This is a genomic window from Pasteurella sp. WM03 (assembly GCF_004570945.1).
In the GTDB taxonomy this organism is placed as follows: Bacteria; Pseudomonadota; Gammaproteobacteria; order Enterobacterales; family Pasteurellaceae; genus Rodentibacter.
This window is the reverse complement of the sequence record NZ_SPPO01000004.1, coordinates 57,672-173,014: the sequence shown is the minus strand read 5'-3', so window position 1 is coordinate 173,014 and position 115,343 is coordinate 57,672. Positions and strand designations below refer to the sequence as shown.

Sequence of the window (115,343 nt, the reverse complement as noted above, 5' to 3'; positions counted from 1 at the left end):
CATAGTAGTTCATTGAACTCATTGCTACAAATGCCCCCATCGGCGTATATTCAGTAATGGAGTAAGTGGTAAGTAAACCTGCGACTAGAGTGATGATATAAGCTCCCCAGCTTGAAACAGGCATCATCACGCACATGGGTGCGGCTGTTGAATCTAAAATATATGCCAATTTAGGACGGGAAACTTGAAAACGATCCGTCACAGGACGGGCAATTGCCCCCACTGCAAGGCTATGGAAATAATCATCAATAAACGTGATAAAAACCAATGATGCGGCCAATAATTTTGCCCCACGACGATCCTTAATACGTGATTGAGCCCATTCTGCAAAAGCACGATTACTACCTGAAACGGTTAAAAGTGCGGTCAAAATGCCAAGCAAAATTAAAAAAAGCACGATGTTCATATTTGAATTAATTGCCCCCTCACTATACACCAATGAGACAATGTTATCTTTCAAATAAGTTAATGTCGGTAGAATTGAGACCTCATTGAGCATCAAAGCCCCCACTAAAATACCGGCACTTAAAGAGATTAATACACGGCGTGTCGAGATAGCCAATACAATCGCCAATAAAGCGGGAAGGATAGACCAAATTGAAGAAGAATAATCGATAAGTTCCATTATGTTATACCTAAAAATAATGGAGACAACGGCAGAAAATAGACTTGAAATGACTAGCCTAACCGTAGCGCTCCATAGTTAATCACTATGACAGTAACGTTCCTTTCAGATACGTTACCAACCAGTCAAAATGACTTTTAACTGATTTCGGCAGTGACTCCTTTCTTTTTTCGTCATCGTTATCCACTCAGAAAAAATACTTATAGTAACCGCACCTCTACTTTTATAGGGAATTTAAGATTACAAGAAAAAATGGAAAAGATCTAATAGTTTCTATTAAATAATCTCAGTTAACCTAAATTAAGTACTCAATAATATAAATCTTGCAATATTAGTAAGTCATTTATTTTCTTATTTAATATTTACCTTCTAGATGAGTTTCGTTATTATAATAACCCAATTCATATTGTATATATCACTGAGGTTTACTATGTCTGATTTAATTAAAGCATTTACCAATCTTCGTACTATTCGTTCTGTTGTACGTGATCTTACATTAGAACAAGCAGAAAACTCATTAAAGAAATTTGAAGAGGCAGTTGCAGAAAAACGTGTTCAAATGGAAGAAATGCAAAAAGCTGAAATTGAACGTCAAGCACGTATTGAAAAATATAAAGAATTAATGAAACAAGAAGGAATTACTATAGAAGAATTACAGGATATTATCACTGGTGTTGGTACATCCAGTATTCGCCAAAAACGAGCGCCCCGTCCTGCAAAATATCAATATACCGATACAAATGGAAAACAAAAAACATGGACAGGTCAAGGACGCACACCAAGTGTTATTCAAGATGCATTAAACGCTGGTCAATCATTATCTGATTTTGAAATCTAATTATTCAATTCTCAAGAACCCATATTCCTATGGGTTCTTTTTTCTTTTATTACAATAAATGCAGTATTAATATCATGATTGAAAAAAAAGTACTTCTCACAGATTGTCCGGATGATAAAGGTTTAATCGCAAAAATCACAAATATTTGCTATAAACATCAACTGAATATCTTACATAATAATGAATTTGTTGATTTCGAGACAAAACATTTCTTTATGCGTACCGAACTTGAAGGAATTTTTAACGAAACAACATTACTTGAAGATCTCAAATATAGTTTACCTAAAGGAACAAATTGTCGTTTAATTAGTACACAACGTAAACGCATTGTCATTTTGGTTACAAAAGAAGCCCATTGTCTTGGTGATATTTTAATGAAAAATTATTATGGGGCTTTGGATGTAGAAATTGCAGCAGTAATTGGCAACCATAGCAATTTACAAGAGTTAGTTGAACGTTTTGATATTCCTTTTCATTGTATCAGCCACGAAGGTTTAACGCGTATTGAACATGATAAATTACTTGCAGAAAAAATTGATGAATACGCACCGGATTATATTGTCTTGGCAAAATATATGCGTGTACTCAATCCTAAATTTGTCGAACGTTATCCAAACCGTGTGATCAATATTCATCACTCCTTCCTACCGGCATTTATTGGTGCTAAGCCCTATCAACAAGCCTATGAACGTGGTGTAAAAATCATTGGTGCAACCGCTCATTTCATCAACAATGAATTGGATCAAGGGCCAATTATTATGCAAAATGTCATTCATATCGATCATACCTATAGCGCAGATGCAATGATGCGTGCTGGAAGAGATGTAGAAAAAACCGTGTTAAGCAGAGCACTTGACCTTGCATTACACGATAAAATTTTTGTTTATAAAAATAAGACGGTGGTGCTGTAATGGAAAAAATCACGCTTACACCTATTTGTTCGGTAGAAGGAACCATCAATCTCCCGGGCTCAAAAAGTTTATCTAATCGGGCATTACTCCTTGCCGCACTAGCCAAAGGCACAACAAAAGTCACCAATTTGCTTGATAGTGATGATATTCGTCATATGTTAAACGCCCTTAAAGCACTCGGCGTAAATTATCAACTTTCTGAAGATAAAAGAATCTGTGAAATTGAAGGATTAGGTGGTGCATTTAATATTCAGGGCGGGCTTTCACTTTTTCTTGGCAATGCCGGGACAGCTATGCGTCCCTTAACCGCTGCACTTTGTCTGAAAAGCGCAACAGAAGGTGAAGTCATTCTCACCGGTGAACCTCGAATGAAAGAACGCCCAATTCGTCATTTAGTGGATGCCCTTCATCAAGCCGGCGCAAATGTACGTTATTTAGAAAATGAAGGCTACCCTCCCCTTGCTATTCGCAACACCGGAATGAAAGGTGGAAAAGTAAAAATTGACGGTTCAATTTCATCACAATTTTTGACCGCACTTTTAATGGTCGCTCCGCTTGCAGAAAGTGATATGGATATTGAGATTATCGGTGAATTGGTTTCCAAACCCTACATTGATATTACATTGGCTATGATGAAAGATTTTGGCATAACCGTTGAAAATCAAGGCTATCAGCGTTTCCACATTAAAGGTAACCAATCCTATCTTTCCCCTGGGAAATATTTAGTAGAAGGTGATGCCTCTTCAGCCTCTTATTTCTTGGCTGCCGCAGCCATTAAAGGCAAGGTCAAAGTGACCGGGATTGGCAAAAATTCAATCCAAGGTGACCGATTATTCGCTAATGTATTAGAAAAAATGGGGGCTAAAATTACTTGGGGAGAGGATTTTATTCAAGCCGAAAAAGCGAATCTTCAGGGGATTGATATGGATATGAACCATATTCCCGATGCGGCTATGACTATCGCCACCACCGCACTTTTTGCAACAGGTGAAACCACCATTCGCAATATCTACAACTGGCGTGTAAAAGAAACGGATCGCCTTACAGCGATGGCCACAGAATTGCGTAAAATCGGTGCTGAAGTCGAGGAAGGAGAGGATTTCATTCGTATTCAACCGCTTCCATTAGATCAATTCCAACCTGCTGAAATTAAGACTTATAACGATCACCGCATGGCAATGTGCTTTGCCTTAGTCGCACTTTCAGATACCCCGGTCACGATTCTTGATCCGAAATGCACCGCAAAAACATTCCCAACATTTTTTGATGAATTTGAAAAAATTTGTGTGAGAAATTAGTCACAACGGACGTTTTGCCAATCACTTAGATAAAAACAAAACGTCCTCTCCCTAACAAAGTGCGGTGATTTTTTCAATTAATTTGTACCACCCACAGTGATTTCATCAATCTTCAATGCCGGTTGACCTACGCCAACCGGTACACTTTGTCCGTCTTTACCACAAACGCCAATGCCTAAATCTAACTCGGTTTGATCTGCCACCATCGAAATTTTTTGCATCACCTCAATACCGCTACCGATTAGCGTTGCGCCTTTTACCGGCTTAGTGATTTTCCCCTTTTCAATCAGATAGGCTTCAGAGGTAGAAAACACAAATTTACCTGAAGTGATGTCCACTTGCCCACCACCAAAGTGCGGAGCATAAACGCCGTGATCTACAGAAGCGATTAGATCCTCAAATTGACTCTGCCCCGCCAGCATATAAGTGTTTGTCATACGTGGCATCGGTAAATGTGCATAAGATTCTCGACGGCCATTACCCGTAGGCTTCACGCCCATTAAACGGGCATTCATTTTATCTTGCATATAGCCCTGCAAAATGCCGTCTTTAATGAGTACATTGCATTGACTTGGTACACCTTCATCATCAATGGTGAGAGAACCACGGCGATGAGCAATCGTACCATCATCAACAATCGTACAAAGCGGGGAGGTGACTAATTCACCAATTTTCCCTGTAAATAGGGAACTTTCTTTACGATTAAAATCGCCTTCCAGCCCATGCCCTACCGCTTCATGCAATAGCACACCCGGCCACCCTGCGCCTAACACAACCGGCATAAGTCCTGCCGGTGCCGCCACAGCACCTAAATTAACCAAGGCTTGACGAACCGCTTCTTTCGCAAAATTGATGGCTCGAATATCACCATCGACCGTTTCAAAGAACCAATCCAATCCAAAGCGTCCACCGGAACCACAACTTCCCCGCTCACGTTTTCCATTTTCTTCCACTAATACAGAAATTGACAAACGGACAAGCGGCCGAATATCGGCGGCTAATGTGCCATCTGTTGCCATCACCAATACTTCTTCATAAACCGCACTTAAACCGGCAGAAACTCGGGTGACACGCGGATCTTCCGCTCGAGCAGTACGATCAACTAAATGTAATAATTCAATTTTCTTTTCTTTAGAAAGGCTTTCCAACGGATTAATGGAAGCATAACGCATAGTCGGATTTACGGCATTAAGTGCATTTGGTACAATAATGTTGCCTTGCTGACGTTGCGCAATGCCCTTCACTGCATTGGCACATTGTTGCAGTGAAGCAAGGTTAATTTGATCCGAGTAAGCAAAACCGGTTTTTTCACCGGATACCGCACGAACCCCTACGCCACGATCAATGTGAAAACCACCCTCTTTAATAATCCCATCTTCCAATACCCAATTTTCATCTTGGCTAAGCTGAAAATATAAATCCGCATAATCAATATTGCGGTGCGACATTAGATCAAAAATATTTAATAATTCTTTGGTGGATAAATGACTTGGAGTCAATAAACTTTCCGAAACCTGTTTTAACATATTCTTCTCCGTAAATAGACGAGGTCTATAAAATAAAACTTAGCTAAAAAGTGCGGTCAAAAAACAGCAAGTTTTTGTAAAATAAAAAATCGCTTATAAATGTTCTAAACCAAATTGATATAAGGCATTTTTCTTGTAACCATATAATTCCGCCACAATTGCCGCCGCTTTTTTAAGAGGCAGTTCTTGGGTAATCAAGGTTAAGGCTTTAATCGCTTGAGGAGAAAATTCCCCCTCATTTTCTCGCTTAGGTTGACCTTCCACAATCAACACCATTTCCCCCTTAGTTCGGTTGGGGTCTTCATCTAACCATTGCCGTAAATTTTTTACGGTATCACCCACTATCGTTTCCCATGTTTTCGTGATTTCACGGGCAAGCACCACATAGCGATCTTCGCCAAGTACCTCTTGCATATCGGAAAGGGTATCTAAAATGCGGTGGGTAGATTCATAAAATATCAAAGTGCGCTCTTCTTTTGCCACATTTTCTAATTTATCCCTACGAGCCTTGCTTTTCGCCGGCAAAAAACCTTCAAAACAAAAACGATCCGAAGCGATACCGGAAGCGCATAGCGCCGTAATTGCAGCACAAGCACCCGGTAAAGGCACAACACGGATTCCCACCTCACGACATTGACGCACTAAATGAAAACCGGGATCACTAATTAAAGGTGTACCGGCATCAGATATTAATGCAATATTTACCCCTTGTTTCAGTTTTTCTACCAAAACAGCGGCTTTTTCTTGTTCATTATGATCATGTAATGCAAAAAACGGCTTTTTAATACCATAGTGACTGAGCAACAAACCACTGTGACGAGTGTCTTCCGCGGCAATTAAATCCACTTGGGAAAAGATTTCCACAGCACGTTGAGTAATGTCTTGCAAATTACCAATTGGCGTTGCCACAATATATAAAATTCCACTTAAATCGTTCATTTTTGTTTGCTTTTAAGATTTGAGGTAAGTAAGATCGCCCCTATTATTGACTCATTCATCATGGAGCAAAAAAGAATATGGCTATTCTATTACAAGGTGCAGGTTTTAAAAAACGTTTAATACCAATTTTATTATCAGTGGCGTTAGCCGGCTGTTCCAATTTATTCGGTAGCAGCTTCACCGAAACACTTCAACGTGATGCCAACGCCAGTTCTGAATTTTATATGAACAAATTGGAACAGACACCAAGTATTGAAGATAAAGAAACCTATAAATTACTCGCTGCACGCGCATTTATTACAGAGAACAAAATTGCCCAATCCGAGGCAATATTATCTGAATTAGGCGAACTAAATGATGCCCAAAAACTTGATCGTCTATTAATTGAAGCCCGTCTTTCAGCTGCAAAAGGCGCAAACGATGTAGCGGAAAGCCAATTACGTTTAATTGATTTAAATAAACTAAGCGCCTCTCAAAAATCTCGTTATTATGAAACACAAGCCACTGTTTTTGAAAATCGTAAAGATGTCATTGAAGCCGTAAAATCCCGTATCAAAATGGATGAAAATCTCTCCGATGTGCAACGTCGCCAAGATAATATAGATAAAACTTGGGCGCTATTACGTTCCGCTAACACCGGCGTGATCAATAATGCATCAGATGAAGGGAATGTGGCACTAGGTGGGTGGCTGACTTTAATTAAAGCCTATAATGATAATATTCGTCAGCCTGTGCAATTAAGCCAAGCCCTACAACAGTGGAAAAGCGCTTATCCAAATCATGCCGCAACCACTCTGTTCCCAAAAGAATTACAAAGTTTATTAAATTTCCAACAAACGAACCTTGCGCAAATCGGTTTAATCTTACCGGTTAGCGGTGACGGGCAAATTTTAGGCAATACTATTCTATCCGGCTTTAATGATGCCAAAGGAAATTCCACCATTCCGGTGCAAATTTTTGATTCATCGACTTATTCCATTGACGAGATTATCGCACAAGCCAAACAATCCGGCGTAAAAGCATTAGTAGGGCCACTTTTAAAACAAAATGTTGAGGCAATCATTAATAACCCTGCATCCGTGCAAGGGATCGATGTATTGGCATTAAACGCAACGCCAAATGTCCGAGCCATTAACCAAATGTGTTATTACGGTTTATCACCGGAGGATGAAGCCGAATCTGCCGCCACCAAAATGTGGAATGATGGTGTACGTAATCCTGTTGTTGCGATGCCACAAAATGAGCTAGGTCAACGTGTCGGCAATGCCTTTAATGTTCGTTGGCAACAATTAGCCTCAACGGATGCCAATATCCGTTACTATAACTTAACAGCAGATGTACCTTACTTCTTCCAAGAAAATGCCTCAAATACAACCGCACTTTATGCGCTCGCTAATCCTGATGAGCTGGCAGAAATGAAAGGTTATCTTGCCAACAGCCTACCGAACGTGAAAATTTACGCAAGTTCACGTACCAATACGGCAAATAATTCCTCAGAATATGCAATACAAATGGAGGGCGTGCAATTTAGCGATATTCCTTTCTTTAAAGAATCAACCTCCGCACAATATCAAAAAGTAGCGAGTTCAACAGGCAGTGAATATCAGCTTATGCGATTATATGCCATGGGGGCAGATGCTTGGCTATTAATCAATCATTTCAATGAATTACGCCAAGTGCCGGGCTATCAATTAAGCGGTTTAACCGGCATCTTAAGTGCAGGATCAAACTGCAATGTAGAACGTGATATGACTTGGTTCCAATACCAAAATGGTCAAGTCGTACCGGTAGCCAACTAAGATGTTTTCTTTAAAACGTCAACAAGGAGCGGGCTTTGAGCATCAAGCCCGTCTTTTTTTGGAATCAAAAGGACTGATTTTTATTGCAGCAAATCAGTATTTCAAATGTGGCGAATTAGATCTTATTATGCAAGACGGACAAACGATTGTGTTTGTAGAAGTACGCCAACGTTCAAACGCACACTTTGGCTCGGCTATCGAGAGTGTCGATTGGCATAAACAACAAAAATGGCTTGATGCGGCAAATCTCTGGCTTGCGAAACAAAATCTCAGTTTAGAAGATGCCGATTGCCGTTTTGATCTCGTTGCTTTCGGCAAAACGACACAAGATATCCAATGGATTCCTAATTTTCTCGACTAATTTTATTTTCAATTATGTTACAACAAGTTAAAGACATTTATAGCGAAAGCATACAAATTCAAATTTCCGCCTCTAGTTTACTGACGGAAAATATCGCCAATGCTAGCCAAAAAGTGATTCAATGTTTACTTAATGGCAATAAAGTGATCGCCTGTGGCATCTCACGCTCTTACGCCAATGCACAATTTCTGGTTTCCAATCTACTTAACCGCTACGATATTGAACGCCCAAGTTTTCCTTCCGTCCTACTCAACCTAGAAAGTGCGGTCGGTTCTTCATTAGTTTTTGATCATTCACCGGAAAACCTCTATCAACATCAATTCAATGCGGTGGCAAAACCCGGTGATTTACTAATTGGCTTTGCCCCGCTCGGCATAGAAAAAGCCGTACTCAATACCATTGCCAATGCTGTAAGCAAAGAAATTAGCGTGATTGCCTTAACCGGTTCAAATAATGATGCGATTCAAGGCTTATTAGCAGAACAGGATTTGGAAATTTCCATTCCTACCAACAAAGAAAGCCGTATTTTGGAGAATCATTTATTTGTGATTAATGCCATTTGTGAACTGATCGATCAAACATTATTTCCAAGAGTTTGATAGAATGCCTATCGACACTAAACTATTTCAGCATTTATCTGACTAAGTGACTGATTCATTTAAATAAAGGAGAGAAAAATGAAACTAACCTCATTTAAAAAACTGGCATTTATTATAAGTGCTACCGTTTTACTGCAAGGCTGTGTTGCCGCAGTACTTGGCGGTGCTGCAGCAGGCACAAAAGTAGCAACGGATCCGCGTACAATGGGTACACAAGTCGATGATGAAACCCTTGAATTTAAAGTCGAAAATGCCTTAGATAAAGATGAACAAATCAAATCTGAGGCTCGCGTAAATGCTGTGTCTTACAACTCACGGGTACTATTAATCGGTCAAGTACCAAGTGAAAGTACAAAGGAAACCGCCACTAGCCTAGCAAAAGGTGTGGATGGGGTCACCGATGTCTATAATGAATTACGCGTAAGTCCTAAAATTACTATCGGGCAAATCAGCAAAGACAGCTGGATCACCACACAAGTAAAATCCAAAATGTTAGTAGATGATCGAGTGAAATCAACGGATGTGAAGGTGATCACTGAAAATGGTGAAGTGTTCTTATTGGGCAATGTCACGCAAGCCCAAGCGGACGCCGCCGCAGACATTGCCAGCAAAATCAGCGGCGTACAAAAAGTCGTTAAAGTGTTCAAATATTTAAACTGATCTTCCTGAAAATCATTTACCTAATCAATTAAAGTGCGGTTGAAAATGACCTGATTTTTCAACCGCACTTTTTGCATTTTTTCAAGTAAAAATTCATATCTTTACATTTCTAAGAAAAGTATTTGTTTTTAAATAACTTATCTTTTGTCAATCATCTTGAGAGAAAATTTATCACTTGATCCTAATAGAAAAACACATTATCTTGTGTTCTGTTCTTTTATGAACACTATATCTTGTGTTCAAAAAATATCATAACAATAATAGGGCTCGTACTTATGAACAAAAGTTTAATGGTGACAAAACGTGATGGCACGCAAGAACAAATCAATCTTGATAAAATTCACCGCGTCATTACTTGGGCGGCTGAAGGATTAGAAAATGTTTCCGTCTCTCAGGTAGAATTACGTTCACACATCCAATTTTACGAAGGTATTCGTACTTCTGATATTCACGAAACCATCATCAAAGCAGCTGCAGATTTAATCAGCAAAGATACGCCTGATTACCAATATCTTGCCGCTCGTTTAGCGATTTTCCATTTGCGCAAAAAAGCCTATGGTCATTTCGATCCGCCTCGTTTATATGAGCACGTAAAAAAACTTGTGCGTATGGGCAAATATGATCACGCCCTTTTGGACGATTATACTCGTGAAGAATGGGATGAAATGGACAGCTTTATCGATCACTGGCGTGATATGACGTTTTCCTATGCGGCAGTCAAACAGCTGGAAGGCAAGTATTTAGTACAGAACCGTGTTACCGGTGAGATTTACGAATCGGCACAATTCCTTTATTTATTGGTGGCAGCGAGTTTATTCTCAAAATATCCTCAGGAAACCCGCTTGGACTATATCAAGCGTTTTTACGATGCGACTTCTACATTTAAAATTTCCTTACCAACCCCAATTATGGCGGGGGTAAGAACGCCAACCCGCCAGTTCAGTTCTTGTGTTTTAATTGAATGTGGCGATAGCTTGGATTCCATCAATGCTACCGCCTCTGCTATTGTGAAATATGTTTCCCAACGGGCGGGAATTGGCGTAAACGCCGGTGCGATTCGTGCCTTGGGTAGTGAAATCCGTGGTGGTGAAGCTTTCCATACGGGCTGTATTCCGTTCTATAAATATTTCCAAACCGCGGTGAAATCTTGTTCACAAGGTGGCGTGCGTGGCGGTGCGGCAACAGTTTACTACCCGTTATGGCATTTAGAGGCTGAAAGCCTACTGGTGTTAAAAAATAATCGTGGTGTGGAAGATAACCGTGTGCGCCATATGGACTACGGTGTTCAATTAAATAAGTTAATGTATCAACGCTTAATTAAAGGCGGCGATATTACCTTATTCAGTCCTTCCGATGTACCGGGACTTTACGAAGCCTTCTTTGCCGATCAAGATAAATTTGAAGAGCTTTACCTCAAATACGAGCAAGATCCGAGCATTCGTAAGCGTTCCGTTAAAGCGGTTGAAATTTTCTCTTTGTTAATGCAAGAACGAGCCTCAACCGGTCGTATCTATATTCAAAATGTGGATCACTGCAATACCCATTCGCCGTTTAATCCACAACTGGCACCGGTACGCCAATCTAACCTATGTTTAGAAATTGCGTTACCAACCAAACCATTAAATCATATTCATGATGAAAACGGTGAGATTGCTCTTTGCACCCTCTCTGCATTTAACTTAGGTAAAATTGAAAACCTTGATGAATTAGAAGGATTAGCGGATCTTGCGGTTCGAGCATTGGATGCTTTACTCGACTATCAAGACTATCCTGTTGCAGCCGCAAAACGCAGTTCCCTTGCCCGCCGTTCTTTAGGGATTGGCGTGATTAACTATGCCTATTACTTAGCGAAAAATGGCGTGCGTTATTCCGATGGCAGTGCGAATGATTTAACCCACCGCACCTTTGAAGCGATTCAATATTATTTATTGAAAGCCTCAATGAATTTAGCCAAAGAGCAAGGGGCTTGTGAATATTTCAATGAAACCACTTATGCACAAGGCATTTTGCCGATTGATAGCTATAAAAAAGATATTGATAGTCTGACGCAAGAACCGTTGCACTACGACTGGGAGAGTTTGCGTCAAGAGATTCAAGAGTTTGGTTTGCGTAACTCTACGCTCACCGCATTAATGCCGTCAGAAACATCATCACAGATCTCTAATGCTACCAATGGTATTGAGCCACCACGTGGTCATGTAAGTGTGAAAGCCTCAAAAGATGGGATCTTAAAACAAGTGGTGCCGGACTACGAAAACTTGAGTGAGCAATACGAATTACTGTGGGATATTCCAAGCAATGATGGCTATCTACACTTAGTGGGTATTATGCAAAAATTCGTGGATCAAGCGATTTCCGCTAACACTAACTACGATCCAAAACGTTTTGAAGACGGTAAAGTGCCGATGAAAGTTTTATTAAAAGATTTATTAACCGCTTACAAATACGGCTTAAAAACGCTTTACTACCAAAACACCCGCGACGGTGCCGAAGATGCCCAAGAAGATCTTGATGACGGCTGTGCAGGCGGGGCATGTAAGATCTAATTAATCAACCATTTAAAGTGGGTTAAAATCGACCGCACTTTTACAATAGAGGAAAACCAAATGGCCTACACAACCTTCTCACAAACTAAAAACGATCAACTCAAAGAACCTATGTTCTTTGGTCAAAACGTTAACGTTGCCCGTTACGATCAACAAAAATATGAGACTTTTGAAAAGCTCATTGAAAAACAACTTTCTTTCTTCTGGCGTCCGGAAGAAGTAGATGTTTCTCAAGATCGTATCGACTATGCGGCTTTACCGGAACATGAAAAACATATTTTCATCAGTAACTTAAAATATCAGACCCTATTGGATTCTATTCAAGGTCGCAGTCCAAATGTGGCATTGTTACCGTTGGTATCTATTCCTGAATTAGAAACTTGGATCGAAACTTGGACGTTCTCTGAAACCATTCACAGCCGTTCTTACACCCATATTATTCGTAATATTGTGAATGATCCGTCTATTGTCTTTGATGATATTGTCACCAATGAAGAAATCATCAAGCGTGCAAAAGATATTTCTTCCTACTATGATGACTTGATTCGTGATAGCCAGCTTTACGGGCTATACGGTGAAGGCATATACACGGTGGACGGAAAAGAATGTGTTGTTACCTTACGCAATCTCAAAAGACAACTTTACCTTTGCTTAATGAGTGTGAATGCCCTTGAAGCCATTCGTTTCTACGTGTCTTTCGCCTGCTCTTTCGCTTTTGCGGAACGTCAATTAATGGAAGGTAACGCAAAAATCATTAAATTTATCGCCCGTGATGAAGCCTTACATTTGACTGGTACACAGCATATTTTAAACATTATGGCGGCCGGTCAGGACGACCCTGAAATGGCAGAAATTGCCGAAGAATGCAAGCAAGAAGCTTATGACTTATTCCTCGCCGCAGCGGAACAGGAAAAAGAATGGGCGGATTATTTGTTTAAAGACGGTTCAATGATCGGTTTAAACAGAGATATTTTGGTGCAATATGTGGAATACATCACCAATATCCGTATGCAAGCGGTTGGTTTACCATTACCATTCCAAGCCCGTTCTAACCCAATTCCTTGGATCAATGCTTGGTTGGTTTCCGATAACGTACAAGTAGCGCCACAAGAAGTAGAAGTGAGTTCTTATCTTGTCGGTCAGATTGATTCTAAAGTGGATACTAAAGATTTTGGGGATTTTGATCTCTAATTAAACAATAAAGTGCGGTCATAAAATCAAGAAAATTTATGACCGCACTTTTTTATATCCAGTCCATTTTGAATCAGCGATAAAATTATTATTTTTTATCCAATCCTTCCCGAATCCATTTATCAAATCCATCATAATCAACCAAAAAGGCATCATGTCCGTAAATTGATGGAAACTCGTGAAAATCCAAATCAACCTGACTTTGCTCTAACAATTGTTTGCTTTTATGTAGGTCTATAGATTTAAATAATTGATCCGTCGTAACAGAAACGAGAGTATAATGTGCTTTAATGCGTGAAAGTGCCGTTTTTACATCAAGATAACCCAAACTTGGGTCATACATATCCAATGCTCGCAATAGATGAAGATAGCTATTGGCATCAAAGCGTTCAAGAAATTTTTTCCCTTGATAACTCAGATAAGATTCCACTTGGAAATAATCGCCCCAAAAATCCCCCTCCGATTTCGCTGCTCGCCCAAAAGCTTTGGCAAGCTGTAAATCCGTACGATAAGTCAACATACCTAACATTCGAGCAATAGATAAACCTTGGTCGGGAGGTGTGCCATCATAATAATCTCCGCCATTAAAATTGGGATCATTCATCACCGCTTGGCGCATAACATGATTGAATCCGATGGCTTCGGCACTGAAAAAAAGCGAAGAACAAAGATTCACGATATTATCGACAAAATCCGGATATTCAATGCCCCATTGAGTGGCTTGCATTCCCCCGAAAGAGCCACCAATCACGGCTTTCAAATGCGTCACGCCCAAATAATCAATTAATGCTTTTTGCACATGCACAATGTCCTGCACAGTAATCGCCGGAAAGAGGCTACCATAAGGTTTACCTGTTTTAGGATTAAGGGAAGAAGGACCGCTCGTGCCTTTACATCCCCCCAAGACATTAGAACAAATAAAGAAATAACGAGAAGTATCTAAGGCAAGCCCATCACCCATAAAATTCTGCCACCAACCCGTTTGCTCTTTATGAGGAAAATAAGGTTCGGCATCACCGGTTAAGGCATGGCAAATTAATACAGCGTTACTTTTATCGGCATTCAATGTTCCATAAGTTTGATAAGCCACATTAATGGGCGAAATCTCACCGCCTAACACAAGCGCTAGCGGATTATCCTGAAAAAGCACCACATTCTGAACTGACATTGAAAACCTACTACGTAAGATAAAGATATTTTCAATTATCGACAGCTTATTATCTTTGTCAAGAAATTTTAGCCGTCTAAACGGCTAAATAAACACATAGGAAAAGAACGTAAAATTCCGCTTGAACTAACTCCCAGTTTTCATTATGTTAGTTACTATGATTGATTCAAAAAATACGCTTAAAATGACCGCACTTTCCCTCCGGCATCGCTTTCATTGCAAAAAAATAATTCTCTGGCTATGTGGTTTAAGTGCCTTCTTTCTTTTAATTTTCCTCGTTATCGATCAAGTAATCAGCTTATCCGTTCGTGATCGAGTATTTGAAAATGCCGATAGACTGCCTTACCGCCCCTATGGGCTCGTACTCGGCACATCAAAATATGTGGCGACCGGAAAAACCAACGATTACTACACCAACCGCCTTGCTGCCGCTAAAACCCTTATCGAAAATCAAAAGGTCAGCTATCTTCTGCTTAGCGGTGATAACCGCACATTACACTACAACGAACCACGTAATATGTTCAGAGATTTACGTAAAATGGGTATTTCTGAAGATAGGCTTTTTCAAGATTTTGCCGGTTTCCGCACACTAGATTCCATCATCAGAGCCGATAAGGTGTTCCAGATTCCTGCCTATACCATTATCAGCCAAAAATTTCATTGCGAACGTGCCCTGTTCATCGCAAGATATTATGATATTGATGCCATTTGCTTCACCGCCAAGCAACCCGACATTTATTTTGGTACAAGAATTCGGGAAACCTTTGCCCGCATAAAAGCAATCTTTGATCTACTAATTGGCGTTCAACCCTATTTTTTAGGCGATCCCGAACCACTTCCGCTCCCTAATAATCAATGAATATCTTTAAATATTCCCTAGTTCATTTATATTTTTTGAATGAACTCTTTTTAGCGTTTTTTATGGAATTTATTTGACAATTTTTGGCTAAATCGTTATTCCTATAACCTTGCAAACACAATACTTAAAATCTTTATTCACAGGGAGAATTCGTTATGTCTCATTTATCCGTCGCCAAATTTGGTGGTACTTCCGTTGCAAATTATGCGGCAATGACTGCTTGTGCAAAAATCATTATTGCCGATCCCAATACACGCGTTGTGGTGCTTTCCGCTTCTGCCGGTGTTACCAATCTTTTGGTAGAACTCGCAAACGGCGTAGAAGCAGAGGAGCGTAGAAGATTAGTTGGTGAAGTCCGCCACATTCAAGAAAATATTTTAAATGAACTTAAAGATGACAGCCGAGTTCGCCCAATCATTGAAAAATACCTTGAAAATATCGAATACCTTTCTGAAGCAGCAAGTCTCTCCACATCAGCTGCATTGACTGACGAATTAATCAGCCACGGGGAGATGATGTCAACTCAAATTTTTATTGAAATTTTGCGTGAACAAAACACCAGTGCAACTTGGCTTGATGTACGTAATATCGTGGCAACCAATACTCATTTTGGTAAAGCCGCTCCCGATGATGAAAAAACCCAAAGCAACAGTAACAATATTTTAAAACCGATGATTGATCGCGGGGAATTAATCATTACTCAAGGATTTATTGGTCGTGAACCCGGTGGTAAAACGACCACGTTAGGACGTGGCGGCAGTGATTATTCCGCCGCCTTGTTAGCGGAAGTTCTTAACGCAAAAGATGTCTTAATTTGGACGGATGTTGCCGGTATCTACACGACAGATCCCCTTATCGTCCCAACGGCACAACGCATTGATACCATGAGTTTCGCTGAAGCGGCGGAGATGGCAACCTTCGGGGCTAAAGTCCTCCATCCGGCAACCTTACTTCCAGCCGTTCGTAGCAATATTCCGGTTTATGTTGGCTCAAGTAAAGCCCCACAAGATGGCGGAACTTGGGTAACACGCGATCCCCAACCACGCCCGACTTTCCGAGCCATCGCATTACGCCGAGAACAAACCCTGTTAACACTTTCAAGCCTCAGTATGCTGCATGCACAAGGCTTTTTAGCAAATGTTTTCGGTATTTTGGCAAAACATAAAATTTCAGTGGATACGATCACTACATCAGAAATCAGCATTGCATTAACCTTGGATAAAACAGGATCAACATCGTCCGGCACAGAATTACTTTCCAATGAATTACTGGAAGAACTAAGACAATATTGCACCGTAAAAGTGGATACTGGTTTATCCTTAGTTGCACTGATCGGCAATGATTTACACATTGCAGCCGGTGTGGCAAAACGCATTTTTGACACACTAGAAAATTATAATATCCGAATGATCAGCTACGGCGCCAGCACCAATAATATTTGTATGTTAGTGCCAAGTGAACATGCCGATAAGGTACTTCGTTCGTTACATAAATCGCTATTTGAATAATCCCCTTTACTTAAATAATGAAGTCACTTTTGAACAAATCAAAATGTGACTTCAATACTGTTATCCTTTGTTCTAAGCTGTAAGTCACGTAGAAAGGAATCTTAGAATCAAATCTCAATAAAAACGAAGAGGAAATGGAAAATGTCATATTTGAAGACGTTAAAAACACTCATAATTTCAACCGCACTTTTTAGCGTCATCGGCTATGTATCAAGCTATTGGATAAAGCCCAAATGGAAAACAGAAGCGGAAATCACTTATCCTACCTTATCTCAACTAGGCAATTATTATTCGCTCTTCTCCATGTATCACCTGATGCAAGGACAAGATAGTATTGAAAATAAAATTCCCGAATTAGTCTATCAAAATTTTACCGAACAATTGGTTGCTTATAACAACCTAAAACAGTTTTGGGAAAATTCGACCTATTACAAGCAAAAAATCAGTGAAGATGTGACTGAAAATACCCAACTATTAAATGATTTAATCAAAAATACCCATTTCCAATCTATTAGTTCTAACACCGGAAAAATCACCCTGACATTAGATGAAGCAAGAGAATCGCAGGAATTACTGTCTTCACTGCTTAATCATATTAATATCATCACTCAAAAAGAGCGCTATGACACACTTATTCTTCAATGGAAAAATTTATTTACTCAAGTCAAAACTGCCGCAGAACTCAATTTGGGTAACATTCCTTATGGCAATAGCGTAGAGCATCAAGATTGGCAAGGTAAACTCAATATGATGAAATCCGTTAATCCGCTTGATGAAAATTTTACCGGCTTTCATTTCACTAAAAGCCCACAACCCCCCGAAGCAATAGGACGAAACAGCTGGGGATTCATCAGCGGCGGAATCGGTTTATTGCTCGGATTATTCAATCTTTTGTTCCGCCGTAAAAGAAAAAACCATTGATTTATCATCAAATTCAAGACACATCAAAGCTAGAAAGTGATAGCAGAATAGTTTAATATAGCGAGCCGTGATTCGTTCTAAACTAATATTCATCCCTTAATTAAAGTGTAGAATTTAATTTTTAGGATAATCAAAAAGAATAAAAAAACATCAGGCTATTCATTTGATCAATCAACCAAATTTAAAAGGTGGAAGTTATGGGAAAAAGTGTCGTTATCTTGGGTGCTCAATGGGGCGATGAAGGTAAGGGTAAAATCGTTGATTTATTAACGGATCGCGTAAAATACGTTGTACGCTATCAAGGCGGTCATAACGCGGGGCACACGCTGATTATTAATGGTGAAAAAACCGTCTTACGTTTAATCCCATCCGGTATTTTACGCCAAAATGTAACCTGCCTTATCGGCAATGGCGTGGTACTTTCACCTGCCGCATTAATGCAAGAAATGGGCGAGCTTGAAAGCCGTGGTATCAATGTCCGCGAGCGTTTATTAATTTCCGAGGCTTGTCCTTTAATCCTCCCATATCACGTTGCGATGGATCATGCTCGTGAGGCAGCATTGGGTAAAAAAGCAATTGGTACTACCGGTCGCGGTATTGGCCCTGCTTATGAAGATAAAGTTGCACGACGTGGTTTACGGGTCGGCGATTTATTTGATAAAGAAGCGTTCGCTGAAAAACTCAAAAATATTCTTGAATACTATAATTTCCAATTCGTGAACTACTATAAAGTCGAGCCGGTTGATTATCAAAAAACCTTAGATGAAGTAATGGCGGTGGCCGATATTATCACCGGTATGGTAGCAGACATCACCACGATTTTAGATACTGCACGCAAAAATGGTGACAACATCTTGTTTGAAGGTGCGCAAGGTACAATGTTAGATATCGACCACGGCACCTATCCATACGTCACCAGTTCAAATACCACTGCGGGTGGGGTTGCAACCGGATCAGGTTTCGGCCCTCGTAATTTGGATTACGTATTAGGCATTATTAAAGCCTACTGTACCCGAGTGGGTGGCGGCCCCTTCACCACTGAATTATTCGATGATGTGGGCGCAGAAATTGCACGCAAAGGAAATGAATTTGGTGCAGTAACCGGTCGTGCCCGTCGTTGTGGTTGGTTTGATGCGGTCGCTATTCGTCGTGCAATCCAACTTAATTCAATTTCCGGTTTCTGTATGACAAAACTTGATGTGTTAGATGGTTTTGATGAAGTCAAAATCTGCGTAGCATACAAAATGCCAAATGGAGACATTGTAGAATACGCTCCACTTGCGGCAAAAGATTGGGAAGGGGTTGAACCAATTTATGAAACCATGCCGGGCTGGAAAGAAAATACTTTCCGTATTACCGATGTCAATAAATTGCCACAAAACTGCCTAAACTATATCAAACGTATTGAAGAAGTGACCGGTGTCCCAGTGGATATTCTTTCAACAGGTCCGGATCGTGTCGAAACCATGATTTTACGTGACCCTTTTGCAGAATAATTTTCTTCTTATTTCTCGACCGCACTCAAAAGTGCGGTCTTTTTTTCTTCTGTTTTTGAATCACTCATTATGAACGAACAAGATATTGGTCATTACCTTGAAAACCATCCTGATTTCTTTACCCGGCACCCCTCGCTCTTAAAAAATCTGACTTTTCATCATTCACAAAAAGGGACGATTTCACTCATTGAAGCTCAATTAATGCAATATCGTCAAGAAATTACCGTGCTCACCTCACAACTTGAAAAATGTCACCAGTTAGCGATCCAAGAGGCCGATATTTTCTTTGCATTAATTCCACTCCAAAAGAAATTATTTCAGGCTCAAGATTTTCTTTCTATTGAAAAGAAATTAGATCAATGGGCAAAATCTTATGAATTAGAAGGAGCCAAAATTCTCCTCTTTACCGATAGCTGGCAAAAAACGGCAAATATACCCTCATATAATTGGATTGATCGTAAAGCCTTTGACATTATTCGCTTGGAACGCTTCGGATTACGCCAATTTTATTTAGGTGATTTAAGCGGTAAAGAAAAGTCTTTAATATTTTTACCGGAAGAATTACCCATTGGTTCTGTGGCTTGCTGTTTACTTGGCACAAAAGATACCCATAAACCCACCGCACTTTTACTGTTTCGCTCCCGTGATGTACAGCGTTTTCACAATGGACAAGATATTTCTTTCCTCAAACATTTAGTTGATATTGTGGATCTTCATTTAGAAAAACATCTCAACCAATAATGACGTATTGCTATCACACTCGAAATTTAACCTATTTTAAAAATATAAAATTTTTGTGATCGAGATCCCATTATTGAAATTTGTCTTTTTTGGGAAAATTTTAAATGACATATAATTTCCACGATGATTATAAAAAGGAAATATTATGAAAACATTAAGTGAATTTATTGTAGAACGCCAAGCTGAATATCCAAATGCCAAAGGGGAATTAAGTGGAATTTTATCATCTATCCGTTTATTAGCTAAAATTATTCATCGTGATATTAATAAAGCGGGGTTAACAAATATCTTAGGTCAATCCGGCCTTGAAAATGTGCAAGGAGAAAGCCAAATGAAGCTTGATCTTTTTGCTCACAATACCATGAAATCTGCGCTGATGGCTCGAGAAGAAGTGGCGGGTTTTGCTTCTGAAGAAGAGGAAAGCTTTATCGCCTTTGATACCGAACGGGGTCGCAATGCGAAATATGTGATTTTAACCGATCCCCTTGACGGTTCTTCCAACATTGATGTCAATGTATCCGTCGGAACCATTTTCTCTATTTATCGCCGTGTTTCACCTATTGGTACACCGGTAACGATGGAAGATTTCCTTCAACCGGGCAATAAACAGGTAGCAGCAGGTTATATCGTATATGGTTCTTCAACTATGTTGGTTTACACTACCGGAAACGGGGTAAATGGATTCACCTATGATCCTTCTATCGGCACGTTCTGTTTATCCCATGAGAATATGAAAATGCCAAAAGACGGGCGTATTTATTCCATCAACGAAGGGCAATACCTCAAATTCCCACTAGGTGTGAAAAAATATATTAAATATTGCCAAGAAGAGGATAAAGCGACACAACGTCCTTATGCTTCTCGCTATATTGGCTCCCTTGTTGCCGATTTTCACCGCAATTTATTAAAAGGCGGGATTTACATTTATCCTAGCGCCACTAACTATCCAAAAGGAAAATTGCGTTTACTTTACGAAGGCAATCCAATGGCATTTTTGGCGGAACAAGCCGGTGGTCTGGCCACTGATGGCTATCGCCGAATTTTAGATATTGAACCGAAAGAATTACACGAGCGCATACCGTTATTTGTCGGCTCGGAACAAATGGTGAAAAAAGCAGAAGAAATGATGCTTGCCTTTAAAGAGGACTAACCAACCAAAACAAAAGTGCGGTCAATTTCATAAGAGTTTTAAAACTCATTTGAAATTGACCGCACTTTTTTATGCTATCTACTTTGCTAAAATTAATCCTGTTTTCGACTTAATAGCCACCAGATAACCGCAGTAAATAACAAACTTGGAATTAATGCGCCAAATCTTACCGACATATTATAAACGACGATCATTTCTTCAAAAATCTCGTTTACAACATAAAACCAAAACAAATTCCCTTCAAGTAAGTTTTAAAATTTATTTGAAATTAACCACACTACACTTTTTATGCTATCTACCTTGCTAAAATTAATCCCTTTTTCGGCTTAACAGCCACCAAATAATCGCAATAAATAACAAACTTGGGATTAATGCGCCAAACACTGCAGGCATATTGTAAACCACGCTCATTTGCCCAAAAATCTCATTTACCACATAAAACAAGAAACCAAAACAGATTCCCGTCACAATCCTTGCCCCGGCTGTGACACTACGTAATGATCCGAAGATAAATGATAAGGCTAGCATCATCATTACGCCCACAGAAACCGGCTGAAAAATTTTACGCCAAAAGGTCAGTTCAAATCGGCGAACATCTTGTCCTGTCTCTTTTAAAAATGCGATGTATTCATATAAACCACTGATAGATAATGAAGTTGGTCGTAAAGAAACTGCCCCTAATTTATCCGGTGTCAAATTCGTTTCCCAAGATTCAATTAAACGGTTCATTGTCGTAATTTCATCCTTTTGAATTTTTGAATCACTCACTTGGCGCAGTTGCCATTTGTTTTCTTCAGCAGAATAGGCCGCTTGATTTGCGTGTTTCAATTGGGTGAGATTTCGATTGTCATCAAAGGTATAAATATACACATCGTTTAATGTTGTATCCTCAGAAACTCTACGCACAAAAATAAAATGACGCCCATCTTTCGCCCACACACCATTTTTTACCGAAAGCATTGAACCGCCGGAAATAGCACGAGTACGCATATCACGGGCAAATTGCTCCGTTTGTGGAATGCCCCATTCCCCCATTACCATTGTTAAAATCACTAATGGTAAGGCTGTTTTCATCACCGCTAATCCAATTTTAAAACGTGAGAAACCGGCTGATTGCATCACAACCAATTCACTACGGCTAGCCAAATTACCAAGCGCAATCAACGCGCCCAATAATGCTGCCATCGGGAAAAACGTTTCCACATCTTTCGGTATGGTTAAAAAGGTAAATGCAACTGCCTGCAAAACATCATAAGAGCCTTTCCCTACACTACGAAATTGCTCGACAAATTTAATAATCGCAGATAAACCAACAAGTGTGAGCAAAGTGGCAAAAATCGCCCCTAAAATGCTTTTACCAATATAACGGTCTAAGGTATTCATCATTTGTTTTACCCTTTTCGGCTAAGAAGATGGCGAAGTTTATACATTACAGTGCTATCCCAGCCATTCAACACGACACCAAGCAACAAGAACAGGATATTCACAAGAGGCATTAAAATAGCGGCATCGAGCTTTCCGGCAGAACCAGCCGATTTAAATGAACTTTGTAATAAGAAGTAAATGAGATAGAGCAATAATGCCGGGAGAATTTTTGCAAAACGCCCTTGTCTTGGATTCACTCTGCTTAACGGCACAGCAATTAATGCCATTAATGGTACAGCTAAAATCAAGGTGATTCGCCAATGTAATTCTGCCTTTGCCGCAGGATCATTTTTATTTATTAATGCCTCAAAAGAAAATGTAGTAGCTTCATCAGATTGACTCTCTGTCGCCTGATAGCCCAAATAAGCCTGATATTCATCAAAATGAGTGAGACGAAAATCAGGTAGCGCTGCCGTACCCTCTACACGTTGTGTATTTTGTAAATTCAGAACTTGATCACCATTTGGTAAGGATTTTAACCCCCCTTTTTCAGCCGTCACAACTGAAGGCTTTGTCTGCCCTTTAGGTGCAGTTTGAAACAGGTAAACATCATTAATTTGGTTACCTTTAATACTGTCAATAAATAGCACGAAATTATTATTGTTGGTAGACATAAATTGACCGGAAGAAAGCGCCCCCATAGTTGGGTTAGCTTTTGCCTCTTCTACTAGCGTACTTTGTTTTTGAATTGCCCAAGGAGAAAGCCATAACGCATTATATGCAGCTAATCCGGCAGTGATTAAAGAAAGCATCAAGGCGACACGCACGAGAATACGCTGTCCAATACCACAAGCCCTCATCACCGTGATTTCACTCTCGGCATATAAACGGCCAAAGGTCAATAAAATGGCAATAAACAAACACAATGGCAACATTAGCTGCGCCATGGTCGGCATTCCAAGTCCAAGTAAAGAAAAAACCAAATCAGCCGGCACATTACCATTTGCTGCCGAACCAAGTACGCGCACAAGTTGCTGACAGAAAAAAATCAACAACAAAATGAATAAAATCGCCACTTGGCTCTTGAAGACTTCTTTCGTTAAATATCGCGTTAAAATCATCTTATATCGTATTGTTTATCGTTAAAATTGAGGGGAAAACTAGATAAAATCGACCGCGTATGATACCTTATTTCCGCTGATTTAAACAATCAAAAAAGGAAATCAAATGAAATATCAAGCAAAATCAACCGCACTTTCTCAAACCTTTGAATGTATCATCATTGGTGCTTATGAAAACAATGAATTTTCAACCAGTTTTAACGAAATAGATCAAGCAACACAAGGGTATCTAAACGGTTTAGTCAAATCCGGCGAACTCACCGGAAAATTAGGACAAACTTTATTGCTACGTGATCTCCATGGTATTGCAGCAAAACGAGTCCTCATTATTGGTTGCGGAAAAAAAGGCGAACTTAACGAACGCCAATATAAGCAGCTCATTCAAAATATGTTAAACGCCTTAAAAGATGCCTATATTCGTGAAGCGGTTTGCTATTTGACAGAAGTTGAAATCAACAACCGTGATCTTTACTGGAACATCCGTTTTGCCATTGAAACCATTGAGCATACCAACTATCAATTCGATCAATTCAAATCTCAGAAAGCCAAACCAATCAGCCTAGAAACGCTCATTTTCAACACAGATTGCCAACAGGCACAATTGGCTATCAAGCATGCCCAAGCTATTGCAAGCGGCGTGAAAGCAGCACGAGATATTGCCAATATGCCGCCTAACGTATGTAACCCGGCTTATCTTGCAGATCAAGCGAAAAATTTAGCGGAAAAATCCACCGCACTTTCCCTTGATGTGATCGATGAAAAAATGATGGCTGAGTTAGGTATGAATGCTTATCTTGCGGTTTCCCGCGGTTCATCAAACCCGGCTTATATGTCGCTTCTTCATTTTAACAACGCCGCAGATAAAAATACCAAACCGATTGTGCTTGTCGGCAAAGGCTTAACCTTTGATACCGGTGGTATTTCCTTAAAACCTGCCGCAGAGATGGATGAAATGAAATATGATATGGGGGGAGCAGCTTCCGTGTTCGGGACGATGAAAGCCCTTGCCGAGCTTAATTTACCCCTCAATGTGATTGGGGTGCTTGCCGGTTGTGAAAACCTACCGGATGGTAATGCCTACCGTCCGGGCGATATTCTCACCACCATGAACGGTTTAACTGTGGAAGTGTTAAATACCGATGCGGAAGGTCGTCTTGTGCTATGTGATACACTTACCTATGTGGAACGCTTTGACCCTGAGCTTGTCATTGATGTAGCAACCCTCACCGGCGCATGTGTTGTCGCACTCGGGCAACACAACAGCGGCTTAATGTCGGAAGATGAAAACCTTGTCAGCGAATTACTCAATGCTGCAAGCCAAACCACTGATAAAGCTTGGCGCTTACCATTAGGTGAAGAATACCAAGAACAGCTAAAATCACCCTTTGCCGATCTTGCCAATATTGGCGGACGTTGGGGCGGTGCAAGCACAGCGGGAGCATTCTTATCCAATTTCACCAAAAAATATCGTTGGGCACATTTAGATATCGCCGGTACCGCATGGTTACAAGGTGCGAATAAAGGCGCAACCGGTCGCCCGGTTTCTTTACTCACTCAATTTCTAATTAATCAGGTGAAATAAAACCGAGATAAAATTCGGTATCATGTAGCAGTTGCACAAATCTATTTTTGGGTAGGGACACACTCAGTGTGTCCCTACTTTTTGAATCCTGTTTTTATCTCTATCAAAGAGCGGTTAAATTTTACTGAGTTTTTATAAATATCTGTTCTCTCAACACCTCATACCAGCTTGAGACTATTGACCCATTGTTTGAATTTTGTTAAAAGTTTGTTGATTAAAAACACACAAGGAGTAGAACGATGAAAACTCAATATTCTTTTTTATCAAAATATAAAAGCACGATTATCCTCGCCATAGATTTTCTTTTGATGCTGTTTTTAATTCGCTATCTTCCTTTCTCACCCACTGAAAATCGAGGCTTAGCATTATTAATTTTCATCGCGATTCTCTGGTTAACCGAAGCTTTTGATATCACCGTGACATCCTTAATTGTCCCAGTATTAGCGATCGGATTAGGACTTATCAATACTCAAAAAGCACTCGCTCCTTTCTCAACGCCCATTATTTATATGTTCTTTGGTGGATTTGTGATGGCGGCAGTGTTACAAATTCAGTCCCTAGATAAACTCATTGCAGGCTATATTATCCGCTTAGCCAAAGGAAATTTGAAACTGGCTATTGCCTATTTATTTGGTGTCACGACATTTCTTTCCATGTGGATTAATAACACGGCTGTTGCGGCAATGATGTTGCCATTAACACTAGGTATGCTGAAAGGAATTCATTCTGATAATAATTATCGCCTATATGCTTTTGTTCTACTCGGCATGGCATTTAGTGCAAATATCGGTGGAATCGGTACTCTAGTAGGTAGCGCGCCCAACGCCATTCTCGCTTCCCAAATTTCCGTAACTTTTACCGAATGGTTAGGCTATGGGTTTCCGGTTATGCTACTATTACTCCCATCAATGTTATTTTCCCTGTGGATAATACTACGTCCGAATTTTAACGTTCCTTTTACCCCAACGATTGAGCGAGTTCCTTTTACTTCAAAGAATCTTATCACGCTGATGATCTTTTCTGTCATGGCGATATTGCTTCTCTTTGGCTCATTGATCAATCCTTGGCTATCAACGACCCTTGCTTTACCAAATAAAATTGAAAACTTTGATACGGTGGTCGCACTAAGTGCGGTCATTTTAATTTGCATTTCCAACGCCGCAAAATGGAAAGAAATTCAAGAGCGGGTTGAATGGGGCGTCTTAATTTTATTTGGTGGCGGATTAACCCTTAGCGTAGTAATGCGAGACTCCGGTGCGAGTAAAATTATGGCTGATAGCATCGTTCAATTTGTCCAAACAAAACCGCTTTGGATACTTTGTGTCACCCTGACAACTTTTATTATTTTCCTAACGGAATTTACCTCAAATACAGCGAGTGCCGCATTGATTATGCCTATTGTCATTTCCGTTGCTCAATCAATGGGTTTACCGCCAATTTCTCTTGCTGCGATTATCGCCTGTGGTGCAAGTTGTGCATTTATGTTGCCAATTGCAACACCACCTAATGCCATTGTCTTTAGTACCGGTCATATTAAACAAATTGATATGGCAAAAGTCGGTATGATCTTAAACCTATGCTGCATTGCCATTATTAGTGGATTAACCTATTTTTTCTGGATTCACTAACAAAACACGTCTCAATTCCTTGACTAAGAAGTGTTGAAGGATTTATGCCGGAAGGAAAGCGCTTCCGGCTAGCCATTTCTTTGGTAGCTCAAGAAGAATATTGACGGTGGGAGACTTTTCATTTTCCTCATCACAGGCTGATAATTTCATCGGCTAATCTATCAATAAACCCTTGATGATGTGAAGAAATAAGCATAGGCAGCCCAAGTTCACGCAAAAGTGCGGTCAGTTTTTCGATATTTTTACGATCTAGTCCATTGGTGGGCTCATCCAATAATAAAATTTGGGGCTGCATAGCAAGTACACCGGCTAGTGCGGTAAAGTTTTTTTCCCCGCCGGAAAGGGTATGCACCGTACGATCCTTTAAATGAGTAATGTCCAAACGTTCAAGTTGTTGCTCTGCAAGTTGATAGGCATATTCACGAGGATGTTGTTGGTTTAGCGGACCAAACGCCACATCGTCTAATACAGTGGGCCCAAAAAGTTGATCATCAGCATTTTGAAAACAAATTCCTACTCTACCTCGGAAAGGCGAGAAATCTTTTTCTTTTTGACAAATTTGATCAAACAGCCTGATCTCACCTTTTGAAATAGGCACAAAACCAAGCAATGCCAGTAATAATGTTGTTTTCCCCGTGCCAATCTCCCCTTGCACAAATAAACGTGTTTGCCCCTCAAGGTGAAAAGTTAAATCCTCAATAATCCTTTTATTATTACGCTCAATATAAAGATTTTTAACGCTCAGCATCTTCTTTCCTTTTTCCACATTGAAAACCACGGCATTTCAGTGCAATTTGTGCCATTTCAGCTTTTAACAAGGCATGAATTAATAATAGTGCAACACTTTGTGCCGTAACATAAAGTGTTCGAGCATTAAATTTCGGTTGATACCCTCTGGCACGCATTGCTCGATCCATTTTTTGTCGCAATTCACCTAAAAGCGTGATGTAACGCACGGTCAACACAAATAATTGAATTAATTTTTCAGGTAAAGGTAATTTACCGAGTGCCTGTATCAAAACGGTTTCATTGATATTCCATAAAAAAAGCCAAACAGAAAACAACAAAAGGTTCGTTCTAAGGCTAAGAATCTCTGCAATCCGGATTCCCTGAGGATAAAATTCAATCCCATTTTCCCCAATTCGCCAACTGAGTGTCGCCCACATCAAAACAATGAGAAGCAATAAACGGAGCCAACGTTGGAAATAGGGAGAAAAGCCACGCTTTCCCATTGAAATGAACAAGATAAAAATAAATATCAGGCTGATATTTAACGCAATGAGCCAAGCAAGATCTTGCAAACCACTGATAATCAATCCCCAAATAAAGAGATAAATTAATCGAAAATGCGGTTGAAATAGGGAATGAATTTTCATGAAGAAATTCGTGTCGTAGATTTAAGTGCATCCGGATACATTTTACAAAGTAGAGAAATCACGCCGACACTCATCACACTGTCTAAAATAAATACAGGAAGATGAGAAACGAGCAGTAACCAAATAAGATCTATGTAATTTTTTCCGCTATCAAGCACTAATGCAAAAGATGCTAAGGCTGCCGCCCCCCCTACACCAAGCACACCTGCTCCAATACCGGTTAATAGGCAAGCCTTCAATGTCATCTGAGGTTGTAGAGATGAACGGAAAAGATAATGAACAAGCATAGCCGGAGTTGCCATAATACAAAGATTCACGCCTAGGACAGCAAATCCGCCAAAGGAAAAGAACAAGACTTGTAGCAACAATGCGATAAGAAATGCCGGAAACACTGACCACCCAAGAAATAGCCCTGCCATACCGTTTAAGATCAAATGTACACTGCCAATCCCTACCGGAATATGGATCGTACTTGCGACGAAAAAGGCAGCAGCAAACAAGGCGGTAAGTGGTAAACGTTCATGTTCTAACTTACGAAGCCCGATTGCCACACCCGCGGCGGCAAGCACTGCTCCAGCCAATAAAATAGGGGGATGCAACACTCCTTCAGATAAATGCATTATTTGAATCCTTGTTTCATTTTTCGGGCATTCAACCAAGCAATCAAGCCGGCTATTCCTACGATATAACCAATGCCGCCTAAGATATCGTGCCAATAAATTTTATCTTTTAGCTGGGCAATATCCGCCCGTAGTAACATCAGATCCGCTGTTTGATTATTGACTGGCGATGTACGATCCGCGACAACGGAGGCTCGATGCCCTTCTTCCCCCTCAACCACGACTTTTAACACCGAATCCGTCATATTCGGCACAGCAAGGCGAAACTCGCCTTTTGTATCTGTTTTAGCATTTAAAATAGGTTCTTCCATTCCCGAACGAAACACTTCTAAATAGGTTTCCGCAGCCGGTGTCAGATCAGAATAGTAAGATTTACCGGAAAGAATTTGCCCGTCATATTGAGCAAATACGTGAAGCGCATGGGCTTGCACATTCGGTAAATACAATGCAAGAAAAAGTGCGGTAAAAAAAGACAATATTTTCATTACGGCATCGCCTATTTATTGGGCACCAAAGGTCAGCATATATTCAACGGTTCGGCGATCATAATCAGGATTATCCGCCACATTTTCTTCAAATTCCGCCCAGACTTTGTTGTAACCTTTCACAGGCGTAAATTCGGCAATCCCCTTTTCATTGGTTAAATTAAAAGGAGCATCTTCACCTACGCCTACTTTGATGCCTTGAACCGGCTTACCCTTGTGTAAAACAAGAATAGCAAGAACTTTTCCCGCCTCTGCTCTCGCCTGTGGAATCAATTCATAAGCGACATCATGGGCTTTAAAAGCCTGTGCATCCCATTTTAAGATGGCTTTTCCCAACTTCAGCGGATTGGTGCTAAATTCCGCGGAGGGTTCTTCACGTTTAGTTTTCTCTACATATCTGCCACTAGGTAATTTTGACCATACTCCATTATTAAACGCCATGAAGACAATATCCGATTTTGGCTCAATATACGCTTCGCCATCTTTAAATTGATAACCCAGTGCGGTCAATTTTCCTTGAGAATTTAAGACTTGGAGAGATTGGATTTTATTCTGATGATAAGATTCCGTTTCAGTGTGACCAAATTTCATCACATATTCACCTTGTGATGAGGTCGGTTCAAGCCATATATTGTGGGCATTTGCTAAAGATAGTGTGAAAAGTGCGGTTAATCCCACTGTAAGTTTTTTGAATTGCATTTGTTTGTCTCCTCATTTATTTAATTATTAAAAAAACGGGGCTAATGATAAAATATGAAGTAACTTCAGAGTCAAGCAAAATTTTGAGGAAAATCATGAAAATAGGTCAGCTCGCCAAAGCCTTAAATTGTACCGTTGAAACGATCCGTTTTTATGAAAAACAAGGGCTACTGCCTCCCCCTCAACGCACCACCGGCAATTTTCGCAAGTACAATGAAGAGCATCTTCAGCGTCTTTCTTTTATTTGCCATTGTCGAAGTTTGGATTTATCCCTCAATGAGATCAAAACCCTCATTGCGCTTGAACATCACCCTGAACAACGTACCGAAGAAATGAATAAACTGCTCGATCGCCACATTAAAGATATTGCCAAACGGATTCACGAATTGGCTCATTTACGAATGAAATTAATTGAACTGAGAGAAAAAAGTAGCGCTACAGATGAAGATCCGATGCAATTATTATTGCAGCATAGTGGTGTACGCTTTGTGAGATGGTAAATTTTACGCAAAAAATACCGCACTTTAGTCTCCTAAAGTGCGGTCATTTTTATGAAAGTTTTTATAGCGCTTTTAAAATATCTTCAACACGATCTTTCGCATCACCAAAGAGCATTTGGGTGTTTTCTTTGAAGAATAATGGATTTTGCACGCCGGCGTATCCCACTGCCATAGAGCGTTTGAATACGATGACATTCTGTGCTTTCCATACTTCTAATACCGGCATTCCTGCAATCGGGCTGTTTGGATCTTCCATTGCCGCCGGGTTTACCGTATCGTTTGCCCCGATAACCAATACCACATCAGTATCTGCGAAATCTTCATTGATTTCATCCATTTCAAGCACCACGTCATAAGGCACTTTTGCTTCCGCCAAAAGCACATTCATGTGCCCCGGTAAACGACCTGCAACAGGGTGGATACCAAAACGGACATTCACACCACGTTCACGTAATTTTGCGGTGATATCCGCCACCGGATATTGTGCCTGCGCCACCGCCATGCCGTATCCCGGTGTGATAATGACAGAGCTTGCATTTTTCAATAATTCCGCCACTTCCTCTGCGGTAGTTTCACGATGCTCGCCTTGCTCTTCATCGGAAGACACTTGAACATCATTACCAAAACCACCGGCAATCACGCTAATAAATGAGCGGTTCATCGCTTTACACATAATGTAAGAAAGAATCGCACCGGAAGAACCTACCAATGCACCGGTTACGATTAATAGGTCATTACTCAGCATAAAACCTGCGGCTGCCGCTGCCCACCCCGAATAGGAGTTAAGCATGGATACCACCACCGGCATATCTGCACCACCGATAGATGCCACTAAATGCCAGCCGAATGCGAGTGCGATTACGGTCATTAACAACACTGGGAAAATATTTTCCGGACTGTTCAAGAAAGCAACCATTAATAAGGCAGAAACCACCAGTGCCGCTAAATTTAATTTATGACGATGAGGTAACATTAGGGCTTTTGAATTGATTTTGCCACTGAGTTTACCGAATGCCACCACAGAACCGGTGAAAGTGACTGCCCCGATAAAGATACCAAGGAATACTTCTACATTATGAATAGTTGTCAACGTAGCCTGTTCTGCAAGGAATGTTGCCTGTTGTACTTCATCCAAGCCATTTGGCATGGTTGGAATATCATGCAAACCATAGCTATTAAAGCCCACAAGCACGGCGGCCAAGCCCACAAAGCTGTGCAGAATTGCCACAAGTTCCGGCATTTCCGTCATTTCCACTTTTAATGCACGTTGAACACCGATCACACCACCGATAATCATCGCAATGATGATCCAGAATGTTCCCTCAGAATGAGGCCCGAAAATCGTTGCCACTAGGGCGATTGTCATCCCGACAATCCCAAACCAACAACCGGCTTTAGCAGTTTCGTGTTTAGAGAGTCCCGCTAAGCTCATAATGAAAAGTAATGCTGCAACAATATACGCAGCCTGTACTAAACCTTCAGACATTGCGATCTCCTTAACCTTTTCTAAACATTGCCAACATACGTTGTGTTACACGGAAGCCACCAAAAATATTGATGCTTGCCACTAAAATTGCCACAAAGGCTAACGCATCAATAAAGAGGTTGCCGGTCGGCTGACGAATTTGTAATAACGCCCCCACAATAATGATGCCTGAAATGGCGTTGGTGACCGCCATTAACGGTGTGTGAAGAGCATGGCTCACATTCCAAACCACGTAATAGCCCACCACGCACGCTAATACAAACACGGTAAAATGTGATAAAAATGCCGCAGGGGCAACAGAAGCAAGCCACAGGAATAACACACCTACGCCCGCCATTACCCCGTATTTCACGCGAGGATCAGTTGGTTTCGCTTCTTTTTTCTCTGCAACAGGTGTGGCTTTTGCCTCTTGTTTTGGCTGAGCAGAAACTTGAATTTGCGCCGGTGGAATTTCTTCCCCATCACGCACAACGGTCACCCCACGTAGTACCACATCGTCAAAATCAATATTGATATTGCCATCTTTCTCTTTACATAAGAGTTTCAGTAAATTAACGAGGTTTGTGCCGTAAAGTTGAGAGGATTGGGTTGGTAAACGGCTTGGGAAATCCGTATAACCAATGACTTTCACTTGATTTTCAGTGGTCACGACCTTACCGGCTTCGGTATATTCACAGTTACCGCCCGTTGCGGCAGCCAAATCCACAATCACCGAACCAGGCTTCATCGAATCTACCATTTCTTTGGTAATTAAACGTGGTGCAGGCTTACCCGGAATTGCAGCCGTTGTAATGATAATATCCACTTCTTTGGCTTGTTCAGCATAAAGTTCCATCGCACGGCGGTTAAACTCCTCCGACATCACTTTTGCATAACCATCACCACTACCGCCTTCTTCTTTAAAATCAATTTCTAAGAAGCTTGCGCCCATACTTTGTACTTGTTCTTTTACTTCAGGACGGGAGTCGAAAGCGCGTACAATCGCCCCCAAGCTGTTTGCTGCACCAATTGCCGCTAACCCCGCTACCCCCGCACCAATCACCAACACTTTTGCCGGTGGGACTTTACCTGCTGCGGTAATCTGTCCGGTGAAGAAACTGCCAAACTCGTGTGCGGCCTCAATCACTGCACGATAGCCGGAAATATTCGCCATTGAACTTAAAGCGTCCAAGGCTTGTGCACGTGAAATACGCGGAACGGCATCCATTGCAAGTACATTGATTTTTTTCGCCGTTAATTTTTGCATTAACTCAGGATTTTGCGCACGCCAAATGAAACTCACCAGCGTTGCACCCTCTTTCATTTGTGCGATTTCATCATCGGTTGGCGGATTCACTTTAAAAATGATATCCGATTGCCAAATCTCGGTTGCGGTACCGATTTTTGCACCAGCCTCTACAAATGCCTGATCCTCAAAACTTGCTTTAAAGCCGGCATCCTGTTCTACGATTACCTCAAAGCCCAATTTCAGGATTTGCTGAACCGTTTTTGGCGTTGCCGCCACACGGCTTTCATTATCAAGCAGTTCCCTTGGTACACCAATTAACATACTGTTTCCCTCTGTTTGATGATTATATAGAATGAATCTGCATTCATTCTTCCGTTAATGACAAAAGTCAGCTTCGTCTAAATGTATCATTGTTCGGTGAAAATGCGGTAGATTTTTTTCAGTGGTTTTACAAGATATTGCGATAGGAGTCATAAAAATTAAAAAGTGCGGTTAATTTTTATCCCACCAATTTCCACAAAACCAACCTTTTAATTATTCTAAGGTCAATTCTACCCAAATCGGCGCGTGATCCGAGGAGGCCACTTGCGTCGTTTTGGCAAGTTCAACATTCATTCCTCGCACAAATACAAAATCAAGAGGATAATTGAAAAAACGTCGTCGCTCATCAGGTGAAAAGGAAACTTCATTTAACCCCGCTTGAGTGATAAATTCATTCAACATCTGTTTCCGCTCCTCATTCCAAGCATTAAAATCTCCCGCTAAAATAACCGCGCTTTGAGGAGATGGGATAAGGGAAAAAATCTGTGCGAGTTGTGCTTGATATGCCTTAGGTGTCCATTCAAAATTAATTAAATGTGCGTTAATAACAACCAATTCATCATCGTTCTTTAATGGAAAACGCATGACACTTGCGACTTTTGGGATATAAATCCAAGGCTCAGATTGTGAAATGCCACAATAATTCATTGGAATCCATTTCGAAAAGCTTTTCACGCCCGATGGTCGCCCTTTATACGCAAAACTAGAAACAAAAAGTGCGCTCGAAAATGAAGGTAGGTCTTGTTCTGGTGTAGCCTCTTGCAGTAAAACCAGATCCTGCTCTTGAGAAAAACGGGCTAAATCTTGCCGCCAACCTGAATCCTCACCTTTGTGAATATTCCAACTGAGCAAACGGATACGCGTTTTTTCTAAGGTCTGAAATTGCATTTGATTAACAAAACATTGCTCATTTATTGCCTTAAACTCCGTTTTAAATGTGCTTTCCAACGTTATTTGAATAGGGTTAAAAATACGAAGTGGGTTAAAAATATTCATGCCCGCCAGCATTCCCAACAAAACTACAAATATAAAAATCTTAGTCCTTTTTCTCATTTCTCTATCACGTAACTAAACATCTCTACCCTTCCCCTAAATAATAGCAGTTTGCTTCTACGATACAATCGCTTCATTCTATTGCTCCTCAATATTTCACAAGGTTGAATGAAGAAATTTAGTTGATCAAAAATACAAAAGAGCAAGCTCAGCGTATTTATTTTCTAAATTATAGGAGAACTAAAATTGATCTATATTAAAGAAATAACATTTGATAATCATTATCATTTGATTAATAGAAAAATTGTTGTATGATAGGCGACAATTTTTCTAAAAAGGAGACGATTTATGCGTTTAATCATGACAACCTGCCTACTCTTAGGCTCACTATTTAGCTTCCCAAGCTATGCTAAATTTAAGGTCATTACCACCTTTACAATTATTCAAGACATTGCTCAAAATGTTGCCGGCGATGCTGCTGTAGTGGAATCGATTACCAAGCCTGGCGCTGAAATTCACGATTATGAGCCCACACCAAAAGATATTGTCAAAGCACAATCAGCAGACCTGATCTTATGGAATGGACTAAACCTTGAACGTTGGTTTGAACGTTTTTTCCAAAATCTGCATAAAGATACGCTATCTATTACTGTCACTGAAGGTATCCAACCTATGTCTATTTTTGAGGGACCTTATCAAGGCCTACCAAACCCACATGCTTGGATGTCTCCAACCAATGCCTTGGTTTATGTCGAAAACATAAAGCAAGCATTGATCAAATATGATCCACAAAATGCCGATATTTATCGTCAAAATGCAGAAACTTATATCAAAAAAATCAAAGAACTCGACCAACCTCTACGGGAAAAATTATCTAATATTCCCGAAAAACAACGTTGGTTGGCAACAAGCGAAGGGGCATTTAGCTATTTAGCAAAAGATTACGGCTTCAAAGAAGTTTATTTATGGCCAATAAATGCTGAACAGCAAGGTTCACCACAACAGGTTCGTAATATGATTAATTTAGTTCGTCAACACCAAATCCCTGTTGTTTTTAGCGAAAGTACGATTTCACCAAAACCGGCACAGCAAGTTGCGAAAGAAAGCGGAGCAAAATATGGTGGCGTGCTTTATGTGGATTCTCTCTCTACGACAAAAGGCCCGGTTCCAACCTACATTGATTTGTTAAATACGACTGTCTCAACAATAGCAAAAGGATTCGAAAAATAATGAACACCACGGTGAATACATCTATACAGGTTGAAAATATTACCGTTCGGTATAATAACGGACATACCGCAATCTACGATGTTTCTTTTCATTTACAAGGCGGTACAACCTGCGCCTTAGTTGGCGTAAACGGTAGCGGTAAATCAACCTTGTTTAAAAGTTTAATGGGATTAGTGAATCCTCAGCAAGGTCATATTCAACTTTGTGGTTTACCCATTAAACAGGCACTAAAACAGAATCTCATTGCTTACGTACCGCAAACAGAAGATGTAGATTGGCAATTTCCTGTTTCCGTTTATGATGTGGTGATGATGGGGCGTTATGGTTATATGAATTTTTTAAGAAGACCGAAACCAGAAGACAAACAGCAAGTTCAACAAGCAATGCGTAGAGTCTCGATAGAACACCTTGCAGAACGCCAAATCGGTGAATTATCAGGCGGACAGAAAAAACGTGTTTTTTTAGCTCGAGCATTAGCACAACAAAGTAAAATTATTTTATTAGATGAGCCTTTCACCGGCGTGGACGTCCAAACCGAGAATGCGATTATGGATCTACTTTCCGAATTACGTAATGAAGGTCATTTAATACTGGTTTCAACGCACAATTTAGGGTCAATTCCTGATTACTGCGATCAAGTTGTTATGATTAATCGCACCATATTAGCCGTGGGAGAGACACAAACAACCTTTACCCAACAAAATTTAGAGCATACATTTGGCGGTGTGCTACGCCATATTAAATTACAGAGTAGTGACTTACATGACGATGCAGATACCCGTGCGGTTACTGTTATCACGGATGATGAGTTACCAGCCGTATTCTATGGCCAAACGAAAAACGATCCGCCGGCACCGACCATCAAATCTTGCTGTGGTGAACATGATTGTGAAAATGCAGAGCAAAGGGATCAAAACTGATGATGGCATTATTACTGGAACCTTTCCATTATGACTATATGTTGAAGGCATTACTACTGAGTGCAGCGGTAGGCGGAATTTGTGCATTCTTATCTTCTTATCTCATGCTAAAAGGTTGGTCACTAATCGGCGATGCCCTTTCCCATTCTGTTGTTCCCGGTGTAGCTATTGCCTATTCCTTTTCCCTACCCTATGCTTTAGGTGCATTTTTTTCCGGTATTTTGGCCGCACTTTCTATACTTTGGATAAAATCCATCTCCAAGTTACGTGAAGATGCAATCATCGGCTTTATTTTTACCACCTTTTTTGCACTCGGTTTATTGATTATTTCCCTCAATCCCACCTCAATTAATGTACAAGAAATTATCTTAGGCAATATTTTAGGTATTGCTGATGAAGATATTATTCAAATGGGCATCATCGTTTCTGTTTGCTTAGTATTTATGCTGATTTTTTGGAAAGATCTCTTATTGGTATTTTTTGACGAAACCCATGCCGTCTCAGTGGGATTACAACCTGTTTACTATAAAGTACTCTTTTTCACGTTATTAAGCGCTTGTGTTGTTGCAGCATTACAAACCGTAGGGGCAATTTTAGTCATTGCAATGGTCATTACACCGGGAGCAACCGCCTATCTATTAACAGATCGTTTTAAAACCTTAGCGTTAATTGCCGTGTCCCTCGGTATCACAACCAGTGTATTAGGCGTTTATCTCAGTTATTATCTAGATGGAGCGACTGGAGGAATCATTGTCTGTTTTCAAACTGCACTTTTCTTAATTGCTTTCTTCTTTTCTCCAAAATACGGTGTTATTACACAAAAATTATCCGGTAAAAAGGAGCAAACAAATGAATAATTTACTGAATTGGTTTGCTGAACCCTTCCAATACCCGTTTATGCAAAATGCACTGGCAACTGCGCTTATTGTTGCGATTATCTGTGCCATTTTATCTTGCTATTTGGTACTAAAAGGTTGGGCATTAATGGGGGATGCCATTTCTCATGCGGTTCTTCCCGGTATTGTTGTCGCATTTCTACTCGGAATCCCTTTAACAATCGGCGCCTTTTGTGCCGGCTTGATCTGCTCACTTAGTGTCGGTTACTTAAAAGAAAACAGCCGAATTAAAGAAGATACTGCGATGGGTATTGTTTTCTCAGGCATGTTTGCACTAGGTATCGTGATGTTTACTAAGATTGAAACGGATCAACATCTTTCCCACATTTTATTTGGCAATTTACTTGGCGTGAGTTTCACTGAAGTCATCCAAACCTTGTTTATTTCCGGTATTATTTTTCTCATTGTGATATTGAAAAGACGGGATTTTTTACTCTATTGCTTCGATTCAAGTCACACTAGAGTGGTCGGACTGTCCCCTAGAGTTCTACATTATGGATTATTAATTTTATTAGCGATGACAATTATCAGTGCTATGCAGGTTGTTGGCGTTATTCTTGTCGTAGCCATGTTGATTTCACCGGGTATCACGGCTTATATACTCAGTAAACGTTTTGATAGAATGCTACTTATTGCCATATCGGTATCTGTTACAACAAGTATCATCGGTACGATTATTAGCTATCATATTGATGCTTCAACCGGCCCCTGTATCATTTTATTACAAGCCTGTCTTTTTCTGCTAGCTCTCGGTTACACCCGCTTAAAAAGCAGGTAAATCTAATCTAGGGTTTATTTGTAGAGACATTCAATGTACATATTTATGATCGCACTTTGCCACTCTCTATAAATTTAGCGATGTCATTATCGTCAAATAGAACAAAAATGACTTACTCAATAAAAAAGGGGCTTAATCGCCCCTTCTCTATTTATCTCCCGATTGGTACAGCCGATTTTTATACAAATAACTTCCCAGTAACGCATGTGCAAGAGCTTCTTTTTTCATCGCCTCAGGCACGGCTTTTTCTGTGAGGGTTTCTTTTGTTTTATCGTAAAAATAACCTTGCGCTGCCTTATTTGGCATTTGGATCACCACATCACCATTGCCTTTCATCAACGCTTGGGTTTGATCAAATTGCATAATGGCACGATCGGGATTAACATTTTGAGTTAAATCAAATCCTATCATAGGATAATTACCGTACCCGCCGGCCAAAGAAAGTAAAGTTGTTGGCATATCAATTTGACTCACCAAACGGGAATCACGACGTGGCTCAATGCCTTCCCCTAAGATTAATGCAGGAATGTGAAAATGCTTTATTGGCATTAATGATGCACCGGCAACGCGCGAGTCATGATCAGCAATCACCAAGAAAATTGTATCTTTCCAATAATTGGACTTTTTCGCTAAATCAAAAAAATGCCCGATAGCGTAATCAGCATATTTTGCCGTATTATTTCGTGTGGCTTTAGGTTGTTCATAGAGTTCAATTTTACCATCCGGAAATTCAAAAGGATCATGATTACTGGAGCTAAAAACAAGACTGAAGAAAGTTTTTCCTTCATTTTGTAACTGAGTAAAAGTTTCATGGGCTTTATCAAATAAATCCTCGTCACTCACCCCCCAAGTTGCCGTAAACTTAGGATTTTTATAATCTTGTTGATCAATGATGGTTTTAAAGCCATTACCATAAAAAAAGCTTGCCATATTATCAAAGTGCTTTTCTCCCCCATAAATGAAAGATGTATCGTAGCCTTGTTTTGCTAAGAAATCAGCAATAGTAAAAAAGTTACTTTGTGCATTATTTAATTTCACAACAGCACGTGCAGGTGTTGGCGTAAAACCGGTGGTGACAGCTTCAATACCACGAACAGAACGAGTACCTGTGGCATAAAGATTTTCAAAAAACCAACCTTCTTTTGCTAATTGATCAATATTGGGCGAAAGCGGTTTACCACCCAAAGCACCGATAAATTGTGCACCGAGACTTTCCTGTAACAAAATCACAATATTCTTAGGTTTGCCTTGATTGGTTGCGACATTTTTAGTGAGGGTGGGAAATTTATCAGAAATATAATCACTATCCGGTCTGCCACGACTCGCTTTTACAATACGCAACATTTCATCAAGCTCCATTTTGCCGTACATTTCCGATGATTTATCTTCATCTTTAAATTGTTGTACCGCATAAATCACGGAATAACCTGAATTTAATACTAAGGAATTAACTAATGCATCAGACGAAAAAGCCACCATAGCAGGATTAATCCCACGATGCTGCAAGGTTGAACGAGCCCCAAAGAAACTTACTGCGATAACTAATAATGCCACTACCGGACGCCATATCCATCGCATCATTCGTAAATCTTTCACTGCCCAGCCGGCAAGTTTCCAATAAACGATGGTCGCTAAAACCGTAAAAACAAGGCTAAAAATGACCGCACTTAAATGCCCCTCCATCAACATAGTAAAGACTTCCTTCGGATAAATGAGGTATTCGATGAATAAACGATTTGGGCGGAAATCATAGGTTTCAATAAAGGCTGGGGTTGCAATCTCCATAAAAAGAATGAACACACTTCCCAGCGTCAGCCAAATGCGTAAGATTTTTTTCCAACGCTCACTTGTATGGAAAAATACTGTGAATAATGCAGGTACACCGAATAAATAACACAATGCAACGACATCAATGCGTATACCTTGCAGGAACAAGGATGACCAACCATCGACAGCAGAAACACGTTCAGCTTGCCATATAGCTAAACCAACACGGGATAAAGAAAAGATAAGGAGATTGATCGATACAAAAATGAAGATCGGAAATAAAGGGGAACGATAATTTTTCATAGGGGACTCTTTTATATGTCATGGGGTTTCCCCCATTTAGGGAAACGTTTTCATTTACCACTTAGGATCAATGAAGGCGTAGTAATCGCTGTTCAGCGACTTTTCTAAGTTCATTCGGTATATTATCTGAAATTAATACCTCACGATACATTAATGAGGCAAGGGGCTTATTGACTGCGGTGCCCACGCTCTTCATAGAAAATGCCTAAACGCAACTTCGCGACAGGATTATCTAAATCAACCGCTTTTTTCACCCATTCAAAGGCTTTGGATTCATTTTTTTGATTTAAGTAAATTTCAGAAAGCATCATCATCGCATCCAAATCTTTAGACTTAGCTGTCCTTTCAAATAATTTGATCGCCTGCGGAATATCTTTTCTGACATAGCCACCACGATAATACATCATGGCTAAATTATTGATCGCACGAACACTCCCCATCTCTGCGGCTTCACTAAACCACCAATAGGCTTTTTCTTGATCCTTTTGCACCCCACGCCCAAGGTTGTAAAGCATACCTAAATTACTTTGTGCTTGTACATTTCCTTCTAGAGCAAGCGGCTGCATAATATTAAAGACGGATTTCCAATCCTGCTTATTGGCAAAATCCTGTGCCATATTCAGACGTTCTTGCTCTGTTAATTTTTGAATAGCATTCATTTCTTTCCCTTGGGTAAAACTTGAAAGCGATAAAAGTGCGGTAAAAATAACAAGTGATTTTTTCATGATATTTAATCCTAGGTACCTATAAAGTACCAAGCAAAAGAAAAATAAAGAAAATAGTGGTGATAACGAGCTCTGTTAGACCCACTTGTTTGACAGAAAGTTTCTTTCTTGGCAAATAAACTGCACGAATCCACCCCACGCTAAATGCCGACATCAAATAAAACTGCCCCATTACGGCAAAATAGGTAACAAGAAAGGAATGAAAAATAATCGAAGCGCGTAAATATGTTGGATTTTTACGTTCCCTCATCATGGATTTAACATAGAGAGTCGTGCCAATAAAGAACAGCGAGGGGTAAAGCCCAACCCACCCGATTTTTTCATCAAAAGTGCGGTCAGAAAAATAGTAGGCACCCATACCGGCAAGGGAAAAAATAGCAATTCCTGCAAGGTCATTTAATAAATGACGTTCATTTTTTTGCTTGATGTAATAAATATTTATCCATAAAAAAGGGAGCATTGCACCGATAAAATAAAGAATTTGCCAGTTATAAAACAATGCCGGGAAAACAAAAATAGATGTCGCCATCGCATAAATGATCGTCCACTTTCGATATTCCTCCCTGTTTCTGTCTTTAAACAAACTCAAGAAAGGGTAAGACATCAAATAAAGACAAGTCCAAGCAAGAAATAAAAAAACATGCGCCCATACGGGTTCTGACAACAATATACCGTAAAGAAAAGGCAACAATGCCATCACTACGGCACCGTGTTGATTAGAAATTAATAATTTCATCTCTAATTTTATTGAGAATAATTATCGGCTATTCTACTCTGATAAAGTAAGATTTACAAAAACTTCAACGCCCTTTAGAATACCCTCAATCCCAACTCACAAGGAACATAATGACCATTCAACGCATTCAACCTAGTACACGCTTTTGCGAAGTTTCCATTCATAATGGCATAGCCTATTTTGCCGGACAAGTGCCTGAAACAACACTTGAAAAAAATGCTTATGAACAAACCAAAGAAGTGCTTTCACTCATTAATAAATTACTCACTGAAATTGGTTCTCATAAAAGAAATATTCTTAACGCCCAAGTATTTCTTGCTGATATGAAAGATTATGCACAATTCAATCAAGCCTGGGATGAATGGGTGGATACTGAAAATCCGCCAAGCCGTGCAACTGTTGAAGCCAGACTTGCCGTACCGGAATGGAAAGTGGAGATTGTCATTACTGCCGCAGTTTAATGTTAAATTTGTGATCCATGGCAAAGAAATTTTTTCTCGTTTATTTTACAATTGAGTCCGCCCTTCACCTATATTAAGGAGTAATTATGCAAACGTGGACAACTGAAATGTGGCAAGCCGCCGGTATTGGCCTTATTATCGGCGTAATTCTAGGTTATTTAATTTTACGTCTAACAAAAGGTTCCGTTAAAAATCAAGTTAAAACGGAAACGGAACTCAAGAACGTAAAAGCCCAACTTGATAGTCAACATGAACAATTAGAAAAACACTTTGCTGAAAGTGCAGAATTGTTTAAAACCCTCATTGGCGACTACCAAAAACTCTATCGTCACTATGCCCATTCTTCCGATACATTGTTAGGAAAGAATCCAAGAGGATTATTCACCCAACAATTAATCACCGCAACAGAAAAACCTCAAGAGGAACCGCCAAGAGACTATTCTGAAGGATCATCAGGTTTATTTAAACCTAATAATGAAGAAAAAATCAATAAAGTAGCGTAATATGTAGCAAATGCACAAGCATTAAAATTTCAACAAAATATAAAGGGAATTCTGCGTTATCCGTTATAAAACCAATTTATTTCAATAATGTGGAAATGGGGACTCACACAAAGTCCTATAAACTACTAAAACCCTCTTGGATCAAGCTACATAATACTGATAAAAACAAAAAGTGCGGCCAAATTTGACCGCACTTTGATTTCTTTTTCAATCTTACAACCCTTTTTACATAGGTATTCATTATGAAAGAAAACATCGTTTCCTTAGCGCAAGCGTTGATTCGTCGCCCTTCCATCAGCCCAAATGATGAAGGCTGCCAACAGCTGATTTCAGAACGATTGGAAAAGCTCGGTTTTCAAATCGAATGGATGCCTTTTAACGACACTCTAAATCTGTGGGCAAAACATGGCAATGGTGAACCCGTAATTGCCTTTGCCGGCCATACAGATGTTGTGCCAACGGGTGATGAAAACCAATGGAAATATCCACCCTTTGAGGCAAAAATTGTAGAGGATATGCTATATGGTCGTGGTGCTTCAGATATGAAAGGCTCACTTGCTGCAATGGTTGTAGCGGCGGAAGAATATGTGAAAGCTAATCCTAATCATCAAGGAACCATCGCACTATTAATTACCTCTGATGAAGAAGCTGCAGCAAGGGACGGGACAGTACGGGTTGTCGAAACCTTAATGGCTCGTGGTGAAAATATCACTTACTGTATGGTAGGAGAACCTTCAAGTTCGAAAATCTTAGGGGATGTGGTGAAAAACGGTCGTCGAGGGTCAATTACCGGAAACCTCTATATTCAAGGTATTCAAGGTCATGTTGCCTATCCTCATTTAGCAGAAAATCCTATTCATCAAGCCGCCCCCTTTCTACAAGAATTAACCTCTTATCAATGGGATAACGGTAACGAATTTTTCCCCCCAACCAGTTTGCAAATCGCAAATATTCACGCAGGCACGGGAAGTAATAACGTCATTCCGGGCGAACTTTATGTGCAATTTAATTTACGTTATTGCACTGAAATGACCGATGACATTATCAAGCAAAAAATCACAGAAATGTTAAATAAATACGGACTGAAACATCGTATTGAATGGCACCTTTCCGGCAAACCTTTTTTAACGAAACCGGGAAAGTTGGTCAGTGCATTAATGGATAGCCTGCAACAAGTCATAGGAATTACCCCCAATCTTGAAACGGGCGGGGGGACATCAGATGGACGCTTTATCGCTCTCATGGGGGCGGAAGTCGTTGAATTCGGCCCACTCAACGCTACTATTCATAAAGCCAATGAATGTGTCAATGTTGACGATTTGGCGAAGTGCGGACAAATTTATCATCAAATGTTAGTTAATCTATTGGAGAACTAAAATGAAGCTCACCTCAAAAATGCTCACAGGTCAATCCCGTGAACACTTAGTTAGTCTCCCTACGCCTCATTCGTCTCATCATTTCTTACAACCTCAAGCCGTGAAAGCATTTCAAGGACTACAACAAAGTGCGGTCAAAAACGGCTTTAATTTACAGCCGGCAAGCAGTTTTCGAGACTTTGCCCGTCAGCAACTCATTTGGAATAACAAATTTAGTGGAAAACGAAAAGTCCACGATGATGAAGGAAATGCGTTAGATTTAATGCCATTGGCAGATTGGCAAAAATGCCAGGCTATTCTACGCTGGTCAGCATTACCGGGAGCAAGCCGCCACCATTGGGGAACAGAAATTGACATTTTCGATCCTGACCTTCTACCCAAAGGGCAGGCCTTACAATTAGAGCCTTGGGAATATGAAAAAGGAGGATATTTCTGTGAACTAAGCGAATTTCTCACTGAAAATCTACCGCACTTTGACTTTATTCTTCCCTTTGTGAATATGTCATCTGAGAAGAAAATTGGACGTGAACCTTGGCATATCAGTTATTTGCCCTTAGCCCAAAAGGCCACTGAACAATTTTCCCCTACGATTTTATTACAGTCTTGGCAAGATGAAGAAATCCATGGAAAAGCCGTTCTCATAGAACATATTGAACAAATTTTTAAGGCATTTATGATTTAGCAGAAGTCCTAAAGAAGTCCTAAGTCTAGAAATATTCTAGTATTATCCTATTCTCTCTATTTTTTATGTTTTTCTAGAGATTTATGTTGAATCTTCACATTTTTTCCCTTAGCTTGGAAATATTCACCAAGTTGTTGGGCAATGTACACCGAACGATGTTTGCCTCCCGTACAACCAATCGCAATAGTTAAATAACTACGATTATTTTGTTCTAACATCGGGAGCCAAGTTTCAATATAGTTGCGCGTAAGGTAGATAAAATGATTAACATCATCGTGACAATTTAAAAATCGGGCAACCGGCTCATCTAAGCCCGTCATAGGTCTAAGCTCAGGATCCCAATGAGGGTTCGGCAAAAAACGGACATCAAAAACATAATCCGCATCAAGGGGAATGCCATATTTAAAACCAAAAGATTCCACGATAATTTTTAGTTCTTTCTCCGTATTTCCTCTTAAAAACTCGCGTAATTTCTCCGCTAAAGTATGAGTAGAAATATGCGTGGTATCAATGATGAAATTTGCATGCTGAAATAATGGTTCAAGTAACTGATATTCCACATCAATCGCAGCTTCAAGTGAAAGATCTTTCACTGAAAGCGGATGAAGCCGTCGGGAGTCGCTGTATCGTCTAATGAGCGTACTTCGATCAGATTCTAAAAAAATAATTTTTGTCGTATAACGCTGTTGAATAGTGGTAAGAATTTGATCAAGGGACTGGCTTGATTCAGGCAAATTACGAATATCAAGGCTTATCGCTACTGTACGTTGATTTTTGGCTAAAATTTCCGTCAATTGAGATAATAGATCCAGTGGAAGATTATCAACACAATAGTAGCCCATATCTTCTAATGCACGCAAAGCAACCGATTTTCCCGCACCGGAACGACCACTGATAATGATAATTTCCATAAAGCCCCCTAATATTATTCTTTATCCTCAGGCAAAGGATCTGAAGTTTCAGCCAGTTGTTCGATGATTTCAAAAACTTGCCAAATTTCATCCGCACTTTTTGCAGAACGTAACTGTTTAAGAAAATTTTTGTCCGAGAGTTTTTCCGTTAAATCTGAAAGTATTGGGATATAAGTCTGGCACTGGTTTTCCGGCACGAGAACAGCAAAGACTAAATCCACAGGCTTACCATCTTGTGAATCATAGTCAATAGGTGTCTCTAATTGCATAAAAACTGCTAATGCTTTATCCGTTGCCTCAGTCGGTAACTTCGCTTTTGGCATTGCCACACCATTTCCTAACCCTGAATTCCCCAATTTTTCACGATTAAAAAGACATTCAAAACAGGCTTGCTCACCTTTTTCACAATGTAATTGTTCTACAACAAAATGGGCGATGGATTCAAATAAACGCTTTTTACTTGAAAAGCAAACACCCTGACGAATATTCTCAGGGCGAAAAAGATCGGTTAGTTTCATCTTTATAACTTAAATTGTTCACCTAAATACACACGCTTAACATGTTCATCATTCATTACTTCTTGCGGTGTACCGGTCGCAATAATTTTACCTTCACCGACGATATAAGCACGTTCACACACGTCTAAAGTTTCTCGTACATTATGATCGGTGATTAAAACACCCAATCCTCGATTGCGTAAATCGGTAATGATCTTCTTGATATCCGTCACGGAAATCGGATCAACGCCGGCAAAAGGTTCATCCAGTAAAATAAATTTAGGATTTGCCGCAAGCGCTCGTGCAATCTCGACACGACGACGTTCACCACCGGAAAGGGATTGCCCAAGACTATCACGAATATGCCCAATATTAAATTCTTCAATTAATTCATCCGCCCTTTTTCTACGTTGCTCCGGTGTGAGATCCTTGCGAACTTCTAATACAGCCATGAGATTATCGTAAACACTTAAACGGCGAAAAATTGAAGCTTCCTGAGGAAGGTAACCAATTCCACGCTGTGCACGGCTATGCATTGGCAATAAGCTAATATCCTCACCATCAATGATAATTTTTCCTTGATCTTGTCGTACTAATCCCACCACCATATAGAATGTGGTGGTTTTTCCAGCCCCGTTAGGACCAAGTAAACCAACAATTTCGTTCGAATGAACAGTCAGGCTCACATCAGAGACAACTTTGCGATTTTTATAACTTTTAGCGAGAAATTCGGCATGTAAAACAGACATCGGTTATTTTTTACCTTTTTGTTGTAATTGTGCGGGAATTAACACCGTTTTAACGCGTGATTTACCACCATTTGCTTTTAACTGCTGTTTCTTCACATCATAGGTAATACGTTCACCATTAATTTTACTGTCAAGCTGCTTTAATTCAGCCTGCCCTGTCAGTGTTAAAAATTCAGCCCCGAGGTCGTAATGAACTCGGTTTGCCTTACCATCGACCGGTTTGCCATCATCTAACAACTGATGAAATGTTACCGGTGTACCAAAGGCTTCTACCGTGTCTTTTTTACCGGAGTTTTCCGGAGGACGGGTAATCACAACTTTATTTGCTTTAATCAAAATAGAGCCTTGTGTGATCACCACATTATCGGTAAAAGTCACCACACTGTTTTCCATATCTAAGGATTGATTATCGGAAACAATGTTAATCGGTTGATTCGTGTCATCTTTTAAGGCTGAAGCTGAAAAGGATGCCATCGCCAATGTCGTGATAAGAAAAAGCTTATGGTTTACTAATTTCATAATATGTTTTTACCTGCTCTTTTAAGGTTGCCGTTTGTTGGCGTAAATTTCCTACCATTTTTAAGCCGGTGGAATTAAAATTTTGCCCATTAATTTTCACCATCGTATCAGAAGTGATATCTTGTGTTTTTAAATTCACGGTTGCCGATTGGGTCTCAACCCGTTGAAGACGTGAGGTCGGCTCCAAGCTCTCAGCAATAACATTACCTTCCAGATACAACATTTCATCTTTTGTTAAAACCGCTTTTTTCGCACTTAATTTCCAGCTTTGTGATTCAAGCAGTTTTGCCGTTTCATTTTTTTGAGATTGATTATTCCCTACCCCATCAAAAAGGTAAACTAAGGGTGCAATAAAATTGGTTTTACCATCCTGATTAAAATGCTCAACATTATCTGATAATGCGAGATATTGCTTTTTTCCTTCCGGTGAAAAAACGGTGGTTTCCATTTTTTTACCAATATAATCAGGGCTATCCGGCGCTTTTACCAAACTTTGTAAATCGCTATTATCCTGATTCAGTGAATAATACCAGCCTAATAAACAAAGCGCCGTCACACCGAGAATAACATTCCAACGAATATTCATAAAAACGTTTTATCCTGTTTAAAATTAAGGGCGAATCATACCACAATTCTAGTCTCTATAGAGGTTTTGTCCGAAGTTAAGTGGGATCAAAAGTAAGTCATGTTAATCCGGTAAAATGAGAGATTTCAACACTTGATAAATTTCTCGATAAGCCTTTACCGGTTTATTTTGTGTTTTTTCCTTCTGTGCAGCACGAATTAAATTACGCAATTGCTGACGATCCGCCATCGGATATTCATTTAATAAATCGGTCAATGCCACATCACCCTTTTCAACCAATTCATCACGTAATATCTCTAATTTATGAAGCATTGCTTGCTGCTGAAGGTGCTTATTTTCAATTTTATCTAAAGCTTCACGAATAGGCTCTACATCCGTTCCACGTAACAATTTGCCAATATATTGTAGCTGACGACGACGCGCCTCTTTTTGTAAACGTTGTGCAAGCTCAACCGCTTCTAGCAAGGCATCATCAAGTGGAATTTTTGCTAAGTTGGTTTTCGTTAAATTTACCAACTTTTCACCAAGTTGTTTTAAGTCTTCCGCATCACGTTTAATTTCACTTTTACTGACCCAAATGATCTCTTCTTGTTCTTCATCTTCCCAGTCAAATACTTCTTTTTTATTACGCTTTGCCATAGTATCCCTTCTTCAAAATTTGAGGCGCATTTTAGCATAAACTTTGAAAATAAGATAAAATGCAAAAAATTTTTAACGGAAAAAAGAGAATGAAAACAACAGAAAATCAGACCGCACTTTTAAAGACTCAAGAACAAAAATTACGACAAGCGGTAAGCTTTGCCTTGGAAACCGCTCAAAAAGCCGGTGCGACAGCAGAAGTTGGCGTCACCAAAGTGAGTGGCTTATCCGTTTCAACCCGCTTGCAAGAAATTGAAAATGTTGAATTTACCAATGATGGGGCGCTTGGTATTTCGGTTTATTTAGGGCAACAAAAAGGTAATGCCTCCACTTCCGATTTAAGCGAACAGGCAATAAAAAACACTGTTGAAGCTGCATTGGCAATCGCTAAATATACCTCTCCGGATGATTGTACCGGTTTAGCCGAAAAGGAATTAATGGCATTTGATGCACCTGATTTAGAGCTTTACCACCCTGCCGATGTTGATGTAGAAAAGGCAATGGCGCTTGCCTTTCAAACGGAAAAAGCAGCACTGGATGCAGATAAACGGATTATTAATAGCAATGGTGCAAGTTTTAATTCCCACACAGGGGTACGTGTGTATGGCAATACACACGGTATGTTGCAAAGTTATTTATCCAGCCGTTATTCTTTATCTTGTTCCGTCATTGGAGGCGTAGAAGATGCGCTAGAAAATGATTATGAATACACCGTTTCACGTGAATTTAATCAACTCAGCCCACCTAATTGGGTCGGTGAAAATTGTGCAAAAAAAGTCGTGGCACGTTTAAATCCACAAAAACTGACCACCCGAGAAGTTCCCGTAATCTTTTTAAACGACGTGGCAACAGGCATTATTTCACATTTTGCTGCTGCCATTAGTGGTGGTAGTTTATATCGTCAATCCAGTTTCTTATTAGATCATTTAGGTAAGCAAGTACTACCGAACTGGTTTAATCTCAGTGAACGCCCTCACTTGCTCCGCCGTTTAGCCTCAACCCCTTTTGACAGCGAAGGGGTACGCACACAAGACCTAGAAATCGTAAAAAACGGCATATTACAAACTTATTTATTAACTCATTACAGTGGTAAAAAAATGGGAATGAAAAGCACCGGTCACGCCGGCGGTATTCATAATTGGCTGGTACAACCAAATTTAACCGGCGGATTGACCGCACTTTTGCGAGAAATGGGGACCGGTTTATTAGTAACCGATGTCATGGGACAAGGCGTCAATATTGTTACCGGTGATTACTCCCGTGGCGCATCAGGTTTCTGGGTAGAAAATGGGGAAATCCAATATCCGGTGGCAGAAATTACCATTGCCGGACAACTCCCCGATATGCTGCAAAATATGGTGGCAGTTGCTGATGATATTGAGCACCGCTCCAATATTCAAACCGGCTCTATCTTATTAGAAAAAATGAAAATCTCAGGAAATTAATCCTATCAGCAAAAATAAGCCCACGATTCTAAACGAAAGTGGGCTTAATCATCTGACAAACTATTTACCGAAAACCGCTTGATACGCTTTTTCACTAAAACCAATCAATACTTTCCCATCCTGCATAATAATCGGGCGTTTGATTAAGGTTGGATTCTCTGCAAGCACAGAAAGTGCGGTTGTTTTTGACAATGTTTTTTTCACCTCATCATCTAAATTTCGCCAAGTGGTACTGCGTTTATTAACAAGATTTTCCCAACCGAATTGGGCTTCCGCCCGTTGTAAAAATGCCGTATCCAAACCATCAATACGATAATCGTGCAGTTTGTGCTCAATATTGTTATCCGCAAGCCATTTCAAGGCTTTTTTCACCGTGTCGCAGTTTTTAATGCCGTAAACAGTAATCATAAAATCTCCTCAAATAAAAAATCCTCAATCTCATCAGACTGAGGATTTTAACTTAAATAATGTCTATTAACCTAACAACTTATTCACCCGTTTAATAAATGCCACCGGATTTTCCAACGATCCGCGTTCGGCAAGCATTGCCTGTTCAAGCAATAATTCAATCCAGTCGGCAAATTGTGTTTCGTCAGCAATATCGGCGACTTTTTTCACTAAATGATGTTCTGGATTAAGCTCAAAGGTATATTTCACTTCCGGCACCAGTTGCCCACTCATCGCAAACAATTTTGCCATTTGAGTCGTCATTTGATCGTTACCGGTAGAAACTACCGCAGGGGTGTCCGTTAAGCGATGGGTTAAACGAACCTCTTTCACACGATCGCCTAGCAATGTTTTCACTCGTTCAACAAAACTTTCAAAGGCTTTATCTTGCTCTTTTTGTTCCGCTTCGTCTTTATCCGCTAAATCGCCTAAATCTAAATCCGCTTTGCTGATAGTTTGTAACGGTTTGCCGTCGAACTCCGTTAAGTAGCTTAGCATCCATTCATCAATACGATCGGACAATAGTAAGACTTCAATACCTTTTTTGTTGAATAATTCTAAATGCGGGCTGTTTTTCGCTGCCACATAACTATCTGCCGTGATGTAATAAATGGCTTTTTGCCCCTCTTTCATCCGAGAAACATAGTCTTCTAAAGAAACGGTTTGTTCGCTGCTGTCATTATGAGTAGAAGCAAAACGTAACAATTTGGCAATGCTTTCTTTATTGCTGAAATCTTCCGCCGGCCCTTCTTTCAAGACTAAGCCAAATTCTTTCCAGAATTGTTGATATTTTTCCGCATCGTCTTTTGCCAATTTTTCCAACATTTGTAGAGAACGTTTGGTTAAGGCTTTACGTAATGCTGCGGTAACTTTATTGTCTTGTAAAATTTCACGGGAAACATTTAACGGTAAATCGTTGCTATCGATTAAACCGCGCATAAAACGGAGATAATTCGGCATAAATTGTTCTGCATCGTCCATAATAAACACACGTTGAACATAGAGTTTCAAGCCGTGTTTATGCTCACGATTAAATAAATCCCAAGGGGCTTTGGACGGCACATAAAGCAAGCTGGTGTATTCCTGATTGCCTTCTACTTTGTTATGCGCCCACAAAAGCGGATCGGCAAAATCGTGGCTTAAATGTTTATAAAACTCTTTGTATTCCTCATCGGAAATCTCATTTTTACTGCGTGTCCAAAGGGCATCGGATTTATTGATTTTTTCCCATTTTTCGCCAGTTTCTTTGCCTTCATCATCATATTCTTTCGTCAGCATTTCCACCGGAAGACCGATATGATCGGAATATTTACCAATCACATCACGTAAACGCCATTCATTCAAGAATTCTTTTTCATCTTCACGTAAATGTAAAATCACATCCGTACCACGGGATTTTTTCTCAATATCAGCAACTGAGTATTCCCCTTCTCCGGCTGATTCCCAAAGTACCCCTTTATCCGCCTCTTCGCCTGCCGCACGGGTTTTTACCGTCACTTTATCCGCCACAATAAAAGCAGAATAGAATCCCACACCGAATTGACCGATAAGTTGGCTATCTTTAGCTTGATCACTACCAAGGGCATTCAAAAACTCTTTGGTACCGGATTTTGCAATCGTACCGAGGTGATCAATCACTTGATCACGAGTCATCCCGATCCCGTTATCACTGATGGTTATTGTGCCGTTGTCGCTATCAAAGCTAATACGCACACGTAACTCTCCGTCATTTTCATAAAGTGCCGGATTCGAAAGGGCTTTAAAGCGAAGTTTATCCGCTGCATCGGAAGCATTGGAAATAAGTTCACGTAGGAAAATTTCTTTATTGGAATATAAAGAATGAATCATTAATTGTAATAGTTGTTTAACTTCTGACTGGAAGCCACGGGTTTCTTTATTTTGAGACATAGTTTTTCCTTATAAAATGAAATAAGTAAAAATTGAGCCTCACAGATATAAGAGTGAAAACGAAATTTTCAACCCCCTACCTCATAGAAATATGAAATGGCTCAATGTTAAACATAAGACTAAAGTGCGGTTAAATTTTCAAGTGTTTTAAATTTTATCGGCATTAAAGGAAAACACGGACTGAGTTTGCTACAAAATCAGATTATTTCAATATGTTATAAACTAACACACCGCATTTTAACACTCCGCATAGCCCAATTCTTTTGATATATCCTGCGCCGTTTTTCTGATTTCCTTGAGGAAAAAATCAATCCCTATTTTTTTCAACTTATAAGTCGACATTGAAACGGAAACTGCATAGTCCACCTGATTAAAAGAATCAAAAATTGGGCATGCAAGACAGACTACCCCAATTTCATTTTCTTCTTTATCCATGGCAAATTTATTTTGGCGGATAGCCTCCAACTCCTCTTCCATTTCATCTAACTGAGTAATGGTATTTTTCGTAAGCTGTTGAATAACGTCTTGATGTGTTTGCCAATAATGCAATAAATAGTCCGGTTTTTTAGGATAAGCCAAATAAAGTTTTCCCATTGCCGAACAATAAAGTTGCATATGTTGACCAATATAAGCTCGTGTTTTTAGCATACCGTGAGTAGGTTCTAACTTATAAATCATAATAGCCTTGTCCTCCTCTCTCAGAGAAAAGTTAATCGTTTCCCCCAAAGTGAGATTAAGTTGTTCCAAATAAGGCGAGACCACATTAATAATATTCATTGAAGTTAGAATTTTTTGCCCGATGCTGAGACATTTTATACTTAACCGATAACTCCCCGCAGTGGAAGCCGGCTTAACATAGCCCTCACTTTGCAATCCTTGTAAAAGTCGGTGAACAGTGCTTTTATTAAGTCCTGAAATATCCGCTAATTTCGCCAATGGGCAACCATTAGGAAAATCACTTAATATATCTAAAAGTCTAAGCCCTCTTATAAGGCTTTGATTTCCAGTTAATTTTTCTTTTGTCATCGCATTCCTCCTTTCTTTAAGTATTATATTTCATAATGTGAAATCCTGCTTTGCAAAAATGAGATCTCTGTCACAGAATAGAAAATTTTTTTATCTTATTGATTTTAAAGAAATTTAATCTTGTTTCTAAAATTGACTTCATCTCAGCCAAATTGTATATTTTGAAATATGATTTTACTATTTGAAATTATAGAGGTGTTAAATGAGAGTTTCTTATGCAGATCTAAAAGCTGAATTCAAACGGGTTCTACTTTCTCGCCATGTTCGGGAAGACATTGCCGAAGAATGTGCCGGCGTATTTGCCGATACCACACAAGCGGGCGCTTATTCTCACGGTGTCAACCGCTTTCCCCGTTTTATTCAACAACTCGAAAATGGCGATATTGTGCCGGAGGCTCTGCCAACTAAAGAACTGTCATTAGGCGCGATTGAACAATGGGATGCTCACCAAGCGATTGGTAATTTAACTGCCAAAAAAATGATGGATCGGGCAATTGAATTAGCCTCTCAAAATGGTATAGGCGTTGTAGCATTACGTAATGCCAACCATTGGATGCGTGGTGGTTCTTATGGTTGGCAAGCGGCAGAAAAAGGCTATATCGGTATTTGTTGGACAAATGCCCTCGCTGTCATGCCACCATGGGGGGCAAAAGAATGCCGTATTGGCACAAACCCATTAATCATCGCTATTCCAACCAATCCTATCACGATGGTTGATATGTCTTGTTCAATGTACTCTTACGGTATGTTGGAAATACACCGTTTACAAGGACGTCAAACTTTTGTTGATGCAGGATTTGATGATGAAGGTAACCCAACCCGAGATCCGGCAACCGTGGAAAAAAACCGCCGTTTAATGCCAATGGGCTTCTGGAAAGGCTCAGGCTTATCTATTGTCCTTGATATGATTGCCACACTTCTCTCCAATGGTGAGTCCACTGCTGCAGTCACCGAAGATAAAGATGATGAATATTGTGTTTCTCAGGTATTTATTGCCATTGAAGTGGATCGCCTCATTGATGGTAAAACCAAAAATGAAAAACTCCAGCGGATTATGGATTATGTCAAAACCGCAGAACGTGCCGATCCAAATGTAGAAGTCCGTTTACCGGGTCATGAATTTACACAAATTCTGGCTGATAACAAAGCCAACGGTATTCCGGTGGACGATACAGTTTGGGCAAAACTCAAATCACTGTAAAAGTGCGGTCATTTTTCTCAGAATTTTTTAAGGGAGTGCTTATGATTTTCGGACATATTTCTCATGTGGTGGCAAACCATTATCCCAAGGCGGTACTTGTCGCCTTAGATTACCTAAAACATACCGATTTTGAACAAATGGAAAGCGGTCGCTATCCGCTTAAAGGTCGCTCCTATGTGCAGGTTCTCGATCTCACGACCTCCCTAAAAGAAACAAACTTACCTGAAGTTCATCGTCAATATATTGATGTGCAATATTGGCATTCCGGTATGGAAAGAATGAGCGTTGCAACAGACTTAGGCAATAATCAAACTTCGGGAAGCTATGATACGGAACGTGACATTCTCTTTTATACCCACATTGAAAACGAGCAGGAACTGATATGTCGCGCCGGCAATTTTGCCGTTTTCTTTCCGGAAGATGCTCATCGAAGTGCTTGTAGGGAAAATGAAATTTCAACTATTCGCAAAGTGGTTGTTAAGGTAGCGATTGATGACCTTGAGGAGGAACAATGAAAGCATTTGCTCAAGTTGTTGGAAAAGTATTAGAAGCCCTTGTTGTTTTCATTTTATCGGTGATGTCGATTCTGGTTTTTCTTAATGTGGTACTACGTTATGGCTTCAACAGCGGTATTAGTGTGACAGAAGAAGTTTCACGCTATATGTTTATATGGCTCACCTTTTTAGCGGCAGTGTTGGCATTTAACGAAAACCAACACGTTAATGTCACGATTTTAACCGATAAGCTCTCCCCAAATGGGCGGAATATATTAGGCATTTTTACAGATAGCCTAATGCTTTATTGTTGCTATTTAATTGTGGATGGTAGCTGGATCCAGTTCCAATTAAATCTTAGTAATTTGGCACCTATTTCCGGTTTACCACAGGGCATCACTTATTTTGCAAGTGTCGTTGCAGGCATTTTAATTGGCATATTACTTATCACACGCCTTATTTCAAAACTCGCATTTTTAACGAAAGGAGAAAAAGCATGATTGTGGTGATTTTCCTCTCAGTCCTACTTGGTGCCATTATCTTAGGCATTCCTGTTGCCTTTTCACTTTTAATTTGTGGCATCGCATTAATGTTACAGCTAGACTTATTTGATTCTCAAATTTTGGCACAGCATTTAGTCAGTGGAGCGGATAGCTTTTCTTTAATGGCAATTCCTTTCTTTATTCTTGCCGGTGAGATTATGAACGAAGGGGGATTATCAAAACGTATTATTGATTTACCAATGAAATTAGTAGGTCATAAACGTGGTGGGTTAGGCTTTGTGGCGATTATCGCAGCAATGATTATGGCCAGCCTCTCCGGTTCTGCCGTAGCAGATACGGCAGCAGTGGCAGCAATGCTATTACCAATGATGAAAACCACAGGTTATCCTGTTGATAAATCCGCCGGTTTAATCGGAACAGCAGGGATCATTGCCCCAATTATTCCCCCCTCCATTCCATTTATTGTCTTTGGTGTCGCAAGTGGTGTTTCCATTACCAAACTTTTCTTAGCCGGTATTTTCCCCGGTTTGATGATGGGCGTGATGTTAGCCCTACTTTGGTGGTGGCAGGCAAAACGCTTAGATTTAATGACCTTTTCAAAAGCAACAAAAGAAGAATTATGTATCTCTTTTAAAAACAGTATTTGGGCATTGTTATTGCCGGTTATCATCATTGGTGGTTTCCGTTCAGGGATATTTACCCCAACAGAAGCCGGTGTTGTCGCCGCATTTTATGCTTTGATCGTCTCGCTCTTTATTTATCGTGAACTAAAAATCAAAGACTTATACAAGGTTGTTCTTGCAGCGGCAAAAACCACTGCAGTGGTGATGTTCCTCGTGGCTGCCGCCAACGTGACCGGGTGGTTAATTACCGTTGCAGAATTGCCTCAGATCATGACAGAATTTTTGGAGCCATTAATTGATAGCCCAACCTTATTGCTAATTGTGATCATGCTCTCTGTATTCATTATTGGTATGGTGATGGATTTAACGCCCACAGTATTAATCCTCACTCCGGTACTTATGCCATTAGTGGAAGAAGCCGGTATTGATCCTGTTTATTTTGGCGTCTTGTTTATCTTAAATACGTCTATTGGCTTAATTACCCCACCGGTGGGCAATGTGTTAAACGTTATCACTGGCGTATCGAAATTACCCTTTGAACAATCAGCAAAAGGCATTCTCCCTTATATGGCAATGATGATTGTCCTATTGTTCCTATTTATCTTCTTTCCATCATTAATTTTAGTTCCACTACAATGGATGCTATAAACACTCACTGATTATTAACCACTCTTAATTTAGGAGAACATTATGAAGCGTTTTAATATGAAATTTTTAGCAACTTTAATCGCCGGCGCTGCCGTATTGACTACCTCAACCGTTTTAGCCGAAACCAGTTTAAGATTTGGTTATGAAGCACCACGTAGCGATACCCAGCATATCGCAGCGAAAAAATTCAATGAATTATTGGCTGAAAAAACCAAAGGTGAAATAAAGTTAAAATTATTCCCTGATAGCACCTTAGGTAATGCACAAACCATGATTGCCGGTGTTCGTGGTGGTACAATCGATCTTGAAATGTCAGGTTCCCCCAACTTCACCGGATTGGTTCAAGAATTAAATGTCATTGATATTCCATTTATTTTTAAAAATCGTGAACATGTTTATAAAGTATTAGATGGTGAAATTGGAGAAGGTTTATTAAAAGCATTAGAAGAAAAGGGACTAAAAGGGCTGGCTTTTTGGGATGTAGGATTCCGCGCATTCTCCAATTCTAAGCATACGATGACCAAACCAGAAGATGTGAAAGGTTTAAAAGTCCGCACAAACCAAAACCCGATGTATATTGAAGCCTTTACTCTATTAGGTGCAAACCCTGTCCCAATGCCATTAGCAGAACTTTATACGGCATTAGAAACAAGAGCCGTGGATGCGCAAGAACATCCTATCGGGATTTTCTGGTCCTCCAAATTATATGAAGTGCAAAAATATTTAACCTTAAGTAACCATGGTTACACCCCATTAATAGTTGTGATGAATAAAGCAAAATTTGATGCGCTTTCAGCGGAATTACAACAAGCTATTTTAACATCTGCAAAAGAAGCCGGTGCTTTCCAACGAGAGCTAAACGTTAAAAATGAGCAAGAAATCATTGCGAAACTGCGAAAAGAAGGCGTTGAAGTCACCGAAACCATTGAACCAACACCATTTAAATCCATCATTGAAGAAAAAGTGCGTAAATCCTACGTTGAAAAACATGGTGAGACATTGGTCAATCAAATTGATGCATTAGCGAAATAGTTTAATCTGTCACAAGCAGCTATCATTGGCTGCTTCATTTTTCATTGAGGTTTTATGAATTATTACTTAGGCATTGATTGCGGTGGAACCTTTATCAAAGCCGCATTATTTGATCGTGCCGGAAAACTGTATGGCATTGCACGCCAAAATGTTTCGGTGATTAGCGAACAATCCGGTTATGCTGAACGGGATATGGAAAATTTATGGGAAATCACTGCACAGGTGATACAGGAAGTGATTGAGCAAAGCCATATTGATGCAAAACAAATCAAAGCAGTTGGAATTTCAGCACAAGGAAAAGGCGCATTTCTTTTAGATAAACAAAATCGTCCTTTAGGGCGGGCAATTTTATCATCTGATCAACGTGCACTTGATATCGTCAAAAAATGGCAAACCGAACAAATTCCGGAAAAACTTTATCCCATCACGAGACAAACATTGTGGACAGGTCACCCTGTTTCAATTTTACGCTGGCTGAAAGAATATGATCGGACTCGCTATGATCGTATCGGCGCAATTTTAATGTCTCATGATTACCTAAGATTCTGCTTAACCAATCAATTATTTTGTGAAGAGACCAATATCTCTGAATCAAATATCTATAATATGCAAACGGGGCAATATGATATTCAGCTCGCAAAATTACTCGGTATAGAAGAGATTTTCGATAAGTTTCCACCAATAATGAGATCGAATGAAATTTCAGGCTATGTAACTAAACAGGCTGCAAAACTCACCGGACTAGCAGAAGGCACAGCCGTGGTTGGCGGATTATTTGATGTGGTTTCGACCGCACTTTGTGCCGGCTTAAATGATGAGAAAACCTTAAATATTGTACTCGGTACTTGGTCTGTGGTAAGTGGCATCACTGATCATATTGCAGTAAATCAATCCACGCCTTTTGTCTATGGGCGCTATATCGAAAACAATAAATTTATTGTGCACGAGGCAAGCCCAACTTCATCCGGAAATTTAGAATGGTTTTTACATCGTTTTAAACATTTGGATTATGAGGCACTAAATAAGGGTATTGAAACATTAGAACCAGCCTCAAGCTCGATCTTATTTATTCCTTTCCTTTACGGCACTAACGCCAAATTAGGTATGCAGGCAGGATTTTACGGACTACAGGCGCATCACAACGAAATGCACTTGCTCCAAGCCGTTTACGAAGGTGTCCTATTTAGCCTGATGTATCACTTAGAGCGTATTTCTCAGCGCTTTCCGAATGTGACTAAATTAAGAGTCACGGGTGGCCCGACAAAATCGAAAGTTTGGATGCAAATGTTGGCAGACTTAACCGGTATGACATTAGAAATTCCGCTGGTAGAAGAAACCGGCTGTTTCGGTGCTGCCTTGATCGCAATGGACGCTATTGAAAAGGCTGATAAAACAACGATACTAAATTCAGATAGACAAATTTTTGTACCGAATAAAGAGAATTTCAACGCTTATCAGAAAAAATATCAACGTTATTTGAAGTTTGTTCAAGCCTTAGAAAATTTAGTTTAAATATAATTTAAACTAAAAAATAAACCGTATTTGATTTCCCCACCAAATACGGTTTTTATCGGTCTCAATCTCTCTAAACAAGAAAATTTTTGACCGCACTTTAACCCAAAATTAGAATTCGTAACGAATACCGGCTTTCACGCCGTATTGGTTGATTTTAACATCATCAAATGAACCTAAACGGTTATACTCAATACCACCATTTACCGCCCAATTTGGAGCAAAATTGTAAGATACACCGACTAATACACCATAGCCCACTTTGTGATCTTTTGAAGAATTTGATTCACTATAACTATCACTTCCATTTGAAGCATAGAAATGGCTATTATACTTAACTGTGTTATAGGATAAACGAGCACCAATATAAGGAACGATTGGTGAATTAAGATCAATGTCATAAATCGCAGAGAAACCGAAAGAATTAACTTTCAACTCCGATTTTTCCGGTCCGGTTAAGCGAATATGCGCGCCTGTTGAATCAGCGCCGTCATAAGTGCTTAATTCTGAATGGCCGGATTTACCATAATACGTATAATCTAAAGCAAAGCGGGTATTACCCAATTTGTAACCCACCGCTAGACTTGGGGTAAATTTATTTTTATTAAAGTCAATATCACCTGAGGTTTTGATTTTTGAATAACCTAAATCCCCTTGGACATACCAGTTTGCATTTGCAGCGAAAGCAACAGCCAATGTACCAATCGCTAATGCTAATAATGATTTCTTCATTGGATAACTCCTATATATTGTAGGTAAAAAACGGTTGGAGTGTAACATAATCTAAATTAGTTATCATCCATCAAAACCAATTTCCCTTTACACTTTCGACATAAATATTCCACGCCTTCTTTTAAAATTCGATGATGGCGACGAATACTTAAAGAATGGGTTTGGCAAGCACAACGATATGCAAAAGTTTGCCCCTGCACATTTTGTACACCAAATTGGTGACAAGTATCTGCCGGTAGATGAAAGATCTCGTTCATCACTCCCTGCCATTCTTTGCCATGGGGCTTAACACGCCCGAATACCTGATACACAATTAAATGCGCTAACTCATGAGGCACGACTTGATGAATAAACTCTTGCGTATTTTCAAGCAATAAAGTGCGGTTAAATTTGATTTCGTTTTTTTGCAAATACGCTACACCGGCTTTCACGCCCCGTAAATCATAATTTACCGTTGGCATAGGAAATGCTCGTTTAAAATAATCTTCTGCAAGTCGTAAGGACTCCGCCAGTTTACGCTGAACCTGCATTTTTAAATGACGAAATTGAGTTTGTGATGAAAACATAAAATTTAGAAAAATAAAAACCGCCAAAAATAGCGGTTTTAGTCATTCATAATAGGATTATTTCAACCCTGCCGCCGCACGTAATTCTTCCGCACGATCCACTTTTTCCCATGGGAATTGCTCACGACCAAAGTGACCATAAGCAGCAGTTTCACAATAAATAGGCTTAATTAAATCAAGCATTTTGATTAAACCATAAGGGCGTAAATCAAAAAACTCACGCACTAATGCCACCAACAATTCATTTGCCACTTTGCCTGTGCCGAAGGTTTCCACCATAATTGAGGTCGGTTCTGCCACACCGATAGCGTAAGAAAGTTGAATTTCACAACGCTCCGCCAAACCGGCAGCCACAATATTTTTCGCTACATAACGTGCTGCATAAGCCGCTGAACGATCCACTTTTGACGGATCTTTACCGGAAAACGCTCCACCGCCATGACGTGCCGCACCGCCGTAGGTGTCCACAATAATTTTACGTCCGGTTAAACCGCAATCCCCCATCGGGCCACCAATCACAAAACGCCCCGTCGGATTGATAAAGAATTTCGTGTCTTTTGAAAGCCATTCACTTGGCAATACCGGTTTGATGATTTCTTCCATCACCCCTTCATGAAGATCTTTTTGGTTGATGTCTTCTGAATGCTGAGTAGAAAGTACCACAGCATCGACACCCACAATTTTGTTATCTTCGTATTTTAATGTCACTTGGCTTTTCGCATCAGGGCGTAACCAGGCTAATTTACCGCTTTTACGTACTTCTGCCTGTTTTTGCATTAAACGATGAGCATAAGTAATGGCAGCTGGCATTAATACATCCGTTTCATTGGTAGCATAACCGAACATAATACCTTGGTCTCCGGCGCCTTGATCCAATGGATTTTCACGATCTACTCCTTGGTTAATATCCGCAGACTGCTTACCAATGGCATTTAATACGGCACAAGAATGGCCATCAAAGCCCATATCGGAATGTTCATAGCCAATATCACAAATCACTTTTCGGGTGAGATTTTCAATATCCACCCACGCTGAAGTGGTGATTTCCCCCCCCACTAACGCCATTCCGGTTTTCACATAGGTTTCACAGGCAACACGGGCTTTGGGATCTTGTTTTAGAATTTCATCAAGTACCGCATCTGAAATCTGATCAGCAATTTTATCCGGATGTCCTTCGGACACAGATTCCGAAGTAAATAAATAACTAGACATAATTTTTCTCTTTTTAATTTGGATGTATTGACGTATAGACGGCTATAATACGAATTTTAGATGAAGAATCAAGCACTATTATTGATTAATATTTAGCCAATTTCGTAAAATTTGCTCACCATATTCTGACATATAGGATTCCGGATGGAACTGCACGCCATAAATGGGTAAAGATTGATGAGCCATCGCCATCACCACATTTTCATCACACATGGCCGTAATTTCTAATTCATGAGGAAAATTTTCAACTTTCACCGCCCAAGAATGATATAAGCCAATATCAAATTCCATCGGCAACCCGAAAAACAACGGAGAATTTGACCGCACTTTTAACCGCCTTTTTTGCCCGTGGCGAACTTGTTTTAGGTTATAAAGTGTTCCACCAAAAAACTCACATAATGTTTGATGTCCCAAACAAACCCCAAGAATTGATTTTTTCTGATGATACCGCTCCAACATAGTAAAAAGTTGAGGATAAGCCCGTGGTACATCAGGCCCCGGCGAAATTAAGATATGGCTATAAGATTCAGGCTTATTTTCCTGCAAATCTTCCACATTAAGCACATCAAAAGACACACCAAGGCGGCGAACAAGCTCCACTAAATTGAAAGTGAAAGAATCGTGATTATCAATAATGAGTAATTTCATAACTGCTCGGCTTTCGTTATAATCGGGCAATTTTACGCTAAATTAGAAATAGCACAATGCAACATTTTATCCACCAAGCCAATCATTATGGGGCAAAATCCGCCCCTTTCTTTTTTCTGATTGATTTTGAACAACAAAAACCGTTAATTTTTCCTTTAGAAGAAACGGCTCAACGAGGCATTTTTTTTGATATTTTAGGAAAAACAAACATTACCGAGTCAAAAGACTTCTCCACAGACATTCATTTTGAAAAATACCCAATTCCCCTTTCCTATTATCAACAAGGTTTTGAAGTGGTACAAAAAGAGATTCAAAAGGGCAATTCTTATTTGTTAAATCTCACTTCGCCCACTGAAATTTCGGGTAATTTTTCCCTTGAACAGATTTTTTATCAATCCTCTGCACCTTATAAATTATGGCTAAAAAATCAATTTGTTTGCTTCTCACCGGAATGTTTTATCAATATTCAAGATAACAAAATTTTCACTTATCCGATGAAAGGAACAATTAATGCTGCCCTCTCCAATGCAAAACAGCAACTACTAAATGATGAAAAAGAACTGCGTGAGCATTACACCATTGTGGATTTAATGCGAAACGATCTAGCGATGGTCGCGAGCAATATTCAGGTCACAAAATTTCGCTATGTTGATCGTATTGCCACACAAAAAGGCGAAATTTTGCAGACAAGTTCGGAGATTTGCGGCGAACTAGATGAAAATTGGCAACAAAATATTGGCAATATACTTGCTACGTTATTGCCCGCAGGCTCGATTAGTGGCGCCCCCAAAGAAAAAACCGTGCAAATTATTCAACAAGCGGAACGCCAACCCCGAGGTTATTACACGGGCATTTTTGGTCTTTTTGATGGTAAAAACCTACAAAGTGCGGTAGCAATTCGCTTCATCTCTCAAGTGGGTGAGAAATATTATTTTCACAGCGGTGGCGGTATTACCATTCAAAGCCGTTTGGAAGATGAATATCAAGAATTACTCGAAAAAGTCTATTTTCCGATTGAGGAGACAAAATGATGTTTCCCTTATTTGAAACCCTTGCCATTGAACAGGGTAAAATTCAAAATATTGAATATCATCAAGCCCGTTATGAACAGAGCTTACGACAATTTTACGGCAAAAGTGCGGTCAAAATTTTCAATCTTTTTGAGCTAATCCAAGTGCCGTCTCACTTGCAAAATCAACTGGTGCGTTGCCGTATTGATTACAATGCCGAAACCACACAAGTTCAATATTTTGAATACACACGAAAAATCTACCGCACTTTTCAGCCAATTGTTTGTGATGAAATGGATTACAGCTTGAAATATGCCAATCGGGATTTACTCAATTCCCTTTTCGCTCAACGGGGAAATTGCGATGAGATTATGATTATTAAAAACGGGAAAGTGACAGATTGTTCTATTGGAAATTTAATTTTTCGCCAAGGTAACCAATGGCTCACACCTGATACCCCATTATTAGCCGGCACACAACGGGAAAAATTATTGCAGGAAGGCAAAATTAAAGAAGCCACAATTTATGCAAAAGACATTGAAAAATTTGATGAAATTCGGTTGATTAATTCGATGAATGGGTTGTGATCTTGGGGGGCTTGGTTGTAGGGACACACTGCGTGTGTCCGAACTTTAACCTATTGAAATAATTTGATTTTTATAACGGACACACGCAGTGTGTCCCTACATTTTTCTAAAATTTACGTTGTTACGTACGGCTATTTTTCCGTCACCAACCAACAATTATGAATCTGTTTATTACGTTCAAAATCCAATGGTAAGGTTTTGTGAGAAATTTCCACTGCACTTAGCCCCAATGTTTCCAATCCTGCAAAATCCATTTTGAATCCCCGTTTATTGTTGGAAAAAACGATGGAGCCACTTTGGCGTAAAATACGTTTTAAATTTCCCATTAATTTGATGTGATCACGCTGAACATCCCAGCTTGCTTCCATTCGTTTTGAATTGGAAAAAGTGGGCGGATCCACAAAAATTAAATCAAATTGACGATCACATTTTTCCAGCCATTGCAAACAATCCGCTTGAATGAGTTGATGTGACTTACCATCAAGATCGTTGAGAATCAGGTTTTGCTCCGCCCAGTTGAGGTAGGTATTCGACATATCTACCGTTGTAGTGGATTTTGCCCCGCCCAATGCGGCGTGGACAGTGGCAGACCCCGTATAGGCAAACAAATTCAAGAAATCTTTACCTTTCGCCAACTCCCCCACCATTTTTCGGGTGAGGCGATGATCCAAAAATAAACCGGTATCCAAATAATCCGTTAAATTTACCCAAAGTTGTGCGCCGTATTCGTTCACATAAAAATACTCGCCTTTATTGGCTAATTTTTCATATTGATTTGTGCCTTTTTGCTTTTGGCGGACTTTTAAAATCAGCTTGTTGGTTTCTACGCCGGTCACCTTTAAGGTTGCTGTCACCGCATCCAATAAACGTTGGCGTGCTTTATTTTCATCAATATTTTTAGGCGCAGCATATTCTTGCACCACAATATGATCGCCATAACGATCCACTGCTAAATTATATTCCGGCAGATCCGCATCATAGAGGCGGTACGCATCCAAGCCCTGCTGTTTCGCCCATTTTTCAATTTTCTTGATATTCTTTTGTAAACGATTGGCAAAATCCACTGCCACCGCTGAAGTGCGGTCAAATTCAAGGGGATTTTCCACCCCACTTTCTTCGCTAATTCGAGCGGAAATCTGATAATTTTTCTGAACACAATCAAGCGGTCCATTTTTCGCCTTGAATTGACGGTTTGCCCGCATTCTCAAGCAATCCAACAAGGTGGATTCGCTACTAAAAATTGAGGCATTCCAACCACCGAATTCTTTTTTCAAACGTTGTCCAAATACGGAATAAAGGGCAATCAACGCCGGTGTCGTACCTAAACGTTCACCATAAGGCGGATTACAAATCACCATGCCCACTTCATTTGGGCTTGGGTTAGTGAGCGCCGCCACATCACCTTGCTGCCATGTTATCAAGTGAGCGACACCGGCATTTTGCGCATTGCGTTGTGCTTTTTTTAACACTCGGTGATCAAGATCAAAACCATAAAAGTGCGGTTGAATTTTACCTTGTTTTTCCTCTGCTGAAGCAATGGCTTCGCTTTTTACTTTCTCCCACACCATTTGATTATGCCCTTTCCAAAAATCAAAGCCCCAATGTAAGCGATATAATTGAGGGGCGATATCGGCTTCCATTTGTGCGGCTTCAATAAGCAATGTGCCTGAACCACACATAGGATCGACCAATGGCGTACCCGCTTTCCAACCGGAACGTAGCACAATCGCCGCAGCCAAGGTTTCACGTAAAGGCGCCTGCCCTGTATCTTCACGATAGCCACGTAAATGCAACGCTTCACCACTCAGATCGAGAGAAATCACCAATTCTTCACGATTCAAATAAGCATGAATACGCACATCCGGTTGCATTTTATCCACATTCGGCCGAGCTTTGCCTTGGCGTTCAAAGTAATCCACAATGCCGTCTTTCACCCGCATTGCACCAAATTGAGTATGGCGAATCTCTTGGTTGATACCGTTGAAATCCACAAAAAAGGTCATGCGTTCATCAAAGTGTGCAAGCCAATTAAAGGCGGAAACAGCAGCATAAAGATCTAAATCACTGTAAATTTTGGTTTCAATTAATGGTAGTAAAATTCGTGAGGCAAGGCGAGACCAAAGCAAGGTGCGATAAAGAGTTTCCTCATTGGCTTGGAAATGTACCCCGCCTTGTACCACTTTGGGATTCAAAGCACCGAGTTCTGTCAGCTCAACTTTTAGCAGTTCTTCAAAGCCACGAGAGGTTGTGGCGAATAGTTGTTTCATTTGGGATCTCAAGAAAAAAATTTTGGCGATTATAGCATAAGTTTCCATTCAAATTAGGGGCGCATGGATTTCAGAAACAAAAAATGGCGGGTTTCCCCACCATTTATCAAACATCATTACTTACTCAAACACTGCGCATAGCTGTCTGCCGTTGCCTGAAGGAAATTGGCGTAGGAATTTGCCCCTAACGCTACCCCATCACCAATGGGATCTAAACGCCCTACCTTCACCGCGGTGCCTTTTGCCAAAGATTCAATGACTTTTGGCGTGAATTGAGGCTCCGCAAACAAACAGTTTACACGATGTTCAGCGATCTCTTCTTTGATATGCGCAAGGGTTTTCGCTCCGGGTGCAACCAGTGGATTAATGGTGAAATAGCCTGTTTGTTTTAAACCATAGGCATCATTGAAATAGCCGTAAGCATCGTGGAAAACAAAGAAACCTTTTTCTTTAAAAGGGGCGAGTTGGGCTTTGATTTTGTCGCTTTGCTCCGCCAAAGTGCGGTTGAAATCCGCAAGGTTTTTCTCAATCAATGCTTTTTTATCTGGAAATTGTATGGTCAGTTTATCCGCCACTTTTTGTGCCACAATTTGGCTCATTGCCGGTGAATACCAAATGTGCCAGTTCGTGCTTAATCCTTCGTGATTTTCATGATCGTGATTATGTTCATGCCCATTTTTGTGTTCGTGTTTATGGTCATGTTTGTGATCGCCCTCTTCATGGAAATGTTCGTGATGGGCTTGGGTTAATAAGGGTTTAATCTCAGCGAGATCGGCAATGGTAATCACTTTTTGGCGATCAACTTGATTAACCGGTCTTTCTAAAAAGGAATCAATGTCCTCACCCACCCACAATACCAAATCCGCCGATTTTACTTTTTGAATATCGGATAACTTCAAACTGTAGTCATGAGGAGAGGCACCTGTCGGCACAAGAACTTGGGTATCAATTACACCATTCGCAATGGCTGAAGCAATAAAACCAAGGGGTTTTACTGATGCTAAGACATCCGCATTCGCCATCATTGGAAAGCTTAAAAGTGCGGTTGAAATTGCGCTCATTTTTAGTATCGTTTTCATTTTGTCTCCCTAATTTTTAATAATGATTCTCAAATAGGCGTAAAAGCCTACACGCTTTAAAATAAATTGCAATGGTTTTATTTAAAAAGAAAGGCAACCTACGTTGCCTTCAATGTTAATGAAGTATTTTATATTCTACTTTCTCAACAATTTATCAATCACCCTCGAAACGGCAAAAAAGCCGAATGTGGCGGTGATCATAGTCGCTGCCCCAAACCCGTTAGCACAATTCATTGTAGCGGAGACGGTACAACCTTCACCCATTTTAGGAAAAATCAACGGTTGAGTAGAAAATACGGCGTCTATGCCAAACTTGCGTTGTGGATTTTGAGTAAAATTAAAATCCTTGCGTAAAACCGACCGCACTTTTGCCAACAAGGGATCTTGAATAGTCTTGCTTAAATCAGCAATTTGAATTTGTGTGGGATCCGTTTGTCCCCCAGCCCCCCCCACGGTGATAATTTTAATTTTATTACGTTTGCAATAGGCAATCATCGCCGCCTTGGTTTTAACATTATCAATGGCATCAATCACATAATCATAGCCTCGATTGAGATAATCCGTCTGATTATCGGGCATGATAAAGTCATCAATAATATTGACGATACATTCGGGATTAATCAGTTTTATCCGTTCCGCCATCACTTCCGTTTTAAGTTTGCCGATATTGCCGCTTAATGCCGGAAGTTGGCGGTTGATATTAGTCACACAAATATCGTCCATATCGATCAGGGTGAGCTGTCCAATTCCGGAACGGGCTAACGCTTCCACCACCCATGATCCCACCCCTCCAATCCCGATAACACATACGTGTGCTTGGCGAAGACGCTCTAATCCCTCCGGAGTATAAAGTCGCCCGATACCGCCAAAACGCTGTTCGTAGTTATCTATGCGTGCCATTATTGTAATACCCAAACACGTCCATAATGTTTTGAAAGTCCGGCAATATGCCCCGCCTGATCGTCAATGCCACGATATAAATCAAAATGATGTCCGTTTACCGCTCCACCAACATCTAATGCCACCATTAAATGTAATTTATGCGAACCTTTCCAATTACCATCATTATCAATATCAGGCACTTCTACCAATAAAACAGAACCCGATGGGATCACATTGCGATCGGAAGCCACCGCGGCCATTGGCACAAGTGGTACACCTGCGGAACCTTTTACTTTGCCACTCGGATCATTTTTGAAGAATACATAGGACGGATTACGCTCAAGTAAAGCCTGTACACGTGACGGATTCGCTTTTCCCCAATCACGAATAGCTTGAATTGACATTTTCTCTTTTGGGATCTCGCCATCTTCCACCAACAAACGACCAACGGCTTGATATTTAAAGCCATTTTGTCCGGCATAGGCAAAATAATTCAAATTACCGTTGCCAAAATCCACATAACCACTTCCCTGAACCCCGAGTAAGAAGTTATCAAGCATCGAATCACTATAAGCTAATTCTAATCCCTTTCCTGCCAAGGCGCCTGCATAAATTTGAGCACGAGAAAAACGTTTGTTTGCAGGCAACGCATAAATTGGGTGTTGAAATTTCCCTTGCGGGGAGCGGCGCGCATGAATTACGGGGGAATAATAGCCGGTCATTAAGACGTTTTGGTAACCATCAAAGCCTTTCATTATTTGTGGAGAAATTCCGTATTGGGACAATTCACTCACATCTGCGCCGGCAAGCACCCAGTTCGTAATTTTTTGATAGTTGCCATAAAAACGATCAGATAATCGCCCGGAATAGGCTTTTACATTAGAAAGTTGCGTTAAAAAATCCCCCTGATTTACGACCGCACTTTGATTCTCTACCTGTAATACCGGCGATAAAATGCTTTGTTGATAGCTGCGACCGCTGTATTTTGCACCAAATTTTTGAGGATCATCGCCTGTTGGTGTAAGAACTGATGAGCTACTTTTATTTGACGAACCACCACATGCCACCAAAATTGATGCAACCGCTAAAATAGAGAACGCTTTGATACCGAGACTTTTACGAAATTTCATACCTTATTCCTAAACAAAAATGAATTTTTATGAAACTGCATACGCTATCAAAAATTGCCTAAAACCACTAGCACTATTTCCTAATGATGTCTAATTTATCGTCGCTTTGTTTATTTAAACAACAAACACACAATAAACTTTTGTTGAAAGGTTGCAAAATTTTTTGAGTAGCGTATAGTGTGCGCCAACAGACGCGGGGTGGAGCAGCTTGGTAGCTCGTCGGGCTCATAACCCGAAGGCCGTCGGTTCAAATCCGGCCCCCGCAACCAGATTCTAAAGCACCGATTTTATCGGTGCTTTTTCATTACTCATCGCTGAAAGCATTTTCCCACATAAGGAAAATGCTTTTCTCATTTAATGACAATATGAACGGTAATTTCTTCTCTATCATGGTAGAGGTGCTTTGCCTGAATCTCAAAGGTCAACTTTTGCTTATCCAACATACTTTTAAGGTTTTCTAAGCATTGCATCACTTCTTGATAACGTTTTTTCATGGGTAACTTTAAATTAAAAATCGTTTCACGACACCAGCCCTCTACCAACCATTTGCCAATTAAATTGGCAATCCGGCTTGGCTGTTCCACCATATCGCACACTAGCCAATCCACTTTTTTGCGTTTTGGTGGCTGAAATTTAAAACCATCTTCCGCACAATGTTCGATTCGACCGGTTTCATGTAGGCTTTCTGCCATTTTTCCGTGATCCACAGCATACACAAATAGACCTCGTTTGACTAATTGATATGTCCATCCCCCTGGACAAGCCCCAAGATCAACCCCTATCATATTTTCATTGAATCGTTTTTCTTCTTCCTTTATAGGTATAAACGTTAAAATCGCTTCCTCAAGTTTCAACGTAGAACGGCTCGGGGCATCAGATGGAAACTTTAAACGAGGTATCCCCATAAAATGTTCAGAATGGTTATTGGTATAGGAATAACCTATATAGCAACAATTCGGCTTCACAAAAAAACAATGTAAAAACAGACCGCACTTTTGAGATTCATTAGCCATTAACCAACCTTTCTTTTTCAATGCTTGACGTAGTGGTACGGTAAATTTTCGACAAAAGGCTGAAAGTTCTTTGGATTCATTTGTATCCGCCATTTCAACTAAAATCATGTTTGATTGTTTCAAATTGACTTGTTCTGACAATGTCTCAAATTCAGAGATAATCGGGCTAATGCGATCAGCAGGATCAAGATTTTCTAATAAATTTGATACGACCAACATTTGTCGGACAAAAATTAGCTGATGAAAAGGAATTTCTCGGGCTAAGCGATCGGCCTCATTAGGTTGATAGCATTCAAAAATCACATAACCTGAATTTTCTTGTACTCGGGCAAAACCAAATATACCTAGGTTTGTTGCACGATCTGTCATTTCTGCCGCTACCTCTTTCTCAAAACCGGGACGACAATATAAAGCAAGTTTATTCATATTCTTCATTTTTTATTGCATTAATAATCCAATGTCGAAAGGCTTGGATTTGTTCATCATCAAGGCGATCAAGGTGATTCACCACATAAAAGGATTTTGGATCAGGCAAATTTGTTGGAAAGACAACTTTTAATGCGCCCTGCTCAATTTCTTGCAGTGCCAGTAAGCGATTTGCCAGCACGATACCCTGTCCATGAATCGCCGCTTGCAATGCCATAAATGTATGGCTAAATAAAGGACCTTGTTGGATATTTAATTCATCAAGCATCAGATAATCTGCCATCGCACGCCAATTATCGCGTGTATGAGTGTGAATTAAGGTGTGGTGTTTTAAATCTTCCTTACTATGAATTGGATTTTTCACCAATAATTCCGGTGAAGCGAGAATCAGTAAATTTTCTTTACCTAAGCGATCAACCTGCAAATTCTGCCAGTTTCCCCTACCGTAGTAAATCGCAAGATCGATTTCTTTATTTAATAATCCTTCATCTTGATCGACCCCTTTTAAACGAACTTCAATTTCAGGATGAAGCCGATTAAATTCGCTGAGATGAGGAACGAGCCATTGAATACCAAAAGTTTGTGGAACACCAATACTTAAGTGAGGATCATTTTTTAATATTAATAATTTTTCTGTAGCCTCATTAAGTTTTCTCAGAATTTTATTAATATCGACAAAATACGCTTTACCAAATTCGGTTAATTCTAAAGCGCGATTTTTACGTTTGAATAATTCAATGCCTAAAAAATCTTCTAACAGTTTAATCTGATGGCTCACCGCTGCCTGTGTCACAAAAAGCTCGTCCGCCGCTTTTGTAAAACTTAAATGTCGTGCGGCAGATTCAAAGGATTTCAGTGAATTCAAGGGAGGCAAACGTTTATACATAATGATTTCCAAAGATAATTTTTTCGTCTATAATGAGCAGGATTCAGTTCGGATTAGTTTTTCTAATCCCTCAGATAAAAAAACATCATTTGTTCTTCTTATCTCCACTTCCTACAATGCGCACATACTTAATGATTGGTAATTCCTTACTAGTTAATGAGTTTCGGACTTAAGTATGATGTTGTGTTTGCATAGAGTTCGGGAAACCGAACTTGAGTAACAAAATAGGTTACTCATTTACTTCCTGTATTACTTAAACCTTTTTGGTTAAACGCTGCTCATTAGAGTGGCGTTTTTTTTGCGTGGCATTCTAACATACTTCTCTTTTTTCTTCTTTGACTTTATGACGTTTATCCTTCCCCAAAATATTAAAAATCAAAAAAATTTCTGCGTTAAGGTTTAAATGCTCAGAATAATGATGTAGATTAAACGGTATTTCATTAACAATAAATAAAAGGAAGCAAAATGAAAGACTTAGATTGGAATAACCTTGGTTTTAATTATATTAAAACCGACTACCGTTTTATTGCTCATTGGAAAAATGGTCAATGGGATGAAGGCAAACTCACGACAGACAATACCCTCCATATTCACGAAGGTTCGACCGCACTTCACTATGGTCAACAATGTTTTGAAGGCTTAAAAGCCTATCGCTGTAAAGATGGTTCAATCAATTTATTCCGCCCAGAAGAAAATGCAAAGCGTATGCAGCGTACAGCGGATCGTCTCTTAATGCCACAAGTTCCTACGGAATTATTTGTTCGTGCCTGTAAAGAAGTGGTCAAAGCGAATGAAGAATGGGTTGGTCCTTATGGTTCAGGTGCAACTTTATATTTACGTCCATTCCTCATTGGCGTGGGAGAAAATATTGGTGTAAAAGCAGCACCTGAATTTATTTTCTCCGTCTTTTGCTGTCCGGTAGGCGCTTATTTTAAAGGTGGATTAACGCCGTCTAATTTCATCACAACCGAATACGACCGTGCAGCCCCGATGGGAACCGGCGGTGTGAAAGTGGGCGGTAACTACGCAGCAAGCTTACTTCCACATGAATTAGCTGTTGAGCAAGGTTCACAAGAACGAAAATTTGCCGATGCCATTTATCTTGATCCGAAAACTCATACTAAAATAGAAGAAGTGGGGGCGGCAAACTTCTTTGGTATCACCAAAGATAATAAATTTATTACCCCAACGTCAGAATCTATTCTACCGAGTATCACTAAATATTCCCTACTTTATATTGCCAAAGAACGTTTGGGTATGGAGGCGATAGAAGGAGATGTCTATATTGATCAGCTTGACCAATTTGCCGAAGCCGGAGCCTGTGGGACTGCGGCCGTTATTTCACCTGTTGGTGGCATTCAACACAAAGACAAATTCCACGTTTTCTATTCGGAAACCGAAGTCGGGCCGATTACCCGTAAACTTTACGATGAACTCACCGGTATTCAATTTGGTGATATTGAAGCACCGGAAGGCTGGATTGTGAAAGTTGAATGATAAAAAATGCGGTGAATTTTCACCGCACTTTTTTATCTCTCATTATGAATTTCTAAATTCGTCGCATCTTTTTCACGCTTTTTCTTCGCGGTATCATTACGTTGTGAGGCGATACTATCCAAGTATTCGGACGTAATATCCCCTGTGATATATTCACCGGTAAAGACTGAGCAATCAAATCCTTTAATTGCAGGATTTTCTTGCTGAACGGATTCAGTTAACGCATTAAGATCTTGGAAAATCAATTTATCGACACCAATCAACTTCGCAATTTCATCGACACTACGACCATTCGCAATAAGCTCATTTTTCGTTGGCATATCAATACCATACACGTTCGGGTAACGAATTTCCGGTGCGGCTGAAGCAAAATAAATTTTCTTCGCCCCTGCTGCTCGTGCCATTTCGACAATCTGTTCCGAGGTAGTGCCACGAACGATAGAATCATCTACCAATAGCACATTTTTATCTTTAAATTCCGCTTTAATCGTGTTCAATTTACGGCGAACAGAATTAATACGTTGTGCTTGCCCCGGCATAATAAAGGTACGACCTACATAGCGGTTTTTCACAAAGCCTTGACGATATGGTTTATTCAGCACATTAGAAATTTGTAACGCAATATCTGTTGAGGTTTCCGGCACAGGAATAACCACATCAATATTATCTAATTCATCTTGCCATTCTTGTGCAATTTTTTGTCCTAAACGTTCCCCCATATGCACACGTGCAGCATAGACGGAAACCCCATCCATGATTGAATCAGGACGGGCAAAATACACATATTCAAAAATACAGGGATTTAAGACCGCACTTTCAGCACATTGTCTGGAATAAAGTGAGCCATCAAAGGTCACATAAACGGCTTCCCCCGGTTCTATGTCACGAACAAAATCATAGCCGGCAACATCAAGTGCGACAGTTTCAGAGGCAAACATATATTCCGTTTTACCATTTTCTTCACGCAGCCCTAGCACTAAAGGACGGATACCAAAAGGGTCACGAAATGCCACCATACCATGACCGATAATCATCGCAAGACAAGCATAAGCGCCACGTACATCTTTATGGGTTTTGCTCACTGCATAAAAAATATCCTGAGGATCAAGATGATCTTGCGGGATATTGTCAAGGTGATTAGCAAAGATATTAAGAAGTAGCTCAGAATCAGAATTGGTATTCACATGACGGCGTGCGGTTTTAAACACTTTTTCTTTTAATTCTGCCGAATTCGTCAAGTTACCATTATGAACCAATGTGACCCCATAGGGTGAATTCACATAGAAAGGTTGTGCTTCTGAGACACTTGAGCTCCCTGCCGTGGGATAACGTACATGCCCCATACCCGCATTACCTTGTAACCGCAACATATGCTCATGTCTAAAAACATCGCTGACTAATCCATTTGCCTTACGCAAACGGAATCGATTTTCATCATCCACCGTCACAATTCCCGCGGCATCTTGTCCACGATGTTGCAACAATGTCAGTGCTGCATAAATAGATTCATTAACCGGACTTTGACTCACAATACCGACGATACCACACATTTTATAACCCTTATTGATTAAATGTTGAATTTAAGAAACTGGAGCTTGCTTGAAGCTGTTGGAAAAACCATTCAATAATAAACCCAAAGTGCGGAATCAACGTTGATTCTTTCCACCAATCGGTTTGTTCAAAATTCGTGAAGGTATCCAAGAAGAATAAGATCGCTGCGACAATTAGTGCACCACGTAATAAACCGAATGCTGCACCCAATACTCGATCAGTACCGCTTAATCCGGTTTTATCCACTAACTGTGCAATCACAAAATTGACGATACCACCAACAATTAATGTCAGAACAAACAAAATACCAATTGCCGTGCCATTACGCACGTACATGGACTCAATTTGCGTTAAATAGGTTGCAAGGTAAGGATAAAACTGACTTGCCACGATAAATGCAACGACCCAGCTGGCAAGTGATAATACTTCACGCACAAAACCACGGAGTAAACTGACAAGAATAGAAAAAGCGATAATACCAATGATAATGTAATCGATCATTAAAAAATCTCTCAATAAAAAAGAGCTGCATAAAGCAGCCTGCGTATTCTACAAAAAATAAAGCAAAAAAGAAAACGTTTGCGTAAGATTAATTTTGGCTAAATATCTTGCCAAAATGTTCGTTCTAATCGTTGCTCCGCTCTCTTTAACACTTCAGCCAAATGTTGATATGTCGGTTGACCTTCTACCCAAGGTAAAGGTTCATTGATTTTTTTTAGGCGTTCACAAATGTCGTAAAACCATACCGCACTTTGAGCATTTAGAGGGGATTTGGCACGTTTACCCAACCAATATAACCCTTGTAGTGGGATAAGCAAGGCAAAAAGTGCGGTCAAAATTGCGGTAGAAAATGCCATCATATCTTGTGTAGCATAAAGCTGTTGCCAAGCAATGGCAAACACGGCTATCAAAGGCATCGTCTTTTGCGCAAAGCCGGTTGCTTTTATGATTCGATTTTCAGGAAAAATGATTCCTAACTTTGCCTCTTTCGGCCATGTATTGAGATAAACCTGACCTTGTTTCAAAATAGAAAAAAACGACATAAAAAACGCCCTAAAAAAATAACCGCACCGATCATACTCTAGTTTATCGGCAATTTCTATCTCATCAAATAGAGGTAGATTTCACCTTTCTCTAATTGAAAACCTATTTTTCTTTCTCAATGAATTTATTTTATTCAATAAAAGGTGTATTCTATGCAGGCTTATGGTTTGTTCATAACATTTTCAGTGAATGAACAAATTTCTATCAACTATCAATCTACATATAGGTTTCTTATGTCAAAACTTGTTCTTATCCTTAACTGTGGTAGCTCATCATTAAAATTCTCAATCCTTGATCCTATTTCAGGCGATGAAAAATTATCAGGTTTAGCTGAAGCCTTCTATTTACCGGAAGCTCGCATTAAATGGAAATTGCACTGTGAAAAAGGACAAGCAGACTTAGGTGCAGGTGCGGCTCACGCAGAAGCATTAAACTTCATCGTTGAAAATATTTTCACCAAAGCGCCTGAATTACAAAATAGCATTTCTGCTATTGGTCACCGTATCGTCCACGGTGGTGAGAAATTTACAAAATCAGCGTTAATCACTGATGAAGTTGTCCATGAAATTGAAAATGCGATTCAATTTGCCCCATTGCATAACCCGGCTCATTTAATCGGTATTCGTGAAGCATTCAAATTATTCCCTGCACTAAAAGATAAAAATGTGGCGGTTTTTGATACGGCTTTCCATCAAACTATGCCTGAAGAAGCTTACTTATATGCATTACCATACTCTTTGTATAAAGAACATGGCGTTCGTCGCTACGGTGCTCACGGTACAAGCCATTATTATGTCAGCCGTGAAGCGGCAAAACGCTTGGGTATTTCGGAAGATAAAGTCAATGTTATCACTTGTCATTTAGGCAACGGTGGTTCTGTTTCTGCCATTCGTCATGGTGAGTGTATTGATACCTCAATGGGCTTAACTCCATTAGAAGGCTTAGTTATGGGGACCCGCTCTGGTGACATCGATCCGGCCATCATGTTCTATATGCACAAAACCCTAGGTATGTCTGTTGACGAAATCGAAACGACTTTAACCAAAAAATCAGGTCTTTTAGGCTTAACAGAAGTCACAAGCGACTGTCGCTATGCTGAAGATAACTATGAAAAAGAAGCACCGGCAAAACGAGCATTAGATGTATTTTGCTACCGTTTGGCAAAATATATCGGCTCTTACATGGCAGTTATCGGTGAACGCTTAGACGCTATCGTATTTACCGGCGGTATTGGTGAAAACTCTGCACATGTACGTGAAATCACATTAAATCACTTAAAACTGTTCGGTTACCAAATTGATGAAGAACGTAACCTAGCCGCACGCTTTGGTAATGAAGGCATTATCACTAAAGACGGTTCACCAATTGCAATTGTCATCCCGACTAATGAAGAGTTAGTCATTGCACAAGATACTGCAAGACTTTGTTTCTAATTTAACTACAAACTGCCGAATTTTTCGGCAGTTTTTCTTTACTACTCAATCAATTAAGGTTTGTTATGTCCCGTACAATTATCCTTATCCCTATTAGTGCCGGCGTTGGCTTAACCAGCGTAAGCCTAGGCTTAATCCAATCCCTTGAACAAAAAGGGGCGAAAGTAGGTTTTATGAAGCCTATTTCTCAGCCAAACTCTGGTGAAGATCAGTTAGATCGCACAACTTCCATCGTTCGTACCAGTACAACATTGGAAACAGCTGAACCTTTTATGCTCAGCGTCGCGGAATCACTAATCGGTCAAAATCAATCTGATGTATTATTGGAAAAAATCGTTGAAAATCATCAACAACTTTCAAAAAATAATGAAATTGTTGTAGTTGAAGGTTTAATTCCAACCCGTAAACATACGTATGCCAATAGCATTAACTATGAAATTGCCCAAGCACTGGATGCAGAAATTATTTTAGTTGCGGCGCCAGCGACAGAAACACCGGTAGAATTAAAAGAACGTGTCGAAGCTGCTGCCTCATTATTCGGGGGGAAAAACAACCCTAATTTATTAGGTGTTGTTGTGAATAAATTTAATGCGCCAATTGACGAATCTGGTCGTACCCGTCCTGATTTAACGGAAATTTTTGATTCTTTCCAACATAGCCACAATAGTGAAGCAGAATTAACAAAACTATTTACTAATAGCACAATTAAACTATTAGCCTGCGTACCTTGGTCTGCCGATTTGATTGCAACCCGCGCCATTGATTTAGTCAAACACTTGGGGGCAGCAATTATTAATGAAGGCGATATCAACCGCCGTATTCGTGGTATTACATTCTGTGCAAGAAGTTTACCTAATATGGTTGAGCATTTCCGTGCAGGTAGTTTATTAGTTGTATCCGCAGATCGCCCTGATGTGATTGTTGCCTCAGCACTCGCAGCATCAAATGGCGTAGAAATTGGCGGTATGCTATTAACCGGTGGCTATAAAATTGATGCTCAAATTAACAAACTTTGCCAACATGTTTTTGAAACAACAAAATTACCTATCTTCCGCATTGAAGGTAATACATGGCAAACAGCGTTGAATCTACAAAGTTTCAATCTTGAAGTGCCTGTTGATGATAAAGAACGCATTGAAAATATTAAAAGTTACATGAGCGAACAATTCGATGCAGAATTTATCAACGGTTTAGTCGCAGGTTCAACACGTTTACGCCGTTTATCTCCACCGGCATTCCGTTTCCAATTAACCGAATTGGCTCGAGCAGCGAAAAAACGTATCGTCCTCCCAGAAGGTGATGAACCCCGTACTATTAAAGCCGCTGCACTTTGTGCAGAGCGTGGTATTGCAGAATGTGTGTTATTGGCAGATCCAGCCTCTGTTCAACGTGTTGCAGAAGCACAAGGTGTGGAATTAGGTAAAGGTATCACCATCATCAACCCGGCTGATGTCTGTGAAAATTACGTGGATCGCTTAGTTGAACTTCGCAAAGCAAAAGGTATGACTGAAGCTGCTGCACGTGAGCAATTAGAAGATACCGTGGTACTCGGTACAATGATGCTAGAAGCAAACGAAGTGGACGGTTTAGTATCAGGTGCGGTTCACACCACTGCAAATACCATTCGTCCACCAATGCAAATCATTAAAACTGCACCGGGTAGCTCAATCGTTTCATCTATCTTCTTTATGCTATTGCCGGATCAAGTATTAGTCTATGGTGACTGTGCCGTAAACCCGGATCCGAATGCAGAACAATTAGCGGAAATTGCCATTCAATCGGCTGACTCGGCGAAAGCCTTTGGGATTGATCCGAAAGTGGCAATGATCTCCTACTCTACCGGCACATCTGGTAGTGGTGCCGATGTGGAAAAAGTAAAAGAAGCGACAAGAATTGCTAAGGAAAAACGTCCTGATCTATTAATCGATGGTCCGTTACAATACGACGCGGCAGTGATGGAAGATGTGGCTCGTTCCAAAGCACCAAATTCACCTGTTGCAGGTAAAGCAACCGTATTCGTATTCCCTGATTTAAACACCGGTAATACGACTTATAAAGCGGTACAACGCTCTGCTGATTTAGTCTCTATCGGCCCAATGCTGCAAGGTATGCGTAAACCGGTGAACGACCTCTCTCGTGGTGCATTAGTCGATGATATTGTGTACACCATTGCATTAACTGCAATTCAAGCGACACAATAAATGTTAAAAAATAATAAGGGATGCAACTGCATCCCTTCCTTAATAGCCTCAAAAACACGACTTAAAACCTTATACTAGCCGTTTTTTTCCATTAACCAACGTACATATTTTTCACGATCATAATCTCGTCCTTCTTCCAATTCAAAACCACAGGAAAAGCAAACACCTTCAATCACATTATTATCTTCACATTCCGGACATTCAACATAAAAATTGTCCTCCCCCGGTAACAAATGAACAATGGCTTCATAAAAATCCATTTCCTGTTCACAATCAGGACAATATAAAGAAATATTTGGATATTCTCCCGATTTCCAGTCAATATTCTTTGATTGGCAATGGCAACAAGAGGCATTTTTAACGAATATCTCTTTTACTTCTGAACTGGGAAAATCAATTTCTGAAATATTCATAGCATTTTTCTATATTTTTCTAGCTTTTCCGGTTTCCGGATTAACTTCAACTACAGTACAAACTCTGCTAATCATTGAAAATCGAAATCCTCCTGCTGTTTCATATATACATTTCGTATATCCCCCCCCTGCATCTCGTTCATCTACCAAGTTTGTAGGTTCCCAATCTGCCAACGCCATTGTAGAAAAACCACAAACCATCATTGCAATCGCCCATTTTTTAATTTGATACATTTTTTACCTCACAAAATAAATTCCAAATGAACCTAAAATAGGTTCGTAAAGATTATACTATGAACCTGAAATAGGTTCAATGAAATTTGCACCTAAAATAGGTGCTATGAGAAATTTAAGATTATCAATACATTCCGCCGAACATAGTTGGTTACGAGAAAAATTACTCAAACAACGGTTAAATTTAGGGCTTTCGCAACGGGCGCTAGGTGAAAAAATGGGCGTGCTATATTCTTTCATCGGTAAAGTTGAAACGGGCGATCGTCGTTTAGATGTATTTGAATTTATTGAGTATTGTCGAGGATTAGAGCTTGATCCGATAGAAATTCTATCTGAGATAGAACAACGTTTTAGATAAAAATCTAACAGAATCTCTCAAAAAAATGACCGCACTTTAATTAAATGCGGTCAATTTTTTATCATATTTCGGTATCATGTAGCAGTTGCACGATACTAATTTTGGAACTCGATTGTCAGGTATACTGCGAGTGTCCACTATAAAAAACAAGCAATTCTATGAATCATTAAACGGACGCACTCAGTGAGTCCCTATCAATTACGTTATTTAATATTGGATCGGATAATGATCGTCTTTAATTTTAGGATATTGGAAAAATAAACTTGTTGTACCCTAGGTATCTGCATTTTGTTGAAGTGTCTGCTTTGTGAAACTGCGACATAATGCCCATATTTTTAAAATTCTATCGATTTCAACAAAGCTAAAAGCTGTAACCCGATTTCTCTACGCCACCCTACCAATAAATCCGGTAATTTATCTTGCGATTCATGATATAACCAAGCCCACTTGATTAAATCCTCTAAACTTCGCTTACTTGCTAATATTTCTAATGTTAAGCCTTGTGGTGTTAATTCGTAGGCTTTTTCTTGTAGAAGACGAATCGCTTTCTTATACCGTGGATCATCAACAATACGTACAATCCGTTTTGGATAATCATAAGGAGAAACACGACGTGCTTGTGCTAAAAGTTGTAACATCTTCTTTCCACGTACCCGAACCTCGTTATTGGAAAGCCCTATTTCAAGCATTTCTGAGGTATTTCGTGGATTATATTTTGCAACCTTCCATAAACTTTCGGATTTCACCACATAAGAAAGCGCTAAATCACGCATCATCGCAACCTCCTGTCGCCACTTCGCTAAAATTTTCAATCTTGTGAGCTCTAACGGATTCAGCTTCCAAACATTGGGAATCTCTAAATAGGCTTTTTCGATATCACGATCCTGTAATTTCTTCGTTTTCATTAACGCAAGGTCACAGTCCGATTGTACCGCATTCTGCCAAGGGGTTGTGGATAATTCTTGTTGTAAGCAATGGTAAATAGGTAATAAATAATATACATCACCGGCAGCATATTGTAATTGCGTATCAGAAAGAGGGCGTTTCATCCAATTGGTTCTTGTTGCCCCTTTATCGACTTCAGTATTCAAATATTTCAATGCTAATTTTGCCAACCCTACAGAATTTCCTAATCCTAAGAAACGTGCCATGATTTGGGTATCTATCATCGGTTGAGGCAGTTGTTCAAACTCCTGTAAAAAAACAAGAAGATCTTCACTACAAGAATGGAGAATTTTCAATACATTGGAATCCGCAAGTAATGCAATAAAAGGAGAGAAATCAGTAATCGCTAAAGGGTCGATTAAAGAAATATGTTCTCCATCATAAATCTGGATAAGCCCCAGCTTCGGGAAATAAGTCGATACACGCATAAATTCAGTATCTAAAGCGACCACACTTTTTTGACGTGCCAGCTGACAAATTTCCACCAATGATTGATTTGTTGTAATTAAAGAAAAGTGCGGTTGATTTTCACATTGTTTTATCATGACATTATCTCTTCAAAAAATAAAAATGGGATATTGCTATCCCATAATTAATGCCGCTTAATGTGTGGCACGTTTGGCTAATTCTTCATCCCTTAGCACTCGACGCAAAATTTTTCCCACATTGGTTTTAGGGAGTTCCTCTCGGAATTCGATCTCTTTTGGTACTTTATAACCGGTCAAATGCTGTCGGCAATGCTGACGAAGTTCATCACGCGTAAGACTTTCGTCTTTTTTCACTACAAAAATTTTAATAGTTTCGCCTGAAACTTCATTCGGTACGCCAATCGCAACAACTTCAGAGACTTTGTAATTCAACATCACCACATCTTCAATTTCGTTAGGATACACATTAAAACCTGAGACTAAGATCATATCTTTTTTACGATCAACGATGCGTAAATTATAGGTATCATCCATAATGACAATATCGCCCGTTGCCATCCAGCCATCTTTAAGCACTTCAAGTGTGGCTTCCGGACGTTGCCAATAACCTTTCATAACCTGTTCACCTTTTACCCAAAGTTCACCGGCTTCCCCAATATTGGCCTCACTACCATCTTCTTTGATAATTTTTATGTCGGTATTTGGTACCGGCACCCCAATTGTTCCATTGTGTTTGACCACATTAATCGGACAAGCGGCAATAAGCGGCGAACATTCTGTCATCCCATAGCCTTCAATAATGCTACACCCCGTTAATTCATGCCAACGGGTCGCCACTGATTGCTGTACCGCCATTCCACCACCAACAGATAATTTTAAGGATGAAAAATCCACTTCTTTGAAATTTTCATTATTTAATAGCGCATTAAATAATGTATTCACCCCTGTAATGGCATGGAAAGGATATTTTTTCAGCTCTTTCACAAATCCATCAATATCTCTTGGATTGGTGATCAAAATAGCGGTAATCCCTAACTCGACAAACAGCAAACAATTTACTGTTAACGCAAAAACATGGTAAAGCGGTAAGGCAAGAATAGCCGTTCTTTGGCGATGATGATCACCCAAAAACGGATCGGCAATCCATTTTGCTTGAAAAACATTAGTAATAATATTGCCATGAGTCAACATCGCACCTTTCGCCACACCTGTCGTTCCCCCTGTATATTGTAAAAATGCTAAATCTTCCCTTTCCACCTGAGGACGTACATATTGGCGATATTTTCCAATACTCAGCACTTCGCGAAAGGTGACGGCATGAGGTAACTTATATTTTGGCACCAATTTCTTAACATATTTCACAATAAAATTAACAAGTGTGCGTTTACCAAAGGAAAGTTGGTCTCCCATTCGGGTTAAAATAACGTGTTTAATATTTGTGTTAAACACGATTTTCTCTAGGGTTGAAGCAAAATTTGAGACCACAACAATAGTTGTCGCCCCACTATCTTGTAATTGATGTTCCAGTTCTCTTGGGGTATAAAGCGGATTCACATTGACCACAATAAGGCCTGCACGTAATACACCAAATAACGCAATGGGGTATTGCAGCAAATTCGGCATCATCAATGCAACACGATCACCACGTTTTAATTTCAATTCATTTTGCAAATAAGCGGCGAAAGCACGGCTACGCTCTTCTAATTTTCTGAAAGTCAGCACCTGCCCCATATTAATATAGGCAGGACGATCGGGATGTTCACGTATTGCCTTTTCAAACATGTCCAAAATCGAGGCATATTTTGAGGTATCCAATTCCGTAGGTACACCTTCCGGATAATTTTGAAACCAACTTTTTTCCATTTTCTATCCTTTATATTTGCCATAAGGAAAAGTGGGGGGATTCTATCATCTAATATAAATAATAGCGAATTTGCGGCAGATAAAACCCATCATTACGCCAATAATGAGCACGATAAAACCGCCAATTCTCATCATAATCAGAATAATAATCTACGCCAACTTTCCACAATCTATAATTTTTTACATTAATCACCGGATAGACATACTCTGCTTGATCAACCTTTCCTACTTGTTGTTTCTTTAATATGCCACCTAACGTAATATATTGATTTTTAACGACCTCAGGATCAATAAATCCCTCAATATAGGCAATAAATCGACCGTTGCTATGAGCCTCCAACAAAGGTTTAGCATTCAGTGAGGAAACCGGCAGATTTAAAATCTCAAGTTCGGTTTGATTTTCTAATGCCGTGGCACGAATCACTTTACCTCCCAAGCGGATATGATGACAGGCACAGGCATAATCTTGCGTTTGAATTTGCATTAAATCCGTTCGAGTAAAATTTTCCGTTTCAAGCCCTTTAGGCGCACTCACGCAAGCAGTTAATCCTAAAAGTGCGGTTAAAAATAATCCTATTTTTTTAGCATCGCTATTCTCTCCCCGGTAATTTTTTCCACGCCACCGTATTACGTAAATACACAGGTTCAATATCCAAGGCTGAAACCGCTTTTCCCAGCCGCCAATCATTGAGAGCAAGAGGTAGCATTGACAATGCACGAGGCAATTCAATTTCAGAACCATTTTTCCCCTGCTGCTGAAATAGATCATAAGCCCGCCAGCCGGTTCCCACTAAAAAATCTTGTCCGGATTCCATTTGTTCTAAAGCTCTCAATGGCGAACAAACCTGTTCTGCAACAATTGTCTGCCAATCAAAAAACTCGCCAGAATTCGTCCGCACCTTTTGACGTTGGAGTCGGCAGAAATACACTTCATCCATTCGGGCATCAATCGCTGCGGCCACATTTTCCACTTGATATTGCTCAAACGCAGCCTGTGCCATCGCTGTTAAATTAGAAATAGGTAATACAGGTAAATCTGCCCCTAAGGCTAACCCTTGTGCGACACTGCAACCTACCCGTACCCCAGTAAAACTCCCCGGTCCTCGTCCGAATGCTAAAGCATCAAGCTGCGTTAAGCGAATCCCAGATTGAGCCAAGATCTCATCCACCATGGGTAAAATACGCTTTGTGTGGGAGCGCTGCGCCAATTCATTTATCTCCGTTTTCTCCCCTTTATAATAAAGGGCGACAGAACAGGCTTCTGTTGAAGTATCAAGTGCAAGTAAAGTTAAATGACTCATTCTCTTTCCATTAAATTGTTTTTAAAAATTCGACGACTTTATTCAGATCCCGTGTTCGTTTTGCCTGTGGCAGACTTTGCAAAAAAATTTGTCCATAAGGTCGCATCACTAAACGGTTATCACAAATCATTACTACGCCACGATCATTGACATCTCGAATCAATCGCCCCACCCCCTGTTTTAGGCTAATCACCGCCTCGGGAATCTGAATATCATTGAACGGTTCTCCACCTTGTAAACGACAGTCTTCAATACGTGCTTTTAATAAAGGTTCATCAGGTGATGTAAAAGGAAGTTTATCTATAATCACTAGAGATAATGCCTCCCCTCGCACATCAACCCCTTCCCAGAAACTTGATGTTGCTACCAATACACTGTGTTTTTCGCTGATAAATTTTGATAGAAGTGTCGCTTTTGATGTTTCTCCCTGTAATAAAACCGATAATTGGCTCTTTTCACGAAAACATTCTGCAAGGTTACGCATCATTGCATAAGAGGTACAAAGAACAAAACAGCGCCCTTTATTCGCTTCAATAACAGGTAGCAACATTTTACCGAGTTCCGACTGTGTATTCGAGCGGTTAGTATGAGGTAAATAACGAGGCACACAGAGTAACGCTTGTTCGCTGTAATTAAAAGGGCTTTGTAAAATCAGTTGGCGGGCATTTTCAATGCCGAGTCGATGGCAAAAATAATCAAACTTTCCCCCCACTTCTAATGTTGCGGAAGTAAAGATCCACGAGGCTTGTTTTGCTTTTAACTGCTCGCCAAATTTATCTGCAACAGTAAGAGGCGTGATATGTAAAGCAAACTGGCGGGAGAAGGTTTCATACCAATAACAATATCCCGTGCGATCGGTATCAAATAAACGTTGCATATGATTTTTCAGGCTTTCAGCCCGTTCAAAAATATGATCCAGCGTTTGCGAACGCCCTAAAGCTAATTTTATGACCTCAGACAAGAATGCTAATTTTTCAATAATCATGTTAAAGGATTTTTCGACCGCACTTTGTTTTAATATCTCACGCCAGTTTCCACGTTGGTTCCCTTCCCCTAACAATAGACGAAAATCTTGTACTGTTTTTTGTAAGGTATCCGCTGCATTGCCGAGCTGTTTCAAATCCTTTAATTCAGTCCGATAAACAATATGAATATCTTTACAGAGATCAAAAAATTGACGAGAAGTCACTGATTGTCCGAAATACTGGCTTGCAATATCAGGTAGCTGGTGAGCTTCATCAAAAATAATATTTTCTGCCTGTGGAATAAGCTCACCAAAACCACTCTCTTTCACCGCCATATCCGCAAAAAATAAATGATGGTTCACGACAACCACATCCGCTTGAAGTGCTTTCTTACGAGCTAAGGCGACATAACAATCCGCATAATTTGGACAATCTGAACCCAGACAACTTTCTGCGGTACTGGTTAATTGTGATAGGATAGGACTATCCTCTGCGAGTTCGGGACATTCCGATAAATCTCCGGTTTGCGTTGAAACATTCCATTGACGCACTTTAAATAAATCCGCCAGCACTGATTTATCGCCTAATACTCCTTGTGCAATGAGTTGTTCTAAACGCTCTAAGCATAAATAATTTGCCCGCCCTTTCAATAGTGCGGTTTTGCCTGTGTAATTAAGAGCTCGTTTAATTGTCGGTAGATCCCGTTTAAAAAGTTGATCCTGTAAATTTTTAGATCCTGTCGAAATGATTGTTTTTTTACCGGAAAGAAGTGCTGGGGCAAGATAAGCAAAGGTTTTACCTGTACCGGTTCCGGCATCCACGACTAATGATGTTTTATTTGCCAAAGCACTTTCCACCGCAATTGCCATTTCTAACTGTGCTGAACGTGGACGAAAACCTTTAATCTGTTGTGTTAATGCACCATTCTCAGCAAAAACATCTATTACCTTAGCCATAAATACAAAATATTCCTTTTAATATTGCCGTAGTTTAGCAAAATTAGGGAATCTATTGAATAAAAGTACAGTAAAATGAAATAAAAATTGATGAGAAATGAGAATGTTAAATGCCGTCTTTTTCCTAAATCAATACCATCTCAATATAGATTTATTGATATATAAAAAACACCCATCAGCGGATGGGTGTTTTATTTGTTACCAATAATGATATCCTCGATAGTAACCAAAACCAACACTTGGTACGATAGCCACCGGTGCACGTTGATATTTCACCTTTGAGCTATGATCACTCGCATTCATTTTAATCGGATCATCAATATCATTCGCTACTTTCGCTTTTTGTGCGGCAGTAACGGTTCTACCTGATGCCACCTGCGCCTGATATTCCTGAACCGTTTTCATATCATAAATCCCAGTATCTTGCTGTGGTTGTGGTGAACTACAAGCCATAAGAAATAATACTGGAACTGCGATGAATAATTTCTTCATTTTTTACCTGCTTTACAAATCGTTTTATTTAAAAGTTGTTCGCCTGTATAGATTTTCTCTCTCACGATATCCTTTGTTTTCTTCATTTCCCTTTCGCGAATTTCTTTTTCTAATTGATGATTCTTAATCGCATAAATAGGCACATACTGCATATTATTTGGATCATGTTTTCTATAAATCGACGCCCCTGTAATACCGCCATAGTACTGGCTATCATCATTACGGCTGATATAGTGGTTTGTAAAGTTTGTGAAATCAACACCATAATCGCCATTAAAGCCTTTACATATACCGGCTGCAGAGACAAAAACACTTCGAGATGAGGAGTTTTCATCTACCCTATAAACTTCAAACTCAATACTATTTCCCAAATCCTTGGCATCTTGTGTCGATTTATCCTCTGTTAAGGCACGTAATTCTCCCCCCGTTTCCACATAACGAACAATCCCTTCGTTAATGCTCCCTTCTTCACTATTAACGAAAGATTGCACATTTTTTGCATAGAGAGGTATAGAAAAAAATGATAAAGAGGAAAAATATAATAAGTAGATATTTAATTTTTTATGATGACACATAACTAATTCCTTTTATCATCCGTAATAATCAATAAAGACCGATTGGCAAATTATAAAGATGACCGCCAAAGTTTACTCCATTTTAGTTAATCCATCAACTTTACAAAAAATAAAACACCACGATACCTAATCTTTATCAGGTGTAATACTTTTTGATTTTTCTTTCTCTTGGCTTTCTAAAGCATCCCTTGCCGCTCGGATACTCTTCTCAATTAATGGGAGACGTTCATCATCTTTTGGCATTAAGCGTAACATCATCGCCCACGTGACGGCAGCCATTTTATAATCTTCCGTTTCAAAATATCGGAATGCCAATAAACTTAGTGCTTCAATGTTAGTATGATCTTGACGAATCACGTCACGTAACAAATCTCCCCCTTTGAGTTTATCCGTTGGATCATCGGAAAACATCAATACGCGTGCATAACCAAGCTTATATTGTATATTTTCAGGATCAAGCTGATTGGCTTTCTGATAGCTATCAAAAGCTAAACGTGCGTTGCCTAAATTCATTCCTATCTGACCAAGTAACCACCATTTTTTAGCATCTGTTGGTGTTTTCTGCAAATCAATACGAAGTGCGGTAGAAAATTGTTGCATTTCCTCATCAGAAAGCGGGTGACTATTTTCTTCCTTTAACCGCTCATAAAAATAGGGTAACTTTTCATAGGTTTGCGTTAACATTGCCTCCGCTTGCCAAGCGCCCACCATAAAATAGCTTGTGCCGGCAATAATCCCACTTGCTAAAACCCCACAAGCAAACCAAATTTTTCCGTAAGATTGATTCTCTACCGCCACTTTTTCTTTTTGAGTAGGCACATCATCCAACAAATTTTTCTGCAATTCTTGCTTGAGTAAGCCTAAATTTTCGACTAAACCTTTCTCATTATCTTGCTCTATTTCTTGTAAGCGTGAAAAATACAAAGCTTTATTCAATTCATCGCGATTTTGTTCGTCTTTTACTTTAAATTGACGCAGTAAAGGATAAAAACAAATTAATGCCACAACCAATGTCAGTATGACAAAACACAATATCAAATTCATCTATTTATCCTTTTGTTTTAATAATTCAGCCAAACGGGCATTATCCTGCTCCGTTAAAACATTATCAGATTCCACCACACTTTGTCTTTTAGGTTGACGTTTTAATAGGAAAAAAAGACCAAACAGCACTGAAAGTAGAGGCGCAATCCATAAAATCAAGGTGCTTTTTGTTATAGGTGGATCATAGGTGACAAAATGACCATAACGCGCCACCATATATTCCACCACATCATCTTTCGACTTTCCTTCTTTTAGCAGGTCAAATACTTTATTACGCATATCTACCGCAATAGTTGCATTAGAATCTGCGATGTTATTATTTTGGCACTGAGGGCAACGTAAAGATTGAGTGAGTTGATGATAATCCGTTTCTTGCTCTTGAGAACTAAAATTTAATACATCAATCGCAGAAAACGCTAATGTACTGAATAAAAGTGCGGTCAAAAAAATCGCCAATTTTTTCATTACTTTTTCTCCGAGAGTTTGTCATAAAGCGGTTTCAAGGTTTCCATCCACACTTTTTCGCTCACATCCCCCGCCAAACGATAATGAATCACACCGTTACCATCAATAATGAAAGTTTCCGGCGCACCATATACCCCTAAATCTAACCCGAAAGATCCTTTTTCATCTTTCAATACAACCTGATACGGATTGCCTAAATCTTTTAACCATTTGATGGCTTTTTGCGAGTCGTCCTTGTAGTTCAGGCCTATAATGGCTATGCCTTGCTGCGAGAGTTTATTTAAATATTGATGCTCTGCATAGCAAGTTGGGCACCAGGTTGCCCATACATTTAACAACAGCGGTTTCCCCTGTTGGAACAATTCTTTACCATAAGATTTGTTTTCAAAAAGTTCCGCTAAAATTTTCTCCGGTACAGGTTTGCCAACCAAAGCCGATTCCAGTGCTTTAATATCTTCCCCCTGTGCGCTACGATTCAATTGCACTAAAAAAGTGATCGCCACCATTAAAAAGAGAATAAGAGGAATAAATAATTTCTTTTTCATTTTCTACCGCACTTCTAAATAAGGTAAACAATAAAACGTTAGAGACGTGACTTATTGAGTAATAAACCAAACCGATAGCGTCTATCAAATAAGCACAACAATCCGCCAAATGCCATAAATAGCCCACCGATCCAAATCCAACGGATAAAAGGTTTGTAATATAAACGCAACGCCCAAGAATTATCATCAAATTTTTCTCCGAGTGCCACATAGAGATCTCGTGTTAAACCACCATTAATCGCCGCCTCGGTCATAGACATCCTGCTTACCGTATAAAAACGTTTTTCAGCAAACAATGTTGCTTCCGCTTTTCCATCTTTTGTAATGTCAATTTGTGCTTTGCCGCCAATATAATTTGGCCCATTTGCCTCACTCACACCAACAAATTTGAAATCATAACGACCAATTTGAGCACTCTCTCCCACCGTCATACGAACATCACGCTCTACACTAAAATTTTGGCTAAAAGCAATGCCCCATACGGTCATCGCCACCCCTAAGTGTGCCAATAACATTCCCCAGTGAGAGCGGGAAAGCTTACGTATGCCCACAAAAAACGATGTGCGGTGCGTAGCACGTTGCTGAAGTTCATAAATAGTAAGCAATAAGATGATGATGGTCATCATGGAACCGAGCACGACACTCACTGTAATATTGTCTTGTAAAAGATAAGGCAAAACAAAACCGGCAATCATCATCACAATCACACTAATAACAACAGGCGTGCGAATTGCCGAAAATTGATCTCTTCGCCATTTCACCAAAGGGCCAATACCCAATAAGAGAGCAAAAGGGGTCATAATCACCAGAAACATTTGATCAAAAAACGGAGCACCAATTGAAATTGAGCCTAGCCCGAGCTGCTTATGTATAAGTGGCAATAATGTCCCTAAAAACACAACACAAAGTGCGGTCATTAAAAGGATATTATTTAATAGCAACATTGTTTCACGCGAATAACGCGCGGCATTATCACGAGATCGAATTTGGTTACCTTTATAGGCATAGAGAGTAAGAGAGCCGCCAATCACAACAACCAAATAAGCAAGAATGTATAATCCTCGGGTTGGATCTGATGCAAAAGCGTGAACCGATACCAAAATACCGGAACGCACTAAAAACGTGCCAAGCAAGCAAAGGGAAAATGCCAAAATCGCCAGTAATACCGTCCAAGCTTTAAAAGCCCCCCGTTTTTCCGTAACGGCAAGGGAATGAATTAATGCTGTCCCTGCTAACCAAGGCATAAAAGAGGAATTTTCAACGGGATCCCAAAACCACCATCCCCCCCAACCGAGTTCGTAATATGCCCACCAAGAACCCAGCACAATACCAAGGGTTAAAAATACCCATGCCGCTATCGTCCAAGGACGTGACCAACGAGCCCAAGCGGAATCAAGTTTACCGGTCATAAGTGAGGCGATAGAAAAAGCAAAGGCAACAGAAAAACCCACATAGCCCATATAAAGCAAGGGGGGGTGAAAAATTAATCCGATATCCTGTAGCATTGGATTCAGCTCTTTTCCATCTACCGGAAAATCAGGGAAAGTACGGCTAAACGGATTGGATGTAAACAAGACAAACAACACAAATCCTACACTAATAATGCCCATAATGCCTAAGACGCGAGCGACCGCTTCTTGAGGTAAATGTTTACTGAATAATGCGACAGCTGCTGACCAAAGCGTAAGCAACCAAATCCAAAGCAATAATGACCCTTCGTGAGATCCCCAAACAGCGGAAAGGCGATAATAAACAGGGAGTGTACTATTTGAATTATTCACCACATATTGCACGCTAAAATCATTTACTGCAAACAAATAGAATAGTGCAATAAACGCAACAGTAAGAGTGATAAACAATCCGTATGTCATTGGGCGAGCCAATGCCATTAATCTCGCATTACCATCCTCAGCCCCCCATAAAGGAAAAATAGCTAACATTAATGATACCGCAAGGCTTAAAGCAAGCGCATAATTTCCGATTTCAGCAATCATTTCCCGCCTTCTTGTTTTTCTTGAAGCTCACGAGCGCTTTCACCTTTTAGATCGGCAGCATTAAGCCCCATGGGTTGATGTACTTTTTGCATTTTTTCTCCCAATTCCGGGGGAACATAGTTTTCATCGTGTTTTGCTAATACTTCAGTCGCCGTTAATACGGTCGGCGCAGTCAATACACCTTGTGCCACAATCCCCTGCCCTTCACGGAATAAATCCGGCAAAATACCTTCATATTCCACGGCAATCGCCGGCCCAATATCATTTAAATCAAACCGTACTTTTAGGCTTTTAGGATCACGCACCACCGTACCTTCAACTACCATACCGCCGACTCGGATACGTTGTCCAACTTCCGGTTTTTGATTTGGATTATTCTCTTTTCCTTGAATCACTTCAGAAGGGGTATAAAACAAATCAATATTTTGGCGTAATGCATATAACATTAAGCCACTGGCAATCGCAATGCCAAGCACAACAAAAGTAATGACTTGAAGTCTGGATTTCCGTCTCGGGTTCATAATATGTCTCCTTTGTTGATTTGTTTTAAACGAGCCTCGCGTTGCACTTCACGTTGGACATTCCGTAATACCATTTTTCGCTGTTTAATACTTTGAGCCATTAATGCCACAATTGAGGCAAAACTGATACCATAAGAAAGCCATACATAAAAACCGTAGCCTCCCATATTGAAAAAATCACGCCAAGTTTGAAAAAACATCGTTATTCCTTTTACTTAAAATTCAATTTATTTTCGATAACAGAAAGAAAAATAAAATAAGTTTTCACATTCTTTCCATTCCTATTTTTTCTAAAAGCTAATGAGCCTTTTATATTTTCTGTGCCAATTCCCTTACCCAAGGACGCTTCGCCTCTTCTTTCAGTAATTCCACACGATAACGCACCAATGTCAACCAAATGTATAAAGCTAGAAAACCAAAGATACACAAAATCAGCGGAATTAACATCGGCGTAGCAATAGACGGTTTTTCAAATTTAGTAATACTCGCCCCTTGATGAAGAGTGTTCCACCATTCCACCGAAAAATGAATAATCGGTAAAATCACCACGGTAGTAATACATAAAATACCGGACGCTTTTGCACCGGTTGACCGATCAGAAAATGCAGAATAAAGTGCAAGAATGCCAAGATATAAGAAAAATAAAATTAACTCAGCAGTTAAACGTGCATCCCATACCCACCAAGTCCCCCACATCGGCTTGCCCCAAATTGCCCCCGTGATGAGTGCAAGGAAAGTAAATAATGCGCCAATTGGTGCCATTGCAATCATGGCTAAATGAGCTTGCTTTATTTGCCATACAAGTGCAACTACTGCCGCTACGGCCATTGAACCATAAATCCCCATGGACCAAATTGCAGTAGGAACATGCACATACATAATACGAAAACTATTGCCCTGTTGATAATCCGCAGGTGCATAAGCTAATCCCCACACAATACCGACAGCAAGCAAGAGAAAACTTAAAACTGCAAATATCGGACTCAATTTCCCACAAAGATGGTATTGAGTTTCTGATTTCGCATAGGGATGTAACCACTTCCACATAAAAAATCCTTCAAAAAATACAAAAAAACAACCGCACTTTTAACCTAATTATCGAGGCTAATACGCAAAGCAGCGACCACAGCAAAAGGGGATAAGGTTATAGCCCCACTCATCATTGCGCCCAAAATTGCCAATTGCCCCCCGTAAGGCAAATGTAATCCCGCAGCCTCTAACACCGAAGAAGCAAAAATGAGTACGGGAATAAAGAGTGGCACAACAATTAAACTTAATAATACTCCCCCCTTACGCAATCCCACTGTGAGTGCCACGCCAATCGCGCCGATACAACTTAGCACCGGCGTTCCAAGAAGTAATGTCAGAACCAATGCCCACCAAAGATGAATCTCAAGCGAAAGTAATAATGCGGCAATCGGTGAAAGCAAAATAAGAGGGAAACCGGTTAAAAGCCAGTGGGATAATACTTTAGCTAATGCGGTTAAGACTGGAGATTGGGGGGAGAGCATCAATTGTTCAAGTGAACCGTCAATGAAATCATCACGAAATAGTCGCTCAAAAGAAAGTAACGCAGAAAGCAGAGCAGCCACCCATGCAATTCCCGGTGCAATACGTGAAAGTAATGTTGGATCCGGCCCAATCACAAGCGGAAAGAGTGTAATCACAATTAAAAAAAACCACAGTGGATTTAAAATTTCCGCTCGCTTTCGCATAGCAATTTGTAATTCACGTTTTACTATTTCCCAAAAAATCATTTGCTTATTCCGCTTGATACTTGGCTAAATCCAACTTTTTTAAGTTGCAACTTGGCACATCCTGATGGCTGGTTAATAAAACAATACCACCTTGTTTTGTGTGTTCATCAAAAAGTGCAGTCAAAATCTCTACACCTTTTTTATCAATCGCAGTAAAAGGCTCATCCAAAATCCAAAGTGCTGCACGAGAAAGCCATAAACGAGCTAAGGCAATGCGACGCTGCTGCCCGGCTGAAAGTTGTGCGGCCGGTAGATCCTCACGTCCTACTAATCCTACTTTTTCTAACACCGCCCAAAGTGCTTCATCACCGGATTTTGCCTGACTAATTCGCTGATAAAATTGTAAATTTTCCCATGCGCTTAATTCCGGTTTTACACCAGAAAGGTGGCCTAAATAAAGCAAATTCTGATGATAAATTTCCCGTTGTTTGGAAATTGACGCCAAATCCCACCACACTTCTCCGTCCAAGGGCTGAGCAAGTCCGGCTAAAATTCTCAATAAGCTGGTTTTTCCAATGCCGTTATGCCCTTCGATTTGAATAAAATCGCCACTCTTAAAATCTTGTGATAACCCACGAAAAAGTACCCGTTCACCACGTTGGCAAGCGAGATTTTTTATCGATAAAGTATGAGATTCAAACATAAGAAAAAACAACCATATACAATTGGCGACATTTTATCATAAGGTAAAAATTTGACGAGATTCCCAACAGGTAAAAAAACTAACTCTTTAGACGTATATCATAGGTTTTATTGATTTAAAACAAGATTTGTTAAGATGACAATTTCAACAAAGGAAAAACATTTAATGATCTAAATCAAATTTTCTGCTACTATCTGACCAATTTTTGGCTATGACTTTTCTTTGTAGTGCATAGCCAAAATGGCTCAAATAATAACTTGTTTTATAGAAGGAACGAATTATGGCTTACACTTTACCTGAACTAGGCTATGCCTATGATGCATTGGAACCACATTTCGATGCTCAAACAATGGAAATTCACCACAGTAAACATCACCAAGCTTATGTTAACAATGCAAATGCGGCATTAGAGAACTTACCTGCTGAATTTTTAGAAATGTGCCCGGGTCAATTAGTTGCTCACCTTGACAAACTACCGGCTGAAAAACGTGCTGTATTACGCAATAATGCCGGTGGTCACGCAAACCATAGCTTATTTTGGAAATCCTTGAAAAAAGGAACAACCTTACAAGGAGCATTAAAAGAGGCAATCATGCGTGATTTTGGCTCTGTTGAAGCATTCCAAGCTGAATTTGAAAAAGCCGCTGCAACCCGTTTTGGTTCAGGTTGGGCATGGTTAGTTTTAACCCATGAAGGAAAATTAGCAGTAGTTTCTACTGCTAATCAAGATAATCCATTAATGGGTAAAGAGGTGGCAGGCTGTGAAGGTTTCCCTCTTTTAGGCTTAGATGTTTGGGAACATGCTTATTACCTAAAATTCCAAAATCGCCGTCCCGACTACATTAAAGAATTTTGGAATGTTGTGAACTGGGATTATGTCGCAGAACGTTTTGAAAAGAAAACGGCTGATTGCAACTGTGCGAAATAAGAAAAGAAAATAAAACATAAAGAAGTGCGGTCAATTTTGACCGCACTTTTCACATCCACTGCCTCACCTTAGATTTGTATTTCTGATATTTTCAGTATTATGTAGTGAATACACAAAAGTAAAAATTTCAACGAAATGTAGGGAAAATAAATAGGTAATGTAAAAAGATAAAACGCTCTTACGAGCGTTTTATATTAAAGATTATTTAACTTCATTTGTGCCGCTTGTTGTTCTAGGGGGCTACCTACTTTAAGAGCTTGTTCAAAACTCATTTTAGCCGCACCGCTTTCCCCTTTGGCAAGTTGAATATCGCCCGTTAAAAGTGCTTTTCTTGCAATAAAACCTGTACTTTTTACCTGATTAAGATTGGATAACGCCGAATCTAACTGACCCAATTGAAATTGCACCGCACTTAAACGCAACGCAGCAAGAGAAGTCAGAATTTCATCTTGAGATTGTTTTAAAGCGTCTTGCAAAACGGCTTCAGCAGAGATGAAATCTTGTTTCTCAACTGCTTTCTTCGCGTCATCAAATAAAGCAAACACGGCATAACTGGTTTGACTATTTGCTTGAACAAATTCGGTTAATTTTGCTTTCTTCGCCGTCAAATCCTGTTCGGCACTATAAATTAATGCATCATATCCTACAGAGGCTTCAATAATTTGATTAGTTTGATAGGTCTGCCAATAACGCCAACCCAATACACCACTCACTCCTAAAATAAAGGCAACAATGATGCTTTTACCATTTTCCTTCCACCATTCTTTTAACTGGTTAATCTCTTGTTCTTCTTCAATAGAATACGCCATATTATTTTCCTTTATAAACTAAAATTGAGACTGAATATAATCAATGATCTTTTCTGTATCAAGGATTTGTTGTTCAACACCACCGTTTAAATGCTTCACCACAACTTGATTATTGAGTACTTCACTTTCACCAATTACCAACGCTAAACTTGCCCCAGATTTATCCGCTCGTTTGAATTGCTTTTTAAAGTTTCCTCCCGAGCAATGTAACATTGTTCCCAAGTGCGGTAATGTTGAACGAACTTTTTCAGCAAGTTGGAAAGCAGATAAGGCGGTCCCTTCACCTTGATAAACCACATAAATATCGACCGCATTTTTCACTGGAATTGAACGATTCACTTCTTGCACAAGTAAGACCAAACGCTCTAATCCCATAGCAAATCCAACGCCTGGAGCAGAATGTCCGCCTAATTGTTCGACCAAGCCATCATAACGACCGCCACCACATACCGTTCCTTGCGCTCCCAATGCAGAGGTGACCCATTCAAACACCGTCTTATTGTAGTAATCTAAGCCACGCACAAGCTTCGGATTAATTTCATACCGAATTCCCACAGAATCTAGCAACACACACAATTGCCCAAAATGCTCACGACTTTCATCATCTAAATAATCAAGTAGTTTCGGTGCACCATCCAACACATCTTGTAAGGCTTGGTTTTTTGTGTCTAAAATACGAAGAGGATTTTTTACTAAACGCTCTTTCTCTTCTTCACTCATTAAATCTTGATGCTTCTCCAGAAAAGCAACAAGTGCTGAACGATAATTTGCTCTTGCCGCTAATGAACCAATTGAATTAAGTTGAAGGGATACATGTTGATCAATACCTAATTTCTTCCAAAGGCGAGCCGTTAAAATAATTAATTCTGCATCAATTTCCGGATTCGCAATACCAAAAACTTCAACACCGGCTTGATGAAATTGGCGATAACGCCCTTTTTGTGGACGTTCGTGACGGAACATTGGTCCCATATACCACAAGCGTTGTTCATTATTATAAATCCAGCCATGTTCAATAGCCGCACGTACACAACCCGCTGTACCTTCCGGACGCAAAGTAAGTTGCTCATCATTATCCCAGAAGGTGTACATTTCCTTTGATACCACATCTGTGACCTCACCTATGGCGCGGGCAAATAACGGGGTACTTTCTACGATTGGCATACGTACTTCAGAATAGCCGTAGCTATTTAATACTTCACGTACCTGCGCTTCAACCCATTGCCATAATGGAGATTCTGTTGGAGAGCAATCATTCATTCCACGAATTGCTTGAATTGTTTTTGCCACGAGTTTTCCTTAAATAATACGATTTTCCGGATCCTGCAACGCAATCTTCGCTCGGATCTTTGCTTCTAATTGATTAATAATATCTTCGTTATCAAACCGCTCTTTCTGACGTTCACCGTCAATATAGTAACCACTTTTTTTGTTACCACCGGTCACCCCTAGATCGGAAACTAATGCTTCACCCGGTCCATTCACCACACAGCCAATAATTGATACATCCATTGGGGTGATAATATCTTCAAGCCGTTGTTCCAAAGCATTCACTGTGCCGATCACGTCAAATTCTTGACGGGAGCAAGTCGGGCAAGCAATAAAATTAATTCCCCGAGAGCGGATTCGTAAAGATTTGAGGATATCAAATCCAACTTTAATTTCTTCAACAGGATCTGCTGCAAGTGATACTCTCAAGGTATCACCAATCCCCTCAGCAAGTAACATACCTAAACCAACAGCAGATTTAACTGCTCCGGCTCTTGCTCCACCCGCCTCGGTAATTCCTAAATGCAAAGGTTGTTTAATTGCTTTTGCCAACAAACGATAAGCCTCCACGGCTAAAAATACATCAGAGGCTTTCACACTCACTTTAAATTGATCGAAGTTTAGTCGATCTAAAATTTCAACATGACGTAATGCCGATTCCAACAAAGCTTCCGGTGTTGGCTCACCGTATTTCTCTTGCAGATCTTTTTCCAAAGACCCCGCATTCACACCAATACGAATCGAGATATTTCTATCACGTGCACAATCTACAACAGCACGAATACGATCTTCCCGACCGATATTACCGGGATTAATACGTAAACAATCTACGCCATACTCCGCCACCTTTAAGGCAATGCGATAGTCGAAGTGAATATCTGCAACAAGCGGCACATTCACTTGCTGTTTGATTATTTTGAACGCTTCTGCCGCATCCATAGTTGGCACGGAAACACGAACAATATCTGCGCCAACACGTTCTAATGATTTAATTTGTGCAACTGTTGCTTCTACATCTGTTGTGCGAGTATTTGTCATTGACTGTACTGCAATAGGCGCATCACCACCGATAGGGACATTGCCTACATAAATTTTAGTTGATTCGCGACGCTTGATTGTCGGTTGGAAAGCAGACATTATGATTCCTTACTAAGGTTGTGAAAGTTTAAATTTTGCCACTCGTCCATCCACTTTTAATGGATAATTCTCACCCTTATAGGTAATACGAACATTACCCGGTGCCCCTACGATTAAAGAGAACTCGTTACCATTAAAGGTCAGCACCTCACCTTGCTTATATTCTTTTTGTACAAGGACTTTGCGATTCTGATCTTTAACACTCAACCAGCTACTATTTTTTAAAACCTCCACGATAAGATCACCTTGCACAGCAGGAGGTGCCGGAGAAATCGTTGGGTTTTCAACCGCACTTTGGGTATCCGGAATCACCGTTCCTTCATCATTCACAGATAATTCAGGAGATGTCATAGATTTCGGTGAGAGACCATCCTTTTGTAAGGAGGAGGTCTGTAAACTCACCTCAGAAGAATTAAGATTGCTTTCTTCTACCATATTAGTGTCTGAAGAAACTGCCGATGTTTCTGATGGTTGTACAATCACTTGATTAGGTTGATTAAGCTGAATAGAAGACTGTTCCACACTTTGAGCCGAAGCTAATTTCGGTGCTACTTCTTCCTCAGAACTTGAGACATAATTTTGCACTAAAGTATCACGCTCTTCATTAGATTGTTGGTAATTTTGCCACCACCATAATCCCGTCATACTTAATGCAATCAGAAGCACTAACGCCGTTAAATAACCCACCCAGCGACTATGAGAAGAATATTGATTAACGGATCGCGTTGCCCGTGCATTTTTATCTAAATCATTTTTTTCGTCTTCACCAAAAGAAAGATTAGCCCAAAGTGTTTCAGGTAAACGCAAAAACTTTCCGTAGCTACGCACATACCCTTTCATAAAGGTTGCCGGCACATTTTTTTGAATAAATTCATTATTTTCTATTTGCATCAATATTGCCGGACGCAAAGTAATTTGCTTTGAGACTTCCTCAAGAGAAAGATTTAATGCTTCGCGAGCTTGACGAAATTGCGCGCCTAAAGAAACATGTTCTGCCTTCATTTCCGTTTTTTCAGCTTGTGTATTCATAAATTTATTCATTTTTGCAACATAGTGGGAGGCTGAATTTTAAAGTCGAAAGCATAATTTGGCAATGTTTTATTTGATTTGATTGAGTTTTTCCACTCGGCGTTCATCAAGTTGCTGTAACTTATCCAATGCCTGTCGATAAACCTCTGTTTGATTTGAAGCTTGTGCGCAAAGTGCTATATTTTCATAAGTATCTGCTTGGCGATAATAATGTGGAGAGTTCAATGCAAGGATAAATTCTTGATAAGCCTCTTGAAACTCACCTTGGCTACATAAAAACGTACCAAAATTATTATGGGTATCACCTTGTTTATCATCAAGTTTGATCGCTTGAAGATAAGATTCTCGAGCAGAATTTAACTCCCCTTGCAATTGGTAGAAATGAGCCATTGCTGAATAAACGAGGTAATAGTTTGAATCGTGTGCCAAGGCTTTATCAAGATTTTGTTTCGCTTGTGAAAAATTATTTTGTTGCAAATAACCGAGAGCCAATTCAACGCGAGCCTTTGCCGCTTGTTGCTTATTAAAATCAGACGATGGGAGTTGAGAAACACAAGCTGAAAAAACAAGAGGAAAAATAACCGCACTTAGGCACTGAATAGACAAGATTTTCATTTTTCCTCCTATTATAAGTTAATTAACTTGGGTTATACCTATATTTTGTCCAAACTGACGTTTCATTGCTGTACGTTTAGTACGATCAATCACCTCTCCGGCAAGTTGTCCGCATGCTGCATCAATGTCATCACCGCGGGTTTTGCGTACAATAACCGTAAAGCCATATTCCATAAGTGTTTTTTGAAAACGGTCAATACGACTATTAGAACTTTTCGCATAAGGTGCTTCAGGAAACGGATTCCACGGGATTAAATTAATTTTACAAGGTGTATTTTTCAACACTTCCGCAAGCTGATGAGCATGCTCTACACTATCATTAACGTGATCCAACATCACATATTCAATCGTGACTTTACCATGATTGGCATTGGAGACGCTCAGGTAACGATTAACCGAATCAATGAGCATTTTGATGTTGTATTTCTTATTAATCGGTACAATTTCATCACGTAATTCATCATTCGGTGCATGTAAAGAAATAGCTAATGCCACATCAATCATCTTGCTCAAATTATCCAATGCCGGCACAACCCCTGAAGTAGAAAGTGTTACACGACGTTTAGATAAGCCGTAAGCAAAATCATCCAACATAATTTCCATTGCCGGCACAACATTTGCCACATTTAATAGTGGCTCTCCCATTCCCATCATAACAACATTCGTAATGGGACGTATCCCAGTGACACCAAAGTTGCCAATAATTTTTGATGCCCGCCATACCTGCCCAATAATTTCAGATACTGTCAAATTACGGTTAAACCCTTGTTGTGCCGTGGAACAAAAAGTACAAGCCAACGCACATCCCACCTGAGAGGAAACACAAAGCGTGGCTCGATCCGCTTCAGGTATGTAGACAGTTTCCACCTGTTGCTCGCCTACTTTCATTGCCCATTTAATTGTACCATCGGCGGAACGTTGCTCCACCGCCACCTCCGGCGCTTTAATTTCAGCAACTGCTTTTAACTTTTCACGTAATTTCTTATTAATATTGGTCATATTGTCGAAGTTGTCTTCGCCAAAATGATAGATCCACTTAACCAGCTGATCTGCTCGAAATGGCTTTTCACCTAGCTCTTGAAAAAATTCACGCATCTGCTTGCGTGTTAAGTCCATTAAATTAATTTTTTTTGTTTGTTCTAACATTAAAGCCTCGTTGCTACACATTGTGGCGATAAAAATTGCGGTGGCTCACCGCAACAAAAGCCTGATATAAAATAGGCAGCGATTTTACCGATTTGCCAAAAGATAAGCTAGCAAATTTCAAAAACAAAAGAAGTTTTGACCGCACTTTTTACGAATCGGCTCGCAAAAATAAACAATACTTTAAACAAAAGTGCGGTAGAATACGCGCCTGTTTCATTCTTCAATATCTGCAATGTTAAAAAAACTGTTTTCTGCTTTCTGTTTTATGCCTTCTTTTGTCTTGGCACAATCCTATGTTGTTTACGATTTTACTCATGATAAAGTATTAGAAAGTAGTGCTTCCAATCATGTTCAACCCATTGCGTCCGTCACAAAACTCATGACGGCTAATGTGTTTCTAGAACAAAATAGCAACCCTCGTTGCACAGCCTCAATCACCGATGATGACGATGATTACATCAAAGGCACACATACGAAATTGCCAAAGTACACACCGATTTCTTGCTATGAATTACTCAAGGCGATGCTCGTTCATTCAGACAATCAAGCCGCTCACGCACTTTCCCGTTCAGCCGGCATGAGTCGCCTGCAATTTATTCAAAAAATGAATGAAAAAGCCAAACAGTTAGGTATGCGTTCTACACGTTTTACTGACAGTTCAGGATTATCGGATAGCAATATTTCAAGTGCAATGGACTTAGTTAAACTTGCTAAATATTCAATGGATAAGTCTCAAATTAGAGACTTTTCTAATATACCAAGTACTTATATTCAAACAGGCAGAGGTAGTGTATTTGTGAAAAATACAAATAAATTGGTTCGAGAAGAAGTATTTGATGCCACCATTAATAAAACCGGCTACATCCGTGAATCTGGCTATAACCTAGTCTTTATCAATAAGCACCCTTGCCGAAATTCAACGATTGGCGTAATTAGTTTAAATAATAGCTCTTCCCAATTCAGAACAAATTTCACCAAAGCCAAATTAGAAAGATATGGCTGTACGGCTGGTCGCCGCTTACATAGCTTCAGCGCAGAAGATGCACAATATGAAGAAGGCTATGATGAGGAAGGACTTAGTAATCTCATCGAACAACTTTCAAAATAACATTAAATGAAAGAATGAAATAGAAAAAAGAAAAGCAGGTAATTACCTGCTTTTCTCATTTTTTAGAACCCAATTACAACGCTTCAATCGCTTTATATTGCTCACGGATTTTTTCCAACCCCGATTGATACTCTGCCATTTTCTCACGTTCTTTGGCAATTACCGCTTCCGGTGCTTTGGCAACAAAAGCTTCATTGCTGAGTTTACCTTCAATACGTTTGACTTCATTTTGATATTTTTCAATCTCTTTGCTCAAACGTGCAAGCTCGGTCTCTTTGTTAATAAAACCGGCCATTGGTACAAGAAGTTCCGTATTGCCCACCAGTTTTGCCACGGAGAGTGGCGCATTTTCCCCTTCAGCTAACACACGTGAACCATCAAGTTTCGCCATAGCGCATAAAAGTGCGGTCTGTTTTTCAAGAATTTTTTGTTCTGCTACATCAATATTACGGAACAATAAATCTAATCCTTTACTTGGTGCAATATTGCATTCTGCACGAATATTACGCACAGCAACGATCACTTCTTTTAACCAATTGATTTCACGCTCTGCATCACAATCAAGAGCACTTTCATTCACCATAGGGAACGGTTGTAACATAATGCTGTCCGCATCAATGCCAACAAAACCTTTCACCTTTTGCCAGATTTCTTCTGTGATAAATGGAATCAATGGGTGAGCTAAACGCAATAACTGTTCTAACACTCTAACAAGAGTTTGGCTTGCCGCACGAATTTGTGCCGGCGTACCGTTTGCGAATACCGGTTTGGTTAATTCCAAATACCAGTCACAGAATTGGTTCCAAGTAAATTCGTAAATTGCATTTGCTGCGAGATCAAAACGATATTGGCTTAATGCTTCACGGAAATCGCCCACAGTGCGGTTAAAACAAGATTCAATCCAACGATCCGCCACAGAAAACTCAATTTCGCCTTCGCTTAAATCCAATTTTTCATTGGTTAATACGAAACGGCTGGCATTCCACAGTTTATTACAGAAATTACGATAGCCCTCAAGGCGTTTCATATCCCAGTTAATATCACGACCATTGCTGGCAAGCGCCGCAAGGGTAAAACGCAAGGCATCCGTACCATGTGCCGCAATGCCTTCGGCAAATTCTTTACGGGTTGCTTTAGCAATTTTTTCCGCTAATTGCGGTTGCATCATATTGCCTGTGCGTTTTTCAAGTAAATCTTCAAGGCTGATACCGTCAATCATATCAATCGGATCAAGCACATTGCCTTTCGATTTCGACATTTTTTGCCCTTGCTCGTCACGGATCAAACCTGTAACGTAAACAGTTTTGAACGGCACTTGCGGTTTGCCGTTTTCGTCCTTGATGAAGTGCATGGTGAACATAATCATTCGGGCAACCCAGAAGAAAATGATGTCAAACCCGGTGATCAGCACATCGGTAGGGTGGAACATTTTGAGTTCTTTGGTTTGCTCCGGCCAGCCGAGGGTGGAGAACGTCCACAATCCTGAGGAGAACCACGTATCCAACACGTCTTCATCTTGTTTTAAGGCTAAATCTGCAGGTAAATTGTATTTTGTGCGAACCTCTTCTTCACTACGAGCAACATAAACATTACCTGTTTCATCATACCACGCAGGAATACGATGTCCCCACCAAAGTTGGCGTGAAATACACCAATCTTGAATATCCCGCATCCAAGAGAAATAGAGGTTTTCGTACTGTTTCGGTACAAATTGGATTTCACCGTCTTCTACTGCTTTGGTTGCCACTTCAGCAAGTGGTTTTACAGAAACGTACCATTGGTCGGTCAAATACGGCTCAATCACCACGCCGGAACGGTCGCCATACGGGCGTTTTAATTCGTGCGGTTCAATTTTTTCTAAATAGCCTTCTGCGTCTAAATCAGCTACGATTCTTTTGCGAGCCTCAAAGCGATCCAAGCCACGATAACGCTCAGGCGCGTTATCATTCAAGGTCGCATCAGGGTTCATTAAATTGATGATTTCAATATCGTGACGTTTACCCACCTCATAGTCGTTGAAATCGTGCGCCGGCGTGATTTTCACACAGCCCGTACCAAATTCAGGATCAGGGTAAGGGTCAGCCACCACCGGAATGACACGGTCAGTCATCGGGACGTGTACCATTTTACCGATCACATCTTTGTAACGTTCATCGTCAGGGTGAACCGCTAAACAGCCGTCCGCCAAAATCGTTTCCGGACGGGTGGTGGCAATGTGCATATAGCCACCGCCAAAGGTTTCGGATTTATCCACAAACGGATAGCGAACGTGGTACATAAAGCCTTTTTCATCACGGTTTTCTACTTCCAAATCAGAAATGGCAGTGAGAAGTTTTGGATCCCAATTTACCAAGCGTTTGCCACGATAAATTAAGCCTTCTTCGTGTAATCGAACAAACACTTCTTTTACGGCATTGGACAACCCCTCGTCCATAGTGAAACGTTCACGTTCCCAGTCAATAGAATTACCTAAGCGGCGCATTTGTTGGCTGATTGTGCCGCCCGAATAGGCTTTCCAATCCCAGATTTTGTCGATAAACGCCTCACGTCCGTAGTCGTGGCGGGTTTTGCCTTCTTCTACCGCAATTTTGCGCTCTACCACCATTTGAGTAGCGATCCCAGCGTGGTCTGTTCCTGCTTGCCATAAGGTGTTATGCCCTTCCATACGATGAAAACGAATCAATGTATCCATCAAGGTTTGCTGGAACGCATGCCCCATATGCAAACTCCCCGTCACATTCGGCGGTGGAATGGCAATACAGTAACTTGGTACGTCAGGATTTTCAGACGGCTTAAAATAGCCTTGCTCTTCCCAGTGTTGATAAAGGGCTTGTTCTACTGCAGACGGATTAAAACGGTCTGTCATTTGGAAATTTTTTGTCATTTTTTCTCTCGTTATGTATTTTAATTTATTTCATCGTTTGGGATGTTATCCCAAAAATCACTATCTAGCTTTTTAATACTGAATTCTTTCTCTATTTGTACGCCTAATTCGTATTCATAAATATATTTAGCTAATAAATTCCCATCGATTAAAACTATCCTCGCTTTGGAGAAGTTTTTTGCAAAGTTTTCGGCATCTTGAGAAAATTTTGCCGTTGTTATGAAAACACCTTTAGTGGCATTTCCTTCTAATCCCAGTAACGCACCAGTGAAGCCTTGAATTTCAGGGCGACCAATACTTTTATCTTTCTGATAACGCTTTGCTTGTACATAAATTTGTTCAAAGCCTAAGATATCGCCTTTAATTCTTGCATCAATGCCACCATCTCGACTAACTTGGGTGACCTGTCCATCACCGTATCCCATTTTTTGTAATAATTGTGTCACTAAGTTTTCAAATGCTTTTGGTGATTTACTCAAAATAGTATCCAAAATATCATTATAAACTTGCCTTCTAATTTCCTTATAAGAGCTTTCTAATAATGATAATGGTGTTTCTTCTGTTTCTATTGTAGTTAATGTCTCTATTCTTTTAACTGTTTTTTGTTTACTTCTATAATAAATAAATTTTGCCAATTCATCATTGGAAGAATTTAAGTATTCCCTTCCTAAATCACTAATAATATACTTTCTTATTTTTTCATTTTTTATAAAAGAAATTAAACCTGATTTTTCTAAGTCATTTAATTTCCATAACACAGTATTCTCAAAGATTTTTGCATTACTAACCTCATAACGTTTATTAAGAAAATCCTCATCTAACTGAAATATAGAAGCCAATCTAGAAATAATTTCTGGTATAGGGATATAACTTTCCGTGTTAAGTAAATTTAGAATTGGACTTAATAGCTCTTTTGATTTTTGATAACCCATACTATTTCCTTAAAATTACTTTGCGTATTTAATAACTACCTCTGAGCCAGAGGGGCAGTCTTCAACAATATTGCAGCTTAGACACTAAAAAGTGAATGCTTCACGCTGCTTTTTTATCTTGTTCATAACCACAAATCAGCTCAAACAAAGTGGATACATATTTCTCGTTTTTATGGTAATCATCAAAACACTGATAAAGCTGTCTCGGACTCAATTACATTTGTTCCTTAAAGTGCGGTTAAATTTCAGGATATTTTGATTACTGATTTAAACGAATCTCGCCTTTCACTCGCTCAATTTCTAAAAACAAACGGCGTTCTTCTTGGCGGCAGAAACTATTTTCGCCTAATTTTGCTGCTTCTGTAGTACAGCGAATCTGTTGATATTGAGATTCAAGGACTTTCAATAATGCTTTTTGCTCTTTTAAATAGCTGTTTGTTGTTTTACGTGGTTTTGCTGAATGACGCACGACTTTTTCTGCGGTTTCTTTTTTCTCAACATGAGAAACAACGGTTGGTTTTTCAACAGTAGTTTTCACTTCCTCTACCGTTTTTTGCTCTACCTTTTCAACCTCAGCAATATTTTTTACTTCCTCATCTTTAACAACCGATGAAACTGTGTCATCTTTAGAGGCATCTGAAACCGGCATTTTTTCAGGCATTGACTCAACTTTACTTTCAGAAAGTGCGGTCACTTTTTCAGGTGTTTTTGCTTCTTGATTATCACAAGCAGCTAAAGTTAAAACGCTTAATCCTATAAAAATTGGCAAAGAAAGTTTCATATTAGATCCCTAGGGTTTTAGTAAAATTAAGTATTTTCGGTGGAAAGTTGCCAACCTTGCATACGTAGTTGTTTATAACGCTCCCGAGCTTGTGCTTTTGGCGTTTCCTCCACGGGAACAAAATCGATTAACTGCGTAAAACTATGGCTAAATTCGGGCACGTCTTTCTGTAAATTAATGAGCAAATCACGTCGTTGTGCATTGCGTTTTCCACGCCATGAAATCTCAATAGGAGTGGGGTATTGAGTCGCTTCACCCGATAAATTATGCGGCACAAACTCATTGGGATCACGTTGCCAAAGTGCCTCATCAATATCTAATGCTTGTTGTTCCGTTTCACAGGCAATTAAAATCCGTTTTCCTAAACGCCAAGCCGATGCAGCTAAATTACACGCAAGTTGTTCAGCAGTGAATGGGCTTTGTTCTGTCAGAATGTAAAACTGTGCATTTTTCATCATTGTTGCCTCAAATTCACCAGACTATAAACTCGGGAATTCTACCGAAAAATCGGAGGAAAATAAATGACTAAATCATGACTCAAGTTAATGGAGAAAAACAGGCATAAAATCAACCGCACTTTTTATGATCTAAATCACAAAACTGATTTTTGGTATTTCTGTTACATTCCATTCATACCTCTGAAGTGTTAAAATCGATCCGTTTTTTTATTTTCATTCTATTGAATAGGAGTATCACAATGGCATTTCGTATAGAAAAAGACACGATGGGTGAAGTTCAAGTTCCTGCCGATAAATATTGGGCAGCGCAGACTGAACGTTCACGTAATAACTTTAAAATTGGGCCTGAAGCCTCAATGCCGGCTGAAATTATTGAGGCCTTTGGTTATTTGAAAAAAGCCGCTGCCTTTGCGAACCACGATTTAGGCGTATTACCTGCTGAAAAACGCGACTTAATCGCCCAAGCCTGCGATGAAATCCTTGCTCACAAATTAGACGATCAATTCCCACTTGTGATTTGGCAAACCGGTTCCGGTACGCAATCCAATATGAATGTGAATGAAGTGGTAGCGAATCGTGCCCATGTTTTACATGGTGGTAAATTAGGGGAGAAATCCATTATTCACCCGAACGATGATGTGAATAAATCTCAATCCTCTAATGATACGTTCCCAACAGCAATGCATATTGCGGCATACAAAAAAGTGGTAGAACACACCATTCCTTGCGTTGAGCGTTTACAAAAAACCTTCGCTGCCAAATCTGAAGCATTTAAAGATGTGGTGAAAATCGGTCGTACCCATTTAATGGACGCAACACCATTAACCTTAGGTCAAGAATTTTCAGCCTATGCGACCCAATTAGATTTCGGCTTGCGTGCATTAAAAAATACTCTTCCTCATTTAAGCCAATTAGCTCTTGGCGGTACAGCAGTAGGAACAGGGTTAAATACGCCGAAAGGCTATGATGTAAAAGTGGCGGATTACATTGCAAAATTCACCGGACTTCCATTTGTTACTGCCGACAATAAATTTGAAGCATTAGCGGCGCACGATGCCATCGTAGAAACTCACGGCGCATTACGCCAACTTGCCATGAGCTTATTCAAAATCGCTAACGACATTCGTTTGTTAGCCTCCGGCCCTCGTTCAGGTATCGGTGAAATTTTAATCCCAGAAAATGAACCGGGTTCTTCCATTATGCCGGGCAAAGTAAATCCAACCCAGTGTGAAGCGATGACCATGGTTTGTGCACAAGTATTTGGTAATGACACCACCATTGCTTTTGTAGGGTCACAAGGTCATTTCCAATTAAATGTGTTTAATCCGGTGATGATTGCCAACTTCTTACAATCCGCGCAATTATTAGGCGATGCTTGCGTGTCCTTTGACGAACATTGTGCGGTAGGTATTGAACCAAATTATCCACGCATTAAACAACAACTTGAAAATTCATTGATGTTAGTGACCGCACTTAATACTCATATTGGTTACGAAAATGCAGCGAAAATTGCCAAAACCGCTCACAAAAATGGCACTACATTACGTGAGGAAGCCATTAATCTTGGCTTGGTTTCAGCGGAAGATTTTGACAAATGGGTACGTCCTGAAGATATGGTAGGGAGTTTAAAATAAACTTACCGATAAAATAACGGTCAAAGGCGGGGAAAACTCCCGCCTTTTTATTTGTGGTTTTAAAGGTGCTTTTGCTATAATCCGCCCCATATTGAACGATAAAATAACAATATGAAAATTAAATATCTTTTCGTGACAATTTTAACTTTTTTTTCAACCGCACTTTCCGCCCACTGGACTCCCGTAGGCAATGCCGAATATACTTGGGGTCCCTTTCACGTTTATAGTATCGGACTTTTTTCGGAAAACGGGACTTTCCAAGAAAGTCAACGTCCTTTAATGTTTTCAATCAAATATGAAAAACCGATTGAAGGTAAGAACTTTGCGATTACTCTGATAAAAGAAATGGACGCACAACAACTTAGTGCTGATGACACCAATGCTTGGTTGAAAAAAATGCAGGAGATTTTCCCCGATTTTGCACCGAATGATCTTTTAAATTTCGTTGCGTTAGAAAATAAGGGTTATTTTATTGCCAACGACACCGTATTGAATCACGAATTTGATGCAAAATTCACTCAAGCTTTCATTGATATTTGGCTTTCCCCAAAAAGTAGCTTTTTGAAATTACAGCCCCAATTATTGGGCAAGGAAAAGAGCGGTCAAAATAACCAGGAATTTCAATACCGCCCTGCCAGCGAACCCTTTGATGAAGAAAATTCAATGCCGGAATTACCACCCAATTACGATCCTCAACAGAATTTGAAAGGGTAATAAGCAAGCAAATAGATTATTCGCCTGTTTATTTTTGTGAAATTGCTTTCTCCAAATATAAAATCATCTGTAACGCAATATCCACCCCACTGGTTTTCTCAATCATTTCTAACCCTGGACTGGCATTCACTTCCAGCACTGATAAACCTGATTTAGCACGGATAAGATCTACGCCTGAAACCGCTAATCCTAGCGCTTTTGTAGCCTTCACTGCCACTTGCTTTGCTTCATCGGACAAAATAATTTTTTGTGCAGAACCTCCACGATGGAAATTAGCACGAAATTCACCTTCTTGCCCTATGCGTTGCATACTCGCGACAACTTTATCGCCAATCACAAAACAACGAATATCCTTGCCCTTCGCTTCGCTAATAAAATCCTGCAACAATACCGGTACATTTGATTGTTTTAAAGTTTCTAAAATACTGACTGCACTTTGTGATGTTTCCATCAACATCACACCAATGCCTTGAGAGCCATTTAAAGTTTTAATAATTAAAGGCGAATCCATTTGGTCAATAGAGGTTTTCGCTTCAAGCTCAACACCCGATAACTGACTATGTGGCACGGAAATACCTTGCTCTCGCAAAATTTGTAAACTTTGCCATTTATCACGCGCCATTGAAAATGCCCTTTCGGTATTTAAACAATAGGCACCTTTTGCTTGGAAATGACGCAATACGGCACAGCCCATTTTTGTACTTGCCGTGCCGAAGCGTGGTAACACCGCATCATAATCGGGCAAAAGATAGATATTCCCTTCCTTTGGCTGATAATAAATGGCAAAGTGCGGTGAATTTTCCCTGAGTTTTAGAATACAACGATTCGGATCTAAAATATCCATTTCATGTCCGCATTGTATTGCGGCTTCTTTTAAACGTTGGCAACTGTATAAACGGGGTTCACGGCAAAGCATTAACAATTTCATAGGAAAATTCCAAATTAAAAATAGCGATACATTATACCAATCATAACAATCCTGAAAAACGGTTTATGGCCAATCAAAAAAAGAGTAGAATGAAAAAATTTAATATGAATAGGAGAAAATTATGTTTGTTGTTATTTTTGGTCGCCCCGGTTGTCCTTACTGTGTTCGAGCAAAAAATCTTGCTGAAAAATTAAAAGGTGAAATTGCTGATTTTGATTACCGTTACGTTGATATTCACGCTGAAGGTATTACAAAAGAGGATTTATCTAAATCAGTCGGAAAACCCGTTGAAACCGTACCACAAATCTTTATTGACGAAAAACCAATTGGCGGATGTACCGATTTTGAAGCATTAATGAAAGAACAATTTGGTATCGTCGCTTAATCTTAAAGGATGCTTGATTGTTCATAGAAAGTGCGGTCAATTTTGAGGAATTTTTAAAAATACCTTGAAAATTGACCGTACTTTTTTTCTTAAAAACTATTTTTTGATCTATATCAGAAAAACACCTCTTTAGAGTTAGCGAGTTGAACTGAAAGTCAGTAAAATGAGCGTCTATTTTTTTGGAGTAAATAAATGAAGGAAATGACGATGAAGATTAGTAAATCTGCGGTAGCAGGCACGCTAGAATCTAGCGATGCATTAATTCGTATCGAACCCACAAATTCATTATCTGTTGAAATTAACAGTTCTGTCGGAAAACAATTTGGTGAAGCCATTGAGCAAACCGTTCTTGCCACGTTGGCAAAACTCGGTGTTACTGAAGCCCTTGTTGTAGTTGAGGACAAAGGAGCATTGGATTGTGTTTTACAAGCCCGTGTGAAAGCTGCGGTTATGCGTGCAACGGATGAAGCGATTAACTGGGAGAGACTGCTATGAAATTAAGAAGAAGTATGTTATTCGTACCGGGCTCCAATGCCGCGATGTTAAGCAACAGCTTCATTTACAAACCCGATTCCATTATGTTTGATTTAGAAGATGCGGTGGCATTAAAAGAAAAAGATACGGCACGTCTTCTTGTCGCTCACGCGCTACAACACCCTCTTTATCAAGAGATGGAAACCGTTGTTCGGGTCAATCCATTAGATTCTGAATTTGGCTTATTAGACCTCAATGCCGTAGTGCGTGCCGGTGTCGATGTCGTGCGTATGCCAAAAACCGAAACGGCACAGGATGTGATCGATATGGATCGCGAAATCACTGAAATTGAGAAAGCGTGCGGACGTGAAATTGGCTCGACAAAAATGTTAGCCGCGATTGAATCTCCTCTCGGTATCACACAAGCAAACCAAATCGCAACGGCCTCTAAACGTTTAATCGGCATTGCCCTAGGTGCGGAAGACTATGTCCGTAACCTAAAAACCGAACGTTCCGCAGATGGCATTGAATTATTATTTGCCCGTTGCGCTATTCTTCAAGCAGCCCGTGCAGCGGGGATCCAAGCCTTTGATACCGTTTATTCTAATGCAAACAACGAAGAAGGATTTTTGCAAGAAGCTTCGTTAATCAAACAACTCGGTTTTGACGGAAAATCCTTAATTAATCCACGTCAAATTGAATTACTACACAACCTCTTTGCACCCACTCAAAAAGATGTGGATCAAGCAAAACGTATCATTGAAGCTGCGGAAGAAGCCGAACGTCAAGGCAGTGGTGTGGTTTCACTCAACGGTAAAATGATCGATGCGCCGATTATTGATCGTGCACGATTAGTATTAGAACGTGCCAAATCAGGTATTCGTGAAGAGTAAGGGAGAGAAAAATGACAACGAGAGAACAACGTATTGAAAAATACAACGCAGGTCGAGCAACTTATCAAGCCGTACCAAAAGCAGAATCCCTTGCCCGCACGGCGAAAGATCGCAAACTTTGCGCCAACTTAGAAGAAGCCATTATACGTTCGGGCTTAAAAGACGGGATGACCGTTTCATTCCACCATGCTTTCCGTGGCGGTGATTTTGTCGTTAATATGGTGATGGATAAAATTGCCGAAATGGGCTTTAAAAATTTAACCCTTGCCTCAAGCTCACTTATTGATAGCCATTCACCAATTATTGAACACATTAAAAATGGTGTTGTGACTAGAATTTATTCTTCCGGGTTACGTGGCGAACTTGCCGAGCAAATTTCTCGCGGTTTACTGGATGAACCGGTCAATATTCACTCCCACGGCGGACGTGTACACTTAGTCAAATCCGGTGAATTGCATATTGATGTGGCATTTTTAGGCGTACCTTGCTGTGATAAATTCGGCAATGCAAATGGTTTTACCGGCAAAAGTAAATGCGGTTCGTTGGGTTATGCCCGTGTCGATGCGGAATATGCCGATAAAGTCGTGCTTTTAACGGAAGAATTCGCCGACTATCCCCATCATCCTATCAGTATCGGGCAAGATAAAGTGGATTTAATCGTACAGGTTGAGGCGGTCGGTGATCCGAAAAAAATTGGCGGCGGTGCAACCCGTATGACCACCAATCCTCGAGAATTACTCATCGCTCGCAAATGTGCTGAAGTGATTTTTGCTTCCGGCTATTTCAAAGAGGGATTTTCTTTACAAACCGGCTCCGGTGGCGCAGCGTTAGCCGTTACCCGCTTTTTAGAAGAAAAAATGCGACGTGAAAATGTGACAGCAGATTTCGCATTAGGTGGCATCACCTCAAGTATGGTGACATTACACGAAGCCGGTCTAATCAAAAAATTATTAGATGTGCAAAGCTTTGATGCGGTTGCTGCGGAATCCCTTGCTCGCAATCCAAACCACATTGAAGTTTCAGCCAACCAATATGCGAACTACAACTCAAAAGGGGCATCCGTAGAACGTTTAGATGTGGTGATTCTTTCTGCGTTAGAAATTGACACCAAATTCAATGTGAACGTCTTAACCGGTTCTGACGGTGTGATTCGTGGCGCATCAGGGGGACACTGTGATACGGCTGCCTCCGCTCAAGTGGCAATCATTGTCGCCCCATTAGTTCGCGGACGTATTCCAACAGTAGTGGAAAATGTGATTACTTGCGTCACACCGGGTGAAAATATTGACATTCTCGTGACTGATCATGGCGTCGCCGTCAATCCTAAACGCCCTGATTTAATTGAATCTTTAAGCAATGCCGGCATTCCATTGTTCACCATTGAACAACTTTGCGAACGGGCTTACGGTTTAACCGGTAAACCAAAAGAAATTGAGTTTACCGATAAACCGGTCGCAGTCGTTCGTTACCGTGACGGTTCGGTTATTGATACGGTGTATCAAATCAAAGAATAATGATAGCAGGGCGTATTTTATATGCCCTATTGTTGCCTGAGAAACACTAAAAGAGCGGTCAAATTTTGCAGCGTTTTTTTCAAACCTTTTCAACCCAAGGAAAAAAAATTTCTCTTGAAGCATTGCTAAATGCACGTGAGGAACGGGCTTTATTACAGCAACAACTTTTGGCGAAATATCAACTTCCCCTCCTTTCCGTTACCTTAACAGCTATCGGTGAGGTGAAAAAAAATCCTTTATTAGACTATGTGTTTGAAAAAGCATTAGAAAAATTGACCGCACTTTTTGCTCAGCGTAAATGGCAGCCAGCTAAAAAAGCTATTCGTATTTTAGATTCGGGACATGAAGCGTTTTTTGTTTTGCCTGTGGAGGCAATGGAACTCAA

117 protein-coding genes, 1 tRNA gene, 1 pseudogene and 1 riboswitch (2 of these 120 cut by a window edge) are annotated in these 115,343 nt (G+C 40.0%); of the genes and pseudogenes, 49 read left to right on the top strand and 70 right to left on the bottom strand.

All coding sequences use genetic code 11. The features are described 5' to 3' along the window. A protein-coding gene (locus E4T92_RS06145) for a Na+/H+ antiporter NhaC family protein (protein WP_135093854.1) crosses the window boundary here: on the bottom strand, window positions 1-625 show its 5' end (the start). It extends 896 nt beyond the left edge of the window; 625 of the gene's 1,521 nt are visible here — the first part of the coding sequence; its start codon is at window positions 623-625; its stop codon lies beyond the left edge, outside the window. Between the two features lie 57 nt (window positions 626-682). Next, a riboswitch (Lysine riboswitch) is annotated at window positions 683-853 on the bottom strand. Window positions 854-1,055: 202 nt separating this feature from the next. On the opposite strand from E4T92_RS06145, the gene E4T92_RS06135 reads away from it, so the two are divergent. From E4T92_RS06135 to aroA, 3 genes are all read left to right on the top strand, one after another. After that, window positions 1,056-1,463, top strand: coding sequence for an H-NS family nucleoid-associated regulatory protein (locus E4T92_RS06135; RefSeq protein WP_135093853.1), 408 nt, complete (start codon window positions 1,056-1,058; stop codon window positions 1,461-1,463). A gap of 74 nt (window positions 1,464-1,537) precedes the next feature. Continuing rightward, window positions 1,538-2,374, top strand: coding sequence for a formyltetrahydrofolate deformylase (gene purU, locus E4T92_RS06130; protein ID WP_135093852.1), 837 nt, complete (start codon window positions 1,538-1,540; stop codon window positions 2,372-2,374). Then, window positions 2,374-3,672: a 3-phosphoshikimate 1-carboxyvinyltransferase gene (gene aroA, locus E4T92_RS06125; RefSeq protein ID WP_135093851.1), complete on the top strand. Its 1,299-nt coding sequence runs from the start codon at window positions 2,374-2,376 to the stop codon at window positions 3,670-3,672. The genes purU and aroA overlap by 1 nt, the downstream gene beginning before the upstream one ends. Before the next feature lie 77 nt (window positions 3,673-3,749). On the opposite strand, the gene tldD is transcribed toward aroA, so the two are convergent. Together tldD and rsmI are read right to left on the bottom strand one after the other, a co-directional pair. Beyond that, window positions 3,750-5,198 (bottom strand): metalloprotease TldD, encoded by a 1,449-nt coding sequence (tldD, locus tag E4T92_RS06120; RefSeq protein WP_135093850.1) that lies wholly within the window; start codon window positions 5,196-5,198, stop codon window positions 3,750-3,752. Between the two features lie 93 nt (window positions 5,199-5,291). Further along, window positions 5,292-6,137 carry a 16S rRNA (cytidine(1402)-2'-O)-methyltransferase gene (rsmI, locus tag E4T92_RS06115; protein WP_135093849.1) on the bottom strand — a complete coding sequence of 282 codons (846 nt, stop codon included), beginning with the start codon at window positions 6,135-6,137 and terminating at the stop codon, window positions 5,292-5,294. Window positions 6,138-6,214: 77 nt separating this feature from the next. Here rsmI and E4T92_RS06110 point away from each other — a divergent pair, with 77 nt between their 5' ends. The 6 genes from E4T92_RS06110 to nrdB all read left to right on the top strand — a co-directional run bounded on the left by E4T92_RS06110 (window position 6,215) and on the right by nrdB (window position 13,293). Continuing rightward, the gene (locus tag E4T92_RS06110; protein ID WP_135093848.1) at window positions 6,215-7,936 is read left to right on the top strand and encodes a penicillin-binding protein activator; all 1,722 of its coding nucleotides are present in this window, start codon (window positions 6,215-6,217) and stop codon (window positions 7,934-7,936) included. A 1-nt stretch (window position 7,937) separates the two neighbouring features. After that, window positions 7,938-8,297 (top strand): YraN family protein, encoded by a 360-nt coding sequence (locus tag E4T92_RS06105; RefSeq protein WP_135093847.1) that lies wholly within the window; start codon window positions 7,938-7,940, stop codon window positions 8,295-8,297. Window positions 8,298-8,311: 14 nt separating this feature from the next. Further along, window positions 8,312-8,896 carry an SIS domain-containing protein gene (locus tag E4T92_RS06100; protein WP_135093846.1) on the top strand — a complete coding sequence of 195 codons (585 nt, stop codon included), beginning with the start codon at window positions 8,312-8,314 and terminating at the stop codon, window positions 8,894-8,896. 78 nt (window positions 8,897-8,974) lie between these two features. After that, window positions 8,975-9,556, top strand: coding sequence for a division/outer membrane stress-associated lipid-binding lipoprotein (gene dolP / locus E4T92_RS06095; protein ID WP_077542268.1), 582 nt, complete (start codon window positions 8,975-8,977; stop codon window positions 9,554-9,556). 275 nt (window positions 9,557-9,831) lie between these two features. After that, entirely contained in the window at window positions 9,832-12,102 is a 2,271-nt protein-coding gene (nrdA, locus tag E4T92_RS06090; RefSeq protein WP_077542267.1) for a class 1a ribonucleoside-diphosphate reductase subunit alpha, read from the top strand. A gap of 60 nt (window positions 12,103-12,162) precedes the next feature. Continuing rightward, window positions 12,163-13,293 (top strand): class Ia ribonucleoside-diphosphate reductase subunit beta, encoded by a 1,131-nt coding sequence (gene nrdB / locus E4T92_RS06085; protein WP_135093845.1) that lies wholly within the window; start codon window positions 12,163-12,165, stop codon window positions 13,291-13,293. An 88-nt stretch (window positions 13,294-13,381) separates the two neighbouring features. Here nrdB and E4T92_RS06080 read toward each other — a convergent pair whose 3' ends face one another. After that, window positions 13,382-14,461: a homoserine O-acetyltransferase gene (locus E4T92_RS06080; protein ID WP_135093844.1), complete on the bottom strand. Its 1,080-nt coding sequence runs from the start codon at window positions 14,459-14,461 to the stop codon at window positions 13,382-13,384. A 157-nt stretch (window positions 14,462-14,618) separates the two neighbouring features. Here E4T92_RS06080 and E4T92_RS06075 point away from each other — a divergent pair, with 157 nt between their 5' ends. From E4T92_RS06075 to fbp, 6 genes are all read left to right on the top strand, one after another. After that, window positions 14,619-15,320, top strand: a complete 702-nt coding sequence (locus E4T92_RS06075) for an ElyC/SanA/YdcF family protein (protein WP_228063562.1) — start codon at window positions 14,619-14,621, stop codon at window positions 15,318-15,320. Window positions 15,321-15,475: 155 nt separating this feature from the next. Next, the gene (lysC, locus tag E4T92_RS06070) at window positions 15,476-16,828 is read left to right on the top strand and encodes a lysine-sensitive aspartokinase 3 (protein WP_135093843.1); all 1,353 of its coding nucleotides are present in this window, start codon (window positions 15,476-15,478) and stop codon (window positions 16,826-16,828) included. A gap of 141 nt (window positions 16,829-16,969) precedes the next feature. Further along, window positions 16,970-17,749 carry a hypothetical protein gene (locus tag E4T92_RS06065; RefSeq protein WP_135093842.1) on the top strand — a complete coding sequence of 260 codons (780 nt, stop codon included), beginning with the start codon at window positions 16,970-16,972 and terminating at the stop codon, window positions 17,747-17,749. Between the two features lie 197 nt (window positions 17,750-17,946). After that, complete coding sequence (gene purA / locus E4T92_RS06060) at window positions 17,947-19,245, top strand: adenylosuccinate synthase (RefSeq protein ID WP_135093841.1); 1,299 nt, start codon at window positions 17,947-17,949, stop codon at window positions 19,243-19,245. A gap of 69 nt (window positions 19,246-19,314) precedes the next feature. Beyond that, entirely contained in the window at window positions 19,315-19,986 is a 672-nt protein-coding gene (locus E4T92_RS06055) for a DUF484 family protein (RefSeq protein WP_135093840.1), read from the top strand. A 145-nt stretch (window positions 19,987-20,131) separates the two neighbouring features. Then, complete coding sequence (gene fbp, locus E4T92_RS06050; RefSeq protein WP_135093839.1) at window positions 20,132-21,136, top strand: class 1 fructose-bisphosphatase; 1,005 nt, start codon at window positions 20,132-20,134, stop codon at window positions 21,134-21,136. A gap of 92 nt (window positions 21,137-21,228) precedes the next feature. Here the strand turns inward: fbp and E4T92_RS11220 are convergent. From E4T92_RS11220 to lptF, 3 genes and pseudogenes are all read right to left on the bottom strand, one after another. Further along, a pseudogene (locus E4T92_RS11220) lies at window positions 21,229-21,366 on the bottom strand (lipopolysaccharide ABC transporter permease LptG); the annotation flags it as partial. Window positions 21,367-21,445: 79 nt separating this feature from the next. Next, window positions 21,446-22,522, bottom strand: a complete 1,077-nt coding sequence (lptG, locus tag E4T92_RS06040) for an LPS export ABC transporter permease LptG (RefSeq protein WP_135093838.1) — start codon at window positions 22,520-22,522, stop codon at window positions 21,446-21,448. A gap of 5 nt (window positions 22,523-22,527) precedes the next feature. After that, complete coding sequence (gene lptF / locus E4T92_RS06035) at window positions 22,528-23,622, bottom strand: LPS export ABC transporter permease LptF (protein ID WP_135093837.1); 1,095 nt, start codon at window positions 23,620-23,622, stop codon at window positions 22,528-22,530. 106 nt (window positions 23,623-23,728) lie between these two features. Here lptF and E4T92_RS06030 point away from each other — a divergent pair, with 106 nt between their 5' ends. Together E4T92_RS06030 and E4T92_RS06025 are read left to right on the top strand one after the other, a co-directional pair. Then, window positions 23,729-25,204 carry a leucyl aminopeptidase gene (locus E4T92_RS06030; protein ID WP_135093836.1) on the top strand — a complete coding sequence of 492 codons (1,476 nt, stop codon included), beginning with the start codon at window positions 23,729-23,731 and terminating at the stop codon, window positions 25,202-25,204. A 239-nt stretch (window positions 25,205-25,443) separates the two neighbouring features. Further along, window positions 25,444-26,832, top strand: a complete 1,389-nt coding sequence (locus tag E4T92_RS06025; RefSeq protein WP_135093835.1) for a DASS family sodium-coupled anion symporter — start codon at window positions 25,444-25,446, stop codon at window positions 26,830-26,832. A gap of 130 nt (window positions 26,833-26,962) precedes the next feature. Here E4T92_RS06025 and E4T92_RS06020 read toward each other — a convergent pair whose 3' ends face one another. From E4T92_RS06020 to E4T92_RS06000, 5 genes are read right to left on the bottom strand one after another with little or no spacing between them, the layout of a single operon-like run. Next, the gene (locus E4T92_RS06020; protein WP_135093834.1) at window positions 26,963-27,580 is read right to left on the bottom strand and encodes an energy-coupling factor ABC transporter ATP-binding protein; all 618 of its coding nucleotides are present in this window, start codon (window positions 27,578-27,580) and stop codon (window positions 26,963-26,965) included. Then, window positions 27,567-28,208 carry an energy-coupling factor transporter transmembrane component T gene (locus E4T92_RS06015; RefSeq protein WP_135093833.1) on the bottom strand — a complete coding sequence of 214 codons (642 nt, stop codon included), beginning with the start codon at window positions 28,206-28,208 and terminating at the stop codon, window positions 27,567-27,569. Before E4T92_RS06015 ends, E4T92_RS06020 begins: the two co-directional genes overlap by 14 nt. Beyond that, window positions 28,205-28,828 (bottom strand): cobalt transporter CbiM, encoded by a 624-nt coding sequence (cbiM, locus tag E4T92_RS06010; protein WP_135093832.1) that lies wholly within the window; start codon window positions 28,826-28,828, stop codon window positions 28,205-28,207. Before cbiM ends, E4T92_RS06015 begins: the two co-directional genes overlap by 4 nt. Next, the gene (locus E4T92_RS06005; RefSeq protein WP_135093831.1) at window positions 28,828-29,313 is read right to left on the bottom strand and encodes a carboxypeptidase regulatory-like domain-containing protein; all 486 of its coding nucleotides are present in this window, start codon (window positions 29,311-29,313) and stop codon (window positions 28,828-28,830) included. Before E4T92_RS06005 ends, cbiM begins: the two co-directional genes overlap by 1 nt. Window positions 29,314-29,328: 15 nt before the next feature. Further along, window positions 29,329-30,012 (bottom strand): DUF4198 domain-containing protein, encoded by a 684-nt coding sequence (locus E4T92_RS06000; RefSeq protein ID WP_135093830.1) that lies wholly within the window; start codon window positions 30,010-30,012, stop codon window positions 29,329-29,331. A 95-nt stretch (window positions 30,013-30,107) separates the two neighbouring features. Between E4T92_RS06000 and E4T92_RS05995 the strand changes: the two genes are divergently transcribed. Continuing rightward, entirely contained in the window at window positions 30,108-30,512 is a 405-nt protein-coding gene (locus tag E4T92_RS05995) for a Cd(II)/Pb(II)-responsive transcriptional regulator (protein WP_077542251.1), read from the top strand. Between the two features lie 61 nt (window positions 30,513-30,573). Here the strand turns inward: E4T92_RS05995 and pntB are convergent, their stop codons facing one another. From pntB to E4T92_RS05980, 3 genes are all read right to left on the bottom strand, one after another. Beyond that, window positions 30,574-31,998 (bottom strand): Re/Si-specific NAD(P)(+) transhydrogenase subunit beta, encoded by a 1,425-nt coding sequence (gene pntB / locus E4T92_RS05990; RefSeq protein ID WP_077542250.1) that lies wholly within the window; start codon window positions 31,996-31,998, stop codon window positions 30,574-30,576. Window positions 31,999-32,008: 10 nt separating this feature from the next. After that, on the bottom strand, window positions 32,009-33,547 hold the full coding sequence (gene pntA / locus E4T92_RS05985) for a Re/Si-specific NAD(P)(+) transhydrogenase subunit alpha (protein WP_135093829.1): 1,539 nt from the start codon (window positions 33,545-33,547) through the stop codon (window positions 32,009-32,011). Window positions 33,548-33,760: 213 nt separating this feature from the next. Beyond that, window positions 33,761-34,600, bottom strand: coding sequence for an endonuclease/exonuclease/phosphatase family protein (locus E4T92_RS05980; protein ID WP_135093828.1), 840 nt, complete (start codon window positions 34,598-34,600; stop codon window positions 33,761-33,763). A 288-nt stretch (window positions 34,601-34,888) separates the two neighbouring features. Here E4T92_RS05980 and E4T92_RS05975 point away from each other — a divergent pair, with 288 nt between their 5' ends. The 4 genes from E4T92_RS05975 to E4T92_RS05960 are packed head-to-tail and all read left to right on the top strand — an operon-like array spanning window position 34,889 to window position 38,364. Beyond that, entirely contained in the window at window positions 34,889-35,770 is an 882-nt protein-coding gene (locus E4T92_RS05975; RefSeq protein ID WP_135093827.1) for a metal ABC transporter substrate-binding protein, read from the top strand. Then, window positions 35,770-36,690 (top strand): ATP-binding cassette domain-containing protein, encoded by a 921-nt coding sequence (locus E4T92_RS05970; protein ID WP_135093826.1) that lies wholly within the window; start codon window positions 35,770-35,772, stop codon window positions 36,688-36,690. The genes E4T92_RS05975 and E4T92_RS05970 overlap by 1 nt, the downstream gene beginning before the upstream one ends. Next, on the top strand, window positions 36,690-37,547 hold the full coding sequence (locus E4T92_RS05965; RefSeq protein ID WP_077542245.1) for a metal ABC transporter permease: 858 nt from the start codon (window positions 36,690-36,692) through the stop codon (window positions 37,545-37,547). The genes E4T92_RS05970 and E4T92_RS05965 overlap by 1 nt, the downstream gene beginning before the upstream one ends. Then, window positions 37,540-38,364 carry a metal ABC transporter permease gene (locus tag E4T92_RS05960; RefSeq protein WP_135093825.1) on the top strand — a complete coding sequence of 275 codons (825 nt, stop codon included), beginning with the start codon at window positions 37,540-37,542 and terminating at the stop codon, window positions 38,362-38,364. The genes E4T92_RS05965 and E4T92_RS05960 overlap by 8 nt, the downstream gene beginning before the upstream one ends. A 147-nt stretch (window positions 38,365-38,511) precedes the next feature. Here the strand turns inward: E4T92_RS05960 and E4T92_RS05955 are convergent, their stop codons facing one another. The 4 genes from E4T92_RS05955 to E4T92_RS05945 form a co-directional block, all read right to left on the bottom strand. Then, complete coding sequence (locus E4T92_RS05955) at window positions 38,512-40,434, bottom strand: LTA synthase family protein (protein ID WP_135093824.1); 1,923 nt, start codon at window positions 40,432-40,434, stop codon at window positions 38,512-38,514. 67 nt (window positions 40,435-40,501) lie between these two features. Then, the gene (locus E4T92_RS11315; protein ID WP_255518882.1) at window positions 40,502-40,630 is read right to left on the bottom strand and encodes a hypothetical protein; all 129 of its coding nucleotides are present in this window, start codon (window positions 40,628-40,630) and stop codon (window positions 40,502-40,504) included. Then, window positions 40,602-41,159, bottom strand: coding sequence for a tetratricopeptide repeat protein (locus E4T92_RS05950; protein ID WP_135093823.1), 558 nt, complete (start codon window positions 41,157-41,159; stop codon window positions 40,602-40,604). The genes E4T92_RS11315 and E4T92_RS05950 overlap by 29 nt, the downstream gene beginning before the upstream one ends. Window positions 41,160-41,178: 19 nt before the next feature. Further along, window positions 41,179-41,895, bottom strand: a complete 717-nt coding sequence (locus E4T92_RS05945) for a YwiC-like family protein (protein ID WP_135093822.1) — start codon at window positions 41,893-41,895, stop codon at window positions 41,179-41,181. 110 nt (window positions 41,896-42,005) lie between these two features. Here E4T92_RS05945 and E4T92_RS05940 point away from each other — a divergent pair, with 110 nt between their 5' ends. The 4 genes from E4T92_RS05940 (at window position 42,006) to E4T92_RS05925 (ending at window position 44,917) form a co-directional block, all read left to right on the top strand. After that, window positions 42,006-42,356, top strand: coding sequence for a RidA family protein (locus E4T92_RS05940; protein ID WP_135093821.1), 351 nt, complete (start codon window positions 42,006-42,008; stop codon window positions 42,354-42,356). An 86-nt stretch (window positions 42,357-42,442) separates the two neighbouring features. Beyond that, window positions 42,443-42,859, top strand: coding sequence for a YhcB family protein (locus E4T92_RS05935; protein ID WP_135093820.1), 417 nt, complete (start codon window positions 42,443-42,445; stop codon window positions 42,857-42,859). A 242-nt stretch (window positions 42,860-43,101) separates the two neighbouring features. Beyond that, complete coding sequence (gene dapE / locus E4T92_RS05930; protein WP_135093819.1) at window positions 43,102-44,235, top strand: succinyl-diaminopimelate desuccinylase; 1,134 nt, start codon at window positions 43,102-43,104, stop codon at window positions 44,233-44,235. Between the two features lies 1 nt (window position 44,236). Continuing rightward, window positions 44,237-44,917: a M15 family metallopeptidase gene (locus tag E4T92_RS05925; RefSeq protein WP_135093818.1), complete on the top strand. Its 681-nt coding sequence runs from the start codon at window positions 44,237-44,239 to the stop codon at window positions 44,915-44,917. Window positions 44,918-44,973: 56 nt separating this feature from the next. On the opposite strand, the gene rapZ is transcribed toward E4T92_RS05925, so the two are convergent. The 6 genes from rapZ to yjgA all read right to left on the bottom strand — a co-directional run bounded on the left by rapZ (window position 44,974) and on the right by yjgA (window position 48,818). Beyond that, a complete protein-coding gene (gene rapZ, locus E4T92_RS05920; protein WP_135093817.1) occupies window positions 44,974-45,828 on the bottom strand; it encodes an RNase adapter RapZ in 855 nt (284 codons plus the stop codon). A 14-nt stretch (window positions 45,829-45,842) separates the two neighbouring features. Beyond that, window positions 45,843-46,346: a PTS IIA-like nitrogen regulatory protein PtsN gene (gene ptsN, locus E4T92_RS05915; protein WP_135093816.1), complete on the bottom strand. Its 504-nt coding sequence runs from the start codon at window positions 46,344-46,346 to the stop codon at window positions 45,843-45,845. Between the two features lie 2 nt (window positions 46,347-46,348). After that, window positions 46,349-47,074 carry an LPS export ABC transporter ATP-binding protein gene (gene lptB / locus E4T92_RS05910; RefSeq protein ID WP_077542234.1) on the bottom strand — a complete coding sequence of 242 codons (726 nt, stop codon included), beginning with the start codon at window positions 47,072-47,074 and terminating at the stop codon, window positions 46,349-46,351. A gap of 3 nt (window positions 47,075-47,077) precedes the next feature. Continuing rightward, window positions 47,078-47,593 (bottom strand): lipopolysaccharide transport periplasmic protein LptA, encoded by a 516-nt coding sequence (gene lptA / locus E4T92_RS05905; RefSeq protein WP_135093815.1) that lies wholly within the window; start codon window positions 47,591-47,593, stop codon window positions 47,078-47,080. Continuing rightward, window positions 47,574-48,179, bottom strand: coding sequence for an LPS export ABC transporter periplasmic protein LptC (gene lptC / locus E4T92_RS05900; protein ID WP_135093814.1), 606 nt, complete (start codon window positions 48,177-48,179; stop codon window positions 47,574-47,576). Before lptC ends, lptA begins: the two co-directional genes overlap by 20 nt. Before the next feature lie 102 nt (window positions 48,180-48,281). Further along, the gene (gene yjgA, locus E4T92_RS05895) at window positions 48,282-48,818 is read right to left on the bottom strand and encodes a ribosome biogenesis factor YjgA (protein WP_077542231.1); all 537 of its coding nucleotides are present in this window, start codon (window positions 48,816-48,818) and stop codon (window positions 48,282-48,284) included. Between the two features lie 89 nt (window positions 48,819-48,907). Here yjgA and pmbA point away from each other — a divergent pair, with 89 nt between their 5' ends. After that, a complete protein-coding gene (gene pmbA, locus E4T92_RS05890) occupies window positions 48,908-50,263 on the top strand; it encodes a metalloprotease PmbA (protein ID WP_135093813.1) in 1,356 nt (451 codons plus the stop codon). Between the two features lie 60 nt (window positions 50,264-50,323). Here the strand turns inward: pmbA and E4T92_RS05885 are convergent, their stop codons facing one another. The 3 genes from E4T92_RS05885 to E4T92_RS05875 form a co-directional block, all read right to left on the bottom strand. Next, complete coding sequence (locus E4T92_RS05885) at window positions 50,324-50,671, bottom strand: ArsC family reductase (protein ID WP_135093812.1); 348 nt, start codon at window positions 50,669-50,671, stop codon at window positions 50,324-50,326. Window positions 50,672-50,737: 66 nt separating this feature from the next. Further along, a complete protein-coding gene (htpG, locus tag E4T92_RS05880; RefSeq protein ID WP_135093811.1) occupies window positions 50,738-52,618 on the bottom strand; it encodes a molecular chaperone HtpG in 1,881 nt (626 codons plus the stop codon). A gap of 237 nt (window positions 52,619-52,855) precedes the next feature. Beyond that, entirely contained in the window at window positions 52,856-53,644 is a 789-nt protein-coding gene (locus E4T92_RS05875; RefSeq protein ID WP_135093810.1) for an IclR family transcriptional regulator, read from the bottom strand. 202 nt (window positions 53,645-53,846) lie between these two features. Here E4T92_RS05875 and yiaK point away from each other — a divergent pair, with 202 nt between their 5' ends. The 6 genes from yiaK to E4T92_RS05845 are packed head-to-tail and all read left to right on the top strand — an operon-like array spanning window position 53,847 to window position 59,657. Then, the gene (yiaK, locus tag E4T92_RS05870) at window positions 53,847-54,845 is read left to right on the top strand and encodes a 3-dehydro-L-gulonate 2-dehydrogenase (protein WP_135093809.1); all 999 of its coding nucleotides are present in this window, start codon (window positions 53,847-53,849) and stop codon (window positions 54,843-54,845) included. Between the two features lie 41 nt (window positions 54,846-54,886). Then, window positions 54,887-55,360, top strand: a complete 474-nt coding sequence (locus tag E4T92_RS05865; RefSeq protein WP_135093808.1) for a YhcH/YjgK/YiaL family protein — start codon at window positions 54,887-54,889, stop codon at window positions 55,358-55,360. Next, complete coding sequence (locus tag E4T92_RS05860) at window positions 55,357-55,839, top strand: TRAP transporter small permease (protein WP_135093807.1); 483 nt, start codon at window positions 55,357-55,359, stop codon at window positions 55,837-55,839. Before E4T92_RS05865 ends, E4T92_RS05860 begins: the two co-directional genes overlap by 4 nt. After that, the gene (locus tag E4T92_RS05855) at window positions 55,836-57,113 is read left to right on the top strand and encodes a TRAP transporter large permease subunit (RefSeq protein WP_077542221.1); all 1,278 of its coding nucleotides are present in this window, start codon (window positions 55,836-55,838) and stop codon (window positions 57,111-57,113) included. Before E4T92_RS05860 ends, E4T92_RS05855 begins: the two co-directional genes overlap by 4 nt. 42 nt (window positions 57,114-57,155) lie before the next feature. Continuing rightward, window positions 57,156-58,145, top strand: a complete 990-nt coding sequence (locus E4T92_RS05850; protein WP_135093806.1) for a TRAP transporter substrate-binding protein — start codon at window positions 57,156-57,158, stop codon at window positions 58,143-58,145. A gap of 54 nt (window positions 58,146-58,199) precedes the next feature. Next, on the top strand, window positions 58,200-59,657 hold the full coding sequence (locus E4T92_RS05845; RefSeq protein ID WP_135093805.1) for an FGGY-family carbohydrate kinase: 1,458 nt from the start codon (window positions 58,200-58,202) through the stop codon (window positions 59,655-59,657). Between the two features lie 111 nt (window positions 59,658-59,768). Here the strand turns inward: E4T92_RS05845 and E4T92_RS05840 are convergent, their stop codons facing one another. The 4 genes from E4T92_RS05840 to E4T92_RS05825 form a co-directional block, all read right to left on the bottom strand. Then, window positions 59,769-60,389, bottom strand: coding sequence for an opacity family porin (locus tag E4T92_RS05840; RefSeq protein ID WP_135093804.1), 621 nt, complete (start codon window positions 60,387-60,389; stop codon window positions 59,769-59,771). A gap of 56 nt (window positions 60,390-60,445) precedes the next feature. After that, window positions 60,446-60,955 (bottom strand): SprT family zinc-dependent metalloprotease, encoded by a 510-nt coding sequence (locus E4T92_RS05835; protein WP_135093803.1) that lies wholly within the window; start codon window positions 60,953-60,955, stop codon window positions 60,446-60,448. A 57-nt stretch (window positions 60,956-61,012) separates the two neighbouring features. Continuing rightward, window positions 61,013-62,167 carry a methionine adenosyltransferase gene (metK, locus tag E4T92_RS05830; RefSeq protein WP_135093802.1) on the bottom strand — a complete coding sequence of 385 codons (1,155 nt, stop codon included), beginning with the start codon at window positions 62,165-62,167 and terminating at the stop codon, window positions 61,013-61,015. A 78-nt stretch (window positions 62,168-62,245) separates the two neighbouring features. Next, window positions 62,246-62,815: an anthranilate synthase component II gene (locus E4T92_RS05825; RefSeq protein ID WP_135093801.1), complete on the bottom strand. Its 570-nt coding sequence runs from the start codon at window positions 62,813-62,815 to the stop codon at window positions 62,246-62,248. A 41-nt stretch (window positions 62,816-62,856) separates the two neighbouring features. Here E4T92_RS05825 and E4T92_RS05820 point away from each other — a divergent pair, with 41 nt between their 5' ends. Together E4T92_RS05820 and E4T92_RS05815 are read left to right on the top strand one after the other, a co-directional pair. Next, window positions 62,857-63,846 (top strand): aminodeoxychorismate synthase component I, encoded by a 990-nt coding sequence (locus E4T92_RS05820; protein ID WP_135093800.1) that lies wholly within the window; start codon window positions 62,857-62,859, stop codon window positions 63,844-63,846. Next, window positions 63,846-64,412: an aminotransferase class IV family protein gene (locus tag E4T92_RS05815; protein ID WP_135093863.1), complete on the top strand. Its 567-nt coding sequence runs from the start codon at window positions 63,846-63,848 to the stop codon at window positions 64,410-64,412. The genes E4T92_RS05820 and E4T92_RS05815 overlap by 1 nt, the downstream gene beginning before the upstream one ends. Before the next feature lie 131 nt (window positions 64,413-64,543). Here the strand turns inward: E4T92_RS05815 and rlmKL are convergent, their stop codons facing one another. The 4 genes from rlmKL to mltA form a co-directional block, all read right to left on the bottom strand. Continuing rightward, complete coding sequence (gene rlmKL / locus E4T92_RS05810; RefSeq protein WP_135093799.1) at window positions 64,544-66,679, bottom strand: bifunctional 23S rRNA (guanine(2069)-N(7))-methyltransferase RlmK/23S rRNA (guanine(2445)-N(2))-methyltransferase RlmL; 2,136 nt, start codon at window positions 66,677-66,679, stop codon at window positions 64,544-64,546. 116 nt (window positions 66,680-66,795) lie between these two features. Further along, entirely contained in the window at window positions 66,796-67,758 is a 963-nt protein-coding gene (gene znuA, locus E4T92_RS05805; RefSeq protein ID WP_135093798.1) for a zinc ABC transporter substrate-binding protein ZnuA, read from the bottom strand. A 135-nt stretch (window positions 67,759-67,893) separates the two neighbouring features. Further along, window positions 67,894-68,658: a tRNA cyclic N6-threonylcarbamoyladenosine(37) synthase TcdA gene (tcdA, locus tag E4T92_RS05800; protein WP_167754019.1), complete on the bottom strand. Its 765-nt coding sequence runs from the start codon at window positions 68,656-68,658 to the stop codon at window positions 67,894-67,896. Then, window positions 68,658-69,770: a murein transglycosylase A gene (gene mltA / locus E4T92_RS05795; RefSeq protein WP_135093796.1), complete on the bottom strand. Its 1,113-nt coding sequence runs from the start codon at window positions 69,768-69,770 to the stop codon at window positions 68,658-68,660. Before mltA ends, tcdA begins: the two co-directional genes overlap by 1 nt. A gap of 192 nt (window positions 69,771-69,962) precedes the next feature. On the opposite strand from mltA, the gene E4T92_RS05790 reads away from it, so the two are divergent. Continuing rightward, window positions 69,963-70,039, top strand: a tRNA-Met gene (locus tag E4T92_RS05790). Window positions 70,040-70,120: 81 nt separating this feature from the next. On the opposite strand, the gene rlmM is transcribed toward E4T92_RS05790, so the two are convergent. Both rlmM and E4T92_RS05780 read right to left on the bottom strand, forming a co-directional pair. Then, window positions 70,121-71,209: a 23S rRNA (cytidine(2498)-2'-O)-methyltransferase RlmM gene (gene rlmM / locus E4T92_RS05785; RefSeq protein ID WP_135093795.1), complete on the bottom strand. Its 1,089-nt coding sequence runs from the start codon at window positions 71,207-71,209 to the stop codon at window positions 70,121-70,123. Beyond that, window positions 71,202-72,095 carry a transcriptional regulator GcvA gene (locus tag E4T92_RS05780; protein WP_077542206.1) on the bottom strand — a complete coding sequence of 298 codons (894 nt, stop codon included), beginning with the start codon at window positions 72,093-72,095 and terminating at the stop codon, window positions 71,202-71,204. Before E4T92_RS05780 ends, rlmM begins: the two co-directional genes overlap by 8 nt. Before the next feature lie 465 nt (window positions 72,096-72,560). On the opposite strand from E4T92_RS05780, the gene E4T92_RS05775 reads away from it, so the two are divergent. Then, window positions 72,561-73,592, top strand: a complete 1,032-nt coding sequence (locus tag E4T92_RS05775; protein ID WP_135093794.1) for a branched-chain amino acid aminotransferase — start codon at window positions 72,561-72,563, stop codon at window positions 73,590-73,592. 32 nt (window positions 73,593-73,624) lie between these two features. Here the strand turns inward: E4T92_RS05775 and purF are convergent, their stop codons facing one another. The 3 genes from purF to yfbV form a co-directional block, all read right to left on the bottom strand. Continuing rightward, window positions 73,625-75,142, bottom strand: coding sequence for an amidophosphoribosyltransferase (purF, locus tag E4T92_RS05770; RefSeq protein ID WP_135093793.1), 1,518 nt, complete (start codon window positions 75,140-75,142; stop codon window positions 73,625-73,627). Between the two features lie 10 nt (window positions 75,143-75,152). Continuing rightward, window positions 75,153-75,644: a CvpA family protein gene (locus E4T92_RS05765; RefSeq protein ID WP_018356704.1), complete on the bottom strand. Its 492-nt coding sequence runs from the start codon at window positions 75,642-75,644 to the stop codon at window positions 75,153-75,155. 98 nt (window positions 75,645-75,742) lie between these two features. Further along, on the bottom strand, window positions 75,743-76,186 hold the full coding sequence (yfbV, locus tag E4T92_RS05760) for a terminus macrodomain insulation protein YfbV (RefSeq protein ID WP_135093792.1): 444 nt from the start codon (window positions 76,184-76,186) through the stop codon (window positions 75,743-75,745). A 234-nt stretch (window positions 76,187-76,420) separates the two neighbouring features. Here yfbV and E4T92_RS05755 point away from each other — a divergent pair, with 234 nt between their 5' ends. Together E4T92_RS05755 and pta are read left to right on the top strand one after the other, a co-directional pair. Then, window positions 76,421-77,620: an acetate kinase gene (locus E4T92_RS05755; RefSeq protein ID WP_135093791.1), complete on the top strand. Its 1,200-nt coding sequence runs from the start codon at window positions 76,421-76,423 to the stop codon at window positions 77,618-77,620. A gap of 65 nt (window positions 77,621-77,685) precedes the next feature. Next, the gene (gene pta / locus E4T92_RS05750) at window positions 77,686-79,821 is read left to right on the top strand and encodes a phosphate acetyltransferase (protein WP_135093790.1); all 2,136 of its coding nucleotides are present in this window, start codon (window positions 77,686-77,688) and stop codon (window positions 79,819-79,821) included. A gap of 74 nt (window positions 79,822-79,895) precedes the next feature. Here pta and E4T92_RS05745 read toward each other — a convergent pair whose 3' ends face one another. Further along, window positions 79,896-80,234 carry a hypothetical protein gene (locus E4T92_RS05745; RefSeq protein WP_135093789.1) on the bottom strand — a complete coding sequence of 113 codons (339 nt, stop codon included), beginning with the start codon at window positions 80,232-80,234 and terminating at the stop codon, window positions 79,896-79,898. A 9-nt stretch (window positions 80,235-80,243) separates the two neighbouring features. Continuing rightward, the gene (locus E4T92_RS05740; RefSeq protein WP_135093788.1) at window positions 80,244-80,468 is read right to left on the bottom strand and encodes a hypothetical protein; all 225 of its coding nucleotides are present in this window, start codon (window positions 80,466-80,468) and stop codon (window positions 80,244-80,246) included. 106 nt (window positions 80,469-80,574) lie between these two features. Here E4T92_RS05740 and E4T92_RS05735 point away from each other — a divergent pair, with 106 nt between their 5' ends. Continuing rightward, entirely contained in the window at window positions 80,575-80,826 is a 252-nt protein-coding gene (locus tag E4T92_RS05735; RefSeq protein ID WP_077542285.1) for a helix-turn-helix transcriptional regulator, read from the top strand. A 335-nt stretch (window positions 80,827-81,161) separates the two neighbouring features. Here E4T92_RS05735 and rnd read toward each other — a convergent pair whose 3' ends face one another. From rnd to ccmA, 16 genes are all read right to left on the bottom strand, one after another. Beyond that, window positions 81,162-82,316 carry a ribonuclease D gene (gene rnd, locus E4T92_RS05730; protein ID WP_135093787.1) on the bottom strand — a complete coding sequence of 385 codons (1,155 nt, stop codon included), beginning with the start codon at window positions 82,314-82,316 and terminating at the stop codon, window positions 81,162-81,164. Between the two features lie 57 nt (window positions 82,317-82,373). Then, window positions 82,374-84,062: a long-chain-fatty-acid--CoA ligase FadD gene (fadD, locus tag E4T92_RS05725; protein WP_077542199.1), complete on the bottom strand. Its 1,689-nt coding sequence runs from the start codon at window positions 84,060-84,062 to the stop codon at window positions 82,374-82,376. Window positions 84,063-84,111: 49 nt separating this feature from the next. Further along, window positions 84,112-84,690 carry a Slp family lipoprotein gene (locus tag E4T92_RS05720; RefSeq protein WP_348631402.1) on the bottom strand — a complete coding sequence of 193 codons (579 nt, stop codon included), beginning with the start codon at window positions 84,688-84,690 and terminating at the stop codon, window positions 84,112-84,114. Beyond that, window positions 84,653-85,363 (bottom strand): tRNA (adenosine(37)-N6)-threonylcarbamoyltransferase complex dimerization subunit type 1 TsaB, encoded by a 711-nt coding sequence (gene tsaB / locus E4T92_RS05715; protein WP_135093785.1) that lies wholly within the window; start codon window positions 85,361-85,363, stop codon window positions 84,653-84,655. Before tsaB ends, E4T92_RS05720 begins: the two co-directional genes overlap by 38 nt. 10 nt (window positions 85,364-85,373) lie before the next feature. Next, complete coding sequence (locus tag E4T92_RS05710; protein ID WP_135093784.1) at window positions 85,374-87,284, bottom strand: ATP-dependent DNA helicase; 1,911 nt, start codon at window positions 87,282-87,284, stop codon at window positions 85,374-85,376. Between the two features lie 198 nt (window positions 87,285-87,482). Continuing rightward, window positions 87,483-87,776 (bottom strand): hypothetical protein, encoded by a 294-nt coding sequence (locus tag E4T92_RS05705; RefSeq protein WP_135093783.1) that lies wholly within the window; start codon window positions 87,774-87,776, stop codon window positions 87,483-87,485. After that, the gene (locus tag E4T92_RS05700) at window positions 87,773-88,351 is read right to left on the bottom strand and encodes a hypothetical protein (protein WP_077542194.1); all 579 of its coding nucleotides are present in this window, start codon (window positions 88,349-88,351) and stop codon (window positions 87,773-87,775) included. Before E4T92_RS05700 ends, E4T92_RS05705 begins: the two co-directional genes overlap by 4 nt. Before the next feature lie 126 nt (window positions 88,352-88,477). Next, a complete protein-coding gene (gene ccmI, locus E4T92_RS05695; RefSeq protein ID WP_135093782.1) occupies window positions 88,478-89,395 on the bottom strand; it encodes a c-type cytochrome biogenesis protein CcmI in 918 nt (305 codons plus the stop codon). Beyond that, on the bottom strand, window positions 89,396-89,860 hold the full coding sequence (locus tag E4T92_RS05690; RefSeq protein WP_135093781.1) for a cytochrome c-type biogenesis protein: 465 nt from the start codon (window positions 89,858-89,860) through the stop codon (window positions 89,396-89,398). Next, window positions 89,860-90,405: a DsbE family thiol:disulfide interchange protein gene (locus E4T92_RS05685; RefSeq protein WP_135093780.1), complete on the bottom strand. Its 546-nt coding sequence runs from the start codon at window positions 90,403-90,405 to the stop codon at window positions 89,860-89,862. The genes E4T92_RS05690 and E4T92_RS05685 overlap by 1 nt, the downstream gene beginning before the upstream one ends. Window positions 90,406-90,443: 38 nt before the next feature. Further along, entirely contained in the window at window positions 90,444-92,399 is a 1,956-nt protein-coding gene (locus E4T92_RS05680; RefSeq protein ID WP_135093779.1) for a heme lyase CcmF/NrfE family subunit, read from the bottom strand. Then, window positions 92,396-92,920 (bottom strand): cytochrome c maturation protein CcmE, encoded by a 525-nt coding sequence (ccmE, locus tag E4T92_RS05675; RefSeq protein ID WP_135093778.1) that lies wholly within the window; start codon window positions 92,918-92,920, stop codon window positions 92,396-92,398. The genes E4T92_RS05680 and ccmE overlap by 4 nt, the downstream gene beginning before the upstream one ends. Then, the gene (gene ccmD, locus E4T92_RS05670; protein ID WP_077542188.1) at window positions 92,917-93,120 is read right to left on the bottom strand and encodes a heme exporter protein CcmD; all 204 of its coding nucleotides are present in this window, start codon (window positions 93,118-93,120) and stop codon (window positions 92,917-92,919) included. Before ccmD ends, ccmE begins: the two co-directional genes overlap by 4 nt. A 109-nt stretch (window positions 93,121-93,229) precedes the next feature. After that, window positions 93,230-93,967: a heme ABC transporter permease gene (locus E4T92_RS05665; RefSeq protein ID WP_135093777.1), complete on the bottom strand. Its 738-nt coding sequence runs from the start codon at window positions 93,965-93,967 to the stop codon at window positions 93,230-93,232. A gap of 44 nt (window positions 93,968-94,011) precedes the next feature. Beyond that, window positions 94,012-94,677: a heme exporter protein CcmB gene (gene ccmB / locus E4T92_RS05660; RefSeq protein ID WP_135093776.1), complete on the bottom strand. Its 666-nt coding sequence runs from the start codon at window positions 94,675-94,677 to the stop codon at window positions 94,012-94,014. 4 nt (window positions 94,678-94,681) lie between these two features. After that, entirely contained in the window at window positions 94,682-95,320 is a 639-nt protein-coding gene (gene ccmA, locus E4T92_RS05655; protein WP_135093775.1) for a cytochrome c biogenesis heme-transporting ATPase CcmA, read from the bottom strand. Between the two features lie 280 nt (window positions 95,321-95,600). Between ccmA and sodA the strand changes: the two genes are divergently transcribed. Further along, window positions 95,601-96,248, top strand: coding sequence for a superoxide dismutase [Mn] (gene sodA / locus E4T92_RS05650; protein ID WP_135093774.1), 648 nt, complete (start codon window positions 95,601-95,603; stop codon window positions 96,246-96,248). Window positions 96,249-96,442: 194 nt separating this feature from the next. On the opposite strand, the gene E4T92_RS05645 is transcribed toward sodA, so the two are convergent. The 6 genes from E4T92_RS05645 to E4T92_RS05620 form a co-directional block, all read right to left on the bottom strand. Then, window positions 96,443-97,057 (bottom strand): YfgM family protein, encoded by a 615-nt coding sequence (locus tag E4T92_RS05645; protein WP_135093773.1) that lies wholly within the window; start codon window positions 97,055-97,057, stop codon window positions 96,443-96,445. Window positions 97,058-97,075: 18 nt separating this feature from the next. Further along, a complete protein-coding gene (hisS, locus tag E4T92_RS05640) occupies window positions 97,076-98,347 on the bottom strand; it encodes a histidine--tRNA ligase (protein WP_135093772.1) in 1,272 nt (423 codons plus the stop codon). A 9-nt stretch (window positions 98,348-98,356) separates the two neighbouring features. Then, window positions 98,357-99,463 (bottom strand): flavodoxin-dependent (E)-4-hydroxy-3-methylbut-2-enyl-diphosphate synthase, encoded by a 1,107-nt coding sequence (ispG, locus tag E4T92_RS05635; protein ID WP_135093771.1) that lies wholly within the window; start codon window positions 99,461-99,463, stop codon window positions 98,357-98,359. Between the two features lie 12 nt (window positions 99,464-99,475). Then, window positions 99,476-100,492, bottom strand: coding sequence for a RodZ family helix-turn-helix domain-containing protein (locus tag E4T92_RS05630; protein WP_135093770.1), 1,017 nt, complete (start codon window positions 100,490-100,492; stop codon window positions 99,476-99,478). Window positions 100,493-100,561: 69 nt separating this feature from the next. Next, a complete protein-coding gene (gene pilW, locus E4T92_RS05625; RefSeq protein WP_135093769.1) occupies window positions 100,562-101,107 on the bottom strand; it encodes a type IV pilus biogenesis/stability protein PilW in 546 nt (181 codons plus the stop codon). Window positions 101,108-101,125: 18 nt separating this feature from the next. Continuing rightward, a complete protein-coding gene (locus tag E4T92_RS05620; protein ID WP_077542178.1) occupies window positions 101,126-102,274 on the bottom strand; it encodes a bifunctional tRNA (adenosine(37)-C2)-methyltransferase TrmG/ribosomal RNA large subunit methyltransferase RlmN in 1,149 nt (382 codons plus the stop codon). Between the two features lie 211 nt (window positions 102,275-102,485). Here E4T92_RS05620 and E4T92_RS05615 point away from each other — a divergent pair, with 211 nt between their 5' ends. Continuing rightward, on the top strand, window positions 102,486-103,361 hold the full coding sequence (locus E4T92_RS05615) for a serine hydrolase (protein WP_135093768.1): 876 nt from the start codon (window positions 102,486-102,488) through the stop codon (window positions 103,359-103,361). Window positions 103,362-103,434: 73 nt separating this feature from the next. On the opposite strand, the gene E4T92_RS05610 is transcribed toward E4T92_RS05615, so the two are convergent. The 4 genes from E4T92_RS05610 to E4T92_RS05595 form a co-directional block, all read right to left on the bottom strand. Then, window positions 103,435-106,245 (bottom strand): valine--tRNA ligase, encoded by a 2,811-nt coding sequence (locus E4T92_RS05610; protein WP_135093767.1) that lies wholly within the window; start codon window positions 106,243-106,245, stop codon window positions 103,435-103,437. A gap of 20 nt (window positions 106,246-106,265) precedes the next feature. Then, the gene (locus E4T92_RS05605) at window positions 106,266-107,177 is read right to left on the bottom strand and encodes a restriction endonuclease (protein WP_135093766.1); all 912 of its coding nucleotides are present in this window, start codon (window positions 107,175-107,177) and stop codon (window positions 106,266-106,268) included. Window positions 107,178-107,436: 259 nt separating this feature from the next. Beyond that, window positions 107,437-107,958 carry a hypothetical protein gene (locus tag E4T92_RS05600; protein ID WP_135093765.1) on the bottom strand — a complete coding sequence of 174 codons (522 nt, stop codon included), beginning with the start codon at window positions 107,956-107,958 and terminating at the stop codon, window positions 107,437-107,439. A gap of 26 nt (window positions 107,959-107,984) precedes the next feature. Beyond that, complete coding sequence (locus E4T92_RS05595) at window positions 107,985-108,416, bottom strand: DNA polymerase III subunit chi (RefSeq protein WP_135093764.1); 432 nt, start codon at window positions 108,414-108,416, stop codon at window positions 107,985-107,987. Between the two features lie 239 nt (window positions 108,417-108,655). On the opposite strand from E4T92_RS05595, the gene fumC reads away from it, so the two are divergent. Beyond that, the gene (gene fumC / locus E4T92_RS05590) at window positions 108,656-110,050 is read left to right on the top strand and encodes a class II fumarate hydratase (protein ID WP_135093763.1); all 1,395 of its coding nucleotides are present in this window, start codon (window positions 108,656-108,658) and stop codon (window positions 110,048-110,050) included. Window positions 110,051-110,161: 111 nt separating this feature from the next. Beyond that, entirely contained in the window at window positions 110,162-110,764 is a 603-nt protein-coding gene (locus tag E4T92_RS05585; protein WP_135093762.1) for a hypothetical protein, read from the top strand. A 28-nt stretch (window positions 110,765-110,792) separates the two neighbouring features. Here E4T92_RS05585 and E4T92_RS05580 read toward each other — a convergent pair whose 3' ends face one another. Continuing rightward, window positions 110,793-111,692, bottom strand: coding sequence for a RimK family alpha-L-glutamate ligase (locus tag E4T92_RS05580; protein ID WP_135093761.1), 900 nt, complete (start codon window positions 111,690-111,692; stop codon window positions 110,793-110,795). 121 nt (window positions 111,693-111,813) lie between these two features. Here E4T92_RS05580 and E4T92_RS05575 point away from each other — a divergent pair, with 121 nt between their 5' ends. From E4T92_RS05575 to citG, 5 genes are all read left to right on the top strand, one after another. Beyond that, window positions 111,814-112,077 (top strand): GrxA family glutaredoxin, encoded by a 264-nt coding sequence (locus E4T92_RS05575; RefSeq protein ID WP_077543644.1) that lies wholly within the window; start codon window positions 111,814-111,816, stop codon window positions 112,075-112,077. A gap of 207 nt (window positions 112,078-112,284) precedes the next feature. Further along, entirely contained in the window at window positions 112,285-112,572 is a 288-nt protein-coding gene (gene citD / locus E4T92_RS05570; protein WP_135093760.1) for a citrate lyase acyl carrier protein, read from the top strand. Next, window positions 112,569-113,444, top strand: a complete 876-nt coding sequence (gene citE, locus E4T92_RS05565) for a citrate (pro-3S)-lyase subunit beta (protein ID WP_167754016.1) — start codon at window positions 112,569-112,571, stop codon at window positions 113,442-113,444. The genes citD and citE overlap by 4 nt, the downstream gene beginning before the upstream one ends. A gap of 11 nt (window positions 113,445-113,455) precedes the next feature. Then, window positions 113,456-114,958, top strand: coding sequence for a citrate lyase subunit alpha (gene citF / locus E4T92_RS05560; RefSeq protein ID WP_135093759.1), 1,503 nt, complete (start codon window positions 113,456-113,458; stop codon window positions 114,956-114,958). A 65-nt stretch (window positions 114,959-115,023) separates the two neighbouring features. After that, a protein-coding gene (citG, locus tag E4T92_RS05555) for a triphosphoribosyl-dephospho-CoA synthase CitG (protein ID WP_135093758.1) crosses the window boundary here: on the top strand, window positions 115,024-115,343 show its start. 1,069 nt of this gene lie beyond the right edge of the window; only the first 320 of its 1,389 coding nucleotides appear in the window; it begins with the start codon at window positions 115,024-115,026; its stop codon lies off the right edge, out of view.

Excerpts from the sequence above, each read along its gene's own strand:
- E4T92_RS06135 (WP_135093853.1), top strand. The coding sequence starts at position 1,056 with ATGTCTGATTTAATTAAAGCATTTACCAATCTTCGTACTATTCGTTCT.
- purU (WP_135093852.1), top strand. The coding sequence starts at position 1,538 with ATGATTGAAAAAAAAGTACTTCTCACAGATTGTCCGGATGATAAAGGT.
- aroA (WP_135093851.1), top strand. The coding sequence starts at position 2,374 with ATGGAAAAAATCACGCTTACACCTATTTGTTCGGTAGAAGGAACCATC.
- tldD (WP_135093850.1), bottom strand. The coding sequence starts at position 5,198 with ATGTTAAAACAGGTTTCGGAAAGTTTATTGACTCCAAGTCATTTATCC.
- rsmI (WP_135093849.1), bottom strand. The coding sequence starts at position 6,137 with ATGAACGATTTAAGTGGAATTTTATATATTGTGGCAACGCCAATTGGT.
- E4T92_RS06110 (WP_135093848.1), top strand. The coding sequence starts at position 6,215 with ATGGCTATTCTATTACAAGGTGCAGGTTTTAAAAAACGTTTAATACCA.
- E4T92_RS06105 (WP_135093847.1), top strand. The coding sequence starts at position 7,938 with ATGTTTTCTTTAAAACGTCAACAAGGAGCGGGCTTTGAGCATCAAGCC.
- E4T92_RS06100 (WP_135093846.1), top strand. The coding sequence starts at position 8,312 with ATGTTACAACAAGTTAAAGACATTTATAGCGAAAGCATACAAATTCAA.
- dolP (WP_077542268.1), top strand. The coding sequence starts at position 8,975 with ATGAAACTAACCTCATTTAAAAAACTGGCATTTATTATAAGTGCTACC.
- nrdA (WP_077542267.1), top strand. The coding sequence starts at position 9,832 with ATGAACAAAAGTTTAATGGTGACAAAACGTGATGGCACGCAAGAACAA.
- nrdB (WP_135093845.1), top strand. The coding sequence starts at position 12,163 with ATGGCCTACACAACCTTCTCACAAACTAAAAACGATCAACTCAAAGAA.
- E4T92_RS06080 (WP_135093844.1), bottom strand. The coding sequence starts at position 14,461 with ATGTCAGTTCAGAATGTGGTGCTTTTTCAGGATAATCCGCTAGCGCTT.
- E4T92_RS06075 (WP_228063562.1), top strand. The coding sequence starts at position 14,619 with ATGATTGATTCAAAAAATACGCTTAAAATGACCGCACTTTCCCTCCGG.
- lysC (WP_135093843.1), top strand. The coding sequence starts at position 15,476 with ATGTCTCATTTATCCGTCGCCAAATTTGGTGGTACTTCCGTTGCAAAT.
- E4T92_RS06065 (WP_135093842.1), top strand. The coding sequence starts at position 16,970 with ATGTCATATTTGAAGACGTTAAAAACACTCATAATTTCAACCGCACTT.
- purA (WP_135093841.1), top strand. The coding sequence starts at position 17,947 with ATGGGAAAAAGTGTCGTTATCTTGGGTGCTCAATGGGGCGATGAAGGT.
- E4T92_RS06055 (WP_135093840.1), top strand. The coding sequence starts at position 19,315 with ATGAACGAACAAGATATTGGTCATTACCTTGAAAACCATCCTGATTTC.
- fbp (WP_135093839.1), top strand. The coding sequence starts at position 20,132 with ATGAAAACATTAAGTGAATTTATTGTAGAACGCCAAGCTGAATATCCA.
- lptG (WP_135093838.1), bottom strand. The coding sequence starts at position 22,522 with ATGATGAATACCTTAGACCGTTATATTGGTAAAAGCATTTTAGGGGCG.
- lptF (WP_135093837.1), bottom strand. The coding sequence starts at position 23,622 with ATGATTTTAACGCGATATTTAACGAAAGAAGTCTTCAAGAGCCAAGTG.
- E4T92_RS06030 (WP_135093836.1), top strand. The coding sequence starts at position 23,729 with ATGAAATATCAAGCAAAATCAACCGCACTTTCTCAAACCTTTGAATGT.
- E4T92_RS06025 (WP_135093835.1), top strand. The coding sequence starts at position 25,444 with ATGAAAACTCAATATTCTTTTTTATCAAAATATAAAAGCACGATTATC.
- E4T92_RS06020 (WP_135093834.1), bottom strand. The coding sequence starts at position 27,580 with ATGCTGAGCGTTAAAAATCTTTATATTGAGCGTAATAATAAAAGGATT.
- E4T92_RS06015 (WP_135093833.1), bottom strand. The coding sequence starts at position 28,208 with ATGAAAATTCATTCCCTATTTCAACCGCATTTTCGATTAATTTATCTC.
- cbiM (WP_135093832.1), bottom strand. The coding sequence starts at position 28,828 with ATGCATTTATCTGAAGGAGTGTTGCATCCCCCTATTTTATTGGCTGGA.
- E4T92_RS06005 (WP_135093831.1), bottom strand. The coding sequence starts at position 29,313 with ATGAAAATATTGTCTTTTTTTACCGCACTTTTTCTTGCATTGTATTTA.
- E4T92_RS06000 (WP_135093830.1), bottom strand. The coding sequence starts at position 30,012 with ATGCAATTCAAAAAACTTACAGTGGGATTAACCGCACTTTTCACACTA.
- E4T92_RS05995 (WP_077542251.1), top strand. The coding sequence starts at position 30,108 with ATGAAAATAGGTCAGCTCGCCAAAGCCTTAAATTGTACCGTTGAAACG.
- pntB (WP_077542250.1), bottom strand. The coding sequence starts at position 31,998 with ATGTCTGAAGGTTTAGTACAGGCTGCGTATATTGTTGCAGCATTACTT.
- pntA (WP_135093829.1), bottom strand. The coding sequence starts at position 33,547 with ATGTTAATTGGTGTACCAAGGGAACTGCTTGATAATGAAAGCCGTGTG.
- E4T92_RS05980 (WP_135093828.1), bottom strand. The coding sequence starts at position 34,600 with ATGAGAAAAAGGACTAAGATTTTTATATTTGTAGTTTTGTTGGGAATG.
- E4T92_RS05975 (WP_135093827.1), top strand. The coding sequence starts at position 34,889 with ATGCGTTTAATCATGACAACCTGCCTACTCTTAGGCTCACTATTTAGC.
- E4T92_RS05970 (WP_135093826.1), top strand. The coding sequence starts at position 35,770 with ATGAACACCACGGTGAATACATCTATACAGGTTGAAAATATTACCGTT.
- E4T92_RS05965 (WP_077542245.1), top strand. The coding sequence starts at position 36,690 with ATGATGGCATTATTACTGGAACCTTTCCATTATGACTATATGTTGAAG.
- E4T92_RS05960 (WP_135093825.1), top strand. The coding sequence starts at position 37,540 with ATGAATAATTTACTGAATTGGTTTGCTGAACCCTTCCAATACCCGTTT.
- E4T92_RS05955 (WP_135093824.1), bottom strand. The coding sequence starts at position 40,434 with ATGAAAAATTATCGTTCCCCTTTATTTCCGATCTTCATTTTTGTATCG.
- E4T92_RS11315 (WP_255518882.1), bottom strand. The coding sequence starts at position 40,630 with ATGAAGAGCGTGGGCACCGCAGTCAATAAGCCCCTTGCCTCATTAATG.
- E4T92_RS05950 (WP_135093823.1), bottom strand. The coding sequence starts at position 41,159 with ATGAAAAAATCACTTGTTATTTTTACCGCACTTTTATCGCTTTCAAGT.
- E4T92_RS05945 (WP_135093822.1), bottom strand. The coding sequence starts at position 41,895 with ATGAAATTATTAATTTCTAATCAACACGGTGCCGTAGTGATGGCATTG.
- E4T92_RS05940 (WP_135093821.1), top strand. The coding sequence starts at position 42,006 with ATGACCATTCAACGCATTCAACCTAGTACACGCTTTTGCGAAGTTTCC.
- E4T92_RS05935 (WP_135093820.1), top strand. The coding sequence starts at position 42,443 with ATGCAAACGTGGACAACTGAAATGTGGCAAGCCGCCGGTATTGGCCTT.
- dapE (WP_135093819.1), top strand. The coding sequence starts at position 43,102 with ATGAAAGAAAACATCGTTTCCTTAGCGCAAGCGTTGATTCGTCGCCCT.
- E4T92_RS05925 (WP_135093818.1), top strand. The coding sequence starts at position 44,237 with ATGAAGCTCACCTCAAAAATGCTCACAGGTCAATCCCGTGAACACTTA.
- rapZ (WP_135093817.1), bottom strand. The coding sequence starts at position 45,828 with ATGGAAATTATCATTATCAGTGGTCGTTCCGGTGCGGGAAAATCGGTT.
- ptsN (WP_135093816.1), bottom strand. The coding sequence starts at position 46,346 with ATGAAACTAACCGATCTTTTTCGCCCTGAGAATATTCGTCAGGGTGTT.
- lptB (WP_077542234.1), bottom strand. The coding sequence starts at position 47,074 with ATGTCTGTTTTACATGCCGAATTTCTCGCTAAAAGTTATAAAAATCGC.
- lptA (WP_135093815.1), bottom strand. The coding sequence starts at position 47,593 with ATGAAATTAGTAAACCATAAGCTTTTTCTTATCACGACATTGGCGATG.
- lptC (WP_135093814.1), bottom strand. The coding sequence starts at position 48,179 with ATGAATATTCGTTGGAATGTTATTCTCGGTGTGACGGCGCTTTGTTTA.
- yjgA (WP_077542231.1), bottom strand. The coding sequence starts at position 48,818 with ATGGCAAAGCGTAATAAAAAAGAAGTATTTGACTGGGAAGATGAAGAA.
- pmbA (WP_135093813.1), top strand. The coding sequence starts at position 48,908 with ATGAAAACAACAGAAAATCAGACCGCACTTTTAAAGACTCAAGAACAA.
- E4T92_RS05885 (WP_135093812.1), bottom strand. The coding sequence starts at position 50,671 with ATGATTACTGTTTACGGCATTAAAAACTGCGACACGGTGAAAAAAGCC.
- htpG (WP_135093811.1), bottom strand. The coding sequence starts at position 52,618 with ATGTCTCAAAATAAAGAAACCCGTGGCTTCCAGTCAGAAGTTAAACAA.
- E4T92_RS05875 (WP_135093810.1), bottom strand. The coding sequence starts at position 53,644 with ATGACAAAAGAAAAATTAACTGGAAATCAAAGCCTTATAAGAGGGCTT.
- yiaK (WP_135093809.1), top strand. The coding sequence starts at position 53,847 with ATGAGAGTTTCTTATGCAGATCTAAAAGCTGAATTCAAACGGGTTCTA.
- E4T92_RS05865 (WP_135093808.1), top strand. The coding sequence starts at position 54,887 with ATGATTTTCGGACATATTTCTCATGTGGTGGCAAACCATTATCCCAAG.
- E4T92_RS05860 (WP_135093807.1), top strand. The coding sequence starts at position 55,357 with ATGAAAGCATTTGCTCAAGTTGTTGGAAAAGTATTAGAAGCCCTTGTT.
- E4T92_RS05855 (WP_077542221.1), top strand. The coding sequence starts at position 55,836 with ATGATTGTGGTGATTTTCCTCTCAGTCCTACTTGGTGCCATTATCTTA.
- E4T92_RS05850 (WP_135093806.1), top strand. The coding sequence starts at position 57,156 with ATGAAGCGTTTTAATATGAAATTTTTAGCAACTTTAATCGCCGGCGCT.
- E4T92_RS05845 (WP_135093805.1), top strand. The coding sequence starts at position 58,200 with ATGAATTATTACTTAGGCATTGATTGCGGTGGAACCTTTATCAAAGCC.
- E4T92_RS05840 (WP_135093804.1), bottom strand. The coding sequence starts at position 60,389 with ATGAAGAAATCATTATTAGCATTAGCGATTGGTACATTGGCTGTTGCT.
- E4T92_RS05835 (WP_135093803.1), bottom strand. The coding sequence starts at position 60,955 with ATGTTTTCATCACAAACTCAATTTCGTCATTTAAAAATGCAGGTTCAG.
- metK (WP_135093802.1), bottom strand. The coding sequence starts at position 62,167 with ATGTCTAGTTATTTATTTACTTCGGAATCTGTGTCCGAAGGACATCCG.
- E4T92_RS05825 (WP_135093801.1), bottom strand. The coding sequence starts at position 62,815 with ATGAAATTACTCATTATTGATAATCACGATTCTTTCACTTTCAATTTA.
- E4T92_RS05815 (WP_135093863.1), top strand. The coding sequence starts at position 63,846 with ATGTTTCCCTTATTTGAAACCCTTGCCATTGAACAGGGTAAAATTCAA.
- rlmKL (WP_135093799.1), bottom strand. The coding sequence starts at position 66,679 with ATGAAACAACTATTCGCCACAACCTCTCGTGGCTTTGAAGAACTGCTA.
- znuA (WP_135093798.1), bottom strand. The coding sequence starts at position 67,758 with ATGAAAACGATACTAAAAATGAGCGCAATTTCAACCGCACTTTTAAGC.
- tcdA (WP_167754019.1), bottom strand. The coding sequence starts at position 68,658 with ATGGCACGCATAGATAACTACGAACAGCGTTTTGGCGGTATCGGGCGA.
- mltA (WP_135093796.1), bottom strand. The coding sequence starts at position 69,770 with ATGAAATTTCGTAAAAGTCTCGGTATCAAAGCGTTCTCTATTTTAGCG.
- rlmM (WP_135093795.1), bottom strand. The coding sequence starts at position 71,209 with ATGAATAAACTTGCTTTATATTGTCGTCCCGGTTTTGAGAAAGAGGTA.
- E4T92_RS05780 (WP_077542206.1), bottom strand. The coding sequence starts at position 72,095 with ATGTATAAACGTTTGCCTCCCTTGAATTCACTGAAATCCTTTGAATCT.
- E4T92_RS05775 (WP_135093794.1), top strand. The coding sequence starts at position 72,561 with ATGAAAGACTTAGATTGGAATAACCTTGGTTTTAATTATATTAAAACC.
- purF (WP_135093793.1), bottom strand. The coding sequence starts at position 75,142 with ATGTGTGGTATCGTCGGTATTGTGAGTCAAAGTCCGGTTAATGAATCT.
- E4T92_RS05765 (WP_018356704.1), bottom strand. The coding sequence starts at position 75,644 with ATGATCGATTACATTATCATTGGTATTATCGCTTTTTCTATTCTTGTC.
- yfbV (WP_135093792.1), bottom strand. The coding sequence starts at position 76,186 with ATGTCGTTTTTTTCTATTTTGAAACAAGGTCAGGTTTATCTCAATACA.
- E4T92_RS05755 (WP_135093791.1), top strand. The coding sequence starts at position 76,421 with ATGTCAAAACTTGTTCTTATCCTTAACTGTGGTAGCTCATCATTAAAA.
- pta (WP_135093790.1), top strand. The coding sequence starts at position 77,686 with ATGTCCCGTACAATTATCCTTATCCCTATTAGTGCCGGCGTTGGCTTA.
- E4T92_RS05745 (WP_135093789.1), bottom strand. The coding sequence starts at position 80,234 with ATGAATATTTCAGAAATTGATTTTCCCAGTTCAGAAGTAAAAGAGATA.
- E4T92_RS05740 (WP_135093788.1), bottom strand. The coding sequence starts at position 80,468 with ATGTATCAAATTAAAAAATGGGCGATTGCAATGATGGTTTGTGGTTTT.
- E4T92_RS05735 (WP_077542285.1), top strand. The coding sequence starts at position 80,575 with ATGAGAAATTTAAGATTATCAATACATTCCGCCGAACATAGTTGGTTA.
- rnd (WP_135093787.1), bottom strand. The coding sequence starts at position 82,316 with ATGATAAAACAATGTGAAAATCAACCGCACTTTTCTTTAATTACAACA.
- fadD (WP_077542199.1), bottom strand. The coding sequence starts at position 84,062 with ATGGAAAAAAGTTGGTTTCAAAATTATCCGGAAGGTGTACCTACGGAA.
- tsaB (WP_135093785.1), bottom strand. The coding sequence starts at position 85,363 with ATGAGTCATTTAACTTTACTTGCACTTGATACTTCAACAGAAGCCTGT.
- E4T92_RS05710 (WP_135093784.1), bottom strand. The coding sequence starts at position 87,284 with ATGGCTAAGGTAATAGATGTTTTTGCTGAGAATGGTGCATTAACACAA.
- E4T92_RS05705 (WP_135093783.1), bottom strand. The coding sequence starts at position 87,776 with ATGAAGAAATTATTCATCGCAGTTCCAGTATTATTTCTTATGGCTTGT.
- E4T92_RS05700 (WP_077542194.1), bottom strand. The coding sequence starts at position 88,351 with ATGTGTCATCATAAAAAATTAAATATCTACTTATTATATTTTTCCTCT.
- ccmI (WP_135093782.1), bottom strand. The coding sequence starts at position 89,395 with ATGAATTTGATATTGTGTTTTGTCATACTGACATTGGTTGTGGCATTA.
- E4T92_RS05690 (WP_135093781.1), bottom strand. The coding sequence starts at position 89,860 with ATGAAAAAATTGGCGATTTTTTTGACCGCACTTTTATTCAGTACATTA.
- E4T92_RS05685 (WP_135093780.1), bottom strand. The coding sequence starts at position 90,405 with ATGAAAAAGAAATTATTTATTCCTCTTATTCTCTTTTTAATGGTGGCG.
- E4T92_RS05680 (WP_135093779.1), bottom strand. The coding sequence starts at position 92,399 with ATGATTGCTGAAATCGGAAATTATGCGCTTGCTTTAAGCCTTGCGGTA.
- ccmE (WP_135093778.1), bottom strand. The coding sequence starts at position 92,920 with ATGAACCCGAGACGGAAATCCAGACTTCAAGTCATTACTTTTGTTGTG.
- ccmD (WP_077542188.1), bottom strand. The coding sequence starts at position 93,120 with ATGTTTTTTCAAACTTGGCGTGATTTTTTCAATATGGGAGGCTACGGT.
- E4T92_RS05665 (WP_135093777.1), bottom strand. The coding sequence starts at position 93,967 with ATGTGGAAGTGGTTACATCCCTATGCGAAATCAGAAACTCAATACCAT.
- ccmB (WP_135093776.1), bottom strand. The coding sequence starts at position 94,677 with ATGATTTTTTGGGAAATAGTAAAACGTGAATTACAAATTGCTATGCGA.
- ccmA (WP_135093775.1), bottom strand. The coding sequence starts at position 95,320 with ATGTTTGAATCTCATACTTTATCGATAAAAAATCTCGCTTGCCAACGT.
- sodA (WP_135093774.1), top strand. The coding sequence starts at position 95,601 with ATGGCTTACACTTTACCTGAACTAGGCTATGCCTATGATGCATTGGAA.
- E4T92_RS05645 (WP_135093773.1), bottom strand. The coding sequence starts at position 97,057 with ATGGCGTATTCTATTGAAGAAGAACAAGAGATTAACCAGTTAAAAGAA.
- ispG (WP_135093771.1), bottom strand. The coding sequence starts at position 99,463 with ATGTCTGCTTTCCAACCGACAATCAAGCGTCGCGAATCAACTAAAATT.
- E4T92_RS05630 (WP_135093770.1), bottom strand. The coding sequence starts at position 100,492 with ATGAATACACAAGCTGAAAAAACGGAAATGAAGGCAGAACATGTTTCT.
- pilW (WP_135093769.1), bottom strand. The coding sequence starts at position 101,107 with ATGAAAATCTTGTCTATTCAGTGCCTAAGTGCGGTTATTTTTCCTCTT.
- E4T92_RS05620 (WP_077542178.1), bottom strand. The coding sequence starts at position 102,274 with ATGTGTAGCAACGAGGCTTTAATGTTAGAACAAACAAAAAAAATTAAT.
- E4T92_RS05615 (WP_135093768.1), top strand. The coding sequence starts at position 102,486 with ATGTTAAAAAAACTGTTTTCTGCTTTCTGTTTTATGCCTTCTTTTGTC.
- E4T92_RS05610 (WP_135093767.1), bottom strand. The coding sequence starts at position 106,245 with ATGACAAAAAATTTCCAAATGACAGACCGTTTTAATCCGTCTGCAGTA.
- E4T92_RS05605 (WP_135093766.1), bottom strand. The coding sequence starts at position 107,177 with ATGGGTTATCAAAAATCAAAAGAGCTATTAAGTCCAATTCTAAATTTA.
- E4T92_RS05600 (WP_135093765.1), bottom strand. The coding sequence starts at position 107,958 with ATGAAACTTTCTTTGCCAATTTTTATAGGATTAAGCGTTTTAACTTTA.
- E4T92_RS05595 (WP_135093764.1), bottom strand. The coding sequence starts at position 108,416 with ATGATGAAAAATGCACAGTTTTACATTCTGACAGAACAAAGCCCATTC.
- fumC (WP_135093763.1), top strand. The coding sequence starts at position 108,656 with ATGGCATTTCGTATAGAAAAAGACACGATGGGTGAAGTTCAAGTTCCT.
- E4T92_RS05585 (WP_135093762.1), top strand. The coding sequence starts at position 110,162 with ATGAAAATTAAATATCTTTTCGTGACAATTTTAACTTTTTTTTCAACC.
- E4T92_RS05580 (WP_135093761.1), bottom strand. The coding sequence starts at position 111,692 with ATGAAATTGTTAATGCTTTGCCGTGAACCCCGTTTATACAGTTGCCAA.
- E4T92_RS05575 (WP_077543644.1), top strand. The coding sequence starts at position 111,814 with ATGTTTGTTGTTATTTTTGGTCGCCCCGGTTGTCCTTACTGTGTTCGA.
- citD (WP_135093760.1), top strand. The coding sequence starts at position 112,285 with ATGAAGATTAGTAAATCTGCGGTAGCAGGCACGCTAGAATCTAGCGAT.
- citE (WP_167754016.1), top strand. The coding sequence starts at position 112,569 with ATGAAATTAAGAAGAAGTATGTTATTCGTACCGGGCTCCAATGCCGCG.
- citF (WP_135093759.1), top strand. The coding sequence starts at position 113,456 with ATGACAACGAGAGAACAACGTATTGAAAAATACAACGCAGGTCGAGCA.